At 58.7% G+C, this 115,343-nt stretch carries 97 protein-coding genes and 12 pseudogenes (2 of these 109 cut by a window edge); 66 read left to right on the top strand and 43 right to left on the bottom strand.

Features of this window, described 5'->3' with window-relative positions; all coding sequences use genetic code 11:
- On the bottom strand, nt 1-1,202 hold the 5' portion of the coding sequence (locus tag SM755_RS16155; protein WP_323173574.1) for an FAD/NAD(P)-binding protein. The gene continues 61 nt to the left of window position 1, outside the view; 1,202 of the gene's 1,263 nt are visible here — the first part of the coding sequence; the start codon lies at nt 1,200-1,202; its stop codon lies beyond the left edge, outside the window.
- Between the two features lie 104 nt (nt 1,203-1,306).
- Here SM755_RS16155 and SM755_RS16150 point away from each other — a divergent pair, with 104 nt between their 5' ends.
- The 6 genes from SM755_RS16150 (at nt 1,307) to SM755_RS16125 (ending at nt 8,801) form a co-directional block, all read left to right on the top strand.
- Nucleotides 1,307-2,575, top strand: coding sequence for a GTP-binding protein (locus SM755_RS16150; protein ID WP_323173573.1), 1,269 nt, complete (start codon nt 1,307-1,309; stop codon nt 2,573-2,575).
- A 222-nt stretch (nt 2,576-2,797) separates the two neighbouring features.
- Nucleotides 2,798-3,055: a hypothetical protein gene (locus SM755_RS16145; protein WP_323173572.1), complete on the top strand. Its 258-nt coding sequence runs from the start codon at nt 2,798-2,800 to the stop codon at nt 3,053-3,055.
- Nucleotides 3,052-3,249 carry a 30S ribosomal protein S14 gene (locus SM755_RS16140; protein ID WP_006667450.1) on the top strand — a complete coding sequence of 66 codons (198 nt, stop codon included), beginning with the start codon at nt 3,052-3,054 and terminating at the stop codon, nt 3,247-3,249. The genes SM755_RS16145 and SM755_RS16140 overlap by 4 nt, the downstream gene beginning before the upstream one ends.
- 408 nt (nt 3,250-3,657) lie before the next feature.
- Complete coding sequence (locus SM755_RS16135; RefSeq protein ID WP_369335254.1) at nt 3,658-6,354, top strand: TIM-barrel domain-containing protein; 2,697 nt, start codon at nt 3,658-3,660, stop codon at nt 6,352-6,354.
- 518 nt (nt 6,355-6,872) lie between these two features.
- A complete protein-coding gene (locus SM755_RS16130) occupies nt 6,873-7,937 on the top strand; it encodes a hypothetical protein (RefSeq protein WP_323173570.1) in 1,065 nt (354 codons plus the stop codon).
- A 90-nt stretch (nt 7,938-8,027) separates the two neighbouring features.
- On the top strand, nt 8,028-8,801 hold the full coding sequence (locus SM755_RS16125; RefSeq protein WP_323173569.1) for an inositol monophosphatase family protein: 774 nt from the start codon (nt 8,028-8,030) through the stop codon (nt 8,799-8,801).
- A 21-nt stretch (nt 8,802-8,822) separates the two neighbouring features.
- Here the strand turns inward: SM755_RS16125 and SM755_RS16120 are convergent, their stop codons facing one another.
- From SM755_RS16120 to SM755_RS16105, 4 genes are all read right to left on the bottom strand, one after another.
- Complete coding sequence (locus tag SM755_RS16120) at nt 8,823-9,641, bottom strand: inositol monophosphatase family protein (RefSeq protein ID WP_323173568.1); 819 nt, start codon at nt 9,639-9,641, stop codon at nt 8,823-8,825.
- Between the two features lie 75 nt (nt 9,642-9,716).
- Entirely contained in the window at nt 9,717-10,532 is an 816-nt protein-coding gene (locus SM755_RS16115; RefSeq protein ID WP_006667457.1) for an energy-coupling factor transporter transmembrane protein EcfT, read from the bottom strand.
- Nucleotides 10,529-12,244: an ATP-binding cassette domain-containing protein gene (locus SM755_RS16110; RefSeq protein ID WP_323173567.1), complete on the bottom strand. Its 1,716-nt coding sequence runs from the start codon at nt 12,242-12,244 to the stop codon at nt 10,529-10,531. Before SM755_RS16110 ends, SM755_RS16115 begins: the two co-directional genes overlap by 4 nt.
- Before the next feature lie 12 nt (nt 12,245-12,256).
- Nucleotides 12,257-13,102 carry a hypothetical protein gene (locus tag SM755_RS16105; RefSeq protein WP_323173566.1) on the bottom strand — a complete coding sequence of 282 codons (846 nt, stop codon included), beginning with the start codon at nt 13,100-13,102 and terminating at the stop codon, nt 12,257-12,259.
- Between the two features lie 219 nt (nt 13,103-13,321).
- Here SM755_RS16105 and SM755_RS16100 point away from each other — a divergent pair.
- Nucleotides 13,322-14,206, top strand: a pseudogene (locus tag SM755_RS16100) (IS1595 family transposase).
- 631 nt (nt 14,207-14,837) lie between these two features.
- Nucleotides 14,838-15,146 (top strand): annotated as a pseudogene (locus SM755_RS16095) (transposase); the annotation flags it as partial.
- A 133-nt stretch (nt 15,147-15,279) separates the two neighbouring features.
- Here the strand turns inward: SM755_RS16095 and SM755_RS16090 are convergent.
- A pseudogene (locus tag SM755_RS16090) lies at nt 15,280-15,459 on the bottom strand (IS1595 family transposase); the annotation flags it as partial.
- A gap of 472 nt (nt 15,460-15,931) precedes the next feature.
- Between SM755_RS16090 and SM755_RS16085 the strand changes: the two are divergent.
- The 8 genes from SM755_RS16085 (at nt 15,932) to SM755_RS16050 (ending at nt 24,236) form a co-directional block, all read left to right on the top strand.
- On the top strand, nt 15,932-16,585 hold the full coding sequence (locus SM755_RS16085; protein ID WP_323173565.1) for an SRPBCC domain-containing protein: 654 nt from the start codon (nt 15,932-15,934) through the stop codon (nt 16,583-16,585).
- A gap of 3 nt (nt 16,586-16,588) precedes the next feature.
- Nucleotides 16,589-17,197 (top strand): (2Fe-2S)-binding protein, encoded by a 609-nt coding sequence (locus SM755_RS16080; RefSeq protein WP_323173564.1) that lies wholly within the window; start codon nt 16,589-16,591, stop codon nt 17,195-17,197.
- The gene (locus SM755_RS16075) at nt 17,194-19,674 is read left to right on the top strand and encodes a xanthine dehydrogenase family protein molybdopterin-binding subunit (RefSeq protein ID WP_323173563.1); all 2,481 of its coding nucleotides are present in this window, start codon (nt 17,194-17,196) and stop codon (nt 19,672-19,674) included. Before SM755_RS16080 ends, SM755_RS16075 begins: the two co-directional genes overlap by 4 nt.
- Nucleotides 19,674-20,564 carry a xanthine dehydrogenase family protein subunit M gene (locus SM755_RS16070; RefSeq protein ID WP_323173562.1) on the top strand — a complete coding sequence of 297 codons (891 nt, stop codon included), beginning with the start codon at nt 19,674-19,676 and terminating at the stop codon, nt 20,562-20,564. The genes SM755_RS16075 and SM755_RS16070 overlap by 1 nt, the downstream gene beginning before the upstream one ends.
- 79 nt (nt 20,565-20,643) lie before the next feature.
- Nucleotides 20,644-21,558, top strand: a complete 915-nt coding sequence (locus tag SM755_RS16065) for a MoxR family ATPase (RefSeq protein ID WP_323173561.1) — start codon at nt 20,644-20,646, stop codon at nt 21,556-21,558.
- Complete coding sequence (locus tag SM755_RS16060) at nt 21,555-22,853, top strand: VWA domain-containing protein (protein ID WP_323173560.1); 1,299 nt, start codon at nt 21,555-21,557, stop codon at nt 22,851-22,853. Before SM755_RS16065 ends, SM755_RS16060 begins: the two co-directional genes overlap by 4 nt.
- A gap of 2 nt (nt 22,854-22,855) precedes the next feature.
- Nucleotides 22,856-24,001 carry an XdhC family protein gene (locus tag SM755_RS16055; RefSeq protein WP_323173559.1) on the top strand — a complete coding sequence of 382 codons (1,146 nt, stop codon included), beginning with the start codon at nt 22,856-22,858 and terminating at the stop codon, nt 23,999-24,001.
- A gap of 1 nt (nt 24,002) precedes the next feature.
- Nucleotides 24,003-24,236, top strand: coding sequence for a hypothetical protein (locus SM755_RS16050; RefSeq protein WP_323173558.1), 234 nt, complete (start codon nt 24,003-24,005; stop codon nt 24,234-24,236).
- A 38-nt stretch (nt 24,237-24,274) separates the two neighbouring features.
- On the opposite strand, the gene SM755_RS24485 is transcribed toward SM755_RS16050, so the two are convergent.
- Nucleotides 24,275-24,550, bottom strand: coding sequence for a VWA domain-containing protein (locus tag SM755_RS24485; protein WP_369335253.1), 276 nt, complete (start codon nt 24,548-24,550; stop codon nt 24,275-24,277).
- Between the two features lie 176 nt (nt 24,551-24,726).
- On the opposite strand from SM755_RS24485, the gene SM755_RS16045 reads away from it, so the two are divergent.
- Both SM755_RS16045 and SM755_RS16040 read left to right on the top strand, forming a co-directional pair.
- On the top strand, nt 24,727-24,876 hold the full coding sequence (locus SM755_RS16045) for a DUF2080 family transposase-associated protein (RefSeq protein ID WP_152417768.1): 150 nt from the start codon (nt 24,727-24,729) through the stop codon (nt 24,874-24,876).
- Nucleotides 24,877-24,879: 3 nt separating this feature from the next.
- Nucleotides 24,880-26,151, top strand: coding sequence for a transposase (locus tag SM755_RS16040; RefSeq protein ID WP_323173557.1), 1,272 nt, complete (start codon nt 24,880-24,882; stop codon nt 26,149-26,151).
- Nucleotides 26,152-26,285: 134 nt separating this feature from the next.
- Here SM755_RS16040 and SM755_RS16035 read toward each other — a convergent pair.
- Nucleotides 26,286-26,855, bottom strand: a pseudogene (locus SM755_RS16035) (AAA family ATPase); the annotation flags it as partial.
- A 298-nt stretch (nt 26,856-27,153) separates the two neighbouring features.
- Between SM755_RS16035 and SM755_RS16030 the strand changes: the two are divergent.
- From SM755_RS16030 to SM755_RS16005, 6 genes are all read left to right on the top strand, one after another.
- Entirely contained in the window at nt 27,154-27,831 is a 678-nt protein-coding gene (locus tag SM755_RS16030) for a nucleotidyltransferase family protein (RefSeq protein ID WP_323173556.1), read from the top strand.
- Nucleotides 27,832-28,010: 179 nt separating this feature from the next.
- A complete protein-coding gene (locus tag SM755_RS16025) occupies nt 28,011-28,490 on the top strand; it encodes a (2Fe-2S)-binding protein (RefSeq protein WP_323173555.1) in 480 nt (159 codons plus the stop codon).
- Nucleotides 28,487-30,892, top strand: coding sequence for a molybdopterin cofactor-binding domain-containing protein (locus SM755_RS16020; RefSeq protein ID WP_323173554.1), 2,406 nt, complete (start codon nt 28,487-28,489; stop codon nt 30,890-30,892). The genes SM755_RS16025 and SM755_RS16020 overlap by 4 nt, the downstream gene beginning before the upstream one ends.
- On the top strand, nt 30,892-31,764 hold the full coding sequence (locus tag SM755_RS16015; RefSeq protein WP_323173553.1) for a xanthine dehydrogenase family protein subunit M: 873 nt from the start codon (nt 30,892-30,894) through the stop codon (nt 31,762-31,764). The genes SM755_RS16020 and SM755_RS16015 overlap by 1 nt, the downstream gene beginning before the upstream one ends.
- A 251-nt stretch (nt 31,765-32,015) precedes the next feature.
- Nucleotides 32,016-32,720, top strand: coding sequence for a helix-turn-helix domain-containing protein (locus SM755_RS16010; RefSeq protein ID WP_323173552.1), 705 nt, complete (start codon nt 32,016-32,018; stop codon nt 32,718-32,720).
- A gap of 182 nt (nt 32,721-32,902) precedes the next feature.
- Complete coding sequence (locus SM755_RS16005; protein WP_323173551.1) at nt 32,903-33,292, top strand: VOC family protein; 390 nt, start codon at nt 32,903-32,905, stop codon at nt 33,290-33,292.
- A gap of 163 nt (nt 33,293-33,455) precedes the next feature.
- Here the strand turns inward: SM755_RS16005 and SM755_RS16000 are convergent, their stop codons facing one another.
- Nucleotides 33,456-33,701, bottom strand: coding sequence for an acetyl-CoA carboxylase (locus SM755_RS16000; protein ID WP_323173550.1), 246 nt, complete (start codon nt 33,699-33,701; stop codon nt 33,456-33,458).
- A gap of 185 nt (nt 33,702-33,886) precedes the next feature.
- On the opposite strand from SM755_RS16000, the gene SM755_RS15995 reads away from it, so the two are divergent.
- From SM755_RS15995 to SM755_RS15985, 3 genes are read left to right on the top strand one after another with little or no spacing between them, the layout of a single operon-like run.
- Nucleotides 33,887-34,789: a carboxyltransferase domain-containing protein gene (locus SM755_RS15995; protein ID WP_323173549.1), complete on the top strand. Its 903-nt coding sequence runs from the start codon at nt 33,887-33,889 to the stop codon at nt 34,787-34,789.
- Nucleotides 34,789-35,754, top strand: coding sequence for a biotin-dependent carboxyltransferase family protein (locus SM755_RS15990; RefSeq protein WP_323173548.1), 966 nt, complete (start codon nt 34,789-34,791; stop codon nt 35,752-35,754). The genes SM755_RS15995 and SM755_RS15990 overlap by 1 nt, the downstream gene beginning before the upstream one ends.
- A gap of 17 nt (nt 35,755-35,771) precedes the next feature.
- A complete protein-coding gene (locus SM755_RS15985) occupies nt 35,772-37,127 on the top strand; it encodes an acetyl-CoA carboxylase biotin carboxylase subunit (RefSeq protein WP_323173547.1) in 1,356 nt (451 codons plus the stop codon).
- A gap of 59 nt (nt 37,128-37,186) precedes the next feature.
- Here the strand turns inward: SM755_RS15985 and SM755_RS15980 are convergent, their stop codons facing one another.
- Nucleotides 37,187-37,948: a 5-oxoprolinase subunit PxpA gene (locus SM755_RS15980; protein WP_323173546.1), complete on the bottom strand. Its 762-nt coding sequence runs from the start codon at nt 37,946-37,948 to the stop codon at nt 37,187-37,189.
- A gap of 477 nt (nt 37,949-38,425) precedes the next feature.
- On the opposite strand from SM755_RS15980, the gene SM755_RS15975 reads away from it, so the two are divergent.
- Nucleotides 38,426-38,701, top strand: coding sequence for a helix-turn-helix transcriptional regulator (locus tag SM755_RS15975; protein WP_323173545.1), 276 nt, complete (start codon nt 38,426-38,428; stop codon nt 38,699-38,701).
- A gap of 167 nt (nt 38,702-38,868) precedes the next feature.
- Here SM755_RS15975 and SM755_RS15970 read toward each other — a convergent pair whose 3' ends face one another.
- Nucleotides 38,869-39,246, bottom strand: a complete 378-nt coding sequence (locus tag SM755_RS15970) for a helix-turn-helix domain-containing protein (protein ID WP_323173544.1) — start codon at nt 39,244-39,246, stop codon at nt 38,869-38,871.
- Between the two features lie 226 nt (nt 39,247-39,472).
- Here SM755_RS15970 and SM755_RS15965 point away from each other — a divergent pair, with 226 nt between their 5' ends.
- Together SM755_RS15965 and SM755_RS24480 are read left to right on the top strand one after the other, a co-directional pair.
- Nucleotides 39,473-40,525 carry a saccharopine dehydrogenase NADP-binding domain-containing protein gene (locus tag SM755_RS15965; RefSeq protein WP_323173543.1) on the top strand — a complete coding sequence of 351 codons (1,053 nt, stop codon included), beginning with the start codon at nt 39,473-39,475 and terminating at the stop codon, nt 40,523-40,525.
- Between the two features lie 27 nt (nt 40,526-40,552).
- Nucleotides 40,553-41,238: pseudogene (locus SM755_RS24480) on the top strand (hypothetical protein); the annotation flags it as partial.
- A 212-nt stretch (nt 41,239-41,450) separates the two neighbouring features.
- On the opposite strand, the gene SM755_RS15955 reads toward SM755_RS24480, so the two are convergent.
- From SM755_RS15955 to SM755_RS15945, 3 genes are all read right to left on the bottom strand, one after another.
- Nucleotides 41,451-41,735 carry a PadR family transcriptional regulator gene (locus SM755_RS15955; RefSeq protein WP_323173541.1) on the bottom strand — a complete coding sequence of 95 codons (285 nt, stop codon included), beginning with the start codon at nt 41,733-41,735 and terminating at the stop codon, nt 41,451-41,453.
- A gap of 95 nt (nt 41,736-41,830) precedes the next feature.
- Nucleotides 41,831-42,094: a hypothetical protein gene (locus SM755_RS15950; RefSeq protein WP_323173695.1), complete on the bottom strand. Its 264-nt coding sequence runs from the start codon at nt 42,092-42,094 to the stop codon at nt 41,831-41,833.
- Nucleotides 42,095-42,530: 436 nt separating this feature from the next.
- Nucleotides 42,531-42,929, bottom strand: a complete 399-nt coding sequence (locus SM755_RS15945; RefSeq protein WP_323173540.1) for an EamA family transporter — start codon at nt 42,927-42,929, stop codon at nt 42,531-42,533.
- 169 nt (nt 42,930-43,098) lie between these two features.
- On the opposite strand from SM755_RS15945, the gene SM755_RS15940 reads away from it, so the two are divergent.
- Nucleotides 43,099-43,872 carry an ArsR family transcriptional regulator gene (locus SM755_RS15940; RefSeq protein WP_323173539.1) on the top strand — a complete coding sequence of 258 codons (774 nt, stop codon included), beginning with the start codon at nt 43,099-43,101 and terminating at the stop codon, nt 43,870-43,872.
- Nucleotides 43,873-43,937: 65 nt separating this feature from the next.
- Nucleotides 43,938-44,678: a glucose 1-dehydrogenase gene (locus SM755_RS15935; protein WP_323173538.1), complete on the top strand. Its 741-nt coding sequence runs from the start codon at nt 43,938-43,940 to the stop codon at nt 44,676-44,678.
- A gap of 513 nt (nt 44,679-45,191) precedes the next feature.
- Here SM755_RS15935 and SM755_RS15930 read toward each other — a convergent pair.
- Nucleotides 45,192-45,407, bottom strand: coding sequence for a hypothetical protein (locus tag SM755_RS15930; protein WP_323173537.1), 216 nt, complete (start codon nt 45,405-45,407; stop codon nt 45,192-45,194).
- Nucleotides 45,408-45,904: 497 nt separating this feature from the next.
- Here SM755_RS15930 and SM755_RS15925 point away from each other — a divergent pair, with 497 nt between their 5' ends.
- On the top strand, nt 45,905-46,483 hold the full coding sequence (locus SM755_RS15925; RefSeq protein WP_323173536.1) for a carboxymuconolactone decarboxylase family protein: 579 nt from the start codon (nt 45,905-45,907) through the stop codon (nt 46,481-46,483).
- Between the two features lie 87 nt (nt 46,484-46,570).
- Here the strand turns inward: SM755_RS15925 and SM755_RS15920 are convergent, their stop codons facing one another.
- Nucleotides 46,571-47,014, bottom strand: a complete 444-nt coding sequence (locus tag SM755_RS15920) for a universal stress protein (protein WP_323173535.1) — start codon at nt 47,012-47,014, stop codon at nt 46,571-46,573.
- Between the two features lie 346 nt (nt 47,015-47,360).
- On the opposite strand from SM755_RS15920, the gene SM755_RS15915 reads away from it, so the two are divergent.
- Nucleotides 47,361-47,750: a CrcB family protein gene (locus SM755_RS15915; RefSeq protein ID WP_323173534.1), complete on the top strand. Its 390-nt coding sequence runs from the start codon at nt 47,361-47,363 to the stop codon at nt 47,748-47,750.
- Nucleotides 47,662-48,087, top strand: a complete 426-nt coding sequence (crcB, locus tag SM755_RS15910; RefSeq protein ID WP_323173533.1) for a fluoride efflux transporter CrcB — start codon at nt 47,662-47,664, stop codon at nt 48,085-48,087. The genes SM755_RS15915 and crcB overlap by 89 nt, the downstream gene beginning before the upstream one ends.
- Before the next feature lie 90 nt (nt 48,088-48,177).
- On the opposite strand, the pseudogene SM755_RS15905 reads toward crcB, so the two are convergent.
- Nucleotides 48,178-48,639 (bottom strand): annotated as a pseudogene (locus tag SM755_RS15905) (AmiS/UreI family transporter); the annotation flags it as partial.
- A 219-nt stretch (nt 48,640-48,858) separates the two neighbouring features.
- Here SM755_RS15905 and SM755_RS15900 point away from each other — a divergent pair.
- On the top strand, nt 48,859-49,128 hold the full coding sequence (locus SM755_RS15900) for a transcriptional regulator (RefSeq protein ID WP_323173532.1): 270 nt from the start codon (nt 48,859-48,861) through the stop codon (nt 49,126-49,128).
- A 212-nt stretch (nt 49,129-49,340) separates the two neighbouring features.
- On the opposite strand, the gene SM755_RS15895 is transcribed toward SM755_RS15900, so the two are convergent.
- Entirely contained in the window at nt 49,341-49,979 is a 639-nt protein-coding gene (locus SM755_RS15895) for a hypothetical protein (RefSeq protein ID WP_323173531.1), read from the bottom strand.
- Nucleotides 49,980-50,176: 197 nt separating this feature from the next.
- Here SM755_RS15895 and fmdA (SM755_RS15890) point away from each other — a divergent pair, with 197 nt between their 5' ends.
- Entirely contained in the window at nt 50,177-51,436 is a 1,260-nt protein-coding gene (gene fmdA / locus SM755_RS15890) for a formamidase (protein WP_323173530.1), read from the top strand.
- A gap of 71 nt (nt 51,437-51,507) precedes the next feature.
- Here the strand turns inward: fmdA (SM755_RS15890) and thsA are convergent, their stop codons facing one another.
- Nucleotides 51,508-53,205: a thermosome subunit alpha gene (thsA, locus tag SM755_RS15885; RefSeq protein WP_323173529.1), complete on the bottom strand. Its 1,698-nt coding sequence runs from the start codon at nt 53,203-53,205 to the stop codon at nt 51,508-51,510.
- A gap of 176 nt (nt 53,206-53,381) precedes the next feature.
- Here thsA and SM755_RS15880 point away from each other — a divergent pair, with 176 nt between their 5' ends.
- Entirely contained in the window at nt 53,382-53,717 is a 336-nt protein-coding gene (locus SM755_RS15880) for a hypothetical protein (RefSeq protein ID WP_323173528.1), read from the top strand.
- A 30-nt stretch (nt 53,718-53,747) separates the two neighbouring features.
- Here the strand turns inward: SM755_RS15880 and fmdA (SM755_RS15875) are convergent, their stop codons facing one another.
- Both fmdA (SM755_RS15875) and SM755_RS15870 read right to left on the bottom strand, forming a co-directional pair.
- Complete coding sequence (gene fmdA / locus SM755_RS15875) at nt 53,748-55,019, bottom strand: formamidase (protein WP_323173527.1); 1,272 nt, start codon at nt 55,017-55,019, stop codon at nt 53,748-53,750.
- A gap of 593 nt (nt 55,020-55,612) precedes the next feature.
- A complete protein-coding gene (locus SM755_RS15870) occupies nt 55,613-55,786 on the bottom strand; it encodes a DUF1059 domain-containing protein (protein ID WP_323173526.1) in 174 nt (57 codons plus the stop codon).
- 399 nt (nt 55,787-56,185) lie between these two features.
- Here SM755_RS15870 and SM755_RS15865 point away from each other — a divergent pair, with 399 nt between their 5' ends.
- Nucleotides 56,186-56,485: an antibiotic biosynthesis monooxygenase gene (locus SM755_RS15865; RefSeq protein ID WP_323173525.1), complete on the top strand. Its 300-nt coding sequence runs from the start codon at nt 56,186-56,188 to the stop codon at nt 56,483-56,485.
- Nucleotides 56,486-56,956: 471 nt separating this feature from the next.
- On the opposite strand, the gene SM755_RS15860 is transcribed toward SM755_RS15865, so the two are convergent.
- Entirely contained in the window at nt 56,957-57,832 is an 876-nt protein-coding gene (locus SM755_RS15860; protein WP_323173524.1) for a hypothetical protein, read from the bottom strand.
- 547 nt (nt 57,833-58,379) lie between these two features.
- Here SM755_RS15860 and SM755_RS15855 point away from each other — a divergent pair.
- Together SM755_RS15855 and SM755_RS15850 are read left to right on the top strand one after the other, a co-directional pair.
- On the top strand, nt 58,380-58,634 hold the full coding sequence (locus SM755_RS15855) for a hypothetical protein (RefSeq protein WP_323173523.1): 255 nt from the start codon (nt 58,380-58,382) through the stop codon (nt 58,632-58,634).
- A gap of 400 nt (nt 58,635-59,034) precedes the next feature.
- Nucleotides 59,035-59,332 (top strand): annotated as a pseudogene (locus tag SM755_RS15850) (hypothetical protein).
- Between the two features lie 149 nt (nt 59,333-59,481).
- Here the strand turns inward: SM755_RS15850 and SM755_RS15845 are convergent.
- Nucleotides 59,482-59,958 carry a winged helix-turn-helix transcriptional regulator gene (locus SM755_RS15845; RefSeq protein ID WP_323173522.1) on the bottom strand — a complete coding sequence of 159 codons (477 nt, stop codon included), beginning with the start codon at nt 59,956-59,958 and terminating at the stop codon, nt 59,482-59,484.
- 132 nt (nt 59,959-60,090) lie between these two features.
- Here SM755_RS15845 and SM755_RS15840 point away from each other — a divergent pair, with 132 nt between their 5' ends.
- The 13 genes and pseudogenes from SM755_RS15840 (at nt 60,091) to SM755_RS15780 (ending at nt 75,096) form a co-directional block, all read left to right on the top strand.
- On the top strand, nt 60,091-61,731 hold the full coding sequence (locus tag SM755_RS15840) for an ABC transporter substrate-binding protein (protein ID WP_323173521.1): 1,641 nt from the start codon (nt 60,091-60,093) through the stop codon (nt 61,729-61,731).
- Between the two features lie 52 nt (nt 61,732-61,783).
- A complete protein-coding gene (locus SM755_RS15835) occupies nt 61,784-62,734 on the top strand; it encodes an ABC transporter permease (RefSeq protein ID WP_323173520.1) in 951 nt (316 codons plus the stop codon).
- A gap of 115 nt (nt 62,735-62,849) precedes the next feature.
- A complete protein-coding gene (locus tag SM755_RS15830) occupies nt 62,850-63,665 on the top strand; it encodes an ABC transporter permease (protein WP_323173519.1) in 816 nt (271 codons plus the stop codon).
- Entirely contained in the window at nt 63,662-64,690 is a 1,029-nt protein-coding gene (locus SM755_RS15825; protein ID WP_323173518.1) for an ABC transporter ATP-binding protein, read from the top strand. Before SM755_RS15830 ends, SM755_RS15825 begins: the two co-directional genes overlap by 4 nt.
- Complete coding sequence (locus SM755_RS15820) at nt 64,677-65,708, top strand: ABC transporter ATP-binding protein (RefSeq protein ID WP_323173517.1); 1,032 nt, start codon at nt 64,677-64,679, stop codon at nt 65,706-65,708. Before SM755_RS15825 ends, SM755_RS15820 begins: the two co-directional genes overlap by 14 nt.
- Nucleotides 65,709-65,758: 50 nt before the next feature.
- A complete protein-coding gene (locus tag SM755_RS15815; RefSeq protein ID WP_323173516.1) occupies nt 65,759-66,976 on the top strand; it encodes an ArgE/DapE family deacylase in 1,218 nt (405 codons plus the stop codon).
- A gap of 5 nt (nt 66,977-66,981) precedes the next feature.
- A complete protein-coding gene (locus SM755_RS15810; RefSeq protein ID WP_323173515.1) occupies nt 66,982-67,905 on the top strand; it encodes a DUF1177 domain-containing protein in 924 nt (307 codons plus the stop codon).
- Complete coding sequence (locus SM755_RS15805; RefSeq protein WP_323173514.1) at nt 67,902-68,564, top strand: AroM family protein; 663 nt, start codon at nt 67,902-67,904, stop codon at nt 68,562-68,564. Before SM755_RS15810 ends, SM755_RS15805 begins: the two co-directional genes overlap by 4 nt.
- Before the next feature lie 2 nt (nt 68,565-68,566).
- The gene (locus tag SM755_RS15800) at nt 68,567-69,520 is read left to right on the top strand and encodes an aminopeptidase (protein ID WP_323173513.1); all 954 of its coding nucleotides are present in this window, start codon (nt 68,567-68,569) and stop codon (nt 69,518-69,520) included.
- 639 nt (nt 69,521-70,159) lie between these two features.
- Nucleotides 70,160-70,613, top strand: a pseudogene (locus SM755_RS15795) (zinc ribbon domain-containing protein); the annotation flags it as partial.
- Nucleotides 70,614-70,729: 116 nt separating this feature from the next.
- A complete protein-coding gene (locus tag SM755_RS15790; RefSeq protein ID WP_323173512.1) occupies nt 70,730-71,680 on the top strand; it encodes a TAXI family TRAP transporter solute-binding subunit in 951 nt (316 codons plus the stop codon).
- A 174-nt stretch (nt 71,681-71,854) separates the two neighbouring features.
- Nucleotides 71,855-72,352, top strand: a complete 498-nt coding sequence (locus tag SM755_RS15785; RefSeq protein WP_323173511.1) for a DUF1850 domain-containing protein — start codon at nt 71,855-71,857, stop codon at nt 72,350-72,352.
- Complete coding sequence (locus SM755_RS15780) at nt 72,349-75,096, top strand: TRAP transporter permease (RefSeq protein WP_323173510.1); 2,748 nt, start codon at nt 72,349-72,351, stop codon at nt 75,094-75,096. The genes SM755_RS15785 and SM755_RS15780 overlap by 4 nt, the downstream gene beginning before the upstream one ends.
- A gap of 712 nt (nt 75,097-75,808) precedes the next feature.
- On the opposite strand, the gene SM755_RS15775 is transcribed toward SM755_RS15780, so the two are convergent.
- Nucleotides 75,809-76,300, bottom strand: a complete 492-nt coding sequence (locus SM755_RS15775; protein WP_323173509.1) for a transposase — start codon at nt 76,298-76,300, stop codon at nt 75,809-75,811.
- A gap of 812 nt (nt 76,301-77,112) precedes the next feature.
- On the opposite strand from SM755_RS15775, the pseudogene SM755_RS15770 reads away from it, so the two are divergent.
- A pseudogene (locus SM755_RS15770) lies at nt 77,113-77,435 on the top strand (hypothetical protein).
- 261 nt (nt 77,436-77,696) lie between these two features.
- Here SM755_RS15770 and SM755_RS15765 read toward each other — a convergent pair.
- Together SM755_RS15765 and SM755_RS15760 are read right to left on the bottom strand one after the other, a co-directional pair.
- A complete protein-coding gene (locus tag SM755_RS15765) occupies nt 77,697-78,929 on the bottom strand; it encodes an orc1/cdc6 family replication initiation protein (protein ID WP_323173508.1) in 1,233 nt (410 codons plus the stop codon).
- Between the two features lie 808 nt (nt 78,930-79,737).
- On the bottom strand, nt 79,738-80,832 hold the full coding sequence (locus SM755_RS15760) for a GNAT family N-acetyltransferase (RefSeq protein ID WP_323173507.1): 1,095 nt from the start codon (nt 80,830-80,832) through the stop codon (nt 79,738-79,740).
- A 360-nt stretch (nt 80,833-81,192) separates the two neighbouring features.
- Between SM755_RS15760 and SM755_RS15755 the strand changes: the two are divergent.
- A pseudogene (locus SM755_RS15755) lies at nt 81,193-81,357 on the top strand (RNA polymerase subunit sigma-70); the annotation flags it as partial.
- Nucleotides 81,358-81,504: 147 nt separating this feature from the next.
- On the opposite strand, the gene SM755_RS15750 reads toward SM755_RS15755, so the two are convergent.
- The gene (locus tag SM755_RS15750; RefSeq protein WP_323173505.1) at nt 81,505-82,614 is read right to left on the bottom strand and encodes a CapA family protein; all 1,110 of its coding nucleotides are present in this window, start codon (nt 82,612-82,614) and stop codon (nt 81,505-81,507) included.
- 408 nt (nt 82,615-83,022) lie between these two features.
- Nucleotides 83,023-83,262 (bottom strand): hypothetical protein, encoded by a 240-nt coding sequence (locus SM755_RS15745; protein WP_323173694.1) that lies wholly within the window; start codon nt 83,260-83,262, stop codon nt 83,023-83,025.
- Nucleotides 83,263-83,308: 46 nt separating this feature from the next.
- Between SM755_RS15745 and SM755_RS15740 the strand changes: the two are divergent.
- Together SM755_RS15740 and SM755_RS15735 are read left to right on the top strand one after the other, a co-directional pair.
- Nucleotides 83,309-83,482: pseudogene (locus SM755_RS15740) on the top strand (transposase); the annotation flags it as partial.
- Nucleotides 83,479-84,714: pseudogene (locus SM755_RS15735) on the top strand (RNA-guided endonuclease InsQ/TnpB family protein). The pseudogenes SM755_RS15740 and SM755_RS15735, both read left to right, overlap by 4 nt.
- 154 nt (nt 84,715-84,868) lie before the next feature.
- Here the strand turns inward: SM755_RS15735 and SM755_RS15730 are convergent.
- Together SM755_RS15730 and SM755_RS15725 are read right to left on the bottom strand one after the other, a co-directional pair.
- Nucleotides 84,869-85,159, bottom strand: coding sequence for a HalOD1 output domain-containing protein (locus SM755_RS15730; RefSeq protein ID WP_323173504.1), 291 nt, complete (start codon nt 85,157-85,159; stop codon nt 84,869-84,871).
- Nucleotides 85,160-85,523: 364 nt separating this feature from the next.
- Complete coding sequence (locus SM755_RS15725; protein WP_323173503.1) at nt 85,524-86,180, bottom strand: helix-turn-helix domain-containing protein; 657 nt, start codon at nt 86,178-86,180, stop codon at nt 85,524-85,526.
- A gap of 211 nt (nt 86,181-86,391) precedes the next feature.
- Here SM755_RS15725 and rdfA point away from each other — a divergent pair, with 211 nt between their 5' ends.
- The gene (gene rdfA, locus SM755_RS15720) at nt 86,392-87,021 is read left to right on the top strand and encodes a rod-determining factor RdfA (RefSeq protein WP_323173502.1); all 630 of its coding nucleotides are present in this window, start codon (nt 86,392-86,394) and stop codon (nt 87,019-87,021) included.
- A gap of 202 nt (nt 87,022-87,223) precedes the next feature.
- Nucleotides 87,224-89,161, top strand: a complete 1,938-nt coding sequence (locus SM755_RS15715; RefSeq protein ID WP_323173501.1) for an archaea-specific SMC-related protein — start codon at nt 87,224-87,226, stop codon at nt 89,159-89,161.
- Nucleotides 89,162-89,208: 47 nt separating this feature from the next.
- Here the strand turns inward: SM755_RS15715 and folP are convergent, their stop codons facing one another.
- Nucleotides 89,209-91,629 carry a dihydropteroate synthase gene (gene folP / locus SM755_RS15710; RefSeq protein WP_323173500.1) on the bottom strand — a complete coding sequence of 807 codons (2,421 nt, stop codon included), beginning with the start codon at nt 91,627-91,629 and terminating at the stop codon, nt 89,209-89,211.
- Nucleotides 91,630-91,718: 89 nt separating this feature from the next.
- Here folP and SM755_RS15705 point away from each other — a divergent pair, with 89 nt between their 5' ends.
- Together SM755_RS15705 and SM755_RS15700 are read left to right on the top strand one after the other, a co-directional pair.
- A complete protein-coding gene (locus tag SM755_RS15705; RefSeq protein ID WP_323173499.1) occupies nt 91,719-92,930 on the top strand; it encodes a DHHA1 domain-containing protein in 1,212 nt (403 codons plus the stop codon).
- A gap of 288 nt (nt 92,931-93,218) precedes the next feature.
- Nucleotides 93,219-94,196 (top strand): formyltetrahydrofolate deformylase, encoded by a 978-nt coding sequence (locus SM755_RS15700; protein ID WP_323173498.1) that lies wholly within the window; start codon nt 93,219-93,221, stop codon nt 94,194-94,196.
- 356 nt (nt 94,197-94,552) lie between these two features.
- Here the strand turns inward: SM755_RS15700 and SM755_RS15695 are convergent, their stop codons facing one another.
- Both SM755_RS15695 and SM755_RS15690 read right to left on the bottom strand, forming a co-directional pair.
- A complete protein-coding gene (locus SM755_RS15695; RefSeq protein ID WP_323173497.1) occupies nt 94,553-94,717 on the bottom strand; it encodes a hypothetical protein in 165 nt (54 codons plus the stop codon).
- Nucleotides 94,718-94,928: 211 nt separating this feature from the next.
- Entirely contained in the window at nt 94,929-95,309 is a 381-nt protein-coding gene (locus SM755_RS15690) for a Rid family detoxifying hydrolase (protein ID WP_323173693.1), read from the bottom strand.
- Nucleotides 95,310-95,436: 127 nt separating this feature from the next.
- Here SM755_RS15690 and glyA point away from each other — a divergent pair, with 127 nt between their 5' ends.
- Nucleotides 95,437-96,687, top strand: a complete 1,251-nt coding sequence (glyA, locus tag SM755_RS15685; protein ID WP_323173496.1) for a serine hydroxymethyltransferase — start codon at nt 95,437-95,439, stop codon at nt 96,685-96,687.
- Nucleotides 96,688-96,950: 263 nt separating this feature from the next.
- Here glyA and SM755_RS15680 read toward each other — a convergent pair whose 3' ends face one another.
- The 5 genes from SM755_RS15680 to SM755_RS15660 form a co-directional block, all read right to left on the bottom strand.
- The gene (locus tag SM755_RS15680; protein ID WP_323173495.1) at nt 96,951-98,588 is read right to left on the bottom strand and encodes a BCCT family transporter; all 1,638 of its coding nucleotides are present in this window, start codon (nt 98,586-98,588) and stop codon (nt 96,951-96,953) included.
- 277 nt (nt 98,589-98,865) lie between these two features.
- A complete protein-coding gene (gene ilvA / locus SM755_RS15675) occupies nt 98,866-100,110 on the bottom strand; it encodes a threonine ammonia-lyase (protein WP_323173494.1) in 1,245 nt (414 codons plus the stop codon).
- A gap of 39 nt (nt 100,111-100,149) precedes the next feature.
- Nucleotides 100,150-102,702, bottom strand: a complete 2,553-nt coding sequence (locus SM755_RS15670; protein ID WP_323173493.1) for an FAD-dependent oxidoreductase — start codon at nt 102,700-102,702, stop codon at nt 100,150-100,152.
- Nucleotides 102,703-102,874: 172 nt separating this feature from the next.
- Nucleotides 102,875-103,813 carry a tetrahydrofolate dehydrogenase/cyclohydrolase catalytic domain-containing protein gene (locus SM755_RS15665; RefSeq protein ID WP_323173492.1) on the bottom strand — a complete coding sequence of 313 codons (939 nt, stop codon included), beginning with the start codon at nt 103,811-103,813 and terminating at the stop codon, nt 102,875-102,877.
- Between the two features lie 886 nt (nt 103,814-104,699).
- The gene (locus SM755_RS15660; protein WP_323173692.1) at nt 104,700-105,437 is read right to left on the bottom strand and encodes a creatininase family protein; all 738 of its coding nucleotides are present in this window, start codon (nt 105,435-105,437) and stop codon (nt 104,700-104,702) included.
- 91 nt (nt 105,438-105,528) lie between these two features.
- Here SM755_RS15660 and SM755_RS15655 point away from each other — a divergent pair, with 91 nt between their 5' ends.
- Entirely contained in the window at nt 105,529-106,503 is a 975-nt protein-coding gene (locus SM755_RS15655; protein WP_323173491.1) for a succinylglutamate desuccinylase/aspartoacylase family protein, read from the top strand.
- Between the two features lie 20 nt (nt 106,504-106,523).
- Here the strand turns inward: SM755_RS15655 and SM755_RS15650 are convergent, their stop codons facing one another.
- Nucleotides 106,524-107,144: an aminodeoxychorismate/anthranilate synthase component II gene (locus SM755_RS15650; protein ID WP_323173490.1), complete on the bottom strand. Its 621-nt coding sequence runs from the start codon at nt 107,142-107,144 to the stop codon at nt 106,524-106,526.
- Entirely contained in the window at nt 107,141-108,658 is a 1,518-nt protein-coding gene (gene pabB / locus SM755_RS15645; RefSeq protein ID WP_323173489.1) for an aminodeoxychorismate synthase, component I, read from the bottom strand. Before pabB ends, SM755_RS15650 begins: the two co-directional genes overlap by 4 nt.
- 230 nt (nt 108,659-108,888) lie before the next feature.
- On the opposite strand from pabB, the gene SM755_RS15640 reads away from it, so the two are divergent.
- Nucleotides 108,889-110,118, top strand: coding sequence for a hypothetical protein (locus SM755_RS15640; RefSeq protein WP_323173488.1), 1,230 nt, complete (start codon nt 108,889-108,891; stop codon nt 110,116-110,118).
- Between the two features lie 232 nt (nt 110,119-110,350).
- Here SM755_RS15640 and SM755_RS15635 read toward each other — a convergent pair whose 3' ends face one another.
- A complete protein-coding gene (locus SM755_RS15635; RefSeq protein ID WP_323173487.1) occupies nt 110,351-111,148 on the bottom strand; it encodes a hypothetical protein in 798 nt (265 codons plus the stop codon).
- Between the two features lie 210 nt (nt 111,149-111,358).
- Here SM755_RS15635 and SM755_RS15630 point away from each other — a divergent pair, with 210 nt between their 5' ends.
- Nucleotides 111,359-111,634, top strand: a complete 276-nt coding sequence (locus tag SM755_RS15630; protein WP_323173486.1) for a hypothetical protein — start codon at nt 111,359-111,361, stop codon at nt 111,632-111,634.
- 284 nt (nt 111,635-111,918) lie between these two features.
- Here SM755_RS15630 and SM755_RS15625 read toward each other — a convergent pair whose 3' ends face one another.
- Both SM755_RS15625 and SM755_RS15620 read right to left on the bottom strand, forming a co-directional pair.
- Nucleotides 111,919-113,520, bottom strand: coding sequence for a BCCT family transporter (locus SM755_RS15625; RefSeq protein WP_323173485.1), 1,602 nt, complete (start codon nt 113,518-113,520; stop codon nt 111,919-111,921).
- Nucleotides 113,521-113,877: 357 nt separating this feature from the next.
- On the bottom strand, nt 113,878-115,343 hold the 3' portion of the coding sequence (locus SM755_RS15620; protein ID WP_323173484.1) for an aldehyde dehydrogenase family protein. It continues 55 nt past the right edge of the window; 1,466 of the gene's 1,521 nt are visible here — the last part of the coding sequence; the start codon falls outside the window, past its right edge; it ends in the stop codon at nt 113,878-113,880.

The following is a 115,343-nucleotide window of genomic DNA, read 5'->3' as shown; positions in this document are numbered from 1 at the left end:
TGTGTAATGGTGGCCGTGATCCGATCCCCGGCCCGCCTGGCCCCCGGAACGTTGGGTGCGTACGGTCCGACCGTACCGAGCGCAAGCGCCCCGGAGACATACAACGGAACGAACCGCCCGTCACCGCGCTGCCAGGCTAGCGTGTTGTCGTCAAGGACGGGCATTCCTCGATACCCTCGGGCCAGTTCGAGTTCGTCCGCGATTCGATCGACGAATGGGTGATCGAACACCGGTTCGAATCCGGTCGCGAGGACGACCCGATCGCCCAGGAGTTGTAACCCGTGGTCGAGGGAAAGCCGAACCGACTCGTCTTCGACCGTCGCCGAGTCGACCGCTCCCTGTGCGAGCGTAACCACGCCATCGTCGGTTCGGTTCTCGAACTCGTCGTAGAGATACGGCGGAATCGTCGCGTCGTATCGAGCCTCTGAGATCATATCGAATCGCTCGCTCGACCCGGGCGGGTGGACGTGGAGGTTTCGTTCGATGTGCGACCAGTTGATCCATGGCGGGTCCGCCTCAGAGACCTCCCACTCGAGCGGGTGTCGCGAGAGCAGGGCCACCGACTGCGTCTCGCTCAACTCACACGTGAGTTGTGCTGCCGTAATCCCGCCGCCGACGACGACGGTTCGATCGACCGACGCGTCTGGATCGAATCCCTCCCAGACGTGTTCGATACCGTCGAGGCCTGCCGTCCAGTCGGGCCAGCGGTACCGACCGCCGTGACCGATCGCCAAGATACAGTATTCGGTATCGATCGGTCCCACGGTCGTCTCGAGCCGAAGCCCCGTCTCGCCGGGGAGTTCGCGAATTGCGTTGACGGCGGCCTGACGATGCAGCGAGCCGAGTTCCTTTCGATCAATTACGTACTCCGAATAGTCCAGAAAGAGGTCGAGCGACGGCCGCGGCGGGTAGTCGACCGTCGGAACGAGTTCGTCCTCTCGATTGTTCGCTTCGGCGAAACTTTCGAGACCGAACGGTTCGGTTCCAACGTGGTGTACGAACGTCGATCGGAGAAACTCCATGCTGCAGGCGCGTGCCTTCTCGCGGAACGACGCCAACAACCGGTCGTGCGGATCGACGATACGAACGGCGGATTTGTCGAAGGGAGCATCTTCGAGGAGACGCTGGACGAGGTATGTGCCGTGGATTCCGCCACCGACGATGACACAGCCGAATTTTCGGGTTGAGTTGCGTGTCGTCATACGGAAGATGGTGTGTTGATGTCCAAAGACACTCCCCGCTAGTTAATAACATCTTCGGCAGAGATAATAACTTATATTACCCTTGGTACAGTTGTTAGCAACAGATGAAAGAGCAGACGATCCCCGTCACAGTGCTATCCGGGACGCTCGGTGCCGGCAAGACAACCACGCTCAATCACGTGCTACGCGAGAGCGATAACCGAGACCTCGCCGTACTCGTCAACGACATGGGGGAAGTGAACGTCGACGCAGACCTCGTCGCCGAATCCTCCGACATTTCGGCGGACGAAGAGGAACTGATCGAACTCTCGAACGGCTGTATCTGCTGTGAACTTCGTGGTGACCTGCTCGACGCGATCGGCGGGCTCACGCGCAACCGGGAGTTCGACGCAATCGTCGTAGAGTCGACTGGCGTCGCCGAACCGCTACCCGTTGCACAGACGCTGACGCTCGGGTTCGACCAGTCGGATCTCGATCCCACAGAGTTCTACGAGGAGACTGGCATCGAACCGCTCGAGGGCTGTCACCTCGACACTACCGTCACCGTCGTCGATGCTCACCAGTTCAACGAGGCGATGCAATCAGACGAGGTTCTTGATGACGACGGAACCAAGAAACACCTCGGCGATCTGCTCGTCGAGCAGGTGGAGTTCTGTGACATCCTCCTGTTGAACAAGTGCGACCTCGTCGACGAGGAGACGCTCGCCGAGATCGAAGAGACCGTCGAGGTTCTTCAGCCCCGCGCTGAGATCATCCGAACGACCCACGGTCGGGTCGATATCGACGAGATCATCGACACCGACCGGTTCGACTTCGAGGAAGCGAGCCGATCGGCTGGCTGGATGCGCGAACTTCAGGAACCGCACGAATCCGCCGAGGAAGAACACGGCGTGACCTCGTTCGTCTTCGAGGCACGTCGTCCGTTCCACCCCGAGCGGTTCGCCGAATTGCTCGATGCGTTCCCGGAGAACGTCGTCCGATCCAAGGGTCACTTCTGGCTCGCCGGACGCGAGGAAATGGCGCTCATGTTGAACGTCGCTGGACAGTCGATTCGGGTCGCACCCGCCGGGAACTGGATCGCAGCCCTCCCACCCGAAGAGCGCGACGAGCAGTTCGACGCGCACCCTGAACTCGAGGAGATGTGGGATGACCAGTGGGGAGACCGCGGCAGTCAACTGGTGTTGATCGGTACCGAGATGGATCACGAGTCGATCCGTGAACACCTCGAGATCTGTCTGCTCACCGACGAGGAGATGGATGCCGACTGGGACGCATTCGACGATCGGTTCCCAACGTTCGAGGAGCCCGAAGCGGGCGAGGACGGTGAGCCGGAAGAACCCGATGGCCAGGAAGAGATCGGAATCGCAGATTGACACACGAGCACTCGAACGACCGCGCGACTGAAACAGGATCACCACCGGCCGTCGAGCATCCAGCGCCGGAGTGTATCGCGATCGTCGAATCGACGGACTCGGAGCCGAATCTGTGTACGATCTACTCGATCGCGCCGGAAGACTCGCTGGTGACGGCATGGATCTCGGCCCACGAAGACTCGTATTGCACACTCGAAGACGCACGATAACCCCCACTGAACGATGTCTATGACATTCCAAACAGTAGTCAAGAAGAACGTTTCACGAACGCAACGCTACGACGAAATCGATGCACTCGTCCGAGCGGGCGAGACAACGAACCTCGGAGTTCTCGTCCGAATGAGCGGCCTCCGCGGGGAGTTCCGTCGGTACGCCCTCAACGGGTTAGTCGACTGTAACGCCACGACCGTTCTCGAGGAACTCGTCGAGGACACGACGATCGATCCGTCGCTGAGACGAAGAGCGGAGGCGTTGGCATGACCGACAGCGGGACGACCAACGACACGAGCGAATCAAACGACGGTACCGACACCAAGGATGGACGTACCGGGGACCAGCGCGTCTGTAGAGACACTGGTCGAGAACAGGGCTTGGTCGGCAAGTATGATATCTGGCTGTGTCGGCAGTCGTTTCGAGAGATGGCCCGTGATATGGGCTTTCGAAAGTACGATTGACCTCTCGACTGTTGAGGGGCGTTGAGTGCTGACTACATATCAGTGATCCATTGTATCGTTCCCGTGGTCTCTAGTACGATTTCTATCGATTATTGTTCTGCTATCATGGATGCCATCGAAATTGTGGCTAAACTAGCCTAGAGTAGCCTCTCACGCCACCGGAGACCTTCCCCAGAAGTTGATGCTGCCTAGTGGTTACCAAAGCCGTCTATTGAACGCTCGGACACCAGGAACAATGGCGAATACACCCCACCCCCTCACTCGCCTACTCACGAGATTTACTGAGAGTATGTAAAACCACATAGATAACAACAGTATATAACTGACAATGGAAAATGTACATTATTTATTTACTGTAGGTTTGGCTAGCAGAAATATTATTACAAATGCGAAGAAATACTTCATCGGATGTTTGAAAGACACCGTCATGGTACTAATCGACGATCTGTGTTGAAATCGACCGCTGCACTTCTTGCAGGAAGTGCCGTTGCTTCCGTCCCTGTCCAGGGACATCATTATGATTCAAAGATCCATTATGAACCTGAATTGGATGAGGATAATCTCATGGAATTGTCAGTCCAGGGGTATGAGATCCTCGAAGAAGGAGTGAGATTCAACCTTGGCGAGTACGACGGTTATATTAGCCTGTTCAACGACGACTTCGCCCGTGTTTCGATCCTAGAAGAAGATGAAGAGGTCTACGAGTCCCGCGGCATTGCTAACGGCCGTGAAGAGTGGGATACACCGAATTTCAGCGTCGACGAGACCGCTAATACCATTGCGATTGATACAGAAACCATCACTGTCGAGGTTGCGAAAGATCTCTTCGGTGTGAAATTTCTCGACGAAACGGGTAACGTCGTCAATGAAGACTATCTCGACAAAGGAACGTCGGGTTACGAAGATGGAAAACCATACGCATATAAGAAAGCCGACGCGGACGAGTCCTTCTACGGCTTTGGCGAGCAGCCCGAACTCACTCTCGACCAGCGCGGCAAGAAAATCGAAAACTGGAACACCGATCAGTACGGCTACGGAAACACCAACGACTACGTCTACACGTCGGTTCCCTTCTTCGTTGGGTTAACGGACACAGGTGCGTACGGCCTCTTCTTTGATAATCCATCACATTCGGTCTTCCATATGGCTGACGACCCGAACGCCCCTGGAGAGAGCTATAACTCTCAGGCGGAAGAAGACTACTACTACTTCTTGGCTGATGGTGGCCAGCTAACCTACTACTTCGCGTACGGCCCTGCGATCAGTGATGTTCTCGAGCGATACACGGGCCTCACAGGGACGACCCCCCTCCCACCAAAGTGGGCCATCGCATATCATCAGAGTAAGTGGGAGTACAGTCCAGAGGAACTTGCCGAGGTACCCCAGCGGTATCGCGAAGAGGAAATCCCGCTGGACGCGATGCACTTTGACATCGGTTACATGGACGACTATCGTGTCTTCACCATTCAAGGGACACACCGAGAGGCACTTAACACGCTCAATGAAGAAGTGCCCGAGATCAAGACAGTCGCGGTCAACGATCCTGGCGTCGCAGTCGACGAAGAGGCCGACATCGATGGCGATGGCAAAGACGAATCCTACGGTCCCTATCTCGAGGGGACCGAGAACGAGTATTGGACCAAGAACGCCAACGGCGATACGTTCTACGGACCGGTCTGGCCGACCCAGGATGTCGCGGACGAGCCCACGGATGCAGTGTGGCCGGACTTTTCCCGATCCGAGGTTCGCGAGTGGTGGGCCGACCAGCACAACGTGTTCTTCGACGCCGGATTTGACGGGATTAAAAACGATATGGGCGAACCCGCGGTGTTCCAAGAAAACGAGAAGTATGACTGGACGATGCCGGTAGACAATATCCACGGCACGGGTGCAGATACGATGCTCCACGAAGAGTATCACAACATGTACGGGTTCGACTACGCTCGTGCATCCCGCAAGGCATACGACATCTACAAGCCCAACCAACGGCCGTTCCTGCTCAATCGTAACTTGTACGCGGGTGGGCAGCGACTCGCGGCAATATGGACCGGCGACAACGTCAGCGAGTGGGAACACCTGCAGATGTCAATCCCGATGCAATTGAATCTCGGACTGTCGGGAATGGCGTTTTGCGGCCACGATGTCGGCGGTTTTGCCGGCCGACCCACGCCAGAACTGTTCAAGCGCTGGATGGAACTGGGTGCGTTCATCCCGTACTTCCGGAACCACACCGATACGCACCGAAAATCTGACCAAGAGGTCGACGTACGCAACCAGCATCCCTGGACATTCGGCGAGGAGGCTGTCGAGATCAGTAAGAAGTACATTGAACTGCGCTACCGGTTGATGCCGTACCTCTACAACGAATTCGAAGAGTCCGCCGAAACTGGCAAGCCGATCCAGCAGCCGCTGGTCTACCATTTCCAGAACGATCCGGACACCCGGGATATCACTGATCAATTCATGTTCGGCGACAACATAATGATCGCGCCGGTCGTCGAGCAAGGCGCAACTTCGCGCGAGGTGTACCTGCCCGAGAGCGAAACCTGGGTCGACTTCTGGACCAACGAGGTCTACGACGGCGACCAAACGATCACCGCCGATGCGCCAATCGATCATCTTCCGATCTTCGTGCGGAAGGGCTCGATCATTCCGATGCGTGAGGTCCAGCAGTATACCGGTGAAAAGCCACTGACGACGCTTGAACTCCGCACCTACCTCGATGGAGAGACCACCTACACCTTCTACGAGGATGACGGCGAGACTCGTGCCTTCGAAGATGGGGAGTACAACGTCACTCACTTCTCTGTCTCGGAGAACAACGGCGGTGTCGTTACCTTTGAACGTGAACTCGATGTGCAGAACTACGACGATTCGGAACTCTCGTCGTACCTGCTAAACCTCGATCTTTCAGAGGCCCCTCGGAAAGTTCAGGCTGCCTCTACGAAGTATGAGGAGGTCAACGCCGATGAGGTGAAGGATATCCCTGCATCGTTCGCCTATGATGCTGACGCAGACGCAGTGCTGGTTCACATCCCTGTAGATGAAGAACAAGACGTTAAACTGTTCTTCAACGGCGGTGGCAACTCTGGACGCGGTCGGTAAGCGTACTCTGACGAGAATCAGGTCACAATATTTTATTGCGCTTGTTACGGAGGTTATTTGTGAGTTATAGCGCAGTTTCAAGGATGGTTTTTAGCGTCGGTGAGCGACAGACCGAGTTTGATTGAGTCGTACCGTCTCGTCGGTCTTCGATCGACCAGTTTGCTCAAATTCGAGCAGAGGAAACGCCACAAACTCCTCGAAGGTCTGTGGACCTGTCGGATATTGCGTTCGAGTTCGCAAGGCGTCTTTAGCATACCTGGAACGAACCACCGGTCACCGCTACACACCAGTCAACCAGTACAAGATAATATCTCTATTAGCGCCAATATTTGTCTATGGAGAGAGGGGGTCTTTCAGAACCCGTATTGATTACGTGCTGATTGTGGGTCACTGAGTAACCGTTGAGCAAAAGGCGCGTTAGAGCCCATATGAGGGCAATATTTCCGATGATTCTAAAATGACACTATTTTCACATCTCATTTCAGAACATTTTTAACAGCGGTGCCTTCTGGATATCTATGGAAAAATTCCACCCGTATAATGGAGTAGAGTGGGATGATTACGAACAACATCTAACACAGTTGCACACACACGAACCAAGAAACACGATACGCGACGACACGTGCATTCACGAACCGGGTATCGATGCAGAAACGATTCCGATCGATGCTCTCGGGAAAAACAACCTTTCGCCAGCATCCTCGCCGAGAACATTACTGAAGAAATATAGAAATATAGGATATACCGTTTTCTCGTTAACAGAGCACGAATACTATGTAGAACGATCGAAGTACAAAGACGTTTCCTATGAAGAGATGCCTGAGCGGCTCGATCAAACGAGTTGGCCTTGGACGAAGTGGGGTATCGATCCGGAAGAATTGGGTGTAATAACACTCTCAGGTACCGAATTACGGGCATCGCACCACGGTTCGCTTCACGATGTAATTGGACTAGACACGGATATCGGACACGGACAGCAAGCATCAATGACCACACTACTTGATCGTATCGCGAACCAGGATGGATTAGCGATTCTTCCACACCCTTCGAAATATAACGATGTATCCAATTACGGACAATACGTATCGGTATTCGAAGCCGCTGATATCCTCCTTGGAATGGAGATCTTCAATGCGAACGACCGATACCCGAGTCGCGCACTTTGGGATCGATTGCTCATGCACTTCGGACCCGATCGACCGATCTGGGCATTCGCCGGCGATGACTACCACAGCCGTGCCCGACCACGGGACGGCAAACGGTTCAACCGGTCACGGAACGTCTTGCTCTTGCCTACTCATTCAAAGGATGCCGTCCGGGAGGCATTGACTGAGGGCCAGTTTTACGTTCAGCACAACGGGGATCATCACGCGCCGTTCATACACTCAATCGACGTGACAGACGAGGCAATTTCCGTTGACGCCCCCGACGCAGTGGGAATAGAATGGATCGCGGATGGTGAAGTCGTTGCAACCGGAGAAACGGTTCTGAGTGATCGGCTCGTCGATCGGACGTACGTCCGAGCAGAAGTTCACGGAGACGGGCGGGCCGTTAGCTGTACTCAACCGTTCTATCCAATCTGAGCGAGAACATAGACCGAATAACTGGAGTGGTATATAGGTCCACATAGCACACATAGCAAACGAATAGGCGGTTAACTGGGCACAAACCGTATGGATCGGCATCCACACCTTTGGGCTGCGCTGTTAGCTGCCCGTCGCAGTGCTGAAGCGCTTGCATTTTGGGACGAGCATCACACCAATCGCGTAGCAGGCCAAGAAACGGATAGAACCTGTGATTTAGCCACTGAAAAAGCTATTTTAAACGAACTCGAGCGTCACTTTCCCGAACACAACGTGATTTCAGAGGAAAGCTATCCGGAGTTCGCAACGAAACCGCGATGGATCGTTGATCCGCTGGACGGACGGGTTAACTATCTCAACGGTATTCCTCACTATTCCGTGTCGATCGCGTTCGAGGGTGCGGGGACAGCAGACGTAAGCGTCGTCTATCATATTCCTTCGGATAAGCTATTTACAGCTATCGAAGGACAGGGGGCGTACCTGAACGGTCGCCCTATTTCGGTTTCGGAGACAACCACACTCTCGGATGCATTAGTGGTTACGGGGTTCGATCCAACGACGATCAAGTCACAAAACTTCAACCAGTTCCGTTCACTGCTTGACCAGACTCAAGGGGTAAGGCGGTTCGGATCCGCCGCTGCTGAGCTTGCAATGGTTGCCAACGGGAAGTTCGACATTTTCTTCGAGCGGGTGCTCAGCGTATGGGACACGGCCGCGGGGATACAGATCATTGAGGAGGCTGGCGGGGAAGTCACCCGGATTGAGCAACTGGACAGTAGTAACCGCGAGATGGTCCTTGCGTCGAATCCGCAAATTCATCAGGAAGCTGTCTCACTTATCTCTTCGAGCAATCAGGGTGATTGAGTGGCGTCCCGAAACGGCGATTCAGTTTGTATCGAGGCTCGCCGCTTCGTTTCGATAGAGGTGACGCAGCTCCCCGTGAACGCGTCCGTTCGAGGCGATAATGCCGACTTCCCGCTCCTCGGCCATGAAATTCACCGTCGATCCGTTCCAATCGGTTACCTTGCCATCGGCTTCCTTGACGAGCAAACTTCCCGCAGCAACGTCCCAGGGTGATGTATACTTGTCTAGAAAACACTCGAACGTTCCGTTCGCAACAAATGAAAGATCGCATGCACCGGCTCCGAGTTGGCGAAGTCCCTGCGATCGCTCGGGGGGAAAGAGGTGCTGATACAACCGACGTAGCCGGCTGTCATGGACGATCGGCGGCGAAATTCCGAATAGCACGGTACTCTCCGGAAGTGAGTCAACTGACGACACGGATATTCGTCGTCCGTTCCGTCGAGTTCCACCACCCGCGACCGCCGTGTACGTATCCTCGCGTTGGGGATGGACAACGACACCGACAATCGGTTCTCCCTTGTCCAGCAACGCGATTGACACGCAATAATGTTCGAAACCGGTAACGTAATTTGCGGTCCCGTCGAGCGGATCGACGACCCACGTGAATCGCGCGGATCCATCTCGCTCAGCCTCTTCGCTAATAATCGCGTGCTCCGGATGGGCCTCCATGATAATCGAACGAATCGTTTGCTCGGCACGGAGGTCGACCTCCGTTACTAGCGTCCCCTCCTGTTTCTGCGTAATGTCGTAGGTGGACTGAAAGTTTGCTCGGAGTAGCGTACTTGCCTCCGTCGCTGCTGTCTTCGCTGTCGTTAGGAATTCGTCGAATGCAGTTCTCATGTATTATGATCGATTTCTGGTGTCTGCGTTCCGATTCTACTGGAAGCAATTGAATTGACAAAATATGACGAACGACTACACGAACGGAAGAATAATACCTACAATGACGATCAATGAGCCACCCATGAAGAGAACGTCAAACTGGCCGACGCGAAGGTCACCTAACTGCAACTCACGGCTTTTATCGTTCTCTAACGAATGAGAGAATCCTCTCGTTTCGAGTGCTTCGACCGTCACGCGACTTCGTTTTGCAACGTCGAAGATCATCGGATAGAACGCCCTAATCGAGAGTCGGATCAGGTACACGTAATATCGCCATTTGAAACGCCCGGGAGATTCCGGTGCACGGCTTCGAAGCCGGTAGACGTTCACCGTCTCGTGGTACTCCTCGATGAGAACAGGCAACATCCGGTATCCGTAACTGATCGCGAACGTGAACTGGCGTGGAATACCAATGCTCATGAATGCGCGGCTGATGTTCTTCGGAGACATCCCGGAGAACACGGCAATTGACGTCACCGAGATGATCGTCAGTTTCGTCGTGTATGGGACCAGCGCCATCGCACTCTGTACGAAACTCCCGCCCATCAGCACTGTTACGAACGCATACAAGAGTACGTTCGTGATGACGCCGAACGCAAGTAGCGCGATGAGGTACTTGCTGACCCGGGACACTACCGCGAGGACGGAAACAAATGTGAGCAGCCCACCGAGAATCCGCATATCGTAAAACAACCATGGAATAACAAGGAATGCGGCGTACCACGTGAGTAGCACGCGAGGATCGAGCCGATTGAAGATCGTTCCCTCGTTGTCGTACGCAGTGCGGAGCAAATCCTGCTTCAACGACTCGATCGACAGTGCATTACGGAACTCTTCTTGGTAGCTCATCGGTTGACCTCCTCGAGTTCCGGTGAGCGCCTGGAGAGCCTATCGGCCAACTCAGAGACGGTCATCGCAGGCGGTGAGATATCGAGGTCGTCGCTCAGTCGAACGACTTGCGGTGCCCGCAGATTACACCGTTCGAGAAGGTCGAGGTTGGGAAATACATCTCTCAGCGTCCCGTCCGTTTCGATGGCACCATCGTTCAAAACGATCACCCGCGTCGCCCATTCGGCGACCAGTTCGAGGTCGTGTGTGGCAATAATAACCGTCTCTACGCGGTTTTCAGCGCGGTTTATCGTCTGTTCGACTTCACGGCGACTTGCTAGATCGAGACTCCCGGTCGGTTCGTCGAACAACACGATCGATGGATCTGTCGCTAGCCCGATCCCGAGCGATGCGCGACGCTGCTCGCCAACACTCAGTAATCGGCCGTCACGGTCCTGTAGCTGTTCGAGATCCAGAAACTCGATCACCTCATCAACTCGTTCCTCGACATCCGCTACGTCACGTTCTCGTAAATAATAGGAAATGTCTCCTCGGACCGAGTCCTGGATAAACATGTCCTCCGGATTCTGATCGACGTAGGTGATGTCTGCTGCCAGTTTTTCCGGAAGGACATCCTCGGTGTCGGTTTCGTTGATAGTTATGCGCCCAGCATTGGGCTTCTCGATACCGGTAATCAACCGTAACAACGTCGATTTCCCGGCACCATTCGCACCGACGAGAGCGATCCGTTCGTCCGGATAGAGGTCCAACGAAAAGTCTTCGAGTACTCGCACATCCCCATCGCGAAGCGTCGTATACCCGTGATCGACGTGCCGGAAAGAGACGATTGGCTCATCTCTCGATTGCTCTCGAGCAATTTCGTGGTCGTCTATTTGACCTGTTTCGTGCTCGAACGATCGGTACCGATTGATCGCATCGGCGTATGTCGTCGGTAAACTCCCTCCCTTCTCGATCTTTCGGGCAACTCGAGTTACTTGGGGTGGATGAATACGGTGCTCTCGTAGCTCTTCGATTCGATTGAGTCCCTCGTCAGTCGGTCGCTTCCATTTGACGGTGCCGTCAGCAACCAGTGCGACGGTATCGCAGTACTCGGCGATGAATTCGGTATGGTGCTCGATCGTGACGATCGTTATTCCGTTCTCGTTTAGCGCCTGTAACCGTTCGTATGTTTTGTGTGCACGGACGGGATCAAGTTGTGCTGCCGGTTCGTCGACAACGAGGATGTCCGGATCCATCGTCAATGCTGCACCGAGGGCAACCAGGTGCTGCTGACCACCGCTCAACTCCCATATGAACCGGCCATCGACCGTTTCGATGTCTAACTGAGAGAGCGTGTTGAGTGCCCGTTCGCGGTAATCGTCTTGCCCGTAATTGACCGGTCCGAATGTCATTTCGTCGTAGACGGTCGGCGTTACGAGCTGATTTTCGAACTCCTGAAACACGTAGCCGACATCACGGGAGAGGTCTGCAACGGACGCATCACGGGTATTCTGCCCGGCGACACGTACTCGACCGTCGAAATCGCCCTCAAAGAAGTTCGGAACGAGTCCATTGAACGTTTTACACAGCGTTGTCTTCCCGCTCCCGTTTCCTCCCAGGATAGCGATAAACTCACCACACTCGATACGCAAATCCGCATTCTCTAATATCGGTTCGTCAACCCCTGGATATCGGAAGGTGACATCCGACACATCGATAGCTGTATTTGCCATTTTCACACCTGTTTACGTGGAGTGTTTTGCACGCTGCCAGACGACGACCGCGACGAGAGCGGCCACAATTATTGGGGCCGCAATAAACGTCTCACCGTACGCGTCTAGGAATTCAGGTTCCCACACGATGTTCAGCCCGAAGCCGGATTCCTCAGCCGCCGCGAATCCGAACGCAAGGGGGAACGCAATCAATACTGACAGCGCTGCCTTCCACGAGAAGCCACGTACCATGGACGCCCCCCGCGTCCCATTGTATGGTTCCATCCCCATCAGCGGCTCAATCTTTCCGTGGAGTTTTGGATAGAGATAGAGTGCCGGAATAACCCCAAAGATGATTCCCGTAATTACCATCTGCGTGATAAAGTCGACACCCTCGAGAACGAGTATGCTCTCGGGGAGTCCCGGCACTGCTTCTAGTTCTTCAACGCCGATGTACACCTTCCCGATATCGACGAACATGGCGATGAACTCGTTGAGACCCTCAGCAATGAGGACGACTGCAGCGAGTTGACGGCGGTTTTTCGGGTCTTGGAACAGCAGTGCCGCGAAAAAGAAACATGTCGAAACGAGAAGCAAATCTTCTATTACTCCGAGCCCGTTGAAGTCGCCCAACAGAATGTCCTCGAAGACAACTTCCCCCATCGGAACCGCCAGTGCAGCCCAGAAGGTTCGAAACAGCAACACCAGCACGATCGGTATAAAGATAAAATCACCAACACCCAGTTCCAACGGTCCGACATCGAATTCGGGTAATACCTCTGTTATTGCGTATTGTAGTCCACTGAGGGACATGACGAAAATGAACACTGTCATATCCCGTTGACCAAAGCTGAACCAGCTTGTATTCTCTGTAGCCATCTCCGACATACAGATCGGTCGTTGGCTGATATCGGTTTGAAGTTTGCTATTATCTATATATCTGAAGACAGAGGTACATAGATTTCTAAATAGGATGGGGGTCTTTCGACGTGGCAGTCAATCCGTAAACGCTCTTCTGTAGGAGATTGTTGATACTGCTCAGCTGTCGCTGTGGAATCGAAGAGAGCAAGGACACCGCTGACGCGGTGTCCGTTAGGCATGATTTCGCTCGATGTGTTTGGGTCGGAATCGGTCGCAGCGGACCTGTTACAGCAGGTTCGCTGGCGTAACGGTGTTACTTGCCCTCGCTGCCGTTCTGACCTGACGGTCAAGAACGGCAGCTATGGGCACTTTCAGCGCTATCTCTGTAAGAATTGTGACCGCACGTTCAACGATAAGACCGGCACGATCTTTGCCCATTCGAAGGTCGCGCTCAGGAAGTGGCTGTTCTCGATTTATGCGTTTCTCCGGTTTAACACGAGTCTTCGCCAACTTCAGCTAGAGATCGATGTTCAGTACAAAACGATCTACCAGCGCGTCGAGCGCTTCACAAAGGCGCTCGACGCACCGTCACTTGACCTCGTCAGGCCGGTCGAAATCGACGAGGTCTACGTTTCTGCAGGGTTGAAAGGCCGCGAGCGCGACCAAGAGTCGCGCTCGCGTGGCCTGTCCACGCGTGGGCGAGGATCGTACGACCAAGACAAACCGCCAGTATTCATGATCGTCGATCGTGGTACCGGCAATCGGTACGTGATCCCAGCGAAATCCGTCGATGAACCGACGATTTGGCACCTTCTCGCAAACCGCGAGAAGGAGCCACTAACCATCTACACGGACGGATTTTGTGCCTACGATCCGCTGGCCGAGGACGACGCATTTGACCGCGAATACGTCGTCCATGGCGACAGCGAATACGCCGACGAAGACGTTCACGTCAACACCTGCGAGAGCCACGGATCGCTGCTGCAACCGTGGCTCTCGCCTCATCGAGGCATCTCAAAAGACAGGCTCACACAGTATCTCTGAGTGTTCCAACTTCGACGAAAGTTACTGCGGAAACCAGGGGGAGAAGCTCTCAAAGAACCCATCAACGCAACGCTGTGAAATCAACAACGTGCTACACAAGAGCGTCTGGATTATGCGTCACTACAGCACGAGTGCGTCTGTTCGCAGTAATACATGTGAGGATGTCTCAATCCATGGAATTGATACCACCGTCGGACTGCAGACGGTGGCCGAGAACGAATAGAAAGCCCTCGGCCGCTCGGCATCCCGCGACCACGGGAAGACAGTCCTGCTCACTACGTTGCGCGGGCTGCGACTTCTCTGCCTTCGTTCGCTGCGCTCACAAAGACCACGCTGTGCTCCTTGTGCCTGCGGTGCTTGCGGAGTCGGGGGACGTTCACGGCGTTTGCGCCGTGAGATCGGGAGTGCTCTGCTCTCCCGGTGACCGAGACAGCCTCGCCCTTTCTGAGTCCACCAAGAGGAAGGGGGGGCCACGAGCGCCGGAACTGGATAGCCGGGTGTTTCTCGATGGCCCGCCCCGCTCGCCGCATTCCGCCCTCCGCGTCGCTCGTGACCGACCGTTCCGGGCATGCGGGCGCTCTCCACACCGCGAGCGCCCGTTCCGGGCTAAAATGAATCTGGTCTCGACGCCAGCATTAAGCGCGTTTTCGGTTGCGCCCTCGCGAGCTTTCGCGTTCCAGCGCTTTGGGCCGTTCCGCACGGCGAGCCACGCCGCAACACGGGCGAGTTGCACAGCCTAGCCGCCGACAAAGGCTACGATTGGCAGCAATTACGCGATGATCTGAGGGAAAAAAGTGTGAGACCGCTAATCAAGCATCGTGAGTTCCGTCCCATCGATCACGCGTATAACGCGCAGGTCGATGGAACTCTCTACGGCCATCGAGCGTTGTCTGAGACTGTCTTCTCGGTGATCAACGCACGCTCGGCGGCGCCGTGAGTGCGCGAAGCTGGCTATCGGGAATTACGTGAAACCGTTCTGATGTGTTCCGTCTACAACATCAAGCGTGTTGTGAGCTAAGCAAATCCACCGCAGTATGACGATTCACCACAGCCCTCTGAGTGGAAATGCTACAGTCTCTCCCAAAACTATACGAACGAAGGCGTGGTTTGATCGGGTCGCAGGCTTTCATAGGTGTAGCATGTTGTTGATCTCACAGCGTTGCATTGATGGGTTCTTTGAGCGCTACTCTTCCAGGTTTTCGCAAGAGTTTGCGACGTAGCAGGACCGCTCGGAGATACTGTGTGGACTTGTCTTTTGAGATGCTTCAATGGGGCGAGAACCACCGTCGCAGTGGCGATCCATGGGTCTCGCAGGTGTTTACGTGTGTCTCCATCGGTGTACTCTGGGCCCTCGTCTGCCGCGGCGTCAAACCGTTGGACGACGCGACCGGCTGATCATCATCGGTCTCATAGTACACGCCATGTCGCTCGAAGACGAGTTCATTCGATCCGGGCACGGCATCAATCGGCGCGACGTTATGTTTGGTGCTTCATTGACGCTGATCCATCGAACGATCCGCGGTGGACGACGATCGACTGATGCAGGGTCGCTTTCTCTCGCTCGTCGAACGCATGATTGCTTTTGTCTGCCGAACGCGTCCAACACCGCTATTTCGTTCTCGCGCGGCTCTCGTCAATTACCTTCTCGCCCTTCGTGTGTGGTTCTCAGACTGGTTACATCTCCGCTGCTGATTAACCAAATATAGTTTCAAAACCACCTTCTTGCTGCTAAAAAGCAAAGCATTATGTTTGTGTGTATTGAGTTACCACGTCACAGTCTGGCACACGCCAGTTGATACTAGCATGGAATTCAGTGGAACCTTCGAACTCGAAGAAACGACCGTCGACGAGGTATGGCTCGCGTTATCGGATCCGGTGTTGGTCGAGCAGTCGTTACCGGGGTGTGAGTTTTTGGTGCGCGTTGACGATACCGATGTCGACTTCGACGAATTGCACGACGAAGTGACCAATCGGGAGGTCGAACCGGCCGCTGATCCGGAGTCAATCGCCGAACGCGCGTTCGAGGAGGGTGGCCACTATGCGGCACTGATGCAGATCAGCGTCGGGCCAGTGAATCCAACGTTTGAGACGGTCGTGACGATCGATCACCGCGAGTATCCCGAAATGTCCGCTGCAGGCGAGGGGTCGTCGAGTAACAGCTCTTTCGAGATGGCGTCGGGAATGACCCTCTCCGAGACCGACGACGGCGTCGCTGTCGAATGGGAAACCGAAGCCGACGTCTTCGGGAAGATCGCTCAGATGGGACAACGCGTCGTCAACCCGGTCGCAAACCGGGTAGTAAAGCGATTCTTCTCGTCCGTACAGGACCAACTTCGCGAGCGACAGCTCGCCGTCGAAGGCGATGCCTCGGCTGACGAATCGGACCCGACCGGAAGCGACCGAGGACTGGTTGACAGGGTACTCGGCCGGTCGAGAGGCGACGTGAGCGACTCGTAAGATATGACTGAACACGACATCACACTGACGGTCAACGGAACAGAACACGACATCACACTGACGGTCAACGGAACAGAACACGAACTCTCGGTCGAACCGCGGACGCTCCTGGTTCACGCGATCCGGGACGAACTCGGCTACACCGGGACGAACGTCGGCTGCGAGAGCAGCCTCTGTGGCGCATGTACGGTCCATCTCGACGATGACGCGGTCAAGTCCTGTACGGTCTTGGCAGTACAGGCCGACGGCGCGACGATCAAGACGGTCGAAGGGCTAGCCGAGGACGACGAGTTCCACCCCATTCAGGATGGATTCCAGGAGGAACACGGACTCCAGTGTGGGTATTGCACTCCCGGGATGATGATGACGGCGACCGATCTCCTCGAGGAGAACCCCGATCCGAGTCGCGAGGAGATCCGTGAGGGATTGGAGGGAAACCTCTGTCGGTGTACGGGCTACCAGAACATCGTCAACGCCGTCGAGAACGCGGCCGACGAGTTGCATGCCGGCGCCGTCGCCGATGGCGGTTGTAGTGCTGGCGACTCCAAATGCCGTTCCAGCGCCGGTGAAGGAGAGGTGCGCTGGCCGACCGACGGAGGTGACGCGGAATGAGTATCGAGTCGCTCGATCCGGACGAAGTCGACGCCGCCGACATCCTCGGATCGGCCATCGAACGTCGGGAGGATCCCGCGCTGATCACCGGGGACGCCGAGTACACCGACGACATCCAGCTACAGGGGATGGTCCATATGGCGATCCTCCGGAGTCAACATGGCCATGCGGAACTCGAGAACGTCGACACGAGCAAGGCCGAGACAATGGACGGTGTCGTCGACGTCTATACCCACGATGACCTCCATCGCGAGGACACACCCGGCGGTGGCTCGTACTCGCTGCCCGTCGGCTGGCTGCTCGACAATCTCCAACAGGTCGACCATCCGATACTGGCCGACGACCGCGTCCGGTATCAGGGCGACGCGATCGCGGTCGTCGTCGCTGAGGATCAGTATGTCGCCCACGACGCGGTCGACGCGATCGATGTCGACTACGAGCGACTTGACGCCGTGACCGATCCGGCAGACGCCCTTCAAGGCAACGGGCCCGAACTCCACGACGACGCCGAAGGCAACGTCGCCTTCGACTGGGAGATCGGCGACGCCGAGCGGACCGAGAACGCGTTTGAATCGGCCGCCCACACCGCTAGCATCGAACTCGAAAACCAACTGCTCATCCCGAACGCAATGGAACCGCGGGCCGCCGTCGCCGACTACAGTCCCGGGACGGACGAACTCGACGTGTTCATGACCTCCCAGAACCCCCACCTGCACCGCCTGCTCATGTCGGGGGTGATTGGCCATCCAGAGCACAAACTGCGGATCAAGGCCCCGGAGGTAGGCGGCGGGTTCGGGAGTAAGATCCACCACTACGCCGACGAGGCGCTGGTGGCGTGGGTCGCCAAACACCTCGAACGGCCGGTCAAGTGGACAGCCACCCGCACGGAGACGTTCAAGACCGACGCGCAGGGTCGGGGGCATGTGACGACGGGCGACCTCGCGATGGACGAGGACGGTAACATTATTGGTCTCCGGGTCAACACGAAGGCGAACCTGGGTGCGTACCTCTCGACGTTTGCGCCCGCTGTCCCGACATACCTCTACGGGACACTGCTCTCGGGACAGTACGACATCCCAGCGATCCACTGCTCGGTGACAGGCGCGTTCACGAACGTGCCACCGGTCGACGCCTACCGGGGCGCTGGCCGTCCGGAGGCGTCGTTCGTAATCGAGCGGCTGGCGAAGCTCGGTGCCGAGGAGGTGGGAATGGACCCCGCCGAGTTCCGGCGGCGGAACTTCGTCCTTGAGGACGCGTTCCCCTACCAGACACAGGTCGCCGTCGTCTACGACAGCGGCGACTACGAGAAGACACTGGATACGGCCCTCGAGATGGTCGATTACGAGTCGTTCCGCGAGCGCCAGGAGGAGGCCCGTGCGGATGGTCGATACCTCGGCATCGGCTTCTCCTGTTATATCGAGGCCTGCGGGCTCGCTCCGTCCGAACTCGCCGGCCAGCTCGGCGCACAGGCCGGGCTCTGGGAGTCGAGTCTCGTCCGGTTCCACCCCTCCGGGACAGTCACGGCCTACTGCGGCACGTCGGGTCACGGACAGGGCCACGCAACGACGTACGCGCAGATCGTCGCGAACGAACTCGGCATCCCCTACGAGGACGTCGAGGTCGTCGAGGGAGATACCGACGAGATCCCCCACGGGATGGGGACATACGGCTCCCGATCGGCAGCGGTCGGCGGGAGTTCGCTAGTCAAGAGTTCACAGAAACTCGTCGACAAGGCACGCGAGATTGCAGCTCACCAGCTCGAGGCCGATCCCGCGGACATCGAGTTTGAGGGCGGCGAGCTCCAGGTTGCAGGAGCGCCCGATCGGTCGATCGGCATCAAGGCGGTCGCCGAGCAGTCCTATCTTGCCCACGACATCCCCGAGGACATGGAGCCCGGCCTTGAGGCCACGTCGTTCTACGATCCGGACAACTTCGTGTTCCCGTTCGGAACCCACGTCGCGGTCGTAGAGGTCGACCCGAAGTCGGGAGAGATCGAGTTCGATCAGTACGTCGCCGTCGACGACGTTGGCAACCAGATCAACCCCAAAATCGTCGAGGGGCAGATCCACGGCGGCGTCGCCCAAGGCGTCGGCCAGGCACTTTACGAGGGCGCGGAGTACGACGCGAACGCACAGCTCATGACCGGATCGATGCAGGACTACGCCGTTCCCAAAGCGATGCATATTCCGGAGATGGAAACGGGATCGACCGTCACAGAGAGTCCGCACAATCCGCTCGGTGTCAAGGGGGTCGGCGAGGCCGGAACGATAGCTGCCCCACAGGCCGTTGTGAACGCGGTCTCGGATGCACTCGAACCGTTCGGGGTCGACCACATCGAGATGCCGATGACGGCTGAACGAGTATGGAACGCTGTCGACGGACGAGCCGATGCCGGGGCCGATACGCCGGACGCCGCCGCAGACGGCGGGATGGACGATTCCGACACAGCTGCCGATGGCGACGGAGGTGAGCACTGATGTACCCCGACGAGTTCAACTACTACGAGCCGGAGACGGTCGAGGGAGCGATCGACCTACTCGAAGATCACGCGATGGAGGAGACGGAGTTACTGGCCGGCGGCCACAGCCTGCTCCCAGCGATGAAGACCGGTCTCTCGAGCCCGGACGTCTTGATCAACATCGGCAAGATCGACGATCTTCGCGGCGTTACCGTTAATGGCGACACGCTCTCGGTCGGTACCATGAGTCGGTATAGTGACGTCCTCGCGTCCGACGACGCGCACGAACACGCGCCGGCACTGACCGCAGCGGTTGAGCGGGTAGGCGACAGACAGGTCCGAAATCGGGGGACGATCGGCGGCAACCTCGCGCACGCGGACCCGGCCTCAGATCTCCCCGGCGCTGCGCTGGCCTCCGACGCGACGCTGGTCGTGCAGGGCTCCGACGGCGAGCGCACGATTCCTGCCGACGAGTTCTACTACGGGATGTACGCCACGGACCTCAGTCCCACCGAGATCCTCACTCGGATCGAAGTTCCCTCGGCGGCCGACGCCGTCGGCACCTACGCGAAGAAGCCGAGCCCGTCCTCGGGGTACGCGATGGTTGGCGTCGCGGCCCTTCTGACGGTCGAGGACGGAACCGTCGCGTCGGCCAGAATCGGTGCGAACGGCGCGATGGATCACGGCGTGCGCCTCAAGCCGGTCGAGGAGGCCCTGGTTGGCGAGTCGCTCGACGAGGAGACGATCGAGACGGCGGCCGGCCGCGCGACCGACGACCTCGATACGACGCTCATGATGGACGACCTGCAGGCGTCGGGCGAGTTCCGCGCTCAGCTGCTGGAAGTCTACACTGAACGCGCGCTCGAGGCGGCGATCAACCGGACCTCCGCACCCGCGGCCGCGGATTGAATGTGGACGCGAACGTGTTTCGCGACGGATCGAACGTCGAACAACCCGGCGAGACCCTCGCCGAACCCACACTACCAACATGACGGACGAACCGATCACGGCGTTCACGGACTTGACAGAGTCGAACATCCGGTCCGCGTTCGAGGCGGAGAACTACGTCGCCGAAGACGAGATCGTCACCACCGTGCTCCTGGCGCTGCGGTTGGGGAAACCGCTGCTGGTCGAGGGAGAACCGGGCGCCGGGAAGACGGAACTCGCCAAAGTGCTGGCGTCAAGTCTCGGAGACGAACTGATACGGCTGCAGTGCTACGAGGGTCTGACCGCCGAACACGCCCTCTATGAGTGGAACTACACGAAGCAGTTGCTCGCGGTTCAGCGCGGGGACGATCCCGAATCGTCGGTGTTCTCCGAGGAGTACCTGCTGGAACGGCCCCTGCTCCGGGCGCTTCGCAGCGCGGACGGTCGGCCGCCAGTCCTGCTGGTCGACGAAATCGATCGCGCCGACGACGAGTTCGAGGCGCTGCTGCTCGAGGTGCTCTCGGATTTTCAGGTGTCGATCCCGGAACTCGGAACCGTCGCAGCCGACCGGCCGCCGGTTGTGATCGTCACGTCCAACCGAACGAGGGCATTGAGCGACGCGCTCAAGCGACGCTGTCTCTACCTGTTTGTCGAACCGCCGTCCGTCGAGAAAGAGACCGCCATTCTCCGGCGGAAGGTGCCGCAACTGGACGATATCGTCACAGCGGAACTCTGTGTGATTGCCGCTCGGCTCCGTGAGGAACCGCTGCGGAAGCCGCCCGGCGCGGCCGAAACCATCGACTGGGCTCGAGCGATCGCCACGCTGCGCGAGGACGGCGACGGGAGACTCGAACGCGAAACGATCCGAAACACGCTCGGTTGTCTGTTGAAAGCGGGAGAGGACGTAGCTCGAGTCGACGACGCCCTCCTGACGGAACTGCTCGACGCCGCCGAGCGGGCGAGGGGTGAGCCGTGAGCGAGCGCACAAACGACGGCGTCCACGACCACGTCCGAGTGGAACTCGTCCGGTTCGTCCGCGCGCTTCGCCGCAGCGGCGCGTCCGTCCCGGTCAACGCAGGGACGACCGCAGCCAGAGCGCTTTGCGAGGTGGGGATCGAGGATCGCACCCGCGTTCGAACGGCGTTGCGAGCCACCCTCCTTACGGATAGCGGCGATTTCGAGGTATTCGATCGGCTGTTCGAGGCGTTCTGGCGTCGGCTCACGACGGGCCTCGAGGACGAACGATCGTCCCATCCGATCGGCGATGAGATCGAGGCGGCTCTCGAGTCGCTCGGCGACCTCGCCGCAGACGAGGACACCGGGGACGTACCGGCCGATTTCGAGGGCGACGATCACAGTACCGACCGTTCGCTCGCCGAGTCGTTCGCAGCGGCGGTTCCCGATTCGACCGACGACGATGACAAAGCCGGTGGGACGACGGCGCGGTACAGCCCGTCGGGATCGCCTGAGATGGTCGACGGACGACTTCGCACCCGTGAGAGCGATCTCGAGATATCTTTCCGCGACGTGACTCGAGCGCTTGCGAGTTTGCGAGGGCGGCGGTTCCGTCCTGGAACCGATGACGCCGACATCCGCCGGGCGCTCCGAGAGAGCGTGAACACCGGCGGAACTGTCCTCTCGGTTCCGAAGCGCGAGCGACGACGCACGACGATCCGCGCGGTGTTGCTGGTCGACGTGAGTCGATCGGTTCTCGACACCGTCGATCGCGGCTTCCTGATCGAGTTCCTACGGCGGGCCCGCCGTGACTGGCGGAACGCTCGCGTATTCTTCTTCGATGAGGACCTCCGCGACGTGACCGAGGCCGTCGACGCGCCATCGGCGACCGAGGCGTTCGAAGCGCTCGAAGCCGCGGAAACCGCTTGGGGCGGCGGAACGCGGATTGGACGCTCGTTCGAACGGCTCCGCGAGACGGCACCCGACGCCGTGGACCGACGCACCGTCGTGTTCGTCGTCAGCGATGGCCTCGAACGGGGCGACGTCGACGTCCTCGAACGCGAACTCTCGTGGATCGATCGACGGGCCGAGCGGGTGCTATGGTTAAACCCGTTGGCGACGGCACTGTCCTACGAGCCCACCGCTCGCGGAATGGCCGCCGCCGTTCCGTATCTCGACGGTCTGTTCGCATTTGCCGGTCCGAACGATGTCGCCGAACTGGCGCGCCAACTCCGACAACAGGGGGCCGGCGGACGAATCGGCTACGAGTTCGACGCCCGACTGGATCGACAGACAACTACCCGAACAACACAGTAACCATGAGTACGAACGACTGGAGTCTCCCCGAAACGGCGGTGTTCGATCGGATACGAAGGACGCTCGATGACGGCACGGCGGCCGTCTTGGCGACGGTGATTGCCGTCGAGGGCAGCGCATACCGCCGGCCGGGTGCGAAGATGCTCATCCACCCTGAGGGGGGTGGAGCGGGCAGCATCACCGCCGGCTGTCTGGAAGACGAGGTCCGTGCGCTGGCCACCGATGTGCTGGCCGACGGTGCTCCGCGCATCGAGACGTGGGATCTGACCGGCGATGGCGATGTCTGGGGTCTCGGAATCGGCTGTAACGGCGTGATAACAGTCCTGCTTGAGCCACTCGACGAGTCGTACCGACCCATCGTTGACGCTCGACGGGCCGACCACGCGATCGGCGCCGCGACCGTCGTCCGTACCGAGAGCGAGAACGACGTCACCGTCGGCGATCGCGGACATTACGTTCCGAACGACGGGTTCGCCGAGGACACCGATCTTCCGGCGTCGATTGCCGACGAACTCGCGGGGCCGACGCAGAAGCTCGTCGCGGCTGGGAAGAGCGAAACGTTGACCGTCGAGACGGATGCTGGAAGCGTCGATGTGTTCGTAGACGGTGTGCGCCCGCCGCCCGATCTCGTCGTCTTCGGTTCCGGTCACGATGTCGAGCCGGTCGTCGAGCTGGCGACGCGCATCGACTTCCGCGTAACGGTCGTCTCATTCCGCGGCGGCCGTGCCGACGACGGTCGGTTCCCCCAAGCGGACGCGGTCGTTTCCGCGTCGCCACGAGAGGTGACCGACCTTCGAGAGTGGAACGCCGACACGTACGCGGTGGTGATGAGTCACAACTTCCTCGATGACCGCCTCGCCCTAGAGCAGTTGCTGGACACGCCGATCGAGTACATCGGACTGATGGGACCGCAAAAGAGATTCGAAGAGATACGCGAGGATTTCGCTGACGAGGACCGACCGATCACTGACGCGGAACTCGAGCGGATCTACACACCGATCGGGTTAAGCCTCGGCGGGGACGCACCGTATCAGATCGCAGTTAGTATCGTCGCGGAGGTACTCGCGGTCACTCACGATCGAACGCCGCAACACCTCAGCCGACGAGGCGGTCCGATCCACGACCGTACGAGCGCGGAAACTGACTGAGATGGATCGAAATAACGACCCTGAAGGCGCCGACGGATCGGATGACCGAACGGGAAACATGCTCGCTCGAACGTGGGTCATCGCTGCAAACTTTCGGACTCCTGCCGACTACGGCATTCCAGAAGCGCCGTTGTTCCCGGCGCGACGTCGTGTTGACGGTGCGCTGATGCTGGTCGGTCCCGAGGACTCAACCCCGGTGATGACCGTCGGGGAGACGGTTCCGGTGCGGCGATAGCCGTGCGACGGAACAATTTCGTGGCATCTCGTTCCGAGTCATACGCGATAAGACCGACCTGTACGGTACTTGGATGCGAGGGATCTCTTGTATGAGGTGCGCTCGAGGGCCGCAATGGCACGGTCGGCCGACGGTTCGTCGAACTGTGCCGTCACCTCTCGGAGGCTGGTATCAAAGAAAAACACCCGGACGGATCGCCGGTCGGCGTACAGCTGTCGAAGAACACTCAGCAAGAATCCGCGGTCGATACTGTCGAGGATAGAGCGGCTCACATCGGCGAGAACGACGGCGATTCCACGTGGGGATACAAACAACGCCGTTTAACTGGAATTAGGCGCTAAGTCCCCTTCCTCAAGGAGCAACGCAAGGAGCGAAGCGACCGAGTAGCGCAGTAGGGAGGGGATACAGCGCCGCACGATTCTCAAACACGTTCACCGCCCGGCCCACAGGCCCACCGCTACCTTTATGTCTATCCAAAGTCTATACATTGGTGATGGATAGGTTTGAAATTGAAGGCGAAGAAGTCCTCGACGGGACGGCAAAACCGTCGGGGAATAGTGCCCACGTCATCGTTCCCAAACGCTGGCGCGGAGCCGACGTGAAAGTCGTCCGCGTCTCCGAACCCGATTCAGACGAGTAAGATATGCAGTACAACTACAAGTATCGACTCAACCCGACAGAAGCCCTCACCGAGATGCTTCTGCACCACGTCGATACTTGTAGGCAACTCTACAACCACGTCCTCCACCTGCTCAACGAGGCAGACGACATCCCCGCCCGCTACGAGGTGCAGGGGCGACTCCCCGACCTCAAATCGTGGTGGGACGACCTCGGAAATGTTCACTCGAAAGTTCTCCAGATGGTCGTCAAGCGCGTCTACGACAATCTCTCCACGCTCAAAGCACAGAAGGAGAACGGGCGTGCTGTGGGGATGCTCAAGTGGAAGCCCTCTCGGGAGTATCGGTCGCTCACCTACAACCAGTCCGGCTTCGAACTCAAGAATACGAGTGGTCGGCCTGTCTTGTGGTTAAGCAAAATCGGTGATATTCCGATTCACCTCCACCGAGACATTCCCGAGAACGCGACCATCAAACAGGTCACGGTCAAGCAAGAACCCACGGGCGAGTGGTATGCCACGTTCGGTATCGACGTGGACGAAGCAACGTCGGAGAAACCTGAGAAACCAGAGCAAGTTGTTGGTATCGACGTGGGGATTCTCAAGTACGCCCACGATACTGACGGGTACGCCATTGAGAGTCCCGACTTCAGCGAGGAACGTGAGCGACTCGAACGCGCACAACACGACCTCTCGCGGAAGGAACACAGCTCTGCGAATTGGGAAAAACAACGTCGGGTTGTTGCCGAATGCCACGCCGACCTGAAGCGCAAGCGGCGAGACTTCTTGCACAAACTCTCGAACTACTACGCGACCGAGTACGACCTCGTGGCGGTCGAAGACCTCGATGCGAAAGGTCTGGTCGAACTCGACGGCAACTCTCGGAATCGTTCCGGAGCGGCGTGGGGGACGTTCCTCCGAATGCTCGAATACAAGTGCGAACGCGAAGGTACGCACTTTGTCGCCGTTGATCCAGCCGGAACGACCAAAGAGTGTGCGGCGTGTGGTGCCGAGACGGACAAGCCGTTGTGGGTCCGCGAACACTCCTGTCCCTCCTGTGGATTCACGGCTGACAGGGACTGGAACGCAGCCTGGAACATTCTTTCTCACGGTATCAAGCAGTTAGGAGCGGGACGCTCCGAATCAACATCCCCAGAAATCTTCGATTTCTGGTGTGAGAACGAATCGCTCTGCGATTCGTTAACGCCTGTGGAGACTGCGCTCCCTACGGGAACCACTTCGGTTCCTGCAAAGCGCGTTCGTGAGATCGCATCTCACGGGCTGTCAGACGCAGTCTGACAACGTCGTTGAAGCAGGAAGCCCCATCTGCTCACGGGCGCGAAGCGCCCGTTCGCATGGTCCGTGAGACCGAAGGTCTCACGCTACCCTCAAGCGCGAGCCGTCAGGCGAGCGGTAGGGTGGGGTAGTTCACGCGCGTCGCTCAGTCCTCGCGTTCGGTTCGACGTGAGGAGGACGATCGGCGGCACCGACGCCTTACCCGTCCCCAGTTCCGGCACCGTAACCTGAAACTCCGAGAGGAACTCGAGTAGCAGTGCTTCGAACTCCTCGTCGGCACGGTCTATTTCGCCGATGAGGAGGACGGCAGGCTGCTCGCGATCGTCCGACAGCGCCCGGAGCAACGGTCGTTCGAGCAAATATTCCTCGTCAAAGACCGTGCTATCGTCGGTGACACCGCGCTCACCGGCCTGTACCGAGAGCAACCGTTTCGTGTAGTTCCACTCGTAGAGGGTGTTTTCGGCCGCCAACCCCTCATAGCACTGTAGACGAATGAGTTCGGTCTCGAGTTCCGCCGCCAGGACCTTTCCTAACTGCGTCTTCCCGCTCCCGGGTTTCCCTTCGATAAGTAGCGGTTTCCCGAGTCGAAGTGCAAGTAGTACCGGAACGACGATATCGTCCGCCGCGGCGTACTCCTGCTGATCGAAGAGTTCTCCGAGATCCGACTCGGTGAACGCCGCGAACGAGAGAGTGGTCGGCTCAGTTATCGCTCACCGTTATGGGAAGCCATTGTCGCGCCGTGGTCCAGCGACGGCCAGTGATTCTCATAACCATTGGGAGTCTATCTCATTCCGAAATGATCCAGACGCTAAATCTTCACTCGAACAACATGTTGGAGGTCCGGAACATTGGCTAGGTACTCGAGCGGGATATATTTGGTAGTTCATCACACACATGTGGCTATGGATCATAGCTCTTCGTGTCGGAGCCATAGAACGACCACATGGACGGTGGGTATCCGAGGGAGCATCCCCTGTAACCGACTGAACCGGCAGGGAGGCCAGAATGGGTAACGACGGAATCCCGATTATCACACCGTCCTCGAGTAGTCAGCCGACGACGAACCATCGGGAGAATCAGACTGGCGATCAGAATCAAATAGACGGATCCGACGAGATTGCTGGCGTTGTCCTCGCCGCCGGAACGAGTTCGCGATTCGGTGCGGCGAACAAACTCCTGGTTGATCTCAAGGGACGGCCGATCGTCGCTCACGCCGTCGAGACGATGGTTGCGAGCGAGGTCGATCCGGTGATCGTCGTCATTGGACACGAGGCTGACCGAGTTGCAGACGCACTCGCGGACCAGCCGGTCACGCTGGTTCGAAACGACGAGTACGCTCGCGGCCAAGCCGCGTCAATCGGTGTCGGAATCGATGCACTCGAGACGTCCGACGTGGCTGCAGCGGTGTTTGCACTTGGTGATATGCCGTTCGTTAGCCCAGAAACCGTCGATACTCTCGTCACGACGTATCGAACGAGACCCGAGACGGCGCTCGCGGCAGCATACGACAGTTCTCGCGGGAATCCAGTGCTGTTCGATAGGAGTCACTTCGAACGGCTTGCGGACGTCTCAGGAGACACTGGTGGACGTGCGGTATTGCTCAAGGGAGACCGGTCGGCGCTCGTTGCGACCGACGATCCAGGGGTTGTCCGTGACATTGATACCCCTGCCGACCTCCCCTGAGAAACCGATACTGTGAGACAGCGCTAGAGGGAATATTTTGCAGCACTGGCCGTTGAAATCTGGTATTTCGGTTGCAAACCTATTTACCTGGATATGGTGAGTGTTGAATGTGAGTTTCTAACACGATCGTCGAGAACAATGCTCATGGATGAGTAAGGCACATACTGCGAGGGTTATGAATGTCAGAACACAATATATCGATAACAGTTAACGGTGAACAACACGAGTTGACCGTCGAGCCGCGGACGTTGCTCGTATCGGCACTTCGAGATGAACTTGGCTATACCGGGGCGAACGTCGGCTGTGAGACGGGACGATGCGGTGCCTGTACCGTCAGGGAGAACGGTGAAACGATCAAGTCCTGTACTCGCCTGGCCGTCCAGGCCGACGGATCGGAGATCGAAACGGTCGAAGGGCTCGCCGATGGCGGCGACCTCACGACCCTCCAAGAGCAGTTTCAGGAGCAACACGGACTCCAGTGTGGCTACTGTACGCCGGGGATGCTCATGACCGCCGACACGTTCCTCCGTGAGAACGACGATCCAACGCGTGAAGAGATTCGGGAGGCGATCGAGGGGAACCTCTGTCGGTGTACCGGGTACCAGAATATCGTGGATGCCATCGAGGCCACAGCTGACCAGTTGGGTGGACAACGATGAGTGACGCGGATACGAATGAAGCGACGGAGTCAGCTGACGAACCCAACGGGGACGGTAGTAGTGGCGCTTTCGGCTCCGCCATCGAACGCGGCGAGGATGTTCCATTGCTGACCGGTGATGGGGAGTACACCGACGATATCTCCCTGCGTGGAACGACTCATCTGGCTATTCGTCGGTCCGATCACGCCCACGCACGAATCGAGAGTATAGATACTAGTGGTGCGGCGGCTATGGACGGCGTCATCGCGGTGTACACCGGCGAGGATGTCGTCGAAAGCGGCGTTCCGAACACGATTCCGACCGCGTGGGACCTTCCCGGTCTCGTCCAGCCACAGTATCGCATGCTCGCCACGGACAAGGTCCGTCACGAGGGAACGGGTATCGCCGCCGTCATCGCGGAGACGCCGCATGTAGCCCACGACGCACTCAAGCAGATCACAGTCGAGTACGAACCACTCGAGCACGTCACCGATCCGGTCGAGGCCGTCGAACGCGACGTACCCCCGGTTCACGACGAGGCAGCGGACAACGTTGCCTTCGACTTCGAACTCGGCGACGCGGACGCTACTGACGAGGCGTTCGCCGACGCCGATCGGGTTGCGAGCGTTGACCTCCGACAGCCACGAATTATTCCGAACGCGATGGAACCGCGTGCGGCCCTCGCGGACTGGGAGGATGCGACGGGGAAACTTCGTCTCTGGATGACGAGTCAGAACCCCCATCTCCACCGAATGCTGCTCTCGGCGGGCACACTGGGGCTTCCGGAGAACAAGATTCAGGTAATCGCTCCCGAAGTCGGTGGCGGCTTCGGGAGCAAGATCTACCACTATCCGGACGAGGCTGTGACGGCCTGGTGTTCGATGCAACTCGGTCGACCGGTGAAGTGGCAGGCAACGCGTTCGGAAAGCTATCTGACCGACTGCCACGGCCGAGATCACGTGACGACCGGCGAGATCGCTCTCGACGACGACGGAACGATCCGTGGAGTTCGAGTCGAAACGCACGCCGGCCTCGGCGCACAGCTCTCGCAGTTCGGCACGGCAACGCCGTCGTACCTCTACGCGACGGTTCTCTCCGGCCAGTACACTATCCCGGCGATTCACTGTCGCGTCGTCGGCGCGTTCACGAACACGACGCCCGTCGACGCCTATCGCGGTGCGGGTCGGGCCGAGGGAATCTACGTGATCGAGCGACTCGTCGACGTCGGTGCGCGGGAACTCAAGATGGATCCGGCCGAACTGCGACGGCGCAATCTCGTCCAACCCGACGAGTTCCCCTACGAATCGGCGGCGGCACTCGTCTACGACAGCGGCGAGTACGAACGCGCGATGGACCTAGCGCTCGATCACGTCGACTACGACGAACTACGCGAGCGCCAACGCGAGCTTCGAGACGAAGATCGGTACATCGGAATCGGGATCGGTAACTTCGTTGAATCCGCGGGGCTCTCGCCGTCCGGACTCGCCGGAGATCTCGGTGCACAGGCTGGCGGCTGGGAGAGTTCGATCGTCCGCTTCGACTCGACGGGGTCGGTGACGGTCCTCGCGGGAACTGCCGATCAGGGACAGGGACACCGAACGACCTACGCCCAGATCGCGGCCGAGGAACTGGGTCTCTCCGTCGACGACGTCGACGTCGTCGAAGGCGACACCGATCGGATTCCGCAGGGGATGGGGACCTACGGCAGCCGAAGCGCCTCGGTCGGCGGCGGCTCCATCGCTCGCGGCGCTCGCGAGGTTCGGGAAAAAGCTCGTCGGATCGCCGCCCACCAGCTCGAGACGAGCGCGGACGACCTCGAGTTCGAGGACGGCGAGTTCCGCGTCACCGGCGCGCCGGATCGGTCGATTCACATCCAGACGATCGCACACGAGGCCTACCTCGGCCACGACCTTCCCGAGGGGATGGACCCCGGTCTCGAGGAGACTAACTTCTACGATCCGGAGAACTTCACTTATCCCTTCGGCACCCACGTCGCGGTCGTCGAGGTCGATCCCGAAACGGGCGAGATTGAGATCGAGCGCTACGTGGCGGTCGACGACTGCGGCGAGATTATCAACCCGATGATCGTCGAGGGACAGGTCCACGGCGGGATCGCACAGGGGATCGGGGCCGCGCTCTACGAGAGAGCGGCTTACGACGACGGACACCTTCAGACCCGCCAAATGGACGAGTACGCTGTCCCGCACTCGACGCAGCTACCGGAGTTCGAGACGGACAACACGGTAACGCCGAGTCCGCACAACCCGATCGGGGTGAAAGGCGTCGGCGAGTCGGCGACCATTGCGGCGACACCGACCGTGGTGTCGGCCGTCGTGGACGCGCTCGAGCCGTTCGGCGTCGACCACCTCGACATGCCCATCACACCGGAGTCGGTCTGGCGGGCCACGGAGGATGATCGGTAATGTACACGAACGACTTCGATTACTACCGCGCCGACAGCGTCGACGACGCGCTCACACTGCTCGGCGACCACGACGGTGCCGAACTGGTCGCCGGCGCACACGGGCTGTTGCCGCGAATGAAAACAGGGGACGAATCGCCGCCAGCACTCGTCGATATCGGTCAACTGAGCGGGCTCAATACGATCCAGGAGGGTGATGATGGAAATACCATCTCGATCGGCGCACTCGCTACACACGCCGAAATCGCCGACTCAGAGACCGTCCGTCAGCACGCGGTCGCGCTCGCCCACGCTGCGGCCGAGTTAGGTGATCCACAGGTCCGAAACGGCGGCACGATCGGTGGCAATCTCGCCCACGGCGATGCGCGTTCGGATCCGCCGGCCGCCCTGCTCGCGCTCGACGGCTCGCTCGAGGTTCGCGGGTCGAATGACGAGCGCCTGATCAATGCGACCGACCTCTTCAAGGGGCCGTTCGAGACGGCGGTCGCCGATGACGAGATCGTCACCGGCATTCAGATACCGATCACCGACGATGCAGTAAGCGGCTACCGCAAACGGCGAGATCCGCTCTCGGGCTACGCGTTGGTCGGTATCGGCGTCTGGCTTCGAACCGACGGCGAGACGATCGAGGAGGCTCGAGTCGCCGTCACCGGCGCGACGACGGCTCCCGCGAGACTGCCGGCTGTCGAGGACGAACTCGAAGGGGAAGCGGTTACCGAGGAGACGATCACTTCGGCATCGGCCAAAGCCGGTACGACGGTTGACGACGGAGCGTTCGTTTCGGACGTGCAGGCGAGCGCCGAATACCGCGAGCACTTGTTGACGATCGACACCGAGCGTGCGCTGTACGATGTCCTAGATATCAGTCAATAGATGATCGATGTACTGGATGCGACAACGAGGATCATCGCATTTTCTCGAGAACACTCGTATGCGGGTAAACCGTGAGATTCTAGCTTAAGCCCCGGGAGAGTGCTGATCCTATCCGAAACGGAACTTTTCTTAGCTGAGATATTTATTCCCTCTATCTACTCTCTAGTAACCCTCGAATAATGACTACGGAGGAATTGACCTCGTGCGGTACAGCAGTGAACGTCTTTATGCGACCGCACATACAGAGACGTATGAACCCGGATTTGAGCGCCGAATTTTTCCTCTCTTCATCGTCTCTCGCACTGACCGGCCTCGCTGCGTCCACCCCAAATGCCCGCATCAAACTCGATGAGGTCGTTGGAAGAGATCACTCAGTGCTCCTCTGCTGGATCGAAGCAGAGTCCTACGACACCGTCGAGGCGACACTTGACGCTGAGGCAACGATTGCAGCGTGGACACCGCTTGAATCCGCAACGAAGCGACGGCTGTATCGGCTTCGAATGGCCGAGCCGGCCGAGGTGCAGGTCGCGATTCCCGAAGAGTTCATCAAGCGCGGCACGACGCCGATTCATGCAACGATTACGGGGGATGGCTGGCTCATGCGGGCCCGCTTTCCTGATCGAACTACCCTCTCGGAGTACCGCGAAGCCTGCCAGCAACGGGGAATGTCGTTCACTCTCGAAAGGCTCTATCAACCGACGACAGACCCTGAGGGCGACGGACTATCCCTCGCTGGGTTGACGCCAAAACAGCGTGAGGCGGTGCTCCTCGCTCACGAAGAGGGATATTACGATCTCCCGCGAGGAACGAAACTCACCGACTTGAGCGACCGCCTCGGTATCTCCCGACGATCACTCTCCGACCGTCTTCGCAGGGCGGAGCGGGAAATCATTACAACTGCAATCACCAACGAACGGATAGCCCCTCGGAACGCCAACTCCACAGAACATCAATAGCAGAAGGAGAGTGTTCCCGCAGATGCGGCTGCGGAGTGGTCTACGTAGATTTGAACTGATCTTGTATACGCACAGTACGCTTCACACCGGTGGTCGGGCCGCTCTTTTATAAAGCCACTCCGCGAGGAGAGATACCCTGATCCGATCTTCCGACCAATAACGAGTATGCAACGGAGGGTACTATGAGCACAGTCACTGTTCGTTACGTAGTCAACGATGTCGATGCGGCGGTCGACTTTTACACTGACCATCTAGAGTTCGAGGTGCAGATGCGCCCAGCACCGGGATTCGCGGCGCTACAACGGAGAAGTCTTCGCCTTCTGCTAAACGAACCAGGAGCCGGTGGCGCCGGGCAGACCATGCCTGACGGAACTCTCCCTGAGCCCGGCGGATGGAACCGCTTCCAGATCGAAGTCGAAGATCTCGCCGCCACCGTCGAGCGATTGACGGAACAGGGAGTCAGCTTCCACAACGAGATCGTGGACGGGAAGGGTGGCAAACAGATCCTGCTGGAAGACCCGGCCGGCAACGCCGTGGAACTCTTCGAACCAGCGCACCGCGGAGAATCATAGCGGAGGAAGCCGAGAGATAGATATGAACCGCATACAGCATCACCCTGCTCGCTCGCGGATACCCCGTTTCCTTCGTCGGTCCTTGCGGTCGGGGCTCCACCTCGAATTACGCTGGAAATACGACGACAACAGTGCTTGAACTCGACCGGTGATTGAGGCGGCGTCAGTTAGTCTCGAGAACCAGGAGGTCATCACCGGCGTCGACTTCCTGTTCGTTTTCCGCAATGATCTCGGTGATCGTTCCGTCCGCAGGGGCCGTGATATCGTGGAAGTTCTTCATGACACCGACCAATCCGACGACGTCTCCCTCAGCGACCTCGTCACCTTCGTCGGCGAACGTTGCTTCGTCCGGATCCGGTCGCGTGTAGAAGACGCCGGGCATCGGCGATTCGATATGTTCTGTCGTCATTTATGGAATCTTATTCTTAAATAGGCCCCCAGACATATAATACTTGACAAAGATATATCCGGACCACACGAGCGTAAACACGTACGGATAGGTTCGTTTACGATATAGTATATTTTCGCATATATATTCACTGTTCTAATCTAGTCGGTATCTATACAGTGGTAACCGTTCTCTCACTCAGTAGGATGAGTGAGAAAACGATAACCAGACAGGAGCTTCCGTCTCCGCGATACGAGTACGGGGGGGACGACTGGGTGTTCGTCGAACTCGCCGAAGCAATGAGTTTCGACGCGAACTTCAAAGCACAGGCGATCACACAGGAAATTCGTCAGAACAGTCTCGAGGGACTCGTCGAGGTTGCACCGTCGAACGCCTCCTACCTAATCCAGTTCGATCCGAACGTGCTTCACCCGGACGAACTGATCGAGGAGTTGAAATTGCTCGAGGAGGAGATCGACATCTCGGAATACCAGTGGGAGGCACGGGTGTTCGATATTCCCGTCTTTTACGACGATCCGTGGACTCACGAGACGCTGATGGACTTCCGAGAACGCCATCAAGATCCGGACGCGACGGATCTTGAGTACTCCGCAGAACTCAACGGCTTCGATTCCGTCGAGGCGTTCATCGACCACCACTCTGGTGCGCCGCACATGGTAACAATGATCGGCTTCGTCCCCGGGCTCCCATTTTGCTTCCAGATGGTTCCACATGACGAGCAGATCGAGGTGCCGAAGTACGAACAGCCGCGGACGGCGACGCCGAGCCGTGCGATCGGATTCGGTGGCGCGTTCACCGCAATCTATCCCGTCCCCGGGGCCGGCGGCTATCAGCTCTACGGTCGAACTCCCGTCGAGGTGTTGGACGTCGACCAGGAACTGTCGGCGTTCGAAGAGTCGATGGTACTTCCGAACCCGGGGGACATCCTCAACTTCCGGCAGATCGATCGCGACGAGTACGACGAAATCCGTTCGGAGATCGAAGACGGAACCTACCAGTACAACTATGATCGGGTCGAGTTCGAGACACAGGCGTTCTTCAACAATCCACACGAATACAACGAGCAGCTTCTGGAGGTGCTCGACTGATGCGTATTCTCGATGGTGGACTCGTCACGACCGTTCAGGATACCGGTCGTTACGGGCACTATCACATCGGAATGCCGCCCTCTGGCGCGATGGATCAGTTCGCCCACAAAGTCGGCAACTGGCTCGTCGGAAACGATGAATCAGCCGCAACCCTCGAGATGACCTATATGGGAGCGGAAATCGAGTTCGAGGAGGACACCGTCTTCGCCGTTACCGGTGCAGATATGGATCCATCTCTCGAGGACGAATCGGTCCCGACGTGGACTGCTGTCCAAGCCGAGACCGGGGACACCCTCAGCTTCGAGTTCGCAACAGAAGGTGCACGCGCGTATCTGGCAGTCGCCGGTGGTATCGATGTCGAGCTGGTGATGGGAAGCCGTGCGACGTACACCCTGATCGGAATCGGCGGCCACGAGGGTCGGTCGCTCGAAGAGGGCGACAAACTCTCGATCGGTGAGTCGTCAGCGAACACCGACGAACTACTCGGCACTTCGATCGACGAGACGGATCGACCGGATTACTCCCAGACTGAGATCAATGTCGTGATGGGACTCTGTGACTATCGGCTCACCGACGAAGGGCGACAGCGGTTCCTCGACGCTAACTGGAACGTTTCCGACGAGGCTGACCGGGTCGGCTACCGGTTCGAGGGTCCAGATATCACCGACATGTTCGAAGAACGCGAGCAGCCCTTCGGTGCCGGAACGGACGTCACCAACGTCGTTGACCTCGGCTATCCCGTCGGTTCCATCCAGATGGCCGGCCAGCCGATTATTCTGATGCGAGATGCCGTGACGGGTGGCGGATACGTGACCGTCGGGACCGTCGTGAGTCCCGAGCGTGATGCGCTTGCCCAGTGTCGAACCCACAGTACCGTCGATTTCAACGCTGTCGACGTCGAAGAAGCGCTCGAGATTCGTCAGGAACGAGACGATCTTCTCGAGGACATTCAGGAGTCGTTGTAGTGCAGGGTTTCCAATAAATGATTGACAAAGTACTCGTCGCGAATCGAGGCGAAATAGCAGTCCGCGTGGTACAGGCAGCGAACGAACTCGGAATCGAGACGGTCGCCGTTTACAGTGACACCGACGAAACAGCGAAACACGTTCGCCGCGCCGACGAAGCCGTTCATGTAGGATCCTCGGTCGCCAGCAAGAGCTATCTCGATCAGGAGTCGCTACTGGATGCAGCAGCCGAAACTGGGGCCGATGCGATCCATCCGGGCTACGGGTTCCTTGCGGAAAACGAGTCATTCGCCCGTCAGGTCGAGGAGTCCGAGTTCATCTGGGTCGGCCCCCCATCGGACGTGATGGCCGACTTCGGTGAAAAGACGAAGGCGCGAGCGATTATGGATGCAGCGGGCGTCCCGATCGTTCCAGGAACGGACGAACCGGTTGATGATCCGGGCCGGGTGAAAGCCTTCGCCGACGAACACGGCTACCCGGTCGCTATCAAGGCGGACGGCGGTGGCGGCGGTCGTGGGTTGAAAGTCGTTACCGGCCCCGATGAAGCTGAGGAGGCGTTTACGAACGCCAAACGTGAGGGCGAAGCGTACTTCGACAACGACGCTGTCTACGTCGAGCGCTTCCTCGAGAACCCACGTCATATTGAGGTTCAGGTCATCGGCGACAGCCACGGGACCGTCCGCCATCTCTACGAACGCGACTGTTCGGTGCAGCGTCGTCAGCAGAAACTCATCGAGGAGACGCCCTCGCCCGTTCTCGACGAAGAGACGCGAGAGGAGCTTTGTGAAGCCGCCAGATCGGGCGTTGCTGAAGCCGGTTACAGCAGCGCCGGCACCGTCGAGTTCCTCTACGAGGATGGTGATTTCTACTTCCTCGAGGTAAACGCTCGAATCCAAGTCGAACACACAGTCACCGAATCGGTGACGGGCATCGATATCGTCAAAGAACAGTTCCGCGTCGCTGCAGATGAGGAACTATCGTTCGAACAGTCCGACGTCAACTCTCGAGGTGTCGCGATGGAGTTCCGTATCAACGCCGAAGATCCCTACGAGGAGTTCACTCCGACACCGGGAACACTCGAAACGTACCGACCGCCGACAGGAATGGGAGTCCGCGTCGACGACGGTGTCAACGAGGGCGACAGGATCAGTCCGTTCTACGATTCACTTGTCGGAAAATTCATCGTTACCGCACAGGACCGTCAAGAGGTACTCGAACGCAGCAAGCGAGTCCTCGAGGAGGCACAGATAGAGGGAATCTCGACGACGATTCCATTTCATCTCGCGGTTCTCGAGGACAACGTATTCGTCGAGAGCGACCACACGACGAAATATCTTGATCACCAGTTCGAAGGGGTAACTGAGTTTGAATAGGCGAGACGGCACCGTCCAACGGGACGATATCCAATCGAACGACGCGGCAACTGGGTCGTTCACACCAGGTCGTCGAGGCGAGCGAGTTCGATCCCTTCGGCCTGGAGTCGTTCGTGGATCGTCTCGAGCAGTTCGACCGAGTTCGGTCCGTCACCGTGGATACAGATCGACGACGCGGGAACGTCGATTACTGTTCCGTCGACGGCCTCAACCTCGCCCCGCGTCGCGATGGAAATGACCCGATCTGCGACCAGGTCCGGATCTTTCGGTTCGACTTCTTTCTCGACGATCAGCGTGCGGTCGGGGTTGTAGTCGAGGTCGACGTACCCTTCGAAGACGGCGTCTAACTCGTCGTACTCCTGGGCAACCTCGTAGATATTCATATCGGTTGCGAGGTAGATGAGACTAGGATCGACCTCGAGAAGAGCTTCCATGACGGCACGGCAGTGAGTCTCACTCTCGGAGAGCATCGAGTACATTGCGCCGTGCGGTTTGACGTGCTGGACGCTTGCCCCGTGACGATTCGCAAACGCCATCAGCGCGCCCAACTGGTAGACGACGTAGTCGCGCACTTCCTCGGGCGTCGCGTCCATCGACCGGCGACCGAACCCCATCTTGTCTGGGAGGCCGGGATGGATCCCAATCCCGACATCGTATTCCGCAGCGAGCGTGACGGTTTCACGCATAACGTGTGGATCACCTGCATGGTAGCCGCCAGCGATGTTCGCAGAGGTGATGTACGGCATCACTTCGGCGTCACGCCCCATCGTCCAGTTGCCGAAGCTCTCGCCCATGTCGCAGTTGATGTCGATTGCAGTCATCGTCTGGAACCTCTACTGTTCGTTCGTCGTCCTCATACTTGAGATAGCATGGTTGTCAAGGTATTGAAAGCACATTGCACTGAAACCTCAAGCCAAACATAGCGACGAGTACGGTGAGTACACCGACTGTACTACTGATAGTGCGGAAAGACTTGTTCTCGTAAAGTGCTGCGAAACCGGGATCATAGCGTACTCGAAGAAATGAAAGACATGCAGCATTTCTTTCCATTAGTGATAAGTAAACATCTGTAGGATACGGCTTTTCCGCGCCAAGATATATGAAAGGTAGTAACTTTATTAAAATTATATCTCATTAGATCAAATATTCGCAGAAATCTAGTGGAGGCAAGAAACAACTCATCAGACCGGTCACAAATACACTCAGATAGTAACAGGGACCAGATCTTCATACAGAATATACATATAATCCAGATATGAGAATAAATTAAATACAGGTTCGTTGATGACTCACACACAATGAACGACCTCACTGGCTTCCAACGTGATTTGCTGTACGTGATTGCGGGTGCCGACCAGCCATCCGGTCAGGACGTGAAAGAAGAAATCGAGGGGTATTACAGCGCTGAGATCAACCATGGTCGACTCTACCCGAACCTTGATACACTCGTCAACAAGGAGTTGGTCGAAAAGGGGCAACTCGATCGCCGCACGAACTACTACGCTATCACCGACGCAGGATCAGATGAGATTGAGGACCGGCAAGAATGGGAGAGTCAGTATGTAGACATCTAATCTCACTCCCGTCTGGAGAGATCGGTATTATGAGGATATGGTAGGTATTTAATACAATCTTGGAGGATGGATGTGATGCATGCCTTCTGTTGGACTAAAAGCAACGAATGGGGTCTAGATCAATTTGATTGAGCGCAATCCAACATACGCTTGTTCCTGACGAGGTGTCAGCCCTCGGTCGCGTAGGCATTGGCCCAGTCGTAGAGGTCCTCGAAGATGTGCGTCAGCGCGTGTGTCTTCTCCGTGGCGACGTACTCCACCCGCGGCGGCACCTCGTCGTAAGAGTGGCGCTCGATGTACTCCGCCTCCGTAAGTTCAGCCAACCGGTTCGATAGCGTGGTCGAGGAGATGTCCAGCCGCGCCTCTAAATCCTTGAACCGGAGACCTCCCTCGCTGAACGCGAACTCATACATGATGGCAAGCGTGTACTTCTTGCCGAACAGCGAGAGCACGTCCCGGACGGCACTCTCTGCCTGAAGGTCCTTTAGGCGCGCGCAGTCGTCGTCTGACCGCGACAGTTCCTCAACATCGGTGGACTCTGCCATATAACCGCTCTAATCCCTGGAGCAATAACGCTTGTCGTAGTGGACCGTTGGGCGTTACTCCGAGAAACCGGAGTTACTCCATTACTCTATACTCGACAGCTTATAACTCCAGAGTGTGGAGTTTAGGGTACGATGGCACCGACGATCCACGAGACTGCGCTCGTTATGGGCGCCTCCGGCGGCATCGACAAGGAACTAGCGCCCATCTCCATTACGGGGGCGTCAGATGCGTAACGACCGCATCCTCATCTACGGCGCGTACGGCTACACAGGACGGCTTGTGACTGAACAGGCCATCGGGGACGGTCTCGACCCCATCGTCGCCGGCCGGTCCGCCGGGAAGGCCGAGTCGCTGGCGGCCACCCACGATCTCGACTACCGCGTTTTCACCCTCGACGACTCCAGCGTGGTTGCGGACGCGCTCGCTGACGTGGCGGTCGTCCTCAACTGCGCCGGGCCGTTCGTCCGGACCAGCGGCCCGATGGTCGACGCCTGCATTGAGGCGGGCACCCACTACCTCGACATCACAGGCGAAATCGAGGTGTTCGAGGCCATCGCCGCACACGACACCGAGGCCGAGGCCGCTAGCGTAACGCTCCTGCCGGGTGTCGGCTTCGACGTGGTGCCGACCGACAGCCTCGCTGCCCACCTTTCCGCGCGGCTCCCTGACGCGACCCACCTCGAACTCGGGTTCCAAGGTCTGGACGAACTCTCGCCCGGCACCGCCCACACGGCCATCGAGTCGCTCGACGACAGCGGCACGGTCCGCCGAGACAGCGATCTCGTGGACGTGCCGGTTGCACATGATGTCCGGACCATCGACTTCGGTGACGGCTCAACGACCGCTGCGACCATCCAGTGGGGCGACGTTTCCACGGCATACCACACGACTGGCATCCCGAACGTGACTGTCTACGCCGCCCAGCCGGAGGCGACCATCCGATTCCTCCGACTATCGAACCGTCTGGGGTGGCTGCTCGGGAGCACCCCCGTGCAGTCCGCATTGCACGGTCTCGTCGACCGGTTCGTCGACGGACCCAACGAGGCGGCCCGCCGCGAAGAGTCGATGTACGTGTGGGGACGGGCGACGAACGGCGAGGAATCGGTCGTCTCGCGGCTGGTGACGCCGGAGTCGTATTTGTTCACCAGCCACAGCGCACCCCACTTAGCCGCCCGCGTCCGCGATGGCGAGGCACCCGTCGGCTTCCAGACGCCCGCCAGTGCGTTCGGTCCGGACATCGCACTCGACATCGACGGCGTGGAGCGGACAGACGAGTGACGGCGATAGTGGGATCCAATCCAGAGGCACCTCCACGCTGTCAAGCAGTTCGCTCCGGAGGAACGCATCGACGGCTTCAACGATTCGACTGACCGGTTCCTCTCGGTCGTTGGGTCGGAATCTTCGTTTCGACAGCCAGTAACCGCCGCCATCGATATCACCACCGTTCCCTACTACGGTGAGGTCGAGGAGATTCCGGTGGTCAACGGCACCAAAGACCGCGAGAGTCGGGCGTTCAAGTTCGCCATCCTGTCGATCATCGGGTGGAACATCCCGCTCGTCCTCGCGGTTGAACCAGTCCGGAAGAGTTCCCCCTGGGACGAGAACTCGTCGAATCAAGTCCATCGCATCGTCTGGCGGCTCGTCGAGCGAGCCAAAGAACACGTTCCGATCGAGACGGTGCTATGTGACCGCGAGTTCGACTCGATTCGGGTGTTCTAGACACTCCAGAATCACGATGTCAACTACCTCATCACGAAACGCATCACCAGTACGGAGCGGGAGGCCATCGAGCAGATAGAAGCGGATGGGCAGAAAATCGCTGTCGAGACGGCCTCTGTGAACGTCGAGTCGGACTCGCACGAGCTGCGGTTTCTGTACGTCCTGGCGACTCGCTGACTTTCTCCTGAAAGCGGGTATCGACGGTGTGGACTACGCTCCTGTGCTGACTACGGGGCGAGTGTGCCGAGATGGTCGCCCCGGCACTGATACCCCCGACTGAGCGCCTGCACACTCGAACGCTCGCCGTAGACGAGTGGCAATGCTGGCCAGAATCGCCAAAATCTGCGCAATTATTGATGCACGCTCGAAATGAGGGTGCTGGTTCTAATCTCGGCACCTCACCGCCCAGAATAATCCTGAGTCGTCGACAATTCACTCCGAAATTATCCCATCCACCGAAACTGTGGCGTAAAGGTGATTGATCCTAGCTATCGTCGAGATCGATATACTGATTTTCCCACTCACGTCGGGCCTCGATCTCACGAGTTCCGCGACGCGTAACCGAGTAGAAGTTCGTTCGGCGATCTTCTTGCCCCTTCTCGACGAGGCCCTTGTCGACGAGTGTATCGAGGTTCGGATAGAGACGTCCGTGATGAATCTCCCCCTCATAGTAGGCTTCGAGTTCATCCTTGATTGCGAGTCCGTGTGGGTCGTCCTGGCCGGCGATTGCGTACAGCAAGTCTCGCTGAAAGCCGGTAAGATCGTACATACCGGATCTAGAATAGGTTGCTAGATAAGTGTGTCTATTGCAAGACAGACTGTAAATTCACATAAGTACTGAATATAGCGATTAAAAATCACAGCTCAGTGTTCTGGTGTCGTCACACGGAGTTCGTCGTCGACTTCGTAGAAGTAGCCTCGTTCGAGGAGGCGGGTAAGTGCATGATCCGCATCTCCAGGTTCAAGCGCGAGTTCATCAGCGCTGAGAAGAATCTCACGTGCCTGCTCTCGAGGAACCGACTGTGCGTCTTCGTGATTCCCAGGATCGGTCCCGTGGGCACGAATGACATCGTAGGCATCCAGAATCCACTCTGGGAGCGGCGGCCGTGGATCGATGATGTCGGTCATCGCGTGTTCGTACTGCATTCTCTATCTTTGGCCGCTTAAGGATATCCCCGGTGAGTAGTCGGCTCTATTTCAGGGAAAAGTAGACACAGAGATCGTATTGTTCAGAGTTCTCTCTTGGTTTTTCAGCCCCAGAAGGGTGCGGGGCATACGTTCTAGTTTAAGCGGTCGGATCGGAACGATAACCGCCCAGAACGCCCGGTCCTGAGTTTGATAGATCGTTATGACGAGTTAGAGTAGCTCCCTCAGCAGGATGTCCATCCACCAGCCGGACCATACCGACGAACTCCGTTACCGTCCCCTCAGCGAACTATCTTCACCCTCAACTATCACTCGCTGCTCCCGGAAAACCAGTATCGTCCGTGATTCAGGCGAACTAGCGCACGAACGCGCCGTGCTGAAGCTTGATCCAGTGCACGCATACGCTGCCCAGTGCTAGTCATCGCACCGCACAGCACAGGTCCGAGGCCGACGATTCCGGAGTCGAACAACGTCGCCAGAGTCGGATGCGCCACGATGACGACATCGACTGCTTCCAAAACAATGCCTCCGACACCGGCGCGGGAAAGCCGCTCCTCCGACAATAGGACGACGCGAACGCTGCGGTGACGATGGGCACCAGACTGTAGATCACCGCTGCCGTGGACACCCGCGTCAGCTGTTGGCCCGTGAAAAACAGGACGTTCGCTACTACAATCACCAGCGAACCACTGGTAAAACCACCGACGACATCGCTTCGCATGCGTGGTCGCCAGTCGGTGTCAGTGCTGAAGACATAGCCGAACAGGAGCGCTGCACCGATGTCGAAAGACTCGCCACGAACAATACGAACGCCCAATAGCGCGAGTCCGTTGAATTCATACTACCTTTTCGAAGGAAGTCTAGATATTGTTTTATTAGAAGGGTTTCGAACCGTGAAAACCACGGCTCAGCGACTGAATTTTCGGCGCGATGAAATCGACCTGCGGTATGAAGCGTTATCATGCCAGCGGCTTACTTATGTGCATATGGCTACCCCACTCGACGAGATCGAGTTCCTCGCGCGTTCGGAGTATCGTGGGGTCGTTCTCGAAGCGCTGGTCGAGGAGCCGCTTACTCGCGGTGAGTTACGGGAGGCGACGGATGCTTCCCAGCCCACCCTCGGGCGGGTCCTCGATGAGCTCGAAACCCGACACTGGATCGACCGAGACGACCGGCGCTACGAGATAATGCCGGCCGGGAGAATTGTCTCTAAGGCGTTCACGGCTCTCTACGAGACGCTCGCAACTGAGGGGAAGTTCCGCGAGATCACGCCGCTGCTGCCACTGGAGGTCATGGACTTTCCGTTCACCTGTCTCGCTGACGCGACCGTCATTACGCCGACTCGCGCCGACCCGTCTGCCCCAATAAACCGGAACCTCGACTTGCTGACCCAAGCGACACGCGTTCGTTCCTTGTCACATTCGTTCGTTGACCAAGCCCTGCGGGTGATTATCGAGAGGACCGTTGAGGAAACGCAAACATTTGAGGGTGTCACGACCCAACACGCGATCGATGGATTGGCGTCGGCGGACGTGCGGGCCGTACTCACTGCTGAAAACGGTCAACTGTATGTCCACCGTGAAATTCCACCGAGCGTAGGAATGGCGATCATAGACCGGTCCGTGACCTTTCTCGTACGTGACGAGCAGGCCGTCCTTCGAGCACTGATTGTTACTGATGATGAGACAGTTCGGACGTGGGCCGAAGAGACATTTGAGCGGCATAAGCACGAGGCCGAACCTGCCGATCAAGTCGGTTGAAAGAATTTCATACAGTGAAATCATTACACGAAAATAATATCAATACAGGGAGATGAAATCTGGGTGTGAACGGGATTCAAGACAAAACTGCGGTCGTAACAGGGGCCAGTTCGGGAATTGGTCGCGCCTCGGCGCAGCGGTTCGCAGCGGCAGATGCGAAGGTTGTCGTTGCTGATACTGATGAAAAAGGTGGCGGTGAAACCGTCGATCTCATCGAGGACAACGGTGGGGAGGCAACGTTCATTCACACTGATGTGAGCAAGGTAGCCGATGTCGAAGCACTGGTTGATGCGGCGGTTGACACGTATGGCCGCCTTGATTTTGCGCACAACAACGCAGGAATTGAACCTCAGTATGGACAGATCACTGAGACGCAAGAAGCTGACTGGGAACGGATCATGGAAACAAATCTCAAAAGCGTCTGGGCAGGGCTCCGATACGAAATCCCTCGGATGGTAGAAACTGGTGGTGGAGCAATCGTCAATACCTCCTCGGAATGGGGCCTTCGTGGGAACGAAAGAATGTCGATCTACAGTGCAAGCAAGCACGGGATTAACGGTCTCACACGAACGGCCGCATTAGAGTACGCCGAGCACAATATCCGTGTAAACGCCGTGTGTCCTGGCCTGATCGAGACGAATATGACGGGCGATCTCGATCCGGAGGCGGGCGCTCATGTCCCAATAGGCCGTCCGGGGCAGCCAGAGGAAGTCGCTGAGGCTGTCGTGTGGCTGTGCTCTGATAACGCATCGTTCATCACCGGCCATCCACTTCCGGTTGATGGCGGAAATACGGCTAGTTCTTGACTCTGGTTTTGTGCGAGTTCGCCTGTGCCACAGCGACGACGGTTATCCGCTGCGGAGAGCAACGGCTGTTGGTGAAGATAGGTCGCTGAGAGGCGCTCTGGTGGAGTTCGTCCCGGTGGTTGTGCTAGAACGCGGTAGGTCTTACTGAGAGGCGCACATTTAACCCGTCGGTAGGGTGTCGGACTCAAATCTTGATGGTCTGGGCGATCATCGTATCGATCCAACCGATAAAACTAGAACGTATGGGGTGCGGGGTTCACATGAACCACCCGCAGATATAGATGAAATCGATTGACTGTAAAACAACACCAACAGACGCTGAGAGACTTACTTCTCAAGACAAGGAGACCGTCGATGACAACCAAACTGAGTGCTGACTTCCGACCTGTTCAGCACCTACTCAAGATCGAATGGGGTACAGTGAACGATTCTGCTCAGACAGTTATGGGGATTCGCTACGAACACCGCCAGACAGACACTCGTGATACCGCACAGGAGGACGAATTCTAATGGTTAACTTGCCCCCGCGGAAAGTAACCGACGATCGGTGACAGCAACATTGTTCTCGAACGCCGGTCGTGGAACGACGCGTATCTTGGCGAAGATCAAGATGGTCGGCACCATCACGTCGATCGCAAGCGTGAGCGCATCGTCGTGACGAGAACTCGTGCTAAACGCGACGATTGTGGGGTAGTTCCCCTGTTCAGACTTCGTGAGCCGGCTCTCCATGCAGAAGACATCGTACTGGCTTCGAATGGGGCCGGCGAAGGCGATGTTCGACGCTGGATCAAGTTCATCGGAAACGAAGTGTGTGGAGATGGTGATGAGGACGGCTGGCTCTAGTGAAACACTAGACGGCGTCGACTTCTGAGGAAGGATTCAGTAGTTTGTGGCGCTACTCTGAGACAATGTAGATACGATTTCAAAGGAATCCACGATGGCAGAACAATTGGACTCTGTCGCAAGCCTTCGAAACCACTCAATCGAACGCTGTGTGGCAATTCATCAAAGCCACCGATACTGAACGTGAGTTTCACTCCTTACCTTGAATAAAGAAAGCGTATTACCAACTACTGGTAACAGAATAGGCTTTTCGAGCGACCCGAACGATTACAACTCTGTACGGCGGTTTCCTCATTGTTGGTGGACGGGAGGTTCTCATCAATATGAAAACTGGCGTCCGGTACGATCAGTCTTTTATGGTGATTGCTAACATAGATCTCTACATGTCTTCCCGTATCGAACCGATAGACCCCGGTGAATCGGACGACGACGAGGTCAACGAAATCCTCCGAGAAAGCGAAGAGGGTTGGTACAAAGACTCCGCATACTTCGGTGCCGTCGCCCATCAACCTCGGCTTTTGAAACGACTCGTTCGGATGTTCCGGCTATTCCCCCGCAGCGATTCCATCGATTCGGAGACGCTGGAACTAATGCGGCTGCGGGTTGCCGCAGTTCACGGGTGTGCGTACTGTGGAACCGTGCGCACCTGGGAGGTCAAAGACGAAGTCGAGCCGAAAGAAGACGCCGTGTTCTCTAATCAAATCGATGCAAGCCAACTTACGCGGCGCGAAGAACTCGCTGTTCACGTCGCAGATTACATGTCCGGAGATCCACAGGAGATCTCGGACGAGTTCTTCGTCGAACTGAAAGAAGAATACAGCGACGAGACGATCATCGAACTCCTCCTATTTGCTGGAATCGAAGTAGGGCTCGATAGGTTTTGTATCGCATTGCAACTAGATACCACAGAACAGAGTCCGTATCCAACTGAACTCGAGTATCCGCTCGATCGAGACACGTAACGACGACCGTTCTCGATACGATTGAGGGGGAACAACTCACGGTCGAGCGCAAGAGACGGCAAATGCTGTTTCCCACATCGTCAGCTCTCAGCTCGCGATATCGATCTCTGTGGCACGCACCACGTGGACTGGTACCGGTGCGGTTCGAACGATCTTCTCAGCGACACTCCCCAGCAGATACCGCTTGACTCCCGTCCGTCCGTGTGTTGCCATCACGATCAGATCGATATCGTGTTCGTCGACGTATTCGAGGATCATATCGTGTGGTTCACCGCGAACGATGTCGGTTTCGATCTCATCGAATCCGTGTGCCGACGCGGTTTCAACGACCTCGTCGACCGCCTGCTGGCCTCGTTCCTCGAGCGGCTCGATCACCGACTGTGTGATGCTCTCTGCGTCGTATGGCCTCGTATCGACGACGTGAAGGACGTAAAGGCGTGCATCGTACGTTGTGGCGAGGTCGATCGCGTGCTCGTTGGCGACCATGGATTCGTTGCTTCCGTCTGTTGGCAGGAGAATTCGATCGTACATAGTCGCTGTTCGACGGCCAGTTAGAAACCTCTAGCTGTGACGGAGGTTCGACATCTCTTTCGGTTCGATCCGACAATCGCTACAGTTCCTGTGGATTGGAATGTGGCAAAGAACGTTGCGGAGTTATATCCCCTACGGCCATCAGTTGTCGTGTGGGAGGAACGTTAGTCAATACACTCTGAAATCAGGACCAATGACGCCGAGTTAGCACGCACAGCGCTCACTAGTGCTTCCTGGTTCGAGGCAGAGATCATTGACAAGACCCACCCTCAACGAGCGAGGATGTCAACCCGAACGAAGTAGGGTAGGGTAGGGTATTTGACAAAGAATGTTGTCATCTCAATAGATGAGCGTTCGAGATCGGCTTGCCGACATCGATGTGGTGGTACTCGTCGTGATCGGCGGATTTCTCGGGGCGAACGCACGGTACGGAATTGGGCTCTTTTATCCGGGACTGGCCGGGACCTTCGTCACGAACGTGACCGGAAGCTTCGTCCTCGGGTTCGTCGTCTACGAAGCGATGTACACCGACTACCTCACTGACAGGGGACGATTGCTCGTGTCGACAGGGTTCATTTCCTCGTACACGACGTACAGCACGTTCGCGTACGAAACGGCGTCAGTCGAGCCGCTGCTCGGCTTACTCAATGTTACCGCTAGTTACTCGTTCGGTTTTGCGGGTGTCGTTCTCGGTCGATGGGTCGCACTGCGAATCCGGGGTGGGTCTCGTGATTGAGCCGGTACTCCTCGTCGGCGTCGGTGGCGCGGTCGGTGCACTGGGACGATACACAGTTGCCACGATCGTTGAAGGGGGCCGCTTTCCGATATCGACCTTTCTGGTGAACGTTATCGGGAGCTTCCTGCTGGGCCTCGTGCTATTTGCGGATCCGGGAGAGTCGATCCAACTGTTCGCTGGCGTTGGAGTGTGCGGTGGGTTTACCACGTTTTCGACGTTCTCCGTCGATACCGTTCGGCTCATCGAAGACGGACACGTGCGGACTGCGGTCGCCTATGCACTCGGAAACGTTGTTGTCTCGGTCGCAGCGATCGGTGTCGCGTGGTTTCTGGTCTAATCGAGGCCGGTAGTTCGGTACCGTTCTCGATTTTCGGACCGCCCACGGCCAAAATCCCGCTGCCATCAGATAGCCAGCCGCACCCGTAATGATGCCGACGATCGTAGTGAACCAGGCAATCGGATTCGTGTACTCCTCGAGTTCTAGCCCTAACAAGACCCAAAAGGTCGCCCAGAGTATTGCCCAGATCCACCAGAGTCCAGCAAGTCCGATATCGCCGTCGAGAAGAACGAGGTAGCCCGTCGGGATGGCGATTACAGTGACGAGTATACAGTACCAACCGAACGATCGCTGATCACCGATACCGCGGATCGCGTTCGCTCCAATCCACAGGTAGGTGAACGAAAACAGTAACGTTCCCGATGCCACGAACGCGTCTCCGGACTCGTACTGTCCGAACGCCCATAGTTCACCGATCGCCCACCACATCGCGATGATGAACGTCAATATTCCGACGAAGAAGTTCAGTATCGCGACGTCGCTGTCCGCACCTTTCCCGAGTAACCATATCCCGTTCACTACTAGCACGGCACCCACGAAAACCAGGCCCATGCCAAGGATCATGTACAGTGACATTGGTGTCCACCATTACTTGTGTGTGGTTATCACACAACACATGCTCCACTAGCCGAAGCAATAGTTCTAACCGCTACACACCTGGAATATCATCGTCTATCCACAGTCTTCGAGCAAGGAGGGAACACGAAACCGTCCCAAGTTTGGCAGCGCCTACAACGGTTATATCCGAGCCCATGGTAATGACGAGCACGGATGTCCGACGATGAGATCCCCTCCAGTACGGACCGAGAACGACTCCTATCAAAGACGATCACCGATCGGTTCGATGATTTAAGCGCCGGCGACGAAATCACGTTCAACAATCGAGAAACGTCGTATGAGGTCATCGAGACCGATCGATACTCGATTACGGTCTCGGATCCAGACGATAACCACATCACGATCTCACAGAACCTTCAGACCGGTGGATGGGCCGTCCATGAGGAGATTTGGTGGATCGGCTGCGAGCAGTCCGCGGACTGATCCTTCTCGGACCGGATTCCGAGCCGTGAGGAGATCGACAGGGTGCGGGCCGAGCATACGGATCGTTCGCAAGACCTGCGGGCTTCCGTGATCTCGAGGTGACTCTTCCACCTCGATGAGTCGTGGAACGACGTTCCGCGGGATGGCGAGAGCCGAGCCTCTCCCGAACCACTCGACCCAGAAGCAGTTACCTGACACTCTACTCGGCCGAGTTAGGCTACCCGGAGGAACAATCGAAACTCGAGTTCGTCTTTCGATTCGCCGACAACATCTGAAAATCCCTTTTTGAACGTCGATTCGAGATCGGTTCGATCGGTGATATCGGGAGCGCACAGTTGATCTGCGATTCGTTGGACGTGACCGGAGCGCACTCCCGACGTTCGAAGTACGACACCTGAGAGAGCGTCGCCTCGATGGAGTGCGGTCGCCGCCGTGGCCGCGACGGAGTCCACGTCATCGTGGTCAAAGACGAAGACGCTGACGAAGGTGTCGTCATCCTGTGTCAATAGCTCTGTATCCAATTCGTCCGTTGGCGTCCGTCGATTCGCCGTCGGATCCGTGATCAATCGGTGGAGTGTTTCGGCCCGTTCAGCGGCCCGCTCTTGCCATCGCGTCGTACTCTCGTCGGGCGCACAGCGAATGCGATACCGATCGTCATCGATTTGCTCAACAAGCCCATACGCGACGAGGAGCGTGAGTCTGTGCTCGATATCGGACTCCGACGATTCGAGCCCGTCTTCGTGATCGGCGTGTTCGAGCGCGGAAAACGGGCTATCATCGAAGGCGGCGTGTGCGGCGAGATACGTCTCGATACAGCGATCGATCGCTGGAAGTGACCCTAGCGTTGCCATGGAATTAGTGCTGTAATCCCCGATACACAAGCGAAAAACAGTACCGGGTACTCACATCGATCGAATACGGTCTGATATCACTGATCAGTTCGTCTCCAGAATTACATTACTACCACCAGCTCACTATAGTAATAATCATCGTGATCCGCACTGTGTGATAGCTATAAATACTGGTATGGTGGGAGTTAGCATGAATCATGCCAGAAACGATATTCGAAGTGGACGTAGACGTGTCCATTGACGACCAACCGGATCCGATAGTGAACCGCTGGCACCCGGACGTTCCGCCGGCAGCGTCGATCGAACCCGGCGAAAAAGTCCGGATCGAATGCCTTGACTGGACGGGGAATCAGGTAAAAAACGACGACAGTGCGAACGATATTCGGGATATGAGGCTAGATCCTAACCACCATCTGAGCGGGCCCTTCGAGGTCGAAGGAGCCGAGCCGGGTGACGTGCTCGTCATCGACATTTTGGACCTCGGACCATTCCCGGACAACGAGTGGGGGTTTACCGGAATCTTCGAGTTGGACAACGGTGGGGGATTCTTGACAGATCACTTCCCAGAGGCACGGAAAGCGATCTGGGACGTCGACGGAGTCATGACGCACTCGCGTCACATCGAGGATGTCAGATTCCCCGGTATCGTTCACCCCGGTATCGTCGGCACCGCGCCATCCCACGAATTGCTCGAGGAGTGGAACAAGCGCGAACAGGCGCTCATCGAACGAGGACCGGACGCCGAAACGGCAGTTAACCACGAAACCAGAGAGGACGATCCGCCGCTCGCGCTGCCGCCGGAACCGAACGAGGTCTTGCTCGGCGAAATGGACGACGACGACGTCGACGAGGCGGCCGAGGAAGCGGCCCGAACGATCCCGCCTCGTGAGAACGCCGGTAACTGCGACATCAAGAACCTCGGCCGAGGCTCACGGGTTTACCTTCCCGTCTTCGTTGAGGGAGCGAACTTCATCACAGGGGACCTGCACTTCTCCCAAGGTGACGGCGAGATCACGTTCTGTGGGGCGATCGAGATCGCCGGCTGGATCGACATGAAAGTCGATCTCATCAAGGACGGGGTGGAACAGTTAGGAACTGATCACGCGATGTTCAAACCAGGGTACCAGGACCCTGACTTTTCGAACTACGTCGTCTTCGAGGGGTACTCCGTCGACGAGGACGGCACCCAGCACTACAAAAACGCGAACGTTGGAATGCGTCGGGCGTGTCTGGATGCTATCGATTACCTGACGAATTTCGGGTACACCGAAGAGCAGGCGTACATTCTCCTCAGTACGGTTCCCGTCGAGAGCCGGATCGCGGGGATCGTCGACTTACCGAATACCTGTGTGACCGTCTCGGTCCCCAACGAAGCCTTTGACATCGACATCGATCCGGATACGCTCACTGACGAGTACGACTCGAGTGACAAAGGAGACGTCGCCAAACCCTCCTGATCTGGAACTACACTTCTTTACATCCGGTTTCGAGATGGGCCGACACCGGGTGGCTGAACCGCAATTGTCGGTTAATGCCCCATCGAGTGACCAACTGCCCAGGGGTAGCCTTCGGTACTCTGGACGAACCCGCCTGTGTCGTGGTCGTGATCGTGGTCGTGACCGTCTTCTTCGCGGGTCACCGCGACGATTTCGTCGATGCGGACAATCAGATTCGCGGCTTCCGTTGCACTAGCGAGCGCCCGTTCTGTGACCGCGAGGGGTTCGACGATCTCCCCCTCGACTACGTCACCGATTCGAGCCGACTCGTTCTCGAGCCGTAGTCCCGTCGTGTGATCACTGTCGTGATGGCTCGCGCGTAACTCGACGATCGTATCGATCGGATCCAACCCTGCCGACGCGGCGAGGGTCCGGGGGATCACTTCGAGGGCATCGGCGAACGCCTCAATCGCGAGTTGCTCTCTGCCGGGAACGGTCGTGGCGTACTCACGGAGATCGCCTGCGAGGTGAACCTCTGTTGCCCCACCGCCAGGAACGACGACGCCATCTTCGATCGTGTGCGACAGCACGTGGAAACACCCGTCGACGACTCGTTTTGTCTCGTCCGCCACCCGCTGTGTGCTTCCTCGGAGGAGCAACGATACCTGATCGACGCCCGTCCCACCGTCGACGATCGCCACGTCGGTTGGCCCGACATCGCGTCGGGCGACCCGGTTGGCTCGTCCGGTATCCGCGGCCGTCAGATCGTCGACGGTCCCAACCGGACGCGCTCCCGTGGCACGACCGACCTTCTCGAGTTCGTCCTGTCGAGTCCGTTCGATGGCGAGGATCCCCTCCTTCGTAAGCAGGTACCTGACCGTGTCATCGATCGACTTCTGGCAGAAGACGACATCTACACCCGCGCTCGCTATCTGGTCGACGTACCGCTCGTAGACGTCCTGTTCGTACTCTCTGAACTCGTGTCGGTCTCCCGGCGTCTCGAGGCTGACCGCCCCCTGTCCGGTCGCGGTTTCGATCGTGAGCTGGTCGTCGATGAGCCCGACGGTCGCGTCTTCGAAGACGTCGGGAAGTCCCGGCTCGAGCGATACTGGGGTCGTAGACGACGATTCCATATCAATGACGAGCCCCTCTACGAGTTCCGAATCGTAGTAGGAGCTTCCAGAGATCGCTTTGCGCGTAATTCGCTTCAAATCGACCATCCCGTCTCGTTCGATCACACGGACGGCAGCGACCGCTTTCCGTGCCAAGAAGTCGCTGGCGTCTCGACTCCACTTTCCGGAGACCGACGTTCGGGCGACGGCCTGGAGCATGGGGTTGTCGTCGGGGCTCACTGGAATGGCTTGGTCGTACAGCATATCCCGTGCGCGTTCGCAAGCGAGGGTGTACCCTCGCGCGATCGTCATCTGGTGAAGCCCGTTCTCAAGGAGTGACTCGGCCTCCGTGAGTAACTCACCCGCCAAAATAAGCGCCGAGGTCGTCCCATCACCGATCCGTGAATCCTGTTGCGCTGCGATCTCAACGATCGACTTCGCGGCGGGGTGAGTGATTTTCATCCGATCGACGATACTCGCACCGTCGTTCGTCACGACCACCGTCCCGTCGGACCCCACGAGGAGTTTGTCTAACCCCTTGGGACCGAGCGTCGTCCTGATCACCTCCGACAGAGCCTTCGCAGCTGCGATATTATCCGCCTGGGCGTCACGGCCGTCGAGCTGGTGAAATTCGCTCCCCCGTGATAACACCTGGTACGAGCTGCCACCCTTCGACATAGGATACCCTCTCATCGAATACGAACAAAAAGCTACGGTGGCCTTTCACGGCGAGTGGAGCCGGCGGCTTCGAGAGTCGGTCGCGTCGTTCTCGAAATGGCATGTCTCCGCACGTTTCACGTTCGATGCTGGACTGCCCCGAACACTTACGTCCGTCTCTCTGGTGGCACACTCGCATGGACGACGACGAGATTGCATCCGCGGCGGCTCGCTTTCACGAAGACGTGCCCCACCGGTTTCAGGTGTCGTTGACGATGTCGATTCAGACTCGCGAACGGCTTCGAGCAATTCAGGACGAACTCAACGAAACTGTCGGAGAACAACTGTTCACGACGAACGATGTTATGCGGATCGCGCTCTTCGGTGCGGACCGCTATCACGCGCTGGCTTCCGGCCAAGTGCAGGAACTCGAGGCCATCGACGAGGATCAGCTACTCCCGCTGACTGCACCTATCCGCGAGGTTCTCAAAACGGAGAATCTGTTCGATTCCCCAGAGCAGGATTCGGACTGAACGGCTACCGAAAGTCGACGGACGATCGGATCAGTTCAGCGGATCGTCGGTGATCGGGATCTGTCCGCGTCCGTCATAGTCGTCGAGCGCGTCAGGGCTGACGTCGAACTCGAAGACCTCCTTCGGGATGGCGATCGTCGAACAGGCGTTGGGGATATCGACGATCCCGCTCTGTCTCCCTTCGATCGGAACCGTTCCGAGGATCATATACGCCTGCTCCCGCGTGTAGCCGAACTTGGTCAGGTACTCGATCGCCTCGAGCGCGGCACGCCGATACGCGACGTGCGGATCCATGTACCGCTGCTCGCCATCCTCCGTGACCGAGTATCCCTCGAAGACGACGTAGTCGGAGAAGTTCGGGCCCCGATGTCCCGGTTCGAATATCGGGTGGTCGATGCCGAACTTGTTCATCCCGTCCTTGACGAGTTCGAACTTCACGTCCACGTATCCCGCCATCTCGATAGCGCCACAAAACGTGATCTCACCGTCACCCTGCGAGGCGTGAATGTCGCCGATACCGAACTTCGCACCTTCGACGTAGACCGGGAAGTAGATCGTCGAACCAAGCGAGAGATCCTTGATGTCACAGTTGCCGCCGTGTTCTCGCGGCGGGACTGTTCTGGCTCCCTCCTCGGCGATTCTGTCGGCCGTCTCGCCGGTCGCTTCACCCGGAAGCGCGCCGTCAGCCGTGGGTGGGGATGCGACGGGTGGTTCCGACTCGCCGGTCGGATGGTTCTGGATCGATTCGGGGTCTTCGGCGTGTTTCTCGATCAACTCTTGTTCGCGTTCGTTCCACTCCTCAAGCAGTTCCTGCGATGGAGCGGTCCCGATCAGTCCGGGATGGATCATTCCCTCGTAATAGACATCTGGAATGTGTCTCGAGGAAACGTATGTTCCGTCAAGATCCCAGATCGCTTTCGCGGCGTCAGGGAAGTGGTCTGTCAGGAAGCCCCCGCCGTTCTGTTGGGAGAAGATCCCGGTGAATCCGAATTCCGACCGCTCGTTTAACGGACCGATGTCGAGTAGCGTCGTCTTGAGCAGGTCTCCCGGCTCCGCTCCCGCTACCTCGACAGGACCACTCAGATAGTGGACCTGATTGAGGTCCACGTCTCGGACCTCATTCGGGTTGTCATTGTCTTGTATCTGTCCACCAGTCCAGTCGAGACACTCGAGCCGGATTGTCTCACCAGGTTCGACCGACACAACGGACTCGATCTCCGGATGCCAACGATTGAACGGCTTATCGCCTGGCTGTTCGTCGGGTGGCGCATCGACATCCACCTCGAATTGTACTTCGGGCATAAGTCACTCCGGGCCAGCAAGCCCATATTCTACGGACATGAACACGGCAATAAAGCTTCTCGATAAGTGTAATCAACAATATATAAACATAATGTGTAGTTATATCAGCACCGATTATACATATATGAGTTGATGTGAATCTGAAGAATACGTCGGGCTTCGTCGGCCCGGATCGCCGTTCACGATGCGTCTCTGTCTGTGGCGCGACTTCGAGCGGATGGCATCGGGTGGTTGACCCGCGTGCTCGCCGCTGTCTCGATATTGATGAAATCATGATGATCGCGGCTTCGACCGCGCACAACCGATACACGCGCGTTCTTTCTTGTGTGCGTGGCCGTCTTCTCAAGACGAACCCGACCGAGACCAATACGACGACGAGTCGACCGACACCGAACGGGCCTACCGTGATCGAGCGACCGTGACCTTGCTCACGCTGGCCGGCGTGTGCAGCCGAAATCTTTCGTGATGGCCACCTATCGATTCGCTCAGTATGGAAAATTATGGTACTGCATCAGCGGATTATTTTCAGCGTTCCTAGAGACGAGCGGAAAGAACACAGCAAAAAGAGGTAGGGACCGAGCATTGAGTGGTCGTTAAACGACTTGCAGATGTTCGTTCCGGAGTTCGTCTTTCGTGTACTCTTGCTCGTGAACCTCCTTCATGTGTTTTTGGGCTAGGTCAACCGCCTCTTCTTCGTCTTCCGATTGAATAATGAATCGACACGTATCCGACACCGATTCACAGTCGAGTTTGTGTGCTTGTGCCATGGAGTCTCTCCCTCTTTTCCGCCGAGTTGAAGGGTGCTCAATAACATGATGGGTGCTACCGAACACCACAACTCCTACTCCGATCCGGTACTTAATTGTTTTTGGGGGAGGAATGTACCATTCACGCAGAGAATCCAGCAATCGTCCGTCTAGAGAGGTACTCACAATCCCGTACTCGAACGAGTCTTCTACGAAGCATTACTCGGGATGACCCTCTACGAACCGTGTGAAAGTGCTGAATGCGCGCTTCAATTCAGTAGATCCTGATCGAACTACCGAATTTCTGTCACAAGTAACATGCTGAATTCAAAGGATCAATCCACCCTGACGAACCTGTGCTATCGTAGTTTGCACTATCTTTATGCGCCCGCGAGTTCTACATTATAGTTGGTGTAGAAAATGACGTACCTACTTGGAAAAGCCTCTGTGGAGGACTTCGAGGCGTGGAAATCGGCGTTCGATAGGTTCGATTCCTTCCGTACTGACCATGGACAACAGGGATATCAGGTCTTTCAGAGTGTGGACGATCCAAATGAGGCCGTCGTCCTCTTCGAATGGGCTGACGACGAAGACCCTCGTGCGTTCTTCGCGTCCGAGGAGATGCGTGAGCGATTGGCAGAGGCAGGCGTGAAGGAGCGTCCCGAAATGACCGAGCTTGAGTTCATCGATCAGAAGTCAGCTCAGCACCCGTCTGCGTGACTTCCTCCCCACCCTACTGCGCACCTTGTCCGCTTCGCGGACTGCGGTGCTCCTTGAGGGTGGCCTTAGCGACTGTATTTAGGTAATCGCAGGGATCTTCTATACTGCACAAGGGGTCCGTGTTGATATTGATCCACTCTCGAAAGCGGACCTAGTCGCACTGATTGGTCAAGAACAGTGTCTGGAAATCAGCGTTGTCGAATAGTCTTACCGCAAATCCAGATATCCACTTAAACAACGTCTTCGAACATGATCGGGATTTGTTCGGGGACAAATTGTTCGACGACAACGGATTCTCCGCGCCACGGTGCGCAGGGAAACATTCAAACAGTAGAAGAGTCAATCTTAGGTTGAGCAATGAGCCTTGATGAGGCGGTTGACGAAGCGCTCGCGGCGTACAATATGTCGCGCAGCCAGGAGGCCGAAGAAACGGGCCGAACAGTCGCCACACTCCAAGACTAACAGCACTCCTTAGTCGAGGCTCCGAATTTCTTCAGCGAATTCTGCTTTCGATAGCCCTGGCATTTCCTTCATCTCTGGATACCCTGCTCGTTCGACGGCCTCCTCGACGAACTCGATCCAGAGTTCTTCGTGCTTCTCTGCATAGGCGATCTTCGCCTCATTCGGGTACATATCCAGCTCGTATGCAGTCAAGTCGATTTCGACCGCGTGTTTCCGCTCAAGTGTTCTCGCGCCGAAGTTGTACAGGTGCTTGAAGAGGACGTTCTTCCGTCGAACGGTCAACAGCCGCTTTGATTCGTTGATGTACTCATTAACCCACTCCCGCCAGTCGTACGTCTCTGGGTCGATTTCTACAGACGTATCCGGCATGGAGAAGTTCGAATTCAGACGCCGTAGATAGAACTGGATCAGTGCGACAGCGGTCCGATGGTTAGCGTTCGGAAGTGCGTGTTTCAAAATCAGGTTCGAGGCGAGTCGACCCGCAACATCTGTTGCTGAACTCTCCCATGACGTCCGATCGAGAACGTCCGGCAGTGCGTTGATATCAATTGTCTTGTACGCCTCGACAGGAACTCCGTCTTCCTTCTCGTTCTGAGAAATGAGAGCGCGGTAAATCTCGAGCAGACGAACGACAATGGTGCTATTGTCATTACTAATTACCGAGAGCGACTCTTTCAGATTGAAGTCAATCTCACGAACAGGCCCCCCGTCGACGCGGGACGTATAGATGACGTAGAATTCTTCGTCGAGATCATACGTCTGGACCGTTACTGCGATGTCGTCGTCGTACCCGACGATCTGCGAGACGATTTCGGCAGGATTCGGATGCACGAAATCGAGAGAGAACTGCTTGTCACCGGGATGGTGGTAGTAGACGTGGCCCATCTGGTATATTGTCCTCCTTCATCAGTACTTATTAATCCAGTTTGTTGTGCAGATCTATGTGTAAAGCGTTGTGTTGGCGATTGCGTCCTGCGTGATTCCAGAGTCATACTCCCCTCAATTGGGCTTGTTTAGCTTTACTCGAGGGCGCTAAGATACGCACTCTGTACTTACCACTACAGAATAGAATCGATCACCTTCTGAGGATTTCGACAGAGCCCTCTGACCACCACCTGTATCAGAAAATACTGGGTCGAGATCAGAAGTCACGATGACGAAAGGTTCGAAAACGGGTCATCTTCTCATCGGTCAGCGGTAGATATAAGTCGCTACCGATCAACAATTAGAACGGAAGCCATTAAATGGGCACGAAAGTGTCCCGGATGCTGCAACATCCGAGACGTGGCTTCCAAACCCACCTGGGGTTTGCAAGCATGTTTGCGTACATTCTCACGGGATATAAACATCCCGCACGACTGACGCATCGAACGATTCGACCAGTAGCAAGTCTCTCCTACGGTATTGAAGGCTCCACGAGGTATCACTCGGCATGACCGACAGCACCGATTCCGAGTGCAGTACGGACGCCGCAGATGGTGAGGATGAAGGTCACAACGACACTGGCACTACTGATTCCGGGAAGACAGCGACGGCGGCGGATGACTCGGACACCTCACTGCCTCGCTGCCCCCGCTGTGACACACCGATCGTACTCAAGAGCATGATCGGCCCAGGTACAGCCATCGCCAGTCCCTGCGGCTGTCGCGTCTCCCCTAGCATCGGGACGCAATCCGACTCGGACTGAAATACCCGCCAGCCGAGTTCAGCCCTGCACGAACTGAGCGCAGCTGAACTCGGATCGCAGCGGCAAGCCGAGTGAGTGGCGCATGTCTGAACCACCATCACCACATCGAAATCACCATCGCCACAGCTCGGCCCGTAAATGCGATAGGGATCGCTAATTCATCGATACCGGTATCGGCTACCGAAGCCCTGTGACTGCTACTACGCTACTCACGGAGAGGTTTGTTCGCACTCAAAGGTGTGCAGCGCACTGCAACGCGCTACAGCGTGCTTGGTCTAATTTCAGGGATCACAATCCCCCTCGACGAGTTGGCGGATGGGAGCCCATCGGCACGATCCCGGAGAGACTCACAACGTACACGCGACAAGGGCCAAGCAGGCTGGCTCACAGTGTACACACAATGAGTCGCGACAAGAAGCGCGTCCAGTTCCGAGCTCCGAACCGGCTCATCGATCGCATTGATGTACTCGCGGACGTGCTCGGCGAAGACCGGAATCCTCGTGGCTGCGCTCCGGGAGTACCTCGAGGAGGCCGTTCACGACGACATGCTCACCCAGGAGATTGCCGTGGCCTACTACAATGACGGGATCTCCTTCGAGCAACTCAAAGCACTCGTCGGCGGCGAGGAGGTGGCAAATCTCCGTGTGTTGAAACAGCAGCTAGACGAGGACTTCATTGACGAGGTCGCCGATGCATAGATGTCGCGGCTTGTCGCAGACACCTCCGCCCTCGTTAGTCTCGGGATCGTTGCTGACGAGATCCTGGTCCACTCTCGATTCGTCTGGCCCAATACGAGGTTGTCGTCCCAACGATGGTCACTCGTGTTACATCCTCGAAATGGAACCACTCAAGAGAAGTCCTGTGCCTTTTGCTCGTCGGATCGAAGCGACTGAACGAATTCACGGTCGATACCGAACTTCCGAATGTCAAGCACCTCCCCATAGTGGTCCCCCTCAGCACCGAACTCCCGGAGTTCGTCAATAACCGACTGGAAATCCTGGGGACTCTCGCCTACGATTCCGGCCGTGAACGCGTGTGGGCCGATAGTGTCGACGAGAAACCATACCTTCGGATGGTCGACTACCTGTTCGAGGACTGCATCTTTCTCTCCATTGATTGCCCCGCCGACCAATCCAACCTTTAGGTCGTCGATCTGGGTGAGGCTGAGAAAAGCGATCACCTCGAAGAGTCCCTCTTCCTGCATCCGGTTGATCCCATACCAAACCGTGCTCTGGGGGATGTCCGTTCGGTCGGCAATCTCTCTGGTGCTGACGTTTGGGTCCAAGACTAACTCGGAGGCGATAGCGAGCCACTCATCTTTCATCTTAGCCATGTGTGTTGGTCAGTTCATTACTATCGACCAGATATTATATAGGTATTTTGGTCAACTACTCATATTTAGCAGGTGTACCTGTTCAGGCATACCCTTATTACCATATAGTAACTGTGTCCATCCATGCCACCTGGTCACAAAAGACGCAATCTATTGCACGGAATCGGCGCCGCGACCGCCATGGGGTTGGCGGGCTGTCTCGGTGCAGGTAGCGACGGATCATCTGGGAACACTGTCACCGATGCAATTCGCGAAGAGCCGCGGAACATGAACCCGTACCAGACCACCCGGTTTGTTGACCTGACGGCGCTGCAGTTCGTCGTCGAGCCCCTATTAACACTGAACGATGACTTCGAACCAGTTCCGCTCGTAGCGGATGACTGGGAGTGGGGCGAAGAGAAAAAGAGTATTACGTTCACCCTCAAGGACCTCACGTTCCACGACGGGTCGGACGTGACCTCCGAGGACGTAGCCGCATCCCTGGATCGGTACACGAGCCAGTCCCCGCTGGCGAGTTACCTTCCTGAAGAGAGTGGTGGCATCACCAACACGAAGATGCCCTCGGACGACGAGATTACCTTCGAATTTGCTGAATCGCGCCCGTTGGCGCTCAACTTCTTCGCCGACGGGCATACGGCGATCCAGCCAAAGTCACTCATCGAGGAGGCCCGTAACGGCAACACAAACATCGGCCAGGATGGCCTCGTGGGAACCGGCCCATACGAGTTCGACGAGTGGCGGTCTGGTAACAGCATTACGCTGGCGAAGTTCGAGGACTACAACCACGGGCCTGACTTCGTCGGTAACGACGGACCAGTGCTTGCGGACGAGTATGTGCTCGAAATCGTCCCCGAAGCGTCGACTCGCAAAAACGCGGTCTCTCAGGGCGACGCCTCAATTACGTTCCACCTGCCTCCAAAGTTCGTCGAATCGCTCGAGCAGAACGGCGGCGTGGGAGTGACGATCGACCCGGCCTATGGCGCCCAATACATGGCTTGTAACGCCGAACGAGGGCCGACGGCTGAGGAGGACGTCCGTGTTGCTCTTGCACACGCCGTAGACAAGGAAGCTATCGTCAACAAGGCCTGGAGCGGTGTTGGTTTCCCGATAGACGGCCTCATCACTGAGGCAACGACCGGGTACTGGGAAGGCGTCAAAGATGTCGCCTATCAGAACGACCTCGAGACAGCGCGCCAGCACCTGGACGATGCCGGTTGGACGAACTCGAGTCAAGGTGAGACTCGAACGAAAGACGGCGATGAACTCTCGCTTGACCTTATCACTTTCTCGGATCTCGATCAGTGGCGATCGGCCGGAACCATCATCCAGAACCAGCTGGGCAATATCGGTGTCAGTGTTAACGTCGATACCGCCGAGGTCGGCCAGATCTACGATCGTGGGAACGAAGGCGACTATCACCTCATCATCGCGAAGAACATGTGGTGGTTCGGCCCAACGTACCTCGATTTCCTGTGTCACTCGCGTAACATCGGCTCGAGTAACTATGGCCGACTTCAGGGAGAGACGGCCGCGGAGATGGACGAGAACCTCGAGACGGCGATGAACGCACTGTCTAACGAGGAACGCCAAACAGCAATCGAAAACGTCCAGCGGATTGCCGTCGAGAGTGCGGCCTACATTCCCTTGGCCTCTCGTACTTGGCGCGGTGCCTGGAATAAGTCCGCAGTCGACGGGGTTGAGGCCGTGACTGAGCACCCCTGGTGGCCGGCACTCTCTCGTGCGCTTAACCTCGATCCAGCCTGACGATCTGTCTGACCACCTCAAGATGATAATTGAATAATAATTACTACAATTCATGAAACGGCAGCACGAATTCATCATCAAACGGTTAATCAATCTCGTGCCGGTTATCCTGGGAGCGACGATTATCGTCTACTTCCTTATCAACATGACCGGCGATCCTGTTCGGATCATGTTGGGCCCAATGGCTTCCCAAGAAGAAGTGATGGAAGCTCGCCGCTCTCTGGGGCTGGACCAACCTATCTATATCAGATACTTCTACTGGCTTGGAGATGTCCTGCAGGGTGATCTGGGCGTCTCAATACGCAAGGGTAAGCCGGTGCTCACCATGATTCTCGAACGGCTAGGCAACACACTGATTCTGACGATCAGTGCACTCATCATCGCGATAGGTGTCGCAATACCGGCAGGCGTTATATCCGCGGTTAAGCAGGACACGTGGATCGACAACGTGAGTCGGTTCATCTCGATTTTCTGGATCTCGATGCCGATGTTCTGGCTCGGACTCATACTGATCATGATCTTCGGGGTCCATCTGGAGATGTTCCCCGTCTATGGGATGAACGGGCCACTGCTGAGCGTCAACGGTCTCCGTTCGCTCGTCCTGCCGGCCGTAACGCTCGGCTTGCCGCAGGTCGCTCTCTACACGCGACTCACCCGCAGTAGCATGCTCGACGAGTTGCGAGAGGACTACGTCGTCACTGCCCGTGGGAAGGGGATCAAGGAGTGGACAGTCGTTGTTTGGCACTCCTTGCGAAACGCGTTGATCCCCGTCATCACGATGATCAGCCTCCGGGTCCCGTGGCTGTTCGGAGGGTCCGTACTCGTCGAGGAGGTCTTTGCCTGGCCGGGGATCGGTCGGCTCCTCGCGAACAGCATCCTCCAACGCGACTACCCGGTTGTCATGGGCATTGTGCTCGTCATCATCGTGCTCGTGGTGATCGTGAATCTGATCGCCGACATCATCTACGCGTATCTCGACCCGCGCATCGATTACGACTCATGACCAACGTAAAACCCAGCCAACGAAACCAATGAATAGTCCCGATCTAACCATTGATTCGAACGATAATCCAGATCTCTCCGATCTCGATATAGGAAACCGTCGCTGGCGGTTCATCTTGCAGCGATTCCGCCACAACCTAATCGGGCTGATCGGGCTGGTGCTCGTCGCTGGCGTCACCATTACGGCCATCCTCGCGCCGCTCATTGCGACGCACGACCCGATCAGTCAGAACAGCCAGCAACTCCTGTCGCCGATGACCGATGGGCACCTGCTCGGAACGGACCACCTCGGTCGGGACATCTTCAGTCGACTCGTCTATGGCGCCCGGTATGCACTGCTGATCGGGCTCGGGGCTGTCGGAGTCTCCGCGGGTATCGGCGTCACGCTCGGCACGCTCGCGGGCTACTTCGGCGGATTCACCGATCGCGTAGTCATGCGGTTGGTCGATATCTTTCTCGGGATCCCAATCCTCGTGCTCGCGATGGCAATATCCGGTATCCTGGGCGGCGGGCTTCGGAACGTCATCATTGCGGTCGGCATCGCGGGATGGGCCCGGTTCGCTCGGCTGACGCGAGGTGAAACTGTCTCGATAAAGGAAAACGAGTACATTGAGGCGGCGATCAATACCGGGACTTCCCACGTGAAGATCATCGTCCGGCACGTCCTGCCGAACGCGGTCGGCCCCATCGTCGTCTATGGATCGCTCTACATCGCCTCGGCTATTCTATGGTCTGCGGCCCTCAGTTTCCTCGGACTCGGCGCACAACCGCCGACGCCTGTCTGGGGTGCGATGATCGGGCAGGGCCGTGACTATCTGACGATCGCCTGGTGGATCGCTACCTTCCCCGGACTGGCGATCACCGTGACCGTCCTCGGGTTCAACTTCCTCGGGGATGGAGTCCGGGACTCGATTGACCCACGTCAACGATGAGCGAACATACAACTAAACTAGGGACGGACGCTGCCGCCAAGCCGGTGCTACAGGTGCGCGGCCTCCGTACCCACTACGACACGATCAACGGAACCGTCAAAGCAGTCAACGGAATCGACTTCGACGTCAACGAAGGCGAAACCCTCTGTCTGGTCGGTGAGTCTGGCTGCGGGAAATCGACAGTGGCGCTCTCGCTGCTAGATCTCGTCCCCTCGCCAGGAGAAGTCGTCGACGGCAAAGTTCACTTTGACGATGACGACCTCCTCGACCTCCCGCATAATGCGCTGCGAGATATCAGGGGCGACCGAATTGCCATCACCTATCAGGACGCATTGACCTCGCTCAATCCAGTCCTGAAGAACGGCAAGCAGATCGACGAACCACAACTCTCCCATCACGATATCTCTAAGCAAGAGGCCCGAAGGCGCTCGATAGAGACGCTCAAGGACCTTCACATTCAGGATCCCGAGGGCTTCGTAGACAGCTATCCCCACGAGGCCAGCGGCGGGATGCGCCAGCGGGGCTTATTGAGTATCGGACTAGTGATGCAACCCGAGTTGCTTATCGCCGACGAGCCGACGAGTGCTCTGGACGTGACAACCCAAGCGCGCGTCCTGGAGCTGATGAAGGACCTTCAGGACGAGTACAACATGTCGATGATCCTGATCACTCACAATCTCGGCGTCGTCGCCGAAATGGCTGATCGGGTCGCGATCATGTACGCTGGAAATATCGTCGAGATCGGAGACGTTCACACAATCTTCAACAATCCAGCCCACCCGTACACGAAACTCCTCCTCGAGGCGATTCCCGACCCACATCAAGAGGAGGCGCTCCAGGATATCGAAGGCTCGGTGCCAAACTTATCAGATCCGCCATCAGGCTGCCGGTTCCACCCCCGGTGTCCGTATGCGACCGCGGAGTGTACGATGGAGCAGCCGCCAGAAGAAACGCTTGAAGATGACCACATGGTGGTGTGCTACCATTCCGAATCTGTTCGGGAGGATAACGATGTCGAGGAGTAAGACAGTCGAACGAGCGACTGGGGACGAATCGGCGCTGCTCCGAGTAGAGAACGTCGAGAAGTACTTCAAAGAGGAGTCGGGGATCATTCGACGGAACGTCGATTACGTCAAGGCCGTTGACGGGGTTTCGTTCGACATCCAGAAGGGTGAGACGCTTGGTCTGGTCGGCGAATCCGGCTGTGGAAAATCCACGCTGGGGCGAGCGTTGCTCCAACTCCACGAACCGACGGGTGGCTCGGTCTACTTCCAGGGTAATGATATTACGTCTTATTCTGGCCGCCAACTCCGGGCCCTGCGTACGGACGTCCAGATGATCTTTCAGGATCCCCAGTCCTCGTTGGATCCGCGCATGCCGGTGATCGACATCATCACGGAGCCTCTGGAGAACTTCGACGTCGGGACGAAAGAAGAGCGCCAGTATCACGCCCTAAAGCTCTTAGAAGACGTTGGACTCGGCAAAGAACACCTCTCGAGGTATCGACACGAACTGTCGGGCGGCCAACAGCAGCGCGTCGCCATCGCGCGAGCGCTGGCACTGGAACCGGAACTCATAGTCGCTGATGAACCAACAAGCGCACTCGACGTCTCGGTCCAGGCGAAGATTCTCAACCTGCTTCGAGAGCTTCGCGAGAAGTACGATCTAACGTACCTCTTCATTTCGCACGATCTGGATGCGGTCGGCTACATCAGCGACCGCATCGCGGTCATGTACGCTGGAGAGATCGTCGAACGTGCGCCAAAAGAGGAATTACTCACCCAGCCTCGCCACCCCTACACGAAGGCACTTCTATCGGCGAATCCGAAGCCGGATCCCGACGCCGAGATCGATCGGATCGTGCTTTCGGGGGCAGTCCCGGACCCGATTGATCCGCCGTCCGGCTGTCGGTTCCATCCCCGCTGTCCATTCGCGACCGAGGCATGTACGACCGACCACCCGGCTCTTGAAGCCACCGAGGACAGATCGCGCGAGGTCGCCTGCATTCACTCAGACAACCTCGTTGCCAACGGAGAACTCTAAGCAAATTTACAATGACAGAGATAGATTCAGATTCAGTAGATGCACCGGTTGTGGACCAACAAGATGTCGTCTCGCTGGCCTCGGATTTGATCAGCATTCCGAGCGTCAACCCACCCGGCGATCTTGAAAAGATCACCACGTACGTCATCAACTACCTCAAGGACCACGGCCTCTCGGCCGAAACGTACGAGGCCGAATCGGGTTGGCCGAATATCGTTGCCAAACTTGGTGATCCGAGCGGCGGGCCGACGCTCATCCTCAACGGCCACACGGATGTTGTACCCGCAAACGCAGAGCAGTGGGAGTGGGACCCGTTCGCTGGGACGGTCGAAGATGGGATGATCCAGGGGCGTGGTGCCTCGGACATGAAAGGCGGCCTTGCCGGCATTATCTACGCGATGGGCAAGCTCGCCGAGGCTGACGTGGAGCTCTCGGGAGCTGTCGTGCTCGCAATCGTCCCTGACGAGGAGTCCGGCGGAAAATACGGGACTGAGTGGCTAGTCGAAAGCGGCCACCTCCCCGACGCCGACGCCGCCCTCGTAGCCGAACCGTCAAGTGCGGATACAATCACGACCGGGCAGAAGGGTTCGCTGTGGCTCACAGTCGAAAGCCAGGGCTCGCCGACCCACGGCAGTCTCGCACCCTTCCACGGAGAGAGTGCGATACTTCCGTTGACGCAGCTGGCCCAGGAGCTGCAGTCGTTGAGCGGCGAGCCGGTCGACCAGTCCGACTTGATCGCCGATTCGGTCCGTGCCCACTCCAAAGATGGTATTGTCGACGCGTTCGGCGTCAAGGAAGCCACGCAGGCGCTCGATCACACGACGATTAACGTTGGAACCATCGAGGGCGGCTCGAAAGTCAACGTCGTCCCGGAGACGGCGTCAATGTCGATCGACATCCGGATCCCGATCGGGCGGACCGTCGACGAGACGCTGGCAGCTGTCGAGGATGCGATAGACACCGTTGACGGGGGATTGACTTATGAAATCCAAAAGGCGAGCGAGCCGAACTTCACGGCCCACGACGATGAACTCGTTCAGACGCTGCAGGCGTCCGCGGGGGAGGTTTTCGATAAACAGCCCGATCCTCGGCTGATGTGGGCCAGCAGCGATGCTCGTTATTTCAGAAACCAGGGGATCCCGACGGTGCAGTACGGCCCGGCGGAAACCGAAGGAATCCACTCGATTGACGAACAGGTATCGGTCCAGGAACTAACGGGTATGGCGGCAGTATACCTCGAGTTCATTCAGCGGTTTATGGGTGAGTGATTCTAATGATGAAGAACATTTCCACAGCGCACGAACTGCTCGACGAACCAGAGGCGGACGGTGCGACGATCGCAGATGCACTCGAATCGAACGGCGTCACGACCGATGTTGAAACAATCGACGGTGAGGATGGACAAACGGATTTCATCACAACTAGAATCCCCGGGAACGGGTCTGGACCGACGCTCGGCATCGTCGGCCGACTCGGCGGCGTTGGGGCCCGCCCGGCACAACTGGGGACGGTTTCCGACGCAGATGGTGCGATTGTCGCGGTCGCCACCGCGCTTTCCCTCTCGGAGATGTATGCGAAGGGCGATCAGCTATCTGGAGATGTCCTTATCTCAACGCATATCTGTCCGAACGCCCCAACTCAACCGCATGAGCCGGTGCCGTTCATGGGCAGTCCGGTCGACATCGAGACGATGAACGACCACGAAATCGATGACGAGATGGATGCAGTGCTGTCGGTCGACGCCACCAAGGGCAACCGGATTCACTGCAGTCGGGGCTTCGCTGTAACACCGACCGTCAAGGAGGGATGGATCCTCCGGGTTAGCGAAGACCTGCTTGACGTGCAGGAACGGGTCACGGGTGAGCCGCCGGAGACGCTCACGCTGACGATGCAGGACATCACGCCCTACGGCAACGACATCCACCACATCAACAGCATCCTGCAACCGGCGACGGCGACGGATATCCCCGTCACAGGTGTCGCGACCACGAGTACGAATCCGGTCGCGGGGTCGGCAACCGGCGCGAACTACCTACCTGAGCTTTCGGCTACGACCCAGTTCGTTGTCGAAGCCGCGAAAGATTACACGGGAGAACGGCTCTCGTTCTATGACGACGAGGAGTTTGACCGACTGATCGCCCTCTACGGTTCGATGAGCAAGCTCCAGACGATACCGACAATCGAGAGGGTCAGATGAGTGTGACACTCGGCCTGGTCACGATTGGGCAAGCACCCCGCACAGATGTCACTCCCGATATTCGGTCTCATCTACCCGATGACGTTGAGGTCGTCGAGGTTGGTGCACTGGACAGATTCAACTCCACCGAGGCAATCGAGGCAAAGGCAGGTCCCACTGACGACGAGCCGGTCTACGTAACCCGCCTTCGCTCGGGGGATTCTGTAACGATCGATCGAGAAGCCACGCACAAACTCACCCAAGAGCGGGTTCGCGAAATAGAGGCCGACGTCGACACAATCGGTTTGCTTTGCACCGGGTCGTTTCCTGATCTTTCAGCGTCGGTCCCGGTTCTCGAACCGAGCGAGCTTTTACACGCCTGGGCAACCGGCATCGTGTCGGCGGCGACAACTGTTGGTGTCCTCATTCCAAAACCGGAACAGTTCTCTCAGACCCACGAGAAATGGGGCACTGACATCGAAGCGGCGGTCGGTTCCCCGTACGACGGGCTCGATGCCGTCGTCACCGGCGCCATCGAACTCGGGACGGAGCCGGATCTCGTCGTCCTCGACTGTATCGGCTACACTCCGGAGATGAAGCGCGAGGTGGCGCGGCGCACGGATGCGAGCGTGCTGCTCGCGAGATCGGTACTTCGAAAGACTGCGACGGAACTTCTGTAATCATGGTAACGACTCAGTTGATAGAAACGGCAGCAACGCTCCTGCGAACGAACCTGGCAGCCAAACCGGGTGAATCGTTCCTCGTGGTAGCAGATGAACCGAAACGAGAAATCGGGCAGGCGTTCTTTGAGGCCGGCCGCGAAATGGGTCTCGAAGCGGGATTCGTCGAAATGCTTCCGCGAGAACAACACGGGCAAGAACCCCCCGAGTACGTGTCGGCAGCAATGGCAGCCGCGGATCTCGTTATCTGCCCGACGAGTACATCACTCACACATACGAGGGGACGAGAAACAGCCGTCGCCCAGGGCACCCGCGTCGCGACAATGCCTGGAATTACCAAGGAGATGTTCGACAGCGGGGCAATCACGGCGGATTACACTGAGGTTGAGCGACTCACCGAACGGATGACCGAAAAATTGACCGCGGCTGAGACGGCCCGAATCGAATCCCATGGAGAGCAGCTTTCCCTTTCGATTTCGGGCCGAGATGGTATTGCAAGCGACGGAATCTTCCGCGAAGCCGGCGCTTCGGGCAATCTTCCCTCGGGCGAAGGGTATGTGGCGCCCGTGGAAGGGTCCGCCGAGGGGACGCTCGTTGTCGACGGCGGCATCGTCGGCGTGGGTGTGGTTGAGGACCCTCTTTCCATCGACATTGAGGATGGTTCGATCGTCAGCATGCATGGGGACCATGCTGATACATTCCGTGAGACGATCGGCGATGACGCTTGCGCGAAACGAGTCTGTGAACTCGGTATCGGCACGAATCCAACCGCCGAGATCGTCGGGACCGTCCTCGAAGATGAGAAGGTCTACGGCACCTGCCACGTCGCCTTCGGTGACAACGCCGGCTTCGGGGGAACCATCGAGTGCGACTCCCACGTCGACGGGATCGTCCGCGAACCTGATGTCTACCTCGATCAGGAATGCGTCGTGAATGGTGGCGAACTCCAGCTGTGAGAACCACGAGGCACGACCTTTCATTTCCTTGAACGCGGTCGGTGGTGGGAGTAACTGGCTAACGCGGCCTTCTTCTTTGTTACGTGCCAGACCGACCTAGACCCCACCTCCCCATACTCGCTCGGGAAGATTCACGACTCACTACGTTCGTCTTCCCAGCTCTCGTTCGCTCCGCTCACGAGAACGTCACTGCGCGCGCAGCCACAACCTCAGGACAGTTAATTAAATAACAGCTATGGCAATCGCTATCGGGTTTCTGTACAGTTCTAGCTGATTGGCTCTAAACAAAGTCATTTTCGAATCAAGTCCTGCAGCGCCCATCCTTCTACGAAACGCCGTACATCCACGGCACTGCGTCGCCGTGCTTTTAAACAAGCTACGTAGACGGGCCATGAGCCAACCACGTCACACAACGGATGGGGGGTCGGACTCTCTACATAATGCGGTTCCACGGTGCCAAAAGGGGACCCTAGACGATACGCTCTTGTGAAGCACGTTGTTGGTGGGGAGCCGCCTGGTGGGTTCGACACAGCACGGAGTTCATCGAGCGCCGATCAAGTTACCGGTCTGAGCAGCTATGAGGGTGGTTTTACGGTCGGCCCTGAACGCTAATCGCGGTTACCAACAATCTCCTTCACAAGAGCGATCGAAGAAGATGTGGGGAAGATTGCGGTTGGAGACCTTAGCGACATCCAACAGAATAGCAACAGTGAGTCTCGGGACTGGGGTGCGTCGGGGAACAAGAAGTTGAACGGGTAGAGTTTGACCGGTCACCCGCCTACTCGAATACAAGGCCGAGGAACACGGGATTCTTGTTGACCGTGTGGACGAGGAGAACACATCGAAGACGTGTTCGTGTTGCGGGCAGATTCGGGGGAGAAATCGCGTGGAGCGTGGATTGTCCGTCTACGAATCGTGCAAAACGACGATGAACGCGGATGTAAACGGTGCGGTGAACATTCGGCGAAAGATAACTCAGAGTCCCTTGATGGAGGATATGAGTAACAGCTGGTTGGCACAGCCCGGAGTCTTCCTGTTCGACCGCGAGAGCGGACGGTTCACACCGAGAGAACGGGCAGACTGCAAATCGTAATATCCCAACGCTCGGGGTTCCACAGCCTTCAGACCGTGGATAATATCACCATGTGTGTAATATTGGGAATATTAATAGTTGGAAATATAACCCTGCATGAGATAGAATGCATAGGGATGACATACCACGGGAGTCGACGACGAGTTCTTAAAGTGACTGGTGTCGCCGGTGTGGGTGCGCTCGCCGGCTGTATCGGCGGTAATGGGGACGATGGGGATCGTCTCAGCTGGCACGCCGGTGGTACCGGTGGGACATACTATCCGCTCTCGAACGAGTTCAAAACGATCGTTGAAGATAACACTGACTTCTCGCTGAACGTCCAGTCGACGGGCGCAAGCGTCGAGAACGTCGGCAGTCTCGCGGACGGTTCAGCCGATTTCGCGCTTATCCAGAACGATATCGCGTCCTTTGCGAAGAACGGAACGGGAATCGATGCCTTCCAAGATAACCCGATCGATACCTTGCAAGGCGTTGCGACGCTGTATCCGGAGACGATTACGCTCGTTACGCTTGCTGGGAACGATATTTCGTCGATTGAGGATCTCAGCGGTGCGACGATCAACACTGGGGATCTTGGATCGGGCACGCAGGTCAACGCTCTCCAGATCCTCGAGTCGGTCGGAATCTCGGACTTCGAGGAGCAAAACGCCAGCTTCTCGCAGGCGTCCGAACAGCTCGCTAACGGTGATATCGATGCGGCGTTTGTCGTCGGCGGCTGGCCGGTCGGCGCGATTGAGGACCTCGCGAACACCAACGACATCGTGATCGTTCCGATAGAGGGCGAGAACCGCGAGACGGTGAAAGAGGATGCGTCCTGGTTCTCTGATGATACCATTCCCGGTGGCACCTACAGCGGCGTCGATGAGGACATCGAAACCGTTGCAGTCCAGGCGATGATCGCCACACACGCCGATGTGTCGGCCAATACCGTCGAGACGGTTACCGCGGCTATCTTCGATAACCTCGGTGATATTTCGATCAAGACCGACTTCATTTCAGTTGACAGCGCACAGAACGGGATGTCCATCGAACTCCACGAGGGTGCGGCAACGTACTTCGACGCTTGATCCGGGCGCCGTATCGTTGTGATCGGGCGGTGTACGCTGACTCGTGGTCGGCCTGCCATGCGTCGGTCCACCGAATCGATTCAAGAACACGAATGACTTCGATTCCCTGCGGGATCGTGGTCGTCTCCATCAGCGTTTCAAATACCAGGGTGTGCCACTGAACCTCCTGTGAGAATGAGTCGCGTCTTCCATCCGAACGTCTTCACTGCGCTACTGGTAGCAGCAATACTGGTCTTTATCGCTGTTGCCGTGACGGTTCCGGTTGAAACAGTGCTCGTCGTCGAGGACATCGAGACTGACGAACGGTATCTTACTGAGCCAGTGTCCGACGAGAGTACTGTGGGCCTTGAGTACACGCATAGCGTCGAGAAATCCCGGGTATATGATGAGTACCGCGTGGATGACCAAACGTTGGTGAACACTCGGATGGAGTTTGAGTCCTACGGCTGGGGGCTGCCCACCGGGGTAGACGTCACGACCGCCGATGGGATGTTCGTGTACGAGCCATCCGAGCCAATTGCGCAATTGCACAGTCTTTCGGTCTCACCCGGACGGACCGCCGGTCATACGCTGATCATTGACGATCATCGGTACGACTTGGTCACTGCGACGAACGCCAGTAACGTTTGCATTCACGTCGAACAGCGATCGCTAATCGAAAGAATCCTATGAATACGAACGATCCATCGGACAGTGGTTCTGACGGACCAAACGACGATCAGGATAGAACGACCGACGACCTGACTGAGGAGGTCTCTCCCGAGGAGGCCGAGGAGTTGATCGATGAAATCGAACGTCGGCGGTCGCTGCAGGGTGGTGCCGCGGTGGTCGTCGCGGTGATCGGCATCACCTTTTCAGTCTTTCAACTGTTCCTGGCCGCACGCGGCTTCTCGTTCACGATTTGGCTGCCGGTCGTCGACAACTGGGAAGTCTCGCTACAGCTTCTGCAGGCAAACGCGGTACACGTCTCGTTTGCGCTTGTACTCACGTTCTTGCTGTTCCCGGCGAGTATGGGTGATGGGTTCGTCACGCGAAACCTAGGCCGGATCGTCCCCGCTGTTTCCCACAGATTTGGTGATCAGAACCCCGTCACGCGTCTGCTTGCGTACACTCAAGCTACGTTCCGGTGGGCGTTCCTTGATCCCAACCGAGAGCGGGTAACGCCGTTTGATCTTCTGTGTATTGTTGCCTCGATACTATCGGCAATCTATTTCTTGACGGAGTTCTCCGAAATTCAGAATATGCGGGTATTTGGGCTTACGTTTGGGCGGCCGGTCACCGGGGTGTATCCGTTCCTCCAACCCGTCCTTGGTGGCGTTCCATTCGTTAGCGAGTACTCCTACGCGATGGCACTTGGCGTAATTGGCGTCCTCTTGGTGCTCGAGGCCACCCGCCGGACGCTCGGTCTCCCGCTCATGATCATCGTTGCAACATTCATTGTCTATGCGCGCTGGGGATATCTCATCAGCGGGGGGACGCCCCTCATCGGCCTGCTCGCGGTCAATGAATTGACCTGGCCGAGCATCGTTCAAAACCTCTGGTACAACACCGAAAACGGGGTCTTTGGTATCCCGGTGACGGTATCGGTAAGCTTTATTTATATTTTTATTCTCTTTGGTGCATTCTTGGAGATGAGCGGTGCCGGCCAGTGGTTCATCGACCTTGCGTATGCGGCCACTGGGAGTCGTAAGGGCGGCCCAGCGAAGGCGAGCATCCTCGCAAGCGGTTTCATGGGGACGATTTCGGGATCATCAATCGCTAACACGGTCACCACTGGCGCGTTTACGATTCCACTGATGAAGCGTTCGGGATACTCACCGGAGTTCTCCGGCGCGGTTGAGTCCTCAGCGTCTTCCGGCGGACAGATTCTTCCCCCAGTGATGGGTGCTGCTGCATTTCTTATGGTCCAGTATACGGCGACGCCGTTCGCGGATATCATCATCCTTGCGACGATTCCGGCGATTGTTTTCTTCTTCGGCGTCTGGGTAATGGTCCATCTTAAGGCGGTCGAAGAGGGTATCGGCGGCGTCGCGGACGTCGACACCGTTTCGCTCGGCACACACCTCAAACGGGGGTGGTTCTACCTCGTCCCGATCGGGTTATTACTGTACTACCTCATCATCGAGCGGCTGTCCGTCTCGCGGTCGGCATGGTTTACGCTCGTTGCGCTCGTCGCGCTGATCTCGCTCGTCTCAGCATACAGTGATGAAACACGCGGGCGGCTCCTCGGCATTTTCGTGGCCATTGTTGGCGTTGAACTGGCAAGCTACGTCTTCGCTGGCATCCCGGTTACCGGACTCGTCACTGGAGCCGGCGGGACTGGAGTCCCCATCGGGGACGCGATCGACCGTGTCATCTCTCGGATCGGCTGGTATGCGATGCTCGCTGGCGTGCTAACGTTGGTGTCCCGTCCGGCTATCGATGCGCCGCTTCTCAACTTTAACCCGACGGTCCAGACGACAGCAGACTCGATCGGCGATCGAACCAGCCGCGATCTCGGTGATCACCAACTGTTTCGCCTCGGTACGTTCGTCGTCAAATCCATGGACGAAGGTGCACGGACGGCTGTTCCAGTCGTGATCGCCGTCGCAGCCGCCGGCATCATTCCAGGAGTTATCAGCGTCTCGGGCCTCGGTCCGAACCTCACATCGCTGCTGCTTGCACTGTCAGGCGGGTCGATCGTAGTTATGTTGCTCGTGACGGCCGTGGCCAGCATCATCCTCGGGATGGGGATGCCGACGACGGTCACCTACATCATCCTCATCTCGATGCTCGCCACGCCACTCGTCGAGTTCGGTATCCCACTTCTCGCCGCGCACTTGTTCATCCTCTATTTCGGCGTTATCGCCGACATCACGCCCCCAGTCGCTGTCGCCGCCTACGCTGCGAGTGGAGTGGCCAAGTCGGATCCGTTCGAGACGGGCGTAAAGGCGTTCTCGCTGTCGCTAAACAAGGCAATCGTCCCCTTCGCGTTCGTCCTTGCACCCGGCATCGTATTGCTTCGTGAGAAGGCCAACGCCGACGAGTTGCCGATCCGCGAACAGTATCGTGTGGTCGGCTTCAGCGACCTCACAGAATTGTCGTACGCTGTTCCGGAGATTGTGGTTCCCGTAATTGGCGTCTTCCTCGGGGTAATCGCCCTGGGTGCGACCGTTATCGGGACGCTGTATACAAGCGTCAATCGCGCCGACCGGACCGGATTCGCGCTCAGTTCGCTGCTGCTTATGGCACCGCGACTGCTTTCAGCATCAGTGTTCGATCTCCTCGGACTCGCCGGTGTGACCGTCTCGGTTGATGCGCTCCTCCTCGACCTCGCGCTTCGTGGCATCGGATTCACACTGTTCGTCGTCCTCGTGGCAAAAAATCACCGAGAAGCGACGAACGTACACAAGACGAGACAGGCTACAGTGGGTTGACTCGAAAGGCGATAAAATATCAGTTGAGAACTCTCGAGACTCCTCAGTATCGAACCAGTGGCTCACGACGGCCCGGCCGAACCGTTCTTACGGTGGTTAGCGATGCCGACGTACTACCGTGCGTTCGCACCTCAAGAATCGGTCATGTCGTAAACCACAATATCCCAACGGCGGTCGGGAATCCCCGCCCTTCACAGTAGTTGCCGATTCAACGCGGACAACCGAACGAAACTGGTCGATCAACCGATTTGGATTGCGGCGCTCCAACGATCTAGGCGACACAGCGAGGAAGGGAGCGAAGAAACGCCGCTGTTGGCGGCGTTTCTGAGCGTTGCCACTCGGTTACGGCGTTCTGACCGATCATCTCGGTCGGACTGATCTCCCCCTATCCGTAATCGGTCACAACAACGAATTCCCTGAAGACACGTGTCGAGATTGCGGTTTCTCCGGGACAGCACCACCTGAGACAAGCACATTTGCAAGGATCCACAGAGTGTACATTGAAACCGCGTACAGGAAGTAAAAGAGCCGTATCGAGAACGTCGGCAACGACGTTCTCGGGAGAAAGTCACCGATCTGGCGGTAGGAGGTCTCAATTCCCCAGCGGCGAACGCTGCCGCGTACGCTCTCGCTGACTCTGCATCTAGATCGAGATTCATCACGAACCAGACGTACTCGTCTTCGGTTGATCGATGCCGTACGGCGAATACCGTTACTGCAACTGAAGGGTCGGCTCACGCTTTCGTTGCATGAGATACTCATCGACGATCGTCTCAGCGTCGGCACTGAGACGGGCTTTCATCCCTTTACTCGAGCGTGCACGGACGATATAGTCGACGTTGAGTTGTTCAAGTTGCGCAACGACGTGAACCTGGTAGAAGCCTCTGTCGAGATAGACGTGTCTGATCGAGATGTACTCTCGTGCCGTTTCGAGCAGCGAGCGACCGACTTCGCGCTTGACACGAAAGCCGGTCGCCTCCAGTGCCAGGACATCGAGTGTGAACCGTGTTCCTGGTGCGACAATACAGAGTGTCGCAAAACAGTAGGTTCGGTTGGTTCCCTGATCAGGATAGGTGATCAGGACGTGGTCAGTGTCGGCTGTGCCGTAAAACCGCCATTGGTTGAGATCGATCGCAACATCGACACAGTCGGGTAACAGCCCGTTGTTTGCGGAGAATCTCGAAGAGGTCGTCGTGGACGCCATCGAACTGATCGTCGATGGCGTCCGCCTCCAGGTCCCGGAGGTGGTAGAGCAGTGATTTTGCAAGCCCGTTGCGAGCCGTCGACGGACTCGCCGTGATCAAGTTGGCAGATTTTCTCAACAGTATTGGCGAACTCCTGCTCGAAGGCACCACGAGAGAGGACTTCCAGAAAGTCCTCTCGTATAGCACCCACAGGGTTTGATGTCGAAATCGAGCGCTGGATACACGACGGTGGAAGCGACACGACAGACTTGTTTAGCTTCGGCCGTTTTGACCATAGCCACACTACCAGCAACGCCGCAAATTAGGTTCGGCGTCTACTGTAAACGGCGGAGAGGATGTCACAAGACGACAGTAGAGGGGGTCATAGAACGATTCGAATAGTATTCTTTCCACCCCACCTGGACTGAACTATCCGCTCACTACACATGCGAACTGAACAACAGTCATTGGTGTTGAATATGACACTAATGCATGGGTAGTTCAGGTGAGTCAACTAAAAGTATTATCCTTATCAGCGTAGCTATGGCCATCGCTGGAGGGAGCATGGTGATGAAGATTATACAGGGTAATGCTGATATTTGGGCAGTGATTGGTGTAATTGCATCTTTTGTAGCGGTAGCAATAGAGATCTTTCAGTTGGTTTATCGACACTCGTGGACTTGAGAGGTATATACTTCACTTGTGCTTATCGTGTGTCAGAAAGTCGCAGAGAGGGTATGGAACCGTTCTATGACAATCTTCGACAGTAGGTAATTCTCAGTAATCAATAAAACATAGGCGTCCCATGCTAGTTAATACGAGGCGACAGCCGATCTCCTACGAACCACCGACGCAGTGGGCAGAACTCCCGCCAGACATCGTTGATACGCTCAACGGATACTCACTGAGCCAGTTCCAGCACGTTGCTCGCTACACTGAGACTTTAGCGGAACATAAGGAACGCGAGGCCCGCCTCGAGGTGGACACGGACGAGAAAGACATTGAAGAACGACCGGACGAACTCTCAGATGATATCCCGTCAAAGGCGACACTCACAATCAAAGAGATCAACGACAACCGCTACTACTGGCAGTGGAGAGAAGGGGGTCAGATCAAGTCAAATACAAAAGGCCAGTCAACCCTAGTGAAGAATAAAAGCGACATTCCTGGTAACCTAGTGACAATGTGAACACCCCGGGTGTCGAGTATAAGCCTACAGAGTTCATTATAAGAATGGTATAAAATAATGCCCAGAGGGTAGAATTTGACGACCCCTCACCACCCCGGGTGTCGAGTGTAAACCCTCGAGAACACTGAGTATATAGGCCCTCACAACCAGATAGATTTGAAAGAGAAACGACATCCCAAACTCAGACATCTAGGACCCCAGGTGTCGAGTGTAACTATAGCGTGAGTCTATAATTCTACGTCGGAAAAACGCTGATCGGACTCGATAGCGGTTTGCACAACTTCTGGATTTTCAAGTAAGTAATAGAAATTAGTCATTCCTTTGCCACGGCCACGACCAACCCGGTCTGTGATTCCTAAAATATCGAGGAATGCCTGTTCATTCAGTCTATCAGCCATCCGACGCTGAGAGAGTGCATCTATATCAAGTGTCCTCGTGAGTTGTTCATACTGCTCGTAGATTTCGCGGGTAGAGAACTCTTCTTGCTTCTGACCATCTGTAAGTAATGCGAGCGCATAGACAGCTGCCTTCGATTGAGTCGGCTGATCTTGAAGCAACTTCGAGAATCGATCGATATCCGCCTGTTCACGGGCATCCCTGACGTGCTCTTCAAGAACTAGGTCGCTACCGTCGTTCTTTGCAAGTTCGCCTGCATTTCGAAGAATGTCAAGTGCCTTTCGAGCATCACCGTGTTCCTGTGCAGCGAATGCGGCAGCCAGTGGAATCACCTCATCACTAAGAACATCCTCGTGGAAGGCATCTTCTCGATGACGCATAATTTCTCGCAACTGATTTGCATCGTATGGAGGAAAGATAAACTCACGCTCCTGTAGACTACTGAGAACTCGTTCATCGAGACTGTCCTTGAAAGAGATCTTGTTACTGATAGCAACTATCCCGACCTTGCACGACTCGAGTTTCCCAGCTTCCCCAGCTCGAGAAAGCTGCATTAGCACGTTATTCTCTTGGAGCTTGTCTATCTCGTCAAGGATAATGATAGCAACATCATGTAGGCTATCAAGAATATTCCAGAGTCGATCATAATACGCATTTGTAGAAAGTCCAGAAAGCGGCACAGAGATATCTGTTTTTTCTGGGTTGTTAAACGAACGTGCAAGCTTTATCACCACTTGCGTTTCTGTTGACGCCTGTGTGCAGTCGATATATGCCCGGCTTAGGTGTGTCTCCTCCTTTTGAGCGAAACGTTCAGCACTCTGAGTAACGTGTTTGGCAACTAAGCTTTTTCCTGTTCCTGTTTTACCGTATATAAGCGTATTCCGTGGTTTCCCACCTCGAATTGCTGGGTGGATGCTATTTGCGAGGTCTGAGAGTTCATCGTCTCGGCCAATGATCCTCTCCTCGTCCGGAATGTGCTCAATATCAAGGAGTTCCTTGTTGACAAAGATTGGGTCTTCACTCTGCCAGATCGAATCAAGAGAGCTCTGTTTCTCGTCGCTCATCTTGGTGATCGGCCCCCAGGAGACCGTTTCATTGTTACACACGACGGTCGGTGTTCTACATAAATCTAGGTGTTTCAAACACACCACGTGTCGAGTGTATAATTCCGAAATCAAGCGATGTAGCCGTTTTAAACAGGAATAAAGTAGACTGCTGCTATTGAAAGCTACTAGGAATCCAGACCCCAGGTGTCGAGTGTATCAATTGATACGATGTGCTTGGCACCTTATCCCATGCATCAAGTGAATATATTCATAAGTCACTGATTATCTTAAGACAAGATGGAATCCACACTTTGGTGAGTCCGAAGACGCACACACACACCCCGGGTGTCGAGTGTAAACGGGCGAAATGGTGGGTAGCTAGCTTTCTCACAGGAAGCTACGTATAACCGTTTGTGCAGACAATTCCGATACTAGGAGTACTGAACAACGGATGTGATCAAGATCCCACAGCTATCTACTACTACTACTATCTAGATGCTATTTATATATTTTATCATTACGGCATATTTATAGATAGATAACCACCATACATAGAAGGGAGACTCTAACTGAATATCGAATTTAACCACTCTTTTATATAGGTCAGAATCAAGGCATAGAATCACATGGTTGTTCGTAGATCTGCTTACATGGTCTCTTCATTATTTTCTCTACTGAGACTGAGAACTCCTCTATTTCCAGTATAGCACTTTCTCTGAATTCCATAGAGACAAATTATACTACCGAACCTCGGTGGTTTACACTCGACACCCGGGGTGTGTGGGTACCAATATAATTCTGATGGATATACAGAATATAAGTTCGGTCAGTCAGTCACTTCGAGGAACGAGACACGCCAGTTTTCACTCTCTGTGAGTGTCCGTGGTGAAATCGGCGCCGATTCGTCGTCGCGCCACAGTGGCCGTGCTGCTAGGTACGTTGGAGTCCCGGCACGCGAGAGAACCGGATTCTGGTTGCTGACGAATCCGAATCGTTCGAGCAACTTTGGAGGAAGGATACGATTTGAGACGGTTATCACGCCGGCTGCTTTGTTATCAGCGACGGCCGCCGCGAGCAGATCGGCGAACGCCTCGTGGTCCGCCGTCATCGGAAGAGTTTCCATGATCTTCACGGCTTGACCGCTCTCCGTTCGTGTGATTAGCGCAGCGACTGGGCGATCATCACGGTGAGCTACATATATTGTGTGGTCGTAGTTTGGGGCGTCGAATACCCAGTGATAGTACTGTGCTTCACGGTAGGCGTGGAACCGCTGTGGGACGTGAGACTCGTACAGCGATTCGAGGAGATCACCGGGAACGGATGAGTAGCGCGTTACATCGAAGTTACTAGACTTGCTCGAGAACCGACCTCGAACAGACAGATAGGCGCGCGCGGCTACGGTAAGTGATTGCTCGAGTGGAGCGGGAACCCGTTCGGTTGTCAGCATCTCATGGGGGCGTTGCAGCCGGTAGTACATCGGAATGACATCGATCTCGGACCAACCGAGTTTCTTTTGTGCGCCCAGTGATGCAACATTTGGGAAATTAAAGAAGAACGCTGGCTCCCGGTCGAGATACTCGTTAATCGCGGCCTCCGTAATTAGGGAATACAGACCCTGTCGACGGTGGTCAGGATGGACTACTGCATCAACAGGTTTGAGTGCAGAAATAATCTGGTTCTTCCAGCGTACTGGAGACGGAATGTATCCCTGAACGGCAACAATCTTGCCGTTTCGCTCCGCCAATGTGATCGGAACGTGCGAGAGGTACGGGTCGTCGACGAATTTCCAGTCGAACCAGGCAGCACTCAGCCGGTCCCCCCACTGCTTTTCAAACAATGACAGAATGCCATCTCGATCCCCACGTTTGTACCGTCTTACACTGTAGTCATCTGCTGTCTCGTGTGACGTTTCAAGTGACATTTTCTTATAACAGACATCAATTCACTATTGGTATGGTCCCCTTTCTGTCGGATAGGTGTTAACTACTTGAGGTCATCCGAACCGAAGTGAATTAAATAATACCCCTCGGACCAAAGCCAAGTTGCCCCGTTTTTCTGTTGGTTGACGATGGTTTCAGCCGTTCTTTCGAAGAGGCACTGTCTAGTTGAGTCAGTTTGAGAAGTAAGCAAGTCGTTGAATAAATTGACTAGAGATGCTCTCAGACCTGCTCAGCGAGAGCTATGAACCGAATTTATCTCGCCGAGAGCACCCGCCAGATTCAGCCAGCAGACTCACACGAAGGTTAATTCTGGGTGTTGCACAGAATTGTGTAACCTCGGGATGTACGAAGTGTGCGGTGAGAAGGAACTCACGGCCATCCTCGCGCTTGACCCGGGCGATTCCATCTCAGGCCTCGCGCGGATGATCGACGAGAACCTGGAGACGATCCGTCGCGTCGTGAACCGCCTCGAGGAAGTGGGATACGTCGCGTACGCCGATGGACTCTCGTCGTCTCGAGAGCCGTAATTCGCCCAGGCAGAAAGTGATTGCAGTCGCTGCGTTCGGCGCTTTGTGTGTGTGAGCTGTCGGAGACTCGAGAAGCGGAATCGTGGGGTCCGTTGGGGACAGACAGTTGATCTCACCCGAAATTGATCACAGCCGGACCACCAGTTCGGACTCGTCACGTTCGTACGTCGTCCCGAAGTCGCCCGAGCGCTCGCGGATCGTCTCCCGAAGCCACGCCGCCACCTCGTCGCCGGCGAGATTGACCCCGTTGTCGATTTCGATCGGGACCAGCCGAATCTCGTCGATCTGGGCGTCCTCGAGCGTGACTTCGAAGAGGAAGCTGCGGTCGTTTCGGAGGTCGCCTTTGATCCCAAAATCGTCGACGAGGTCGCCGGTGTCGTGGAGAATGACGCCATCGTCGTAGCGTTCGATCGCCTGGACGACGTGGGCGCTGTGGCCGTGGACGAGGTCCACGCCGAGGTCGACGAGCCAGTGGCCGAACGCGCGAAGCTCGTCGTTCGGTACTTCCTTCCAGTTCCACCCCCAGTGAATCGACGCGATCAAGAGATCCGGGTCTAGGGATTGTGCGCGATTGATCATGTCCCTGACGATCCGCTGGGTGTCGTCGTTGTCCAGGTCGGTCCTGGCGAAGGAGGTACCGGCACTGTCGTCGGTCGCGGCGTACCCCCACGGGTGATCAGCAACGGAGATGACCGCGATGTCGACGTCGCCGACGGTGAACGTCGCCGGTGCGTGGGCTTCGTCGGGCGTCGCGCCCCCGCCGGCCACGTTGATCCCGCCGTCCTCGAGCGCGTCGATCGTGTCCAACAGCGCCACCTCGCCGTAGTCCATCGCGTGGTTGTTCGCCAGCGACGCGAACTGGACGTTTCCGGCTTGGAGCGCCGGGACGGCCCACGCGGGATCACCCCGGAAATAGTACGACCGGTTCGGGTACCGTTCGCCGCGCGTCGAGAGACAGCACTCGAGGTTACAGCAGACGCCGTCGAGCGACTCGAGGCGTGGCTGAAGGTCGCCCCAGACAGCCGCCGGATCGATGTCAGACGAACCGTAGATGGCGTTGAGATCCCGCCCAAGCATCGTATCGCCGCCGAAGCCGATGGTCGTTCGGGAGTCGCTGTCGGTGTCGTCAGGTGAATCTTGCTTCTTCGATTCGCTCGAGTCGCCTCTGGGGGTGGTACAGCCGCCGCCGGCTACGGCTCCTACGGCTGTGAGAAAGGCTCGACGGTTGTGCGTCATCGGCTGGAGGGCTGCGGGTGGCTACTTTGGAGGGGAGGGCGGTTCGGAAGCGGTCGGGACCACTGCATTCGGCACATGAGATTGTATTATGGATTGGATGTCTAAAAATTTACCCATGCCTCACTATGCCATGTCGGCTACCGAGACGACCTCGTGATTCGACTCGGTGCCGAGTGCGGCCTTCGATCCGTCGAGATTCGACAGATTTACCCGAAAGACGTCCGCGACTACGACCGCGACGGTGAGGGGTACTATTTCCTCTGCGTAAGACGGGAAAGACACGACAGGAAACGGTCGTACGTCCCTCGTCGGTCATATCGCTGGAACTGGGTGGCATGCAGTGGATCGTTCACCTACGAGAGGGCGTGCGGTTTTCCGCCGGGCATCACGTATATGAATGGTTGACATTCAGTGTTGGGCGATACCAGACTCTACGTCGACCGTCGTCTCGACGGGGACGCCCGAACGCGACGTCTGGAGGACTACACAGCTGCGTTCCGCTGCCTCGACGAGCTGCTGGACATGCCTGTTGTCCGTACCTTCCTCCGCCTGGATATCGACCTCGCACGCCATCGACTGGAATTCGACGGGTATGTCACGGTCAACGACCAGTGTGCCGCGGACGTCTACGTCGGCGGCGACGTGCACCTCAAGGTGCTCCAACGTGACGTCGAGCCGGCCGGCGACGACACGAATGGTCGAATCTAGGTTCAAGGGTATCTCCTCGCGCAAGTACAACCACCGATACACCGACCACAAAGGCGAGAAAATAGGATGGGCGCGAGGATACTACGCAGGGACCGCCGGGCACGTTTCGAGTGAAACGGTCGAGAACTACATTCAAGAACACAAGGAGGGCGATTCGTGACCGAACTCACGAAGACGCTCGAACTCAAACTTGTGGACCCGAACGCCCACAAGCGGAGGAAACTCTGAGAGACACGAGAGGCGTACCAGAACGCCCTCCAAGACGCCTTCGACGCCCGATGCACCACGCAGACCGAAGCGAACGACGTGGTGGTCAACTACGACCTGAGCGGGTACGCGAAGAACGCGCTCAAAAAGTACGTCCCGCAGTTGACGACGACGTACAACGCGGGCGACCTTCACGACGACCAGCCTGTGCGCTTCACCAACGAGGGGCTACGGCTCGACCACAAGCCCGAGAACGCAATAGAGTGGTACGTCAAAATCCCGCACCACGAGGATTACCTCCTCTGGCTACCGGCCCAACCGAATCCCGAACAACGGGGTTGGCTGGAAGCGTTGAACGCGGGAGACGCCACGATGGGCGAGAGTCGGCTGTTCGAGCGGGATGGGACGTGGTATCCCCACGTCACCGCCACCCGCGACGTGGAGGAACGCCCCGAGGTGTCCGCCGAAGAACGGACACCCATCGGAGTGGACATAGGGGAAGCGTCACTCGTCACGGTGTGTCACCGCGACGACCACGGTTCTCCGACCGCGCCCGAACTGTGGGCCGACGAGGGCAAGACCGTTCGTCGGCTCCGCAAGACCTACTTCACCGCCAAGCGCCGACTCCAGACGCGTGGAAGCGAGCGTATCGCGGAGTCCTTCGGGGATGACGTGTGGAAACAGATAGATGACGTGTTCCACCGCGTCACCCGCGAAGTCGTGGAGTACGCCGAGTCCGTCGAGAATCCCGTTCTTGTTCTGGAAGACCTGACGTACATACGGGAGTCAATGGACTACGGCGACTTCATGAACCGGCGTCTCCACGGATGGGGATTCGCCAAACTCCACGCGCAGATACGTTACAAGGCCGTCGAGAAGGGTATCCCCGTCGAGACGGTGAACCCACGCAACACGTCGAAGGAGTGCCACGCTTGCGGTGAGGTAGGATACCGTCCGCGACAGGCGACGTTCAAGTGTACGAACGACGCTTGCTGGATGGGCGAGTACCAAGCGGACGTGAACGGCGCGATAAATATCGCAGACCGCTACCTCAGTGGAGAGAGCCATTCAAGAGAACACACGGATGGCAATGACTTGGCTGAGGATGGGGGGCGTTTGACCGCCCCACAAGACACCCAAGCCGATGCTACCAAGCAAGAGACGCTTGGGACGTATGCGTCTTGAAACCATAGGGCCACGACCGGCCTGAAATCCCGTGGTGGGATTCCCGCGTCTTTAGGCGCGGGAGGAGGTCAATAAGCTGGGGGTTGTCGAGATCGATCCGTGCAACGTGGTTCTGAAGGCCCCCGATATCAGTCATTGTTGTGGATAGGAGGAGTCAGTTCTTCTTGATGAGAATCTGTCCGGTACTCTGTACGAGAACGGTGTAGCCGTAGTAGGAGAAGGTGATACACCCAGCCTTACCGGCGCTCCCGTCGGTGGATTCGAACGCTGTATCGAGTGCCTCGGGATTGATACTATCGCTTAGCGGTGGGAGATTCTCCGGACGCTCTTTTTCGTACTCTGCAATCGCCTGCACGATACGATCACTCGCCCACTCCTCTCCGGTCCAGTCGTGGTGCAAGTGATGCGTCGGTCGTTCGGCCGCCGAGTCTACGGCACTACTCATGAGTTAGTAATTGACAATCACCCAGATGATGTTTAATGAGTAATATTCCTCCTCTTTAAGTCCCATCATATGATGGAATCCGTTCTAGATACCGTTGTATGAAGGTGATCCGCGGACTCGAATTTCACCGAATTGACCATATGTGGTAAAAGTTATAAATTCGACTATGGATCATTGTGTGTAATTCGATGTAGCGAAAATAAATTATATATTAGTTTTATCAATAGTCGTAATTCATGTCTTATGCCTCTTAAAGGTGGCTATCTATACACTCCTATATCAAAGAAATATCTATTACATTTATTCTAGAACAGAATCCCACGTCAACAGAGAACCGACAACACGTAAATAGCAGCGGGGACTGTCAGTCGATATCTTCGTCTATCAATGCCGCGGAGACCAGGTTCCGCATCCCGCGCCGAAGCCGCCCGCTTATCGCGGTTGAGGAGACGCCGACCTCGTCGGCGACGCCTTTGAGGGCCGTGTCTCGCGGCTCGTTGAAATACCCGCACTCGTACGCCGTTTGCAGTGCTTCGATTTGTTCGTCCGTCAGTCCGAACGAGATGTCTTCTTTGGCCCCCGCGCTCCCGTGTATTTCAATGATCTCTAACTTCATTCCGCACTCTTCGGCGTACTCCCAGATCGTGTTGAGTGCCTCTCGGTCCGGGAGCTGTAACTGGACGAACCATCCTCGACGTCTGGTCTTCGTCCGTAACGTGAATCCATTTACTTCCGTGATGATCGGGCTCAGTAATATAGTTCCTTCCGGATGTTCGATATAGTAGATGAACACGTCGTCGTCCGCGTCGACGAGTTCGTAACTGTCAACGGTCGGATCTGATTCGACATGACGCTCCAACTCGTCGCGGTCGTCGTACTTGATGAGAAACGGAAAAACGTTCGAATGCGGATCGGTGTTCGCCTGCGTTATCACTTCAATCTCGATACCATCTACGCTCCGTAACGTCGGGGTCAGAGCGAGTTCGTCGTGTTCGGCGTAGGCTTTTACGGTAATAGGCATCTCTTCGGTAGTGGCTCTGTTTTGGTTACCGAGCGGTCTCGATCGTCGGGTCGATATCGGCTCGCCGATCGTGTATCGTCCGTCTGCCCGGTACTCTCTCGTTGCTTTGGGCAGCATCATAAGAGTATGCTCGAATCAGTCGGATAACAGTTAGCGGTGGCGACGCAGCAGGAAGGAAATAAATGGTGTCCCACACACGTAATGTATAACGATGGCGAACGACACCGGGGGCTGTAAGATCGATCGGGTCGCTCGAGATCGGGAACTCGACGACCTCGATCAGCGACTCCTCGCGCGCCGGAACGCGGGAGCCAGTCTTCGCGACCTCGAAACGTATCACAACCAGCAGGTGCTCGAAGCGGCGGTGAACGAATCGGACATGGAGACGCTGGAGGGCGAAGTCGAGAACCTCTACCGTCTGCTTACCGACGATGACGTGAGCGTCGGAACGCGAGTCGAAGTGCAGTCTCGACTCGAACGGAACGGAATCGATCCGGACGCGGTCACGGACGACTTCGTCAGTTACCAGACCGTTCGGACGCATCTCAACGGCTGCCTCGATGTCGACACTGAGCGAACCACGCGAACCGATCGGACCGACGCGAAGAACGTCGTCTTCAAATTACTGTCCCGAACCGAGTCGATCACTATGCGAACGATCGATCGACTCCGCTCGAGCGGTCATCTGACGGTCGGCGACCCGGAGGTCACGCTGAGTCTGCGCGTCGCGTGTACGGAATGCGGTGAGGAGTACACGTTTGCCCGTCTCGTGGATCGGGGACGCTGTTCGTGCCGAGAGGACGGTCGAACCGCTGCTCGAGACGATGAGACCGAAGCGTGATCGACCGGCGGCGTCACGAGTACGGGACGGGTTTCGAAATCGGCGGTCGGCCGACGATAACGGACCGTCGTATATACGTCTCACCTAGATCGTGAAAGTGTTATTCGACCAAACGATTATATAGGATACGGCCATCATTTACCGTCGCGCGGCCTAATCAATCCGCTGTGCTGCTACCGATGCACCGGTCGTTCGCCTATCCATGTTTGTAAACAGCCCTAAATCGGAGCCGGAAAGCGAGTTCGAGGAATTACACATCTCCGTCCAGAACATCGGTGGAATCACCGACGGCGAACTGACGCTCTCACCCGGAGTGACGCTGCTCTCAGGGGAGAACGCGTCGAACAAGTCGTCGTTCCTTCGCGGACTGGCCGCCGTACTCGGCGGACCCACACCGCCGGTAAAAAGCGACGCCGATCGCGGACGGATGTCGCTTCGAACGGACGAGAACGAGTACTTCCTGGAACTGTCGAACGAAAACGGCGATCCGACCGTCACCGACGCGGAGCGCTTCTCCGATCGGACCGACCTCTGTGAACTGTTCGTCGCGCTCGGAGAAACGAATCCGATCAGGCAGCGTCTTCTCGCGGACGGGGACGTGTACGAGCTACTGATGCAACCGGTCGATACCGCGGAAATCGAGGCCGAAATCGAGCGGCTGAAAGCGCGAAAGGATCGGCTCGACGAGCGGCTCGACGAGTTAGATCGATCCGAGGACCGACTCCCAACGCTGCGGACGCGAGCGACAACCCTGCGTGAGGACCGCGAGGAGATCGAGACGGCGCTCCGCGAGAAGCGCGAGGAGATCGACGCACGGGAAGCGGAGACCGACGGTAACGATGTTCTCGACGATCTCAAGGAGAAGCGATCGGAGCGCGAGTCCGTTCGCGATCGGATCGAAACGCAACGAGAGGCGATCCGCTCGCTGGAGGACGAACTCGAGGCCGTCCGCGAGCAGCACGACGAACCTGGAACGGCGGAATCGCCACGAGACGTCGACACGGTCGAGAGCGAAATCGAGGGTCTTCACCATCAGAAACAGCAACTGACGAGTACAATTAACGCGTTGAGCCCGATCGTCGAGATGAACGATCAGCTGCTGGACGACGAGCGAGAGATCCCCGAGGAGATGAAATCGGACGAGATCGTCGCCGAACTCGATCCCTCGTCGCGGACGATCACCTGTTGGACGTGTGGCTCCACCGTCGAACGGGAAGAGATCGCCGAGCAAGTGCGGGTAGTTCAGGAGATCATCCAAGAAAAGCGCCAGCAGCGCGAAACGATCACCGAGCGGATACGATCGCTCGAGGAGGAGAAACAACAGCTCGAACGCCGGCGCGACGAACGCGAGCGTCTCGCCGAGAAAGAGCAGTCGATCGAAGCCGAGATCGAACAGCGAGAAGAAACGCTGAGCGAGCTACGGGACGAGAAAGCGGCGCTCGACGACGGGATCGAATCGCTTCAAGCGGACGCCGAAACGCTCGACGAACGAGACGACGAACTGCTCGAGCTCCATGGCGAGGTGAGCGACCTCGAGTACGAACGCGGGCAGCTCGAGAACGAGTTGACCGAACTCGAACGGGAGATCGAGGAGCTCGAGACGGAACTCGAGAACCGCGACGACCTCGAGGCGGAGCGCGAATCGGTCGCGACACAGCTTCGAGAGCAGCGAGAGCGGATCGAGACGCTCGAGCGCGACCTCGTCACGACGTTCAACGAATCGATGCAGCAGGTCCTCGACGCGCTGGACTACGAGAACGTCGAACGCGTCTGGATCGAACGGCTCGCGGGAGACGGTGACGCACCGTCGGCGACCGGCTTCGAGCTGCACGTCGTTCGTTCGAGCGAGAGCGGCACCGCGTACGAGGACACGATCGACAGCCTGAGCAAGAGCGAGCGCGAGGTGATTGGGCTCGTTGTCGCCTTCGCGGGCTATCTCGTTCACGACGTCGCGAGCGAACTGCCGGTCGTCGTCATCGACGCCGTCGAAATGCTCGACGCGGACCGGATCCGCGGTCTGCTGGACTACTTCGAGGACCACACCGAGTACGTCGTCGCCGCCGTCCTTCCCGAGGAGGCGCGGGAACTCGAGGAGACGTATCCGACGGTGTCGACCGCTTCGTTCGCCGCCCGTTCGTGATTGCGCTCACTTGGTTTCACTTCCGCTTTCGGCTTCAGCTGCGAGGGCTAGTATCGAGTGTCCGCCGTGCGGACCGTCCGAACCGCAGCGACATTTTCGGGGACGTCGTGAACTCTGACGACGTCGGTGCCGCGTTCGGCCGCCATGGTCGTCACCGCAAGCGTCGGTGGTAATCGCTCGCCGGGCTCGCAGCCAACGTGGTCGAACATCGACTTCCGGGAGTGACCGATCATGACGGAACAACCGAGCGCGCGCAACTCGTCGATCCTGGCGGCTAGTTCGAAGCTCTCGGCCGGATTCTTTCCGAATCCAAGTCCGGGATCGACGACGATCTGGTCGCGATCCAATCCCGCACGTTCCGCGAGCAACACCGTCTCCGAGAGTTCGTGTAGGACGTCTTCGACGACGTCGTCGTAGGTAGCGGTCCGACCGGGATCGACGGGCGTCTCAAGGCTGTGCATGACGACGAGCGACGCGTCGTGGTCGGCCGCGACGAAGCGCATCTCAGGGTCCTCGAGTCCGGAGACGTCGTTGACGATGTCGGCGCCCGCCTCGAGCGCGGCGTCGGCGACCGCGGCTTTCCGCGTGTCGACCGAGATCGGGATGTCCAGGTCCGCGATGCGTTCGATGACCGGGACGACGCGGTCGATTTCCTCGGCGACCGAGACCGGCTCGGCTCCGGGACGAGTGCTCTCACCGCCGACGTCGATAATATCAGCACCGGCGGCGATCATCTCGCGGGCTCGCCGGACCGCGTCCGGCACGCGGTCGTACTCGCCCCCGTCGTAGAAACTGTCCGGCGTCACGTTCAGGATACCCATGACTGCGGGGGTTCGATCCCACGGATACTGATCGGCTTGGTCGCCGACGCGATCGTCGTCGATCGTTCGTCGGAGCTGGGTGGCGACGTGGGCGAGACCGCGGTCGGCGTCGGTCAGTTCGTCGAGCAGGTCCCGGAACTGCGACGACGTCCCGGAGAGGACCATCGCGACGTGGCGACCGGCCGTCTCGGCGTCCGAACAGACGCACGTTCCGCCGATCGCCTCGAACGCCCGTTCGACGCGCTCGGCCTGTGGACCGCGCAGATAGGTCTTGATCGTTCGATGGACGGTCTCGTCCGCGACGGACTCGGCAGTCTCCGCGTCGACGGTCGCGCTCGTGAGTACGTTCTGCGCCTGCTCTACGGTGCCCGTCCGTTTCGGGATCTGGAGCCGCGTCCACCGGTCGCGCGCTTCGGCGACCGCGTACAGCGAGCCGGTGACGAGGACGCAGTCGTCTTCGTCGGCCGCCGATAGCGCCCGCTCGGTCGCCTCGAGGACGGAGCCGGCGCGATCGATCGTCGCGCTGCGATCGTCGAACGCGGCCGCGAGGGCGTCCGTGCTCTCGGCGCGGGGCACGTCCGGTTCACAGAGATAGACCGCGTCGGCGGCCGGTAACGCCGTTGTCATGCCCCGGTGGTCCTTCTCTCGCATCGCTCCGAAGACGAGATGGAGGTCGTCGAACGAGTATCGGTCGACGAGCGAGGCGAGCGTCTCGCAGGCACCCGGATTGTGCGCGCCGTCGAGGATCGCGAGCGGCGCCGTCGACATGACTTCGAACCGGCCCGGCCAGTAGGCGTCGCGGAGACCGCGCGCGATCGATTCTGGATCGACGCCGTCGACCTGATCAGCCAGCGTGGCCGCGACGCCGGCGTTGGTCGCCTGATGGGGACCCACGAGCGGCAGCCTCGTCTCGAGTGACCACTTCGGTCCCGCGATCGAAATATCGCTCTCGATCGGCGATGCCAGCCCGTGCTCGCGGGCGACCACGTCCGGGTCGTCGATTCCGACGGTAATCACGTCCGTTTCCGAGCGGATCGCCTCGAGGGCCGCCCCCGATGCGCCGGTCACCAGCGGCGCATCGGCCGGCGCGACCTGCGCCTTGTCGCGGGCGATTTCCTCGATCGTGTCGCCGAGGATGTCGGTGTGTTCCAGCGAGACGCTGGTCACGGCGCTCGCGACGGGATCGACGACGCTCGTCGCGTCGTATCGGCCGCCGATACCGACCTCGAGGATGGCGACATCGACGTCCTCGGCGGCGAAGTGGTGGAGCGCAAGCGCCGTGAGAACCTCGAAGTAGGTCGGCGTATCGTCCGCCTCGCGGAGCCATTCGACGCGGTCGTCGATTTCGGCGACGAACTCCTGGACCCGTTGTTTCGGAATTTTCCGGCCGTTGACCTGAATCCGCTCGCGCAGATCGTTTAGATCAGGCGACGTATAGAGGCCGATATCGAGTCCGGCGTCGCGAAGAATCCGTTCGAGCATACACGCGGTGCTTCCTTTCCCGTTCGACCCGGCGATCTGGACGCAGTTGAGATCCTCATGCGGGCGGTCGAGATACGAGAGCAGCGCGGCGGTCGTTTCCGTTCCGAGCTTGGGTCGACGCCGCTGTAGCGACTCGAGGTAGTCGACCGACTCGTGATACTCCATACCACACGTGCCATCGGCGGCTTCATTAATGTGTCGCCGCACCAGCCTCTCCGCACGGTTTATAACGGTGTGTGCCGACAGTCAGCATGATGGCTTCCGAATTGAGTGACAATCGCGCACCGGACGAGCCGTACGTGACGGTGTTCGAGACGACGGTGCGGTCCGTCGACGGGACCGATGTTCGGCTCGAGGAGACGTACTTCTACGCCGAAGGCGGCGGCCAACCGGCCGATCGTGGGACGCTGAACGGGACCGACGTCGTCGACGTACAGACGCGCGACGGTGAGACCGTCCACACGCTGGCAACGGTGCCCGACTTCGAGGCGGGCGACGACGTGACCGGGTCGATCGACGACGAGTTCCGGACCTATTGTATGCGAGCGCACACCGCCAGTCACGTACTGTACGGCGCCGGTCGCGAACTGTTCGACGACCACGGCTACGGCGGGTTCGACATCGACGCGGAGAAGGGCCGTATCGACTTCGAGACCGATCGCGACCCGGACGAGGTGAACGCGCTCACCCTCCAGCGGATGGTCAACGAGGTTGTCTGGGAGTCGAGAGACATCACCTGGCGGGAGATGGACGCGTCGCAGGCGCGGGACCGCGACGAGATCGTCTTCAACGAGACCGGCGCGGCCGAGGCGACCAACACCGTCCGCGTCGTCGAGATCGACGACTGGGACATCGCCGCCTGCGGCGGAACGCACGTCGAAAACACCGTCGAGATCGGACCCGTCAAGATCCTCGAGGTGTCGAATCCGGGGTCAGGGCTCGTACGCGTCGAGTACGCGGTCGGCCCGACCGCCGTTCGCGCGCAACTCGACGAGACGCGAGCCACGACTCGTGCCGCCCGGACGCTGGAGACGAGCGTCGAGGAACTTCCGGAACGAGCGACCGCCGTTGTCGAAGAGAACTCGACCCTCGAGGCGGAGGTCGACTCCCTGCGCGATCGGCTGCTCGAGGAACGTCTCGAGTCGCTAGGCGAGGACATAGTCTCGAAGGATGGCGAGGAGTGGGTCGTCGGGGAGCTCGATATCGACGGTATCGGTGCCAACGACGTGTCAGAGCGCGTACGGGCGCTCGCGGGCGACATCGGTGACGTCGTCGCGCTGACCGGCGTGAACGGAAGCGCGTTCGTGGTCGTCGGCACGACCGGCGAGACGGACGCGAGCGAACTCGTCGACGATGTCACGGCAACGTTTGGCGGCGGTGGCGGCGGCGGACCGACGTTCGCACAGGGCGGCGGCCTTGACGACGAGCCGGCTGCCGTCGTCGACTATCTCCGAACGGAGGCCTGATTTCCCTCGGTCCCGATCGGAGGCGGTCGCCGATCAATCCGAAGGCTGCTTTTCAGAGTGTCTGTTCGCTGACTGGAAGAGCCGGTCGGCAAACACGACGTATTCTCCCGATATCAGGAGAACCAAGGTTCATTAACGGCGATCGGGAACAGGTGAATGGATGTCACTAGCACAGTATGCGTCGTCCGCCGCGGCGACAGACCGGGTAGACCGATCAGTACACGCCACCGGGATCGACCGAGCGCAGTCGACGACCGCAACCGAGGACGGATCTCGGGGGTGGGAACGATGACCCGCGAGCGGACCGAGATCACGATCGTCGGCGACGATGACTCGGAGATCATCGCCGACGTGACGTCGTTACTGTTCGAACGCGATGTCGACATCGTCGACCTGGATCAGGCCGTGCGAGACGGAACATTTCGGATGGGTATGCAGGTCGACGCGTCCGAGATGTCGGTCTCGCGGGGACAACTCCGCAAGGACCTCCACACGCTCGGCGACGAGTTCGGCGTCGACGTCCAGGTGCGGTTCCCGTCCAACTGCGAGGACCGGTCCATCGCCGTCCTCGTCACCAAGGAGAGCCACTGCCTGGAGGCCCTGCTTGAGCGCTGGGAGAACGACGAACTCGGTGCGGACATCGGGGTCGTCATCGGAAACCACGACACGCTCCGCCCGCTCGCAGCCGAATACGACGTTCCGTTCCACGACATCGGCGACGAGAACGGCACGCCCGACGAGGACGAACTTCTCGACCTCCTCGCGGAGTACGAGATTGACCTCATCGCGCTGGCCCGCTACATTCGGATCCTCTCGCCGGAGGTCGTCTTCCGCTACGGGGACCGCATCATTAACGTCCACCCCTCGCTGCTGCCGGCGTTCCCCGGTGCGGCCGCCTACCGGCAGGCTCTCGAGGAGGGCGTCCGGATCGCCGGCGTCACCGCCCATTACGTGACGACGGATCTCGATCAGGGGCCGATCATCACGCAACGAGCGTTCAACGTTCCCGCCGACGCGACCGAAGCGGACCTCAAGGAGCGCGGCCAGCCCCTCGAGGCGGACGCCCTCGCGGAAGCGATCCGGTTGCACCTCGAGGACGAGATCGCGATCGAGGGCGGACAGACGAGAGTCGTCGATCCCAACGCGACCGACGCCCGACTCGGAGCCGCAACGGAACTGGACCAGGCGAATCCCAGCGAGCCGGTCGACAGCCGCGAGGAACTCACCACCGAAGGCGATGACACAACGGCCGTTGCGGACGACTGATGGGTTCCGTCCCGCGATAGCGTTCTCTTCGGTTCCGTCGAACTTCCGCGAGTCACGGGACCGGTTCCGGTGTACCCGAGACGAACCACCGTCCGATACCGTTTCGACGATGACAGGTCTCGAGCCTCGAGACGCGGTCGACGGGCAGCTGATAACGCTGATAGCGTTGTGAAGCCAGCGGAAACGTTTGACGTATGATTCGCGTATCAATTCGTTCTGAAAGTCATCCGCGAAAGCGCGGCGAACCATCTGCTGAGAACGATCTGTTCGGGATCGAACCGTTACCAAACAGCGGATGGTCCGTACGTCGCGAACGCCCTCTTCGGCGGGCCGGACCCCGGTCCACACGCGTGGATCTATCTCGTTGGCACGATGACGTACCGACGATCGTACTGGCGCCCGTGAGGACTCAACGGACCGTAGACGGAGAGATCCAGGCGAACGAGATCGACGACCGACGTCTCGAACGGCGATCGGTCGGGCGTGTCAGTCGCGCGAGCCCGCCGCGATGAGTCGTCCATCCCTAACGACGCTCGCATTCGTTCTACGAATCCGAGAGACGCGAGATCGGAGCGCAGCGATCGAACCGTCCACATCACTCGGCCACTGTCTAGCTGCGAATACGGACGCTCGAGCGGTCGTATTCCCCGGTCTCGCTGTGCTGACCGTGATCGACGAAACGAAAAGGTGGGACAGACGGATCAATTTCGAACCGGTGCTCGCCGCGGTCGCCTATTCGGCGGCCGCGATCGCTTCGATCTCGATCGCCGCGCCCTTGGGGACGCGGCCGACTTCGACTGCGCTCCGCGCGGGCGGTTTCTCGTCAAAGAACTCGCTGTAGACCTCGTTGAACTCCTCGAAGTCGTCGATATCGTCGAGGAAGACGGTCGTCTTGAGGATGTCGTCCATCGACAGGTCCTCTGCCTCGAGAATCGCTTCGACGTTTTCCAGACACTGCCGCGTCTGGTCGCTGACTGATTCATCGTCTAACAGGTCGCCGTCCGCCGTCAGCGGGAGCTGGCCCGCGGTGACGAAGACGTCGTCGGTTCTGGTCGCCTGACTGTACGCCCCAACGGCTGCCGGTGCGTCGTCGGTGCTAACGGTTTGCATCACACTGGCATACCAGGTCATGTCTCTTAAATTCCGGTTCCGTTCCACGTACAGTTAGCGGAGTTACGTTTTGTGGTGGGGTATGTCACATACACGCAAGATACTTACTCGCATCCGTTCCACGTAGCGTATGGCCTTCGAACAGCCACTCGACCGGATAGCGCCGAGCGTGTCCGAGTCCGTCTCGCTCGAACGCGAGCGGCAGGAATCGACGCTCGGGATGATCGCTTCGGAGAACCACGTCTCGGAAGCCGTCCTCGAGGCGCAGGGAAGCGTGTTGACGAACAAGTACGCGGAAGGATATCCCGGCGGCCGCTACTACGGCGGGTGCCAGCACGTCGATACGGTAGAGGAACTCGCCATCGAGCACGCGAAAGCGCTCTTCGAGATGGACCACGCCAACGTCCAGCCGCACAGCGGGACGCAGGCGAACATGGGCGTATACTTCTCTGTGCTCGAGCCGGGAGACACGATCCTCTCGCTGTCGCTGTCACACGGCGGGCACCTCTCGCACGGTCACAACGTGAACTTCTCGGGCCAGCTTTACGACGTCGAGCAGTACGAGGTCGATCCCGAGACGGGGTACATCGACTACGACGACGTCGCGGAACAGGCCCATGAGGTCGAGCCGGATATGATCGTCAGCGGCTCGTCGGCCTATCCGCGCGAGTTCGAGTACGACCGTATTGGCGAGATCGCCGACAAGGTCGGCGCCTACCATCTCGCGGACATCGCCCACGTGACCGGCCTCATCGCGGCCGGCGTTCACTCCTCGCCGGCCGACCACGCGGAGTTCATCACTGGGAGTACACACAAGACGATCCGGGCGGGACGCGGCGGCCTCATCATGTGTGACGAGCAGTACGCCGACGACGTCGACTCCGCCGTATTCCCCGGCGCGCAGGGCGGGCCGCTGATGCACAACGTCGCCGGCAAGGCGGTCGGATTCGCAGAGGCCCGGACCGACGAGTTCGAAGCGTACGCCGAACGGATCGTCGCCGACGCGAAGCGCCTCGGTGAGGTGTTTGATGAACGGGGGCTCTCGCTGGTCAGCGGCGGGACCGACAAACACCTCCTGCTCGTCGATCTGCGCGACTCCCACCCCGATCTGACGGGGACGAAAGCCGAGGAAGCGCTGAGCGATGTCGGCATCGTCGTGAACAAGAACACCGTCCCCGGCGAGACGCGATCGCCGATGGTGACCAGCGGGATCCGTGTCGGAACCCCCGCGCTCGCGACCCGCGGCCTTGCGGAAGCCGAAATGGAGACCGTCGCCGATCTCATCGTCGACGTGCTCGACGCGCCGGATGACGACGCGGTCGCCGAACGCGTTTCGTCGCGGGTCGACGACCTTTGTGAGGAGTTCCCGATCTACAGGTGAGGCTCGCGGTACCGGCGTAACGCCGACGACTGATTTTTATCGCCGATTGGCTGTGTCGCGGGCTCGCCGTCGCTACTTCGTGTAGCCGTGCAGTCGCCTCGAACGGATAGCTACCGGAACCGGAAGAGACGAAGCGAGCCGATCGTCGTCGGTATCATCCCCACTCCCGGTCGGCGGTCACCCCGCCGGACGAACGCCGCGACAGCGTCCGACACCGAAATCAAAATCGATCGCGAGGAATCGATCGGCCAAGCGGTGGTCGGTCAGTCGGCGGACGGATCAGCGTCAGCGGCATCGTGGTCGGGCGTCTCGGGCTCGAGAGACGGGAGCGAGACATCGTCCTCTTTGCGGAAGAACAGCGGTTCATGACTGCTGAACGTGACGATCATTGCTGCGATGGCGATCAACGCGATGACCGCAAACGGTCCGCCGGTGATGATCGCGGCCTGCTGTAGGGCGTCGACGCCGCCGGTGACCATCAGCAGCGACGCGAGCGCGCCGATGAGGAATCCCCAGATGACGCGGTTGATCGTCGAGGGCTTTTCGTTGCCACCGGTCGTGAGCATTCCCAGCGCCAGCGTCGAGGAGTCGGCCGACGTGACGAGGAACGTCGTCACGAGCACGAGGAACAGACCCGTCAACACGCCGCCGAGCGGCAACGCCTCGAACAGCGGGTATCCGGAGCCGGCCTCACCGAGTTCGCTGATGACGGAGAGGATGTTGGCGCGACCGTTCTCCTGCAGGAATATCGCGGTGCCGCCCATCGTGGCGAACCATGGAATCGTGATTCCCGTCGAGGCGATGACGCCCGTGACGACGACCTGTCTCACCGTTCGGCCGCGTGAGATGCGCGCGATGAACAGCCCGACGAACGGCGTCCAGGAGAACCACCACGCCCAGTAGAATACCGTCCAGCCGCCGACCCAGCTGCTGACGCCGCCGCCGCTCTCGGCGGCGCCGGTGTAGAAGCTCATCGTGACGAAGTTGTTGATGTACGCGCCGATCGCCTCGGTGCCGACGGTCATGATGTACGTCGTCGGCCCGAGGACGAACGTCGCGACGGTCACCACGGTGAACAGGATCATATTGAAGTACGAGAGGCGGCGGATTCCCTTCTCCACGCCGAGCGCGACGGAGATCGTGAACGCGACGGTCAGTCCGGTAATCACGACGATCGTCCCGAGATCGCCGACGCTCGCCCCGGTGATCCACTCGACGCCGACGAGAAACTGGCTACCGACCAGTCCCAGCGTCGTCGCGACGCCGCCGATCGTCGCGAACACGGCGAGGATATCGATGAGCTTCGCGATCGGGCGGTTGAGGTTCTGGATGCCGACCCACGGTGCGATCACCGTCGAGATGCGCAGCGGCGCATCGTATCGGTAAGCAAAGTACGCGATCGGGAGCGCCATGATCACGTACGCGGTCCACGCGGAGAGACCCCAGTGGAAGAACGTGTACTGGATCGCCCCGACGGCGGCTCCCGCCGACTGCGACTCCGCGCTGATGAACGGCGAGACGGCGTCGTAGTGGAAGATCGCCTCGGCGGGGCCCCAGAACACGATCCCGGCTCCGATCCCCGCCGAGTACAGCATCGCGAAGTACGCGAGGAACGTGAACTCCGGCTCTTCGTCCTCGTCGCCGAGTTTGATGTTGCCCCACGGTCCGAAGATCAGGAAGCCGGCGAACGCGACCAGGGCGAACATCGCGACCAGGTACCACCAGCCCGCGGCGGTCCACAGGAAATCGTTCACGCTGGTCATGTACCCCGACACGGTCTCCGGCCAGAGGACGAACGCGATCACTGCTGCGGCGGCGATGAAGAAGCCGACCGCAAACACCGGCGTGTCAAGCTCCTCGAGGAACTGTCCGACCGGTCCGTTTGATTCAGCTCTCGCCATCGTAGATCACCGTTTCACCGCTGTTCGATCACCGCGATCGGCGGCGGACGTCCGCCACTCAATCGTCTCGTTCGACGGGGCACCGCGCCCCCGCTCGGTCCATCGGGTTCTCGTACGCTCGTTCTCGCCGATCATTGTTAGTGACTCACTCTCATTGTCTCTCTCGTTCTTCGTTATAAGCCTCCCCATCAATCTAGTATCGAATGTATTCGGATTCGGGAATTACCCCTCAAATCGACCGAACCAGAGCTCCTTTCCACAAGACATCATTACATTCTCATTTCTGGTTGACGTCCTCGACGGTGTATCCTTCGGCTTCGATCGCGTCGATGATCGCCGCGGCGTGTTCAGCGCCGCTGGTCTCGATTTGAAACACCAGGTACGCTTCGCCGACGGTGAGGTCCTCAACCGCGCGGTCGTGCCGAACCGTCTGGATGTTCGCTCCGTGATCGGCGATGACGCGCGAGATATCGTCCATCTTTCCGGGCATGTCGTCGATTCGGACGCGCAACCGCAGGATCTGTCCCCGTTCCGTGAGCGCGTGGATGAGGACGGTCTGCAGCATCGTCATGTCCAGGTTCCCGCCGCCGAGGACGGGCATGACGGTCTCACCACTGACGTCCAGCTGATCGTTCAGGACGGCCGCGACCGACGCGGCGGCCGCGCCCTCGACGACCTGTTTCGCGCGCTCGAGCAGCAGCAGGATCGCGTTGGCGATCTCCGCGTCGGAGACGGTGACGACCTCGTCGACGTGGTCCTCGATAAGTCGTAGCGTCAGGTCGGAAATCCCGCCGGTCGCGATCCCGTCGGCGATGGTATCGACTTCGTCGAGCGTGACCGGGATTCCCTTGTCAAGACTCTCGTGTACAGTCGCGGCCCCCTCGGCCTGAACGCCGACGACGCGCGTCTCGGGGGAGAGATGGTCGAGCGCGGTGGCGACGCCGCTGATGAGTCCGCCGCCCCCGATCGGGACGACGACGGTATCGATGTCGGGGCAGTCCTCGTGGATCTCAATGCCGAGCGTCCCCTGTCCGGCGACGATGTGCGGATCGTCGTACGCGTGGACGAACTCGATGTCGTTGTCGGCGGCGTACTCCTGTGCGTACGTCATCGCCTCCTGGAAGTCCTGTCCGACCAGTTCGACCGTCGCGCCGTAGCTCCGCGTCGCGTCGATCTTCGCCTGCGGGGCGTGGGTCGGCATCACGATCGTCGAGTCCGCGCCGCACTTCGTCGCGGCCAGCGCAACGCCCTGCGCGTGATTGCCCGCGCTCGCGGCCACGAACTCGTCGGCCCCGTCGTCGACTGCCTGTCTGATCTTGTTATACGCCCCGCGCGTCTTGAACGAGCCAGTCCACTGGAGGTGCTCCATCTTCAGGTACACCTCCGCGTCGACCATTTCGCCGAGCGACGTGCTCCGTTCGACCGGCGTCCGTTTGACGACCGTCTCGTCGTCGAGGCGGTCGCGCGCTCGTTCAATGTCTGCATACCGAACTAACGGTTCTCGTTCCTGAGGTTCACTCATGATTGAATACTGTGGGTGTTCGCCGGCGATCGCTACCGGCTATCGGATGATCTTGTCGCGGCCGGGATCGAACAGCGGCTCGTCGCGAACCGTCGCGTCGTAGGTCTCCCCTTCGCACTGGATTTGCACCGACGTACCAGCCTCAGCGTACTCGCTGGGAAGGTAGGTGTAGGCGATCGATTCCCCGACGCTGTAGCCGTAGTCGCCAGCCTGAACGTAGCCGACAGCCTCGCCGTCAGCGAGCACCGGCCGGCCGCTCAGCATCGCGTCCGTCGAATCGTCCAGCGTCAGACAGGCGACCTCGGTGTCGATGCCCGCTTCTTTGACCTCTACGAGTGCCTCCTTGCCGATGAATTCGGTATCCAGATCGACGGCGAAGGGGAGGCCGGCGGCGAACGGATCGACGTCGGTGTCGACGTCCGTTCCCCACAGGCGGAACCCCTTCTCGAGGCGCATCGACTCGAGGGCGCCGCCGCCCATGGGCCTAACGTCGAGATCTTGACCGGTCTCCCAGAGCGTGTTCCAAAGCTTCTGGCCGTACTCGGAAGGAGCCCACAGCTCCCAGCCGAGTTCACCGACGTACGAGACCCGCAGCGCGATCACGGGAACGTCGCCGACGTAGAGCCGCTTGCAACTGAAGTACGGGAACTCGTCGTTAGAGACGTCGGCATCGGTGACTCGCTGGAGCAGTAACCGAGACTTCGGTCCCCACAGTCCGACGGTGCACTTCGCGGATTCCTCGACCGCCACGGAGACGGTGTCGGGCGCGTGGTCCTCGATCCAGGAGCCGTGGATCCCCGGCGAGTTGCCGCCGCCGGTCGTCACCATGTACTCGTCCTCGTCGAGGCGGGCGACGGTGAGGTCGGCGATGATCGTGCCGCCCTCGTTCAGCATCGTCGTGTATCGAACCTTTCCGACGTCGATATCCATATCGTTGCTGCAGATCCGCTGGAGGAACTCGCCGGCGTCGTCGCCCTCCATCATGATCGAACTGAACGTCGTCATGTCGAACATGGACACGTTCTCGCGGGTGTGGAGGTGCTCGGCACCCTCGATCGAGGAGCGGTTGACTCCCTGCCAGCCGTCCTGTTCGGGGATCTGCTCTTCGTACTTCTCGACGAGGTCCGCGTTGAACTCGTACCACTGTGGCGTCTCCCAGCCGCCGCTCTGGTAGAACTCGGCGCCGAGTTCCTGCTGTTGCCCGTAGAACGGACTCACGCGCAGCCCGCGGTGGTCGTCGGGCTGCCACCGCGGCTCGACGATGCTGTACACCTGCTCGTACTGTTTGCCGCCGCGGTCCGTGAAGTAGTCCTTGCTCCCGGCATGGGGTTCGAACCGGTTGACGTGGATCCCGCTCGTGTCGACGGGTCCGGATGGGAGCCGTGGAGCGCCGTTCTCCATCCATTCGGCGAGGATCTTTCCGTAGCCGCCGGAGTGGGTCCACCAGATCGCCAGCCCGGTCCAGAGGCCGTCGACCGCCGCCGTCTCGCCGAGCACCGGCATCCCGTCCGGCGTGTAGACGAAGATGCCGTTCTCCGTGACGCGGAAGTCTTTGCTCTCGGTCGCGGGCAGCAGTTCGTCGAGCGCCTGCTGGGGCGACTTCTCGCGGTTCGGGTGCGTCGCCTTCGTCCAGTGTTTCTCGGTGAAGCTGTGGACCGACGCCTGACTGTCCTCGTCGTTTTTCCCCATCTCGTCCGGATCGACGACCAGCGGCTCGTGGTTGTACGAGCCGAGTCCATACCCGTCGCCGTGAGTCCGGAAGTACAGCGAGTTGTCCTGGTCGCGACCGACCGGCCGATCCGGCGGCTGGGCCATGAACTCCGTGATCTGGCTATCTCCGGGGACCTCAAGGCCGGCAGTGGCGTCGCCGATCGCGTCCTCGTTGCCTCGGAGCTCCTCGAGCGGCTCCGTGACGACGTACTGGTGCTCGACGGGAGTGATCGGCAGGTCGAGGCCCGCCATCTGACCGGTCTGGTATGCCCAGTTGTTCGTCGCGAGGACGCACCGATCGCACTCGATGCGGCCGTTGTCGGTGACGACCGCCTGGATTTCGCCGCCGCCGGTTTCGATGTCCGTTACCTCTGTGTCGCCGAAGAACCGGGCCGACGACGTCTCGATGTACCACTGCAGCGCGTCGGTCCCGGCCACCTGCCCGTCGGTCGGCGAGTAGTAGCCGCCGAGGATCTCGTCCTCGTCGACCAGCGGGAGCCGCTCGGTGACCTCCTCGGGCTCGAGGAGCTGCGGTTCCGGCAGTCCGTACGAGGTGGCCCACTCGACGCGTCGCCGGAGGAAATCCATCCGTTCCTCGGAGCGGGCGACTTCGATGCCGCCGACCTCGGTGTAGACGCCCGCGTCCTTCAGCAGTCGGCTCGTGTAGTGAGCAGTCTTGGTCTGGATCTTCGACGGCGACGTCTGGAACACGATTCCCGGTGCGTGCGTCGACGAACCGCCGGTCACTGGAAGCGGCCCCTGATCGACGACGGCTACGTCGTCTGCGCCGAGTTCCGTCAGGTGGTAGGCGATACTACATCCGACGGCCCCGGCGCCGATGATCACCGTCTCGGCTCTCGAGGGCAAGCTCTCTGTGCTCATGTGATACCCACACATGATACAGTCTCTCTCATAAATATACCGCTTCCTTAAGTGAAATGAGCGAGCGAGGTCGCTTCACGGAGCGAATCGCACAACCAAAAAGAACGTTGATACGTTTTTGCGAACACAGCATCTCACCGGCTCGACCGGGCGACCACGTCTCCGTCGCCGGTCACGGGAGCGATACATCGACGTCAGCTTGCAGACTCGCCGCCTTGATCGTATTGTAGAGGAGCATCGTGATCGTGAGCGGCCCGACGCCGCCGGGGACCGGCGTGATCGCGTCGGCCTCCTCCGCCGCGCTATTGAACTCGACGTCGCCCACGAGTTCGTATCCCCGTTCGGTGTCCGACTGGTCAGACGAAGTCTGGCTGTCCTCCGAACGTCGTTCGGAGACGCTGACGCGGTTGACGCCGACGTCGATCACGGTTGTTCCCGGTGAGAGCATCGATCCGTCGATCAGTTCCGGAACGCCGGCGGCCGCGACGACGACATCCGCGTCCCGCGTCTTCGCCGCGAGGTCGTCCGTACGCGAGTGACAGATCGTCACCGTCGCGTTCCCTGTATCGGACTTCTGGACGAGGAGATTCGCCATCGGTTTCCCGACGATGTTCGACCGGCCGACGATGACGACGTCCGCACCCTCGGTCTCGATGCCCTCCGCCTCGAGCAGTTTCTGGATGCCGTGGGGCGTACACGGCTTGAACCGGGGCGTACCGGTGACCAATCGACCGACGTTCTCCGGGTGAAACCCGTCGACGTCCTTCCGCGGATCAATCCGCTCGAGGACGGCTTGCCGGTCGACGTGATCCGGGAGCGGTAACTGCACGAGGATCCCGTGGACCGCCGGATCGTCGTTCAGTTCGTCGATCCGATCGAACAGCGCGTCGGCGGGCGCGTCCGGATCGAGTTCGTGGTGGATGCTCTCGATCCCGAGGTCGTTACAGGCCCGTCGTTTCATCGAGACGTACGTCTCGCTCGCGCCGTCGTCGCTCATCAGGACCGTCGCCAGCCCCGGCGTCACGCCGGCGTCTGCGAGCGTCTCGAGGCACGGTTCCAGGTCCGCAGTGATACGATCCGCGATCTCGTTCCCGTCGATGATCCGTGTCATAGCTGATCTTGTTCCGATCGCTGCGGGCCGCGTCCGCTCGAGGAGATGAGGCGCTAGGCTCGAGCCTCGCTCGGGTCTCGGTGCCATCGCTCGTCGAAACGGACCGCATCGACCCGCAGTGATGCCGACCTAACGGATTCCAGGGAGGGTAATTAATCCACGTGTTGATCGCTACTCCGTTCCCGATCGGATCGTCCCAGCAGCTGTCCGCCTCTCGAATCGCTCGCGACGATCGATCTCACGGTCGGATTCGACGAACTGGTTTGTACACCGGGAGTATTTGCGGTGGAACCGTATCCGTCTCTCTGCGGTTTCTCCGAACGGCACCCGACGCTGGTGCCGAAACCGGGACGGTGGAGTCTGCACCCGTGCCCAGCAACTCCGTCCCGACCCCCGGGTCCCGCCCCGGCTCCCGGGTCCTCATCCTTAGCCAGATCCCGCCTCCCCTCGTACGTCGGCCACTGGACAGTGACAGCGTCACCTCGAGTTGTCAGCGATGGCAGATAATGAGTCACCACTACGGCTCAAGCCGTGGGCTTGAGCGTGGGACTCCCTACAGCGGTTGTGCTGCACTCGCCGATGCCGACGGCAACGATGACTGTCTTTGCCGAACCCGGAAAACTAGATCGTGTATTTACAACTGCCATTGTACGATGCCGGAGACGGACACCGAGTTCTGTCCGAACGGTCACCGACCGTCAACAGATGGTCAGCGTGCTAACGGATGGAGTTTCGCGACCGACGCCGAAGGGCCGTGATCGCTCGGCTGAATAACAGTGATGTCACTGTGAAACCGGACGCTCGAAGCGACGGTATCGCGGCAACCCGACGGCGGACGACCCGCTCGTCGAGAGCCAGAGTTCGGCCGCGCCGGCGCGGAGTTCGGTCACCGGTGGGCGGGGCGGTCGAGATCCCGGTCAGCGACGGCCTTCAGCAACGCGATCAGCGCGTCGGCCGCCGCGTCGAGCAGCTCCTCGCCCAGTTCCTCGCTCGCCTCGCGCGGATCGCCGACGACGCCGTTCTCGGTGAACTCGGCCGAGTCGAACGCGAGATTGACCCGCCCCTGCCAGTCGCCCCAGCGATCGCTCCCGTTCTCGGCGGCCTCCTCGAGTCGGTCCTCGCGGACAGCACCGGTATTCGCGTGCTGCACAAGCGCCGTCTCGAGCGGCCCGCCGTGGCCCATGCGGGAGCTGTGTTTGCCGACCTCGTCGAACCACGTGAACGGCACGGCGTAGGCGTCGTCGCGTCGAGTGATCCGGCCGGCGACCTCCTGGAGAGCGCTCGTATTGCCGCCGTGACCGTTGACGAGAACAATTCGATCGAATCCGTGGTGAGCGAGGCTGCCGACGATGTCGCGGACGTACGCCTTGAACGTCGGATCCGAGGTCCAGAGGGTGCCGGTGAACTGCCGGTGTTCCTCGGCGATACCGACGGGGACCGCAGGCGCGACCGCGACCGTCCCCTCGTACCGCTCCGCGGCCGCGTCCGCGACCGCCTCGGCGTTGAGCGTGTCAGTTCCCAGCGGTGCGTGCGGACCGTGTTGCTCCGTGCTCCCGACCGGGAGCAGCGCGAGACTCGTTTCGGCCGCGTCTATCTCTGTCCACGTCGCTCGCTCGAGATGCATACAGCCGAATCGCTGAACGCGTAGTAGCATAAAACATCACCTCCTCGAAAGACGTGCAAACTTACAAGTCCGAACGAGGGGTTGAACGAGTATGGAGCACGAGACTGTCACCCACACGACCGCCGAACATCGTCTCGCTCGCTTGCCGTCCGGGACGGACGTCGCGGTAACCGTCCATCGGTACGACGGCGGAGCCGGACCGACCGCCTACGTGCAAGCCGCACAGCACGGCATCGAACTCAACGGAACGGCCGCGCTGCGTCGGTTGCACCGTCATCTGCTGACCGCGGACCTCGCCGGGACGGTGATCGCCGTGCCGATCGTCAATTCGCTCGCGTTCGATCACGGATCGTACGTCACGCCGCAGGCGGTCGACGCGGTTAACCCCAACTGCAATCGCGTCTGGCCGGGCGACGAAACGGGAACCCTACAGGAACGAATCGTCGCCCGACTGTGGGAGTTGATCGAGCCGACCGATGTCGTGATCGATCTGCACACCGGGACCCCGGACATGCTCGAGCACGTCAGATTCCAGCTCGAGAATCGGAAATCTCGGACCCTCGCGGCGGCGTTCGGGGCCGACTATCTCCTGACCAACGCGCCGTCCGACGGTGAACCGGACGACGGCGCGGCCGACGAGTCGTTTCAGGGTAAGCTCCGAACGGCCGCCGCACGGGCCGGGATTCCGGCGATTGTTCCGGAACTCTCGAACAGCCGCCAGATCGATCACGACGCGGCGCGCCGCGGAGTCCGCGGGCTCCGGAACGCCCTCGGCGAACTGGGGATGCTCCGCGAGGAACCGGAGCCGACGCCGTCGCAGACGATCCTCCGAAACGACGAGGGACGGATTGGGACCGATGCTTCGGGGCTCTTCGAACCAAATCCGGATGTCACCGTCGGTGATCGCGTTTCCGCGGGAACCGAACTGGGGACGGTGTACTGTCCGTCGACGTTCGAGGAGCGCCAGCGCGTGACGACGACCGACGCCGGCGTGATCTACTCGCTCACCCGTGAGTCCGTCGTGACCGCCGGCGAGAAGGTCGCCTGTATCGCGGAGCGAGCGTGATCGGCCGTCGATCGTCCGGTTCAGCCGCGGGCGATCGAGGTGCAGAAGTTCTTGACGATGCGTTTCCCCGGTTCGGTGAGAATGCTCTCCGGGTGGAACTGGACGCCGACGTGGGGCAACTCGGCGTGGCGAACGCCCATGACGATCCCCCGATCGTCGTCGGTGTGGGCGGTCTCGATCAGTTCTGCCGGTAGGTCGTCGCGTTCGACCGCCAGCGAGTGATAGCGACCGACCTCGAAGGGATTCGGCACGCCGTCGTACAGCCCCGTTCCGTCGTGGTTCACCGCAGACGTCTTTCCATGGACGACGTCGGGCGCGCGTCCGACAGACACTCCATGAGCGGCACAGAGGGCCTGATGACCGAGACAGACGCCGAACGTCGGGTACTCAGTCTCAGCGAAGATATCGACGGAGACGCCGGCCTCGGCGGGCGTCCCGGGGCCCGGGGAGACGACGATCCCGTCGGGATCGAGGTCGCGGACGCCCTCGAGGTCGATCTCATCGTTGCGTCGGACGATCACGTCGTCGAACTCGCCGACGTCCCGCGGCGTCGCCGCGGGGCCTGCCGGAGCGATCGCTTCGGCGACGTACTGAACGAGGTTGTACGCGAACGAATCGTAGTTGTCGACGACCAGAATCATCCCGCATCACCGACCGCGTCTGTCGCGGTCTCGAGGGTGAACGACGCCCGCTCGCCCAAGGCCTCGTCGACCGCCGTCACGAGCGCCCGTGCCTTATCGAGCGTCTCGTCGTACTCCCGATCGGGAACGGAATCGTAGACGACGCCAGCGCCGACGCGCAGGTGGTACTCCTCGGCGTAGCGGACCAGCGTCCGGATAACGATGTTCAGCGTCGCCCGGTCATCGAAGCCGAAGATCCCGATACTCCCGGTGTAGGGACCGCGTCGGGTCATCTCGAGTTCGTCGATGATATCCATCGTCCGCGGTTTCGGCGCGCCCGTGATTGTGCCTCCCGGAAACACTGCCGCGACGGCGTCGGCGATGCTCGCATCGTCTCGCAGGGTCCCCTCGACGAGGGAGACGAGGTGCATGACTTCCGAGTACCGGTCCACGCGGCGATAGTCCGTCACCGACACGGAACCGTACTCGCTGACCTTCCCGAGGTCGTTGCGCTCTAAGTCGACGAGCATCGCGTGTTCGGCTCGTTCCTTCTCGTCGTCGCGGAGATCGGCCTCCAATCGCTCGTCTTCGGCCGACGTCCGCCCGCGGGGCCTGGTTCCGGCGATCGGTTCAGTGACGAGCGAACCGTCGCGGACCTCGAGCAGCAGTTCCGGACTCGCGCTGACGAGGTCGACGCCCGGGAACTCGAGCAGTCCCGAGTAGGGAGCCGGATTCACGCGTCGGACTGCGTCGAAGACGTCGACCGGATGGGCGGCCGCCGGGGCGACAAGTCGATGGGAGACATTCGCCTGAAACGTGTCGCCGTCGCGAATGTATCGCTTGGCTCGCCGAACGCGGTTGGCGAACGCTGCTTGACCGCACTCGCTCTCGAACGCGGCCCGGGTCGCGTCGACCGGCGGACTGCGGTCTACTTCGCTGCCGTCGATCGCCGCCGTCGCCAGGGACCGAGCCCTCGCTCGACCGGTCTCGTAGGCGTCGGCGGGATCGTCGTCGACCACGGGACAGGCGGTCACTCGTAGTTCCGTTTCGCCGTCGCCCTCGCGCGGTTCGCTCCACGCGGCGACCCGATCGAAGACGCCCAGTTGAAGCCGCGGCAACCCGCGTTCGTCGGTCGTCCTCGACGACAACGACTCAAGTTCCCTGGCGACGTCGTAGGAGAGCCAGCCGAACGCACCGCAGGGATACGGAACCGAGCAGTCTCCGTGTACCAACCGCTCGCGCTCGAGGAGCGCGTCGATCGTTCGGATCGTCGGACTCCCGCCGTCCCGATCGACCGCGTTCGCAGTTACCCGAATCTGTTCGACGGGATCAACACCGAAGTAGCCCCAACCGGACTGCCCGCCGGTCGTCTCGAGGTAGAACCCGTCGGCCTCGTCGGTCCGGGCCCTACAATAGGCGTCGAACGGATCGGCGACGGAGACGCGTACTTCGACTGGGACGCGAGCACCATCTGGCGCGCTCTCGGAGGTCTCTACGAACGATTCGCTGTCTGTTACGACCGTGATCGTACTCATGGGAGATACCCGCTACCGGGACCAACCGCCCGCCGTCCCGGAAACGCTCGTATCAGGTGCGCAATCGGAGAGTATAAAAACGTTGTGCCACAGGAGGCAGCCCTCAATATAACAAGAACTTGATGATTCGAGAGAATTACCGCTCGCGGACGGGTTTTCTGGGGGAATATAAAGGGGTGGGCTATTCCTCATGTACCCTTATCCCAAATGAACGGATGTTTATTGATATCATGGGAGTTAGTGCCTTGATTGGAAATCTCTCTCAAACAATCGAACGATACGAGGCGGCCGGGGGCGAGATTCATCGCGTCGACGCGACGGTTCGAGGGGACAGTGATGAATCGAGCATCGCGATCGACGTTGTTGTTCCGCTGTGTTCGGACGCAGGGATGCCAGCCAGCGAGACCGAAGCGACACCACAAGCGGCGACGGTCGGGGAGAACGGCGGTCTCTGCCTCGAGTTTCCGCCGTCGGTCGTGCCGGAAATCGACGAGTTCGCGCCCGCGGACGCGTCGTGCGTCACGGAGGAAGCGACGGTTACCTCGGAGGGAACCGTCGTTGTCACGTTCGACCTCGGCCTGGAGGCGAACGGGGAGCCGAGCAGTGAAACGGCAAACGGGAACACCGAGTCCGAAGGGAGCGTAAGCGAATCGACTGCCCCCATCGAGTGCGACCGCTCGGATCGTGAGGCGTCGGTCGATTCGCTCGAGGGGACGGTAACGACCGGCGAGTCGAAGTCGGAATCGACGACCGAAAGCGAGGACGAACGCGCGCCCGAGCCCCGCGACCGATCCGCCTCGGGTTCGGCTCCGAACGCGGTGACGAGTGACGTCACGATCGACGACGAGACCGAGCGCGCACTCGCGGCCGCACGGAACGAAGACCTGTCGCCGTACGACGACGTCGAGTATCTGGAGTGTCTGTACGACTCCTTCGATACGTTCACCGCGATGGCGGAGGTGCTCGAGATGGATGTCGCGTCCGAGACCGTTCGGCGATATATGATCGACGCCGGCATCCACGAGCCAACGTCCTACGAAACGACCGCGACAGACGAGGACGACGCGACGACCGACGGTTCGGAAACGACGACCGGCCAGCAGGATTGCTCCGCCGCTGAAGACCGGGAGCCGACGACCGACAGCGAACTCGATCGATCGGCGGCGGCCGACGATTCAGCTGCATCCATCCCGGAGAAAGAGCTCGTCGCCGACGGGATCGGACTTCCCGAAGATGTCGAAATCAACGAACTGATGGACGCGATCGAGTCGTCCATGACGTTATACGACGTCACCCGGAAGCTTGGCCTCAAGCGCGGTCGGACCCGCGAACTGCTCGAGCAGCTGAATCTGCTCGATCTCGTCGTGAAACGCGTCTACCACTCGGACGAACCCACGCGACACCCCTCGCGACACGAGATCGCCGACCGGATCCGCGAGAGTGTCACCGACGACCAGTAATGCGAGCCGCCGTGGGACGACTCCCGAAGCGCCAGCAGTGCGTACCGCCCTTTCTCCCGCTGTTCCCGCCCTCTGGTACCCACTACATCCATGAGTCACCGAGACAGACTAGATGTCCACGACCGGGACATACTACACGGGATACCGGTTGACTCGTCTCGACGGGCCGCAATTGCCGTCCTCGATCGCGGCGCGATCAGTCTCGACGACCTTACGCGAGAAGTCGCGACGGTCACTCCTCGCGATCGGTCGCGTCCGTCTCGGGCCACTTCTCGTCAGGATCGATCGGTTTCACCGCGCGAACGAGTTCGTCTTCGGTGTAGTCGCGGTCCTCGAGTCGCATGCTCCGGATCCGCCACTGACGGCTCAGTTCCGGTTCGCCCTCGGGCCCGACTCGCCCGCCGTGAGTCCTGAAGAACGCTCCGTCGCGGTCGAGCCGCTTCCCCTCGTAGGTGTGCTGGTCGAAGATGGCGTCGTACTTCCCGCCGGGCTCGAGTTCGTCGATAGGATGGTCGTAGCGGGGCTTGCGGCCCTCCTCACGTGCGGCAGCGCGTTCTTCAGAGAGTTCTCCGAAGTAATCGTCGGCGTGTGCGGCCTCGCGAGACGACGGCGCTCGAGCGGCTGCCAGGGCCGCGTGGACCGCACAGAGCCGACCGCGCCAGGAATCTGCCGACCACCGTTCGCGGGCCAGTTCCTCGTAGCGAGCCACCGTGAGCGCGACTTCGTGTCCGGCGCGCAAGTCCTCGACGACGTAGAGGTTGATCCGGTCCCAGAAGTTCCAGGCGTATCCCGAACGGACCAGTTCCCACGCGGCCCACGCCGCGATCTCCTCGTCGGATCGCCGAACCGCCTTCTGGAGGAGACTCGAGACGACGTACCGGTTCGCCCCAGATTTGGTCTCGTTTTCACCGAGTTCGTCGCCGAAGTCGTCGCGCTCGGGTCCGGAGTCGGAATCGTCGGCGGTCGCGTCCGTCTCGTCGGTCCGGAGTTCGCCCTCGGTGCCAAACGTGGCCTGTTTCCTGTCGTCCATACTCGGTTCTCTCGCCCGTCGACAGAAATAGCTGACTGGTCCGACCGACGGGAGGGCGGGCGACTCACCTCGATCAACCGTGTCCAACGATTCCCGGAAACCGGTCGCGGTTCGGCCACCCGACTCGACTGTCGATACGCTAACGGCACCAGTGGTCTGTGAGAACGGACACCATGCACGGAACGTCCGATACTGCTCGCGTTAGTAACGATGCTTGCCTGGGGACTGTGGGCGGTCTTCGCCAGGCTCGCAACGGATTCCGTTCTGCTGGAGACGGCGATGGGTATCTCCGACGCGACGGGAACGCTTGTCGCCGGTACCTATATCGTTGCCACGCGGAAGATCCCGACGGCCATGGTCGACGACGGCTTATTCTACGCCGCGCTCGCCGGTATCGCCGTCGTCTTTCCGGAAGAAACCATGCAGACGACCGATACGGCGGGAATCCTCTTGACCGGGAGCGCCATCGCGCTGATCGCGAACTGACCGAGATTGCGGACGAGTCGAGCGGATCGCGTGCGCTCGCGAAACACATCGTGGCAGATTTGTTATTGATCAGGTTCGCGAACGCTGCGAAGCGGTCACCGGTCCCCGGTCGCGGTCTCGATGACGCCTTGCCGTAGTTCCGCTCGAGAGGGGACCCTCTGTCGTCGACGTCGGGATATCAGTGTGAGGCGCCGCCGGTCACGAACCGTGCACACTACGTTTGCACCCGCGTCCGAGCGCTCGGATTGAAGGCAGCCCCTTCGAACTCCGTGCGAAGCGACACGCTAGTCATCGTCGTCCTGTCCCTGTGGGCGTGAGGTATCGGTGTTCGCGGACGTGATCAACGTGTCCTCGTTCGTCAACGTCACCTCTCCCCGATAGTATTCGCGAGCGGTGACGTAACTCGCGTAGACGATCGCCAGGAGGAAGAGCGTGAACGGGAGCGCGAGCACCGGCGGGAACGCTTGCATCGCGTCGAACACCGGGAGTTCGAGCGTCATCACGCCGAGGAAAGAGAGCAGGACGCCCCACCACGCCCGGTTTCGAGCGTTCGGCTCTTCCGTGCCGAGCGTGATCGAAGAGAGGATGTATACGGCCGAGTCCAGGGACGTCACGACGTATCCGGCGATCACCAGGATGAGCAACGCTCCCAGCAGGGGTGCGAGCGGCGTGAGAGTGACCGCAGTCGCGATCGAGGCGGGGATACCGCCGCTGGCAAACGCGTCACTGACCGGCCCGACGTATCCCGGTGCGAGCACCCAGCCGCCGACGATGGAGTGCTGTATCCAGAGCAACACGCCGGGAATAACGACCAGGCAAACGAACGTCTCGCGAATGGTTCGTCCCTTCGACACGCGGGCGACGAAACTGCCGACGAACAGCCCCCACGCGGCCCACCACGCCCACCAGAAACTCGTCCATTGTTGCGGCCAATTGCCCGCAGCCGTCGGAGCGGAGTACAGCGAGAGGCGGAACATGTTGTTCAGCCACACGCCGCCGGCGTCGAGTCCGAGGTTGATCGTGAAGAGCGTCGGTCCGACCGCGAGGAGCAGCGCGAACGTGATCAACATGAGGACGACGGTGATCCGAGCCGCGTTGCGAATTCCGCTTCGCAGTCCCAACCAGACGTCCCCGAGGAAGACCAGTCCGAGAACGCCGAACAGTCCGTACGTGAACAGCGTCGAGGGAACGCCGAACACCGTATCCAGCAGGGCGGCGAACACCTGCGCGGAGAACCCGATAGCCGCCGCGACGCCGCCGATGATGGCGATCAGCGCCGCCAAGTCGACGGTCCAGTAGAGGAGCTCGTACCGGTCGTCGTCGAGGAACACCTTCAGCATCGAACTGAACTTGTACGAGTCCGTACCGCGCGTGTAGATGATCAGTCCGAACGCCAACGCGAACGGCGGATACCACATGGCGAGTCCCGGGAAGACCTCGTGGATGAACATGAACGCGAGCGCGAGCGCTTCGATCGAGGCCCCCGTGATCGGAAGCGGCTCCGGAGGCGGACTGTTCACGATGGAGATGGGCTCGCCGACCCCCCAAATGATGATCGAGCCGCTGTACCCGACCGTGAACACCATGGCGAGCCACGAGAACAGATCGAACTCCGGCTCGGCGTCCTGCCCGCCGATCCGAATGTGGCCGTATCGTGAGAAGACCATGTACGTCGAGAAGACGAGCAGCACCATCCCGAGTAACATGAACCACCAACCGAAGTAGGTCAACACCCATCCGAAGGCCTCGTTGAACGTATCGTTGAGGACCTGTGGGCTCCGAATCCCGATCGCTGCTAACGCCAGCAACGCCCCTCCCGTGATGAAGAACAGGAGCTTCTCACCGATATCTGCGCTTTCCAGGCCGAATACGTGCCAGAAGTTCATTGTTTTTCGGTGATTGAACTACACGTCTCCGTAATCGATCCCCGGTCCGATGCGTGACTCATGTTATGTATTACCAGTCCATCTGCTATCCCAACCGAGAGCGACTTATGCTTTTCGACCGTAGCGACGCTTCGATCGGAGCATTCGGCCGCGGATATCGAAACGAGAACCGTCGTCGGATGCGATCTCGGCGCGAACGACGGAGGATTCGGTCCCGTGCTCCATCTCTCGTATTCGAGATCGCTCGAGCGTGTCTCCGTCGCCTTCGGTCAGCGGTGGCGGAGACCGTCGCCTCGACCACGCCGCGATGTCACCATCTCGTCGGTCGCGACGACACTGTCTCTCTGAACCCTCCCGTCAGAGCTCCGGCTCATCGAGATTGACGTAGACCGATTTCGTCTGCTGGTAGTGGTCGAGCACCTCCGTCCCAAGATCTTTTCCGATGCCCGACTCCTTGAAGCCGCCGTACGGAGCCTGCGGCAGGATCGGGCCGTACTCGTTGACGTACACGAGCCCCGCTTCGATGTCCGCCGCCGCGTTGTGGACGACGGACGTCCGCTCGGTCGCGACGCCGGCCGCGAGTCCGAACTCGGTGTCGTTCGCGAGTTCGATCGCCTCGTCGTAGCTGGAGAACGTGTTGATCGTCTGTACGGGACCGAAGATCTCCTCCCGAGCGATACGCATGTCGTTCTCCACGTCGTCGAACACCGTCGGTTCGACGAACCAGCCGTCCCGGAGATCGGAATCGTCCGGCGGTCCGCCGCCCGTGAGCAGGGTCGCACCGTCGCTCTCACCGATGTCGATGTATTCCGTGACCGTCTCGTACTGGGACTCGGTGGTGAGCGGCCCCATCGTCGTCTCTTCGTCGAGCGGATCGCCGAGCGTGTAGGACTCGGCCTTCTCGACGAACCGGTCGACGAACTCCTCGTGAACCCTCTCGTGAACGATCGCTCGAGAGAACGCGTCGCAGATCTCCCCCGTGCTGTAAAAGATCCCGTCGGCGACGGCGGAAACCGCCTTCTCTAAGTCGGCGTCGGGAAACACGATAAACGGCGACTTCCCGCCGAGTTCTAACGTGACTGGGGCGACGTTTTCGGCGGCCGCCTGCATCACCCGCTGTCCGACGCCGACGCTGCCGGTAAACGAGATTTTGCGGACGCGGCCGTGCTCGGTTATTGCGCCACCTACCTCCGATCCGGTGCCGGTTACGACGTTGAACACGCCGTCCGGGAAGATACCCTCGGACAGTTCGGCGATGCGGATCGTCGTCAGGGGGGCCTCGGCCGACGGCTTGAGCACGGTCGCGTTCCCCGTCCCGAGCGCGGGCCCGAGTTTCCACGCGGCCGCCCAGATCGGGAAGTTCCACGGCGTGATCTGTCCGACCACGCCGTAGGGCTCCTTCCGCGTGTAGAGGTGCAGATCCTCGGACGTCGACACCTGTCTCCCGTCCTGACTCTGGCCCTGACAGACCGACGCGTAGTATTCCAGCGTTCCGATCGCTCCTTCGACTTCGCCTCGAGCTTGCGACATCGGCTTTCCGGTGTCTACGCACTCCAGGAACGCCAGCTCGTCGACGTGATCGCGGAGCACGTCGATCCATTCGAACATGCGCCGAGATCGTTCGGCAGGGGTCGTCTCCGACCATTCCTCGTCGAACGCTCTCCACGCGGCGTCGACCGCTGTATCGACTTCACTCGGGCCGCAGCGCGGAATCGCGGTGATCGGTTCACCGACGACGGGATCGACGGTCTCGACGACCTCGTCGGTCTCGTATCGAGACCCGTTTATCCACGAGTCGAACGTGCTGATATCCTCGACCCGGT

Origin of the sequence: Natrialba sp. PRR66 (genome assembly GCF_034808065.1) — an archaeon.
GTDB classification, from domain to species: domain Archaea; phylum Halobacteriota; class Halobacteria; order Halobacteriales; family Natrialbaceae; genus Natrialba; species Natrialba aegyptia.
Note: the sequence above shows the minus strand (reverse complement) of the source record. Positions and strands in the feature narration are given on the sequence as shown.

Excerpts from the sequence above, each read along its gene's own strand:
- SM755_RS15750 (WP_323173505.1), bottom strand. The coding sequence starts at position 82,614 with ATGACGCACAACCGTCGAGCCTTTCTCACAGCCGTAGGAGCCGTAGCC.
- SM755_RS16055 (WP_323173559.1), top strand. The coding sequence starts at position 22,856 with ATGAGTACGAACGACTGGAGTCTCCCCGAAACGGCGGTGTTCGATCGG.
- SM755_RS16000 (WP_323173550.1), bottom strand. The coding sequence starts at position 33,701 with ATGACGACAGAACATATCGAATCGCCGATGCCCGGCGTCTTCTACACG.
- SM755_RS15820 (WP_323173517.1), top strand. The coding sequence starts at position 64,677 with ATGTCGAGGAGTAAGACAGTCGAACGAGCGACTGGGGACGAATCGGCG.
- SM755_RS15895 (WP_323173531.1), bottom strand. The coding sequence starts at position 49,979 with ATGGCAACGCTAGGGTCACTTCCAGCGATCGATCGCTGTATCGAGACG.
- SM755_RS16125 (WP_323173569.1), top strand. The coding sequence starts at position 8,028 with ATGGATCGGCATCCACACCTTTGGGCTGCGCTGTTAGCTGCCCGTCGC.
- SM755_RS16010 (WP_323173552.1), top strand. The coding sequence starts at position 32,016 with ATGAACCCGGATTTGAGCGCCGAATTTTTCCTCTCTTCATCGTCTCTC.
- SM755_RS15785 (WP_323173511.1), top strand. The coding sequence starts at position 71,855 with ATGAGTCGCGTCTTCCATCCGAACGTCTTCACTGCGCTACTGGTAGCA.
- SM755_RS16030 (WP_323173556.1), top strand. The coding sequence starts at position 27,154 with ATGGGTAACGACGGAATCCCGATTATCACACCGTCCTCGAGTAGTCAG.
- ilvA (WP_323173494.1), bottom strand. The coding sequence starts at position 100,110 with ATGAGTGAACCTCAGGAACGAGAACCGTTAGTTCGGTATGCAGACATT.
- SM755_RS15810 (WP_323173515.1), top strand. The coding sequence starts at position 66,982 with ATGATGAAGAACATTTCCACAGCGCACGAACTGCTCGACGAACCAGAG.
- SM755_RS16140 (WP_006667450.1), top strand. The coding sequence starts at position 3,052 with ATGACCGACAGCGGGACGACCAACGACACGAGCGAATCAAACGACGGT.
- SM755_RS16115 (WP_006667457.1), bottom strand. The coding sequence starts at position 10,532 with ATGAGCTACCAAGAAGAGTTCCGTAATGCACTGTCGATCGAGTCGTTG.
- SM755_RS16040 (WP_323173557.1), top strand. The coding sequence starts at position 24,880 with ATGCAGTACAACTACAAGTATCGACTCAACCCGACAGAAGCCCTCACC.
- SM755_RS15730 (WP_323173504.1), bottom strand. The coding sequence starts at position 85,159 with ATGAGTAGTGCCGTAGACTCGGCGGCCGAACGACCGACGCATCACTTG.
- SM755_RS15860 (WP_323173524.1), bottom strand. The coding sequence starts at position 57,832 with ATGGGCCACGTCTACTACCACCATCCCGGTGACAAGCAGTTCTCTCTC.
- crcB (WP_323173533.1), top strand. The coding sequence starts at position 47,662 with ATGTTACCGCTAGTTACTCGTTCGGTTTTGCGGGTGTCGTTCTCGGTC.
- SM755_RS15985 (WP_323173547.1), top strand. The coding sequence starts at position 35,772 with ATGATTGACAAAGTACTCGTCGCGAATCGAGGCGAAATAGCAGTCCGC.
- SM755_RS15865 (WP_323173525.1), top strand. The coding sequence starts at position 56,186 with ATGACGTACCTACTTGGAAAAGCCTCTGTGGAGGACTTCGAGGCGTGG.
- SM755_RS15900 (WP_323173532.1), top strand. The coding sequence starts at position 48,859 with ATGTCCGACGATGAGATCCCCTCCAGTACGGACCGAGAACGACTCCTA.
- SM755_RS15765 (WP_323173508.1), bottom strand. The coding sequence starts at position 78,929 with ATGAGCGACGAGAAACAGAGCTCTCTTGATTCGATCTGGCAGAGTGAA.
- SM755_RS15920 (WP_323173535.1), bottom strand. The coding sequence starts at position 47,014 with ATGTACGATCGAATTCTCCTGCCAACAGACGGAAGCAACGAATCCATG.
- SM755_RS15940 (WP_323173539.1), top strand. The coding sequence starts at position 43,099 with ATGGCTACCCCACTCGACGAGATCGAGTTCCTCGCGCGTTCGGAGTAT.
- folP (WP_323173500.1), bottom strand. The coding sequence starts at position 91,629 with ATGGAGTATCACGAGTCGGTCGACTACCTCGAGTCGCTACAGCGGCGT.
- SM755_RS15990 (WP_323173548.1), top strand. The coding sequence starts at position 34,789 with ATGCGTATTCTCGATGGTGGACTCGTCACGACCGTTCAGGATACCGGT.
- SM755_RS15780 (WP_323173510.1), top strand. The coding sequence starts at position 72,349 with ATGAATACGAACGATCCATCGGACAGTGGTTCTGACGGACCAAACGAC.
- SM755_RS16005 (WP_323173551.1), top strand. The coding sequence starts at position 32,903 with ATGAGCACAGTCACTGTTCGTTACGTAGTCAACGATGTCGATGCGGCG.
- SM755_RS15790 (WP_323173512.1), top strand. The coding sequence starts at position 70,730 with ATGACATACCACGGGAGTCGACGACGAGTTCTTAAAGTGACTGGTGTC.
- SM755_RS15870 (WP_323173526.1), bottom strand. The coding sequence starts at position 55,786 with ATGGCACAAGCACACAAACTCGACTGTGAATCGGTGTCGGATACGTGT.
- SM755_RS15880 (WP_323173528.1), top strand. The coding sequence starts at position 53,382 with ATGGACGACGACGAGATTGCATCCGCGGCGGCTCGCTTTCACGAAGAC.
- SM755_RS15630 (WP_323173486.1), top strand. The coding sequence starts at position 111,359 with ATGCTTGCCTGGGGACTGTGGGCGGTCTTCGCCAGGCTCGCAACGGAT.
- SM755_RS15655 (WP_323173491.1), top strand. The coding sequence starts at position 105,529 with ATGGAGCACGAGACTGTCACCCACACGACCGCCGAACATCGTCTCGCT.
- SM755_RS15635 (WP_323173487.1), bottom strand. The coding sequence starts at position 111,148 with ATGGACGACAGGAAACAGGCCACGTTTGGCACCGAGGGCGAACTCCGG.
- SM755_RS15775 (WP_323173509.1), bottom strand. The coding sequence starts at position 76,300 with ATGGCGTCCACGACGACCTCTTCGAGATTCTCCGCAAACAACGGGCTG.
- SM755_RS15680 (WP_323173495.1), bottom strand. The coding sequence starts at position 98,588 with ATGGCGAGAGCTGAATCAAACGGACCGGTCGGACAGTTCCTCGAGGAG.
- SM755_RS15995 (WP_323173549.1), top strand. The coding sequence starts at position 33,887 with ATGAGTGAGAAAACGATAACCAGACAGGAGCTTCCGTCTCCGCGATAC.
- SM755_RS16070 (WP_323173562.1), top strand. The coding sequence starts at position 19,674 with ATGTACCCCGACGAGTTCAACTACTACGAGCCGGAGACGGTCGAGGGA.
- SM755_RS15725 (WP_323173503.1), bottom strand. The coding sequence starts at position 86,180 with ATGCCTATTACCGTAAAAGCCTACGCCGAACACGACGAACTCGCTCTG.
- SM755_RS15975 (WP_323173545.1), top strand. The coding sequence starts at position 38,426 with ATGAACGACCTCACTGGCTTCCAACGTGATTTGCTGTACGTGATTGCG.
- SM755_RS15915 (WP_323173534.1), top strand. The coding sequence starts at position 47,361 with ATGAGCGTTCGAGATCGGCTTGCCGACATCGATGTGGTGGTACTCGTC.
- SM755_RS16130 (WP_323173570.1), top strand. The coding sequence starts at position 6,873 with ATGGAAAAATTCCACCCGTATAATGGAGTAGAGTGGGATGATTACGAA.
- SM755_RS15970 (WP_323173544.1), bottom strand. The coding sequence starts at position 39,246 with ATGGCAGAGTCCACCGATGTTGAGGAACTGTCGCGGTCAGACGACGAC.
- SM755_RS15825 (WP_323173518.1), top strand. The coding sequence starts at position 63,662 with ATGAGCGAACATACAACTAAACTAGGGACGGACGCTGCCGCCAAGCCG.
- glyA (WP_323173496.1), top strand. The coding sequence starts at position 95,437 with ATGGCCTTCGAACAGCCACTCGACCGGATAGCGCCGAGCGTGTCCGAG.
- SM755_RS15650 (WP_323173490.1), bottom strand. The coding sequence starts at position 107,144 with ATGATTCTGGTCGTCGACAACTACGATTCGTTCGCGTACAACCTCGTT.
- SM755_RS15925 (WP_323173536.1), top strand. The coding sequence starts at position 45,905 with ATGTCTTCCCGTATCGAACCGATAGACCCCGGTGAATCGGACGACGAC.
- thsA (WP_323173529.1), bottom strand. The coding sequence starts at position 53,205 with ATGTCGAAGGGTGGCAGCTCGTACCAGGTGTTATCACGGGGGAGCGAA.
- SM755_RS16145 (WP_323173572.1), top strand. The coding sequence starts at position 2,798 with ATGTCTATGACATTCCAAACAGTAGTCAAGAAGAACGTTTCACGAACG.
- fmdA (WP_323173527.1), bottom strand. The coding sequence starts at position 55,019 with ATGCCCGAAGTACAATTCGAGGTGGATGTCGATGCGCCACCCGACGAA.
- SM755_RS15840 (WP_323173521.1), top strand. The coding sequence starts at position 60,091 with ATGCCACCTGGTCACAAAAGACGCAATCTATTGCACGGAATCGGCGCC.
- SM755_RS15835 (WP_323173520.1), top strand. The coding sequence starts at position 61,784 with ATGAAACGGCAGCACGAATTCATCATCAAACGGTTAATCAATCTCGTG.
- SM755_RS16105 (WP_323173566.1), bottom strand. The coding sequence starts at position 13,102 with ATGGCTACAGAGAATACAAGCTGGTTCAGCTTTGGTCAACGGGATATG.
- SM755_RS15700 (WP_323173498.1), top strand. The coding sequence starts at position 93,219 with ATGACCCGCGAGCGGACCGAGATCACGATCGTCGGCGACGATGACTCG.
- SM755_RS15670 (WP_323173493.1), bottom strand. The coding sequence starts at position 102,702 with ATGAGCACAGAGAGCTTGCCCTCGAGAGCCGAGACGGTGATCATCGGC.
- SM755_RS16050 (WP_323173558.1), top strand. The coding sequence starts at position 24,003 with ATGGATCGAAATAACGACCCTGAAGGCGCCGACGGATCGGATGACCGA.
- SM755_RS16020 (WP_323173554.1), top strand. The coding sequence starts at position 28,487 with ATGAGTGACGCGGATACGAATGAAGCGACGGAGTCAGCTGACGAACCC.
- SM755_RS16025 (WP_323173555.1), top strand. The coding sequence starts at position 28,011 with ATGTCAGAACACAATATATCGATAACAGTTAACGGTGAACAACACGAG.
- SM755_RS15845 (WP_323173522.1), bottom strand. The coding sequence starts at position 59,958 with ATGAAAGATGAGTGGCTCGCTATCGCCTCCGAGTTAGTCTTGGACCCA.
- SM755_RS15760 (WP_323173507.1), bottom strand. The coding sequence starts at position 80,832 with ATGTCACTTGAAACGTCACACGAGACAGCAGATGACTACAGTGTAAGA.
- SM755_RS15950 (WP_323173695.1), bottom strand. The coding sequence starts at position 42,094 with ATGACCGACATCATCGATCCACGGCCGCCGCTCCCAGAGTGGATTCTG.
- SM755_RS15955 (WP_323173541.1), bottom strand. The coding sequence starts at position 41,735 with ATGTACGATCTTACCGGCTTTCAGCGAGACTTGCTGTACGCAATCGCC.
- SM755_RS15965 (WP_323173543.1), top strand. The coding sequence starts at position 39,473 with ATGCGTAACGACCGCATCCTCATCTACGGCGCGTACGGCTACACAGGA.
- SM755_RS15805 (WP_323173514.1), top strand. The coding sequence starts at position 67,902 with ATGAGTGTGACACTCGGCCTGGTCACGATTGGGCAAGCACCCCGCACA.
- SM755_RS16150 (WP_323173573.1), top strand. The coding sequence starts at position 1,307 with ATGAAAGAGCAGACGATCCCCGTCACAGTGCTATCCGGGACGCTCGGT.
- SM755_RS15660 (WP_323173692.1), bottom strand. The coding sequence starts at position 105,437 with ATGCATCTCGAGCGAGCGACGTGGACAGAGATAGACGCGGCCGAAACG.
- rdfA (WP_323173502.1), top strand. The coding sequence starts at position 86,392 with ATGGCGAACGACACCGGGGGCTGTAAGATCGATCGGGTCGCTCGAGAT.
- fmdA (WP_323173530.1), top strand. The coding sequence starts at position 50,177 with ATGCCAGAAACGATATTCGAAGTGGACGTAGACGTGTCCATTGACGAC.
- SM755_RS15855 (WP_323173523.1), top strand. The coding sequence starts at position 58,380 with ATGACCGACAGCACCGATTCCGAGTGCAGTACGGACGCCGCAGATGGT.
- SM755_RS15980 (WP_323173546.1), bottom strand. The coding sequence starts at position 37,948 with ATGACTGCAATCGACATCAACTGCGACATGGGCGAGAGCTTCGGCAAC.
- SM755_RS16085 (WP_323173565.1), top strand. The coding sequence starts at position 15,932 with ATGGAATTCAGTGGAACCTTCGAACTCGAAGAAACGACCGTCGACGAG.
- SM755_RS15640 (WP_323173488.1), top strand. The coding sequence starts at position 108,889 with ATGGGAGTTAGTGCCTTGATTGGAAATCTCTCTCAAACAATCGAACGA.
- SM755_RS15930 (WP_323173537.1), bottom strand. The coding sequence starts at position 45,407 with ATGGAGAGCCGGCTCACGAAGTCTGAACAGGGGAACTACCCCACAATC.
- SM755_RS15800 (WP_323173513.1), top strand. The coding sequence starts at position 68,567 with ATGGTAACGACTCAGTTGATAGAAACGGCAGCAACGCTCCTGCGAACG.
- SM755_RS16080 (WP_323173564.1), top strand. The coding sequence starts at position 16,589 with ATGACTGAACACGACATCACACTGACGGTCAACGGAACAGAACACGAC.
- SM755_RS16065 (WP_323173561.1), top strand. The coding sequence starts at position 20,644 with ATGACGGACGAACCGATCACGGCGTTCACGGACTTGACAGAGTCGAAC.
- SM755_RS16135 (WP_369335254.1), top strand. The coding sequence starts at position 3,658 with ATGTTTGAAAGACACCGTCATGGTACTAATCGACGATCTGTGTTGAAA.
- SM755_RS16075 (WP_323173563.1), top strand. The coding sequence starts at position 17,194 with ATGAGTATCGAGTCGCTCGATCCGGACGAAGTCGACGCCGCCGACATC.
- pabB (WP_323173489.1), bottom strand. The coding sequence starts at position 108,658 with ATGAGTACGATCACGGTCGTAACAGACAGCGAATCGTTCGTAGAGACC.
- SM755_RS15705 (WP_323173499.1), top strand. The coding sequence starts at position 91,719 with ATGGCTTCCGAATTGAGTGACAATCGCGCACCGGACGAGCCGTACGTG.
- SM755_RS15695 (WP_323173497.1), bottom strand. The coding sequence starts at position 94,717 with ATGGACGACTCATCGCGGCGGGCTCGCGCGACTGACACGCCCGACCGA.
- SM755_RS15665 (WP_323173492.1), bottom strand. The coding sequence starts at position 103,813 with ATGACACGGATCATCGACGGGAACGAGATCGCGGATCGTATCACTGCG.
- SM755_RS16120 (WP_323173568.1), bottom strand. The coding sequence starts at position 9,641 with ATGAGAACTGCATTCGACGAATTCCTAACGACAGCGAAGACAGCAGCG.
- SM755_RS16110 (WP_323173567.1), bottom strand. The coding sequence starts at position 12,244 with ATGGCAAATACAGCTATCGATGTGTCGGATGTCACCTTCCGATATCCA.
- SM755_RS16015 (WP_323173553.1), top strand. The coding sequence starts at position 30,892 with ATGTACACGAACGACTTCGATTACTACCGCGCCGACAGCGTCGACGAC.
- SM755_RS15715 (WP_323173501.1), top strand. The coding sequence starts at position 87,224 with ATGTTTGTAAACAGCCCTAAATCGGAGCCGGAAAGCGAGTTCGAGGAA.
- SM755_RS15625 (WP_323173485.1), bottom strand. The coding sequence starts at position 113,520 with ATGAACTTCTGGCACGTATTCGGCCTGGAAAGCGCAGATATCGGTGAG.